108 protein-coding genes and 2 pseudogenes (2 of these 110 running past the window's edge) are annotated in these 115,343 nt (G+C 44.8%); 62 read left to right on the top strand and 48 right to left on the bottom strand.

Features of this window, described 5'->3' with window-relative positions; all coding sequences use genetic code 11:
- The 4 genes from N646_RS16375 to N646_RS16355 form a co-directional block, all read right to left on the bottom strand.
- Positions 1 to 12 carry the beginning of an FUSC family protein gene (locus N646_RS16375; protein ID WP_017820550.1) on the bottom strand. Its footprint begins 2,163 nt before the window's first position, so only the first 12 of its 2,175 coding nucleotides appear in the window; it begins with the start codon at positions 10 to 12; its stop codon lies off the left edge, out of view.
- 388 nt (positions 13 to 400) lie between these two features.
- Complete coding sequence (locus N646_RS16365) at positions 401 to 1,270, bottom strand: DMT family transporter (RefSeq protein ID WP_017820548.1); 870 nt, start codon at positions 1,268 to 1,270, stop codon at positions 401 to 403.
- A gap of 141 nt (positions 1,271 to 1,411) precedes the next feature.
- Positions 1,412 to 2,380 (bottom strand): HTH-type transcriptional regulator YidZ, encoded by a 969-nt coding sequence (yidZ, locus tag N646_RS16360; protein WP_031777168.1) that lies wholly within the window; start codon positions 2,378 to 2,380, stop codon positions 1,412 to 1,414.
- Positions 2,355 to 3,545 carry an MFS transporter gene (locus tag N646_RS16355; RefSeq protein ID WP_017820546.1) on the bottom strand — a complete coding sequence of 397 codons (1,191 nt, stop codon included), beginning with the start codon at positions 3,543 to 3,545 and terminating at the stop codon, positions 2,355 to 2,357. Before N646_RS16355 ends, yidZ begins: the two co-directional genes overlap by 26 nt.
- 132 nt (positions 3,546 to 3,677) lie before the next feature.
- Between N646_RS16355 and N646_RS16350 the strand changes: the two genes are divergently transcribed.
- A complete protein-coding gene (locus N646_RS16350) occupies positions 3,678 to 4,148 on the top strand; it encodes a GNAT family N-acetyltransferase (RefSeq protein ID WP_017820545.1) in 471 nt (156 codons plus the stop codon).
- Between the two features lie 24 nt (positions 4,149 to 4,172).
- Positions 4,173 to 4,631, top strand: a complete 459-nt coding sequence (locus tag N646_RS16345) for a GNAT family N-acetyltransferase (protein ID WP_005386911.1) — start codon at positions 4,173 to 4,175, stop codon at positions 4,629 to 4,631.
- Positions 4,632 to 4,665: 34 nt separating this feature from the next.
- Here the strand turns inward: N646_RS16345 and N646_RS16340 are convergent, their stop codons facing one another.
- Positions 4,666 to 5,178, bottom strand: coding sequence for a DUF2799 domain-containing protein (locus N646_RS16340; protein ID WP_005374970.1), 513 nt, complete (start codon positions 5,176 to 5,178; stop codon positions 4,666 to 4,668).
- 259 nt (positions 5,179 to 5,437) lie between these two features.
- On the opposite strand from N646_RS16340, the gene N646_RS16335 reads away from it, so the two are divergent.
- The 4 genes from N646_RS16335 (at position 5,438) to N646_RS16320 (ending at position 9,421) form a co-directional block, all read left to right on the top strand.
- Positions 5,438 to 6,148 (top strand): response regulator, encoded by a 711-nt coding sequence (locus N646_RS16335; RefSeq protein ID WP_017820544.1) that lies wholly within the window; start codon positions 5,438 to 5,440, stop codon positions 6,146 to 6,148.
- On the top strand, positions 6,148 to 7,590 hold the full coding sequence (gene creC / locus N646_RS16330) for a two-component system sensor histidine kinase CreC (protein ID WP_017820543.1): 1,443 nt from the start codon (positions 6,148 to 6,150) through the stop codon (positions 7,588 to 7,590). The genes N646_RS16335 and creC overlap by 1 nt, the downstream gene beginning before the upstream one ends.
- 75 nt (positions 7,591 to 7,665) lie before the next feature.
- Entirely contained in the window at positions 7,666 to 9,006 is a 1,341-nt protein-coding gene (creD, locus tag N646_RS16325) for a cell envelope integrity protein CreD (protein WP_017820542.1), read from the top strand.
- Complete coding sequence (locus N646_RS16320) at positions 8,993 to 9,421, top strand: ribosomal maturation YjgA family protein (RefSeq protein ID WP_017820541.1); 429 nt, start codon at positions 8,993 to 8,995, stop codon at positions 9,419 to 9,421. The genes creD and N646_RS16320 overlap by 14 nt, the downstream gene beginning before the upstream one ends.
- A 240-nt stretch (positions 9,422 to 9,661) precedes the next feature.
- Here the strand turns inward: N646_RS16320 and N646_RS16315 are convergent, their stop codons facing one another.
- Positions 9,662 to 10,336 carry a fructose-6-phosphate aldolase gene (locus tag N646_RS16315; protein WP_021707589.1) on the bottom strand — a complete coding sequence of 225 codons (675 nt, stop codon included), beginning with the start codon at positions 10,334 to 10,336 and terminating at the stop codon, positions 9,662 to 9,664.
- Between the two features lie 256 nt (positions 10,337 to 10,592).
- On the opposite strand from N646_RS16315, the gene N646_RS16310 reads away from it, so the two are divergent.
- Together N646_RS16310 and N646_RS16305 are read left to right on the top strand one after the other, a co-directional pair.
- The gene (locus N646_RS16310; protein WP_017820538.1) at positions 10,593 to 11,534 is read left to right on the top strand and encodes a glycyl-radical enzyme activating protein; all 942 of its coding nucleotides are present in this window, start codon (positions 10,593 to 10,595) and stop codon (positions 11,532 to 11,534) included.
- A 2-nt stretch (positions 11,535 to 11,536) separates the two neighbouring features.
- Complete coding sequence (locus tag N646_RS16305) at positions 11,537 to 13,960, top strand: formate C-acetyltransferase/glycerol dehydratase family glycyl radical enzyme (RefSeq protein WP_017820537.1); 2,424 nt, start codon at positions 11,537 to 11,539, stop codon at positions 13,958 to 13,960.
- An 84-nt stretch (positions 13,961 to 14,044) separates the two neighbouring features.
- Here N646_RS16305 and N646_RS16300 read toward each other — a convergent pair whose 3' ends face one another.
- Positions 14,045 to 14,590 carry a TetR/AcrR family transcriptional regulator gene (locus tag N646_RS16300; RefSeq protein WP_005374997.1) on the bottom strand — a complete coding sequence of 182 codons (546 nt, stop codon included), beginning with the start codon at positions 14,588 to 14,590 and terminating at the stop codon, positions 14,045 to 14,047.
- A 98-nt stretch (positions 14,591 to 14,688) separates the two neighbouring features.
- Here N646_RS16300 and N646_RS16295 point away from each other — a divergent pair, with 98 nt between their 5' ends.
- The 4 genes from N646_RS16295 (at position 14,689) to N646_RS16280 (ending at position 16,235) form a co-directional block, all read left to right on the top strand.
- Positions 14,689 to 15,162: an HPP family protein gene (locus N646_RS16295; protein ID WP_005374998.1), complete on the top strand. Its 474-nt coding sequence runs from the start codon at positions 14,689 to 14,691 to the stop codon at positions 15,160 to 15,162.
- A gap of 138 nt (positions 15,163 to 15,300) precedes the next feature.
- Positions 15,301 to 15,516 (top strand): TIGR02450 family Trp-rich protein, encoded by a 216-nt coding sequence (locus N646_RS16290; RefSeq protein ID WP_005374999.1) that lies wholly within the window; start codon positions 15,301 to 15,303, stop codon positions 15,514 to 15,516.
- 112 nt (positions 15,517 to 15,628) lie between these two features.
- Complete coding sequence (locus N646_RS16285) at positions 15,629 to 16,006, top strand: PH domain-containing protein (protein WP_005386881.1); 378 nt, start codon at positions 15,629 to 15,631, stop codon at positions 16,004 to 16,006.
- Positions 16,007 to 16,016: 10 nt separating this feature from the next.
- A complete protein-coding gene (locus N646_RS16280; RefSeq protein WP_005375001.1) occupies positions 16,017 to 16,235 on the top strand; it encodes a DUF6500 family protein in 219 nt (72 codons plus the stop codon).
- Here the strand turns inward: N646_RS16280 and N646_RS24995 are convergent.
- The 9 genes from N646_RS24995 to fliD form a co-directional block, all read right to left on the bottom strand.
- Positions 16,232 to 16,519 carry a hypothetical protein gene (locus N646_RS24995; protein WP_005375002.1) on the bottom strand — a complete coding sequence of 96 codons (288 nt, stop codon included), beginning with the start codon at positions 16,517 to 16,519 and terminating at the stop codon, positions 16,232 to 16,234. The genes N646_RS16280 and N646_RS24995 overlap by 4 nt on opposite strands.
- Positions 16,520 to 16,596: 77 nt before the next feature.
- Positions 16,597 to 17,592 carry a flagellar motor protein MotB gene (locus tag N646_RS16270; RefSeq protein ID WP_005375003.1) on the bottom strand — a complete coding sequence of 332 codons (996 nt, stop codon included), beginning with the start codon at positions 17,590 to 17,592 and terminating at the stop codon, positions 16,597 to 16,599.
- The gene (motA, locus tag N646_RS16265; protein WP_005375006.1) at positions 17,592 to 18,449 is read right to left on the bottom strand and encodes a flagellar motor stator protein MotA; all 858 of its coding nucleotides are present in this window, start codon (positions 18,447 to 18,449) and stop codon (positions 17,592 to 17,594) included. Before motA ends, N646_RS16270 begins: the two co-directional genes overlap by 1 nt.
- Positions 18,450 to 18,459: 10 nt before the next feature.
- The gene (locus N646_RS16260; RefSeq protein WP_005375008.1) at positions 18,460 to 19,188 is read right to left on the bottom strand and encodes a FliA/WhiG family RNA polymerase sigma factor; all 729 of its coding nucleotides are present in this window, start codon (positions 19,186 to 19,188) and stop codon (positions 18,460 to 18,462) included.
- 12 nt (positions 19,189 to 19,200) lie between these two features.
- A complete protein-coding gene (locus N646_RS16255) occupies positions 19,201 to 19,701 on the bottom strand; it encodes a flagellar basal body-associated FliL family protein (RefSeq protein ID WP_005375011.1) in 501 nt (166 codons plus the stop codon).
- Positions 19,702 to 19,723: 22 nt separating this feature from the next.
- The gene (locus N646_RS16250; RefSeq protein ID WP_017820536.1) at positions 19,724 to 20,797 is read right to left on the bottom strand and encodes a flagellar hook-length control protein FliK; all 1,074 of its coding nucleotides are present in this window, start codon (positions 20,795 to 20,797) and stop codon (positions 19,724 to 19,726) included.
- A complete protein-coding gene (locus tag N646_RS16245; RefSeq protein WP_005375013.1) occupies positions 20,794 to 21,114 on the bottom strand; it encodes a hypothetical protein in 321 nt (106 codons plus the stop codon). The genes N646_RS16250 and N646_RS16245 overlap by 4 nt, the downstream gene beginning before the upstream one ends.
- Entirely contained in the window at positions 21,098 to 21,484 is a 387-nt protein-coding gene (fliS, locus tag N646_RS16240) for a flagellar export chaperone FliS (RefSeq protein WP_005375014.1), read from the bottom strand. Before fliS ends, N646_RS16245 begins: the two co-directional genes overlap by 17 nt.
- 32 nt (positions 21,485 to 21,516) lie before the next feature.
- On the bottom strand, positions 21,517 to 22,863 hold the full coding sequence (gene fliD, locus N646_RS16235) for a flagellar filament capping protein FliD (protein ID WP_005375015.1): 1,347 nt from the start codon (positions 22,861 to 22,863) through the stop codon (positions 21,517 to 21,519).
- A gap of 416 nt (positions 22,864 to 23,279) precedes the next feature.
- On the opposite strand from fliD, the gene N646_RS16230 reads away from it, so the two are divergent.
- Positions 23,280 to 23,567: a hypothetical protein gene (locus tag N646_RS16230; protein ID WP_005375016.1), complete on the top strand. Its 288-nt coding sequence runs from the start codon at positions 23,280 to 23,282 to the stop codon at positions 23,565 to 23,567.
- A gap of 70 nt (positions 23,568 to 23,637) precedes the next feature.
- Here N646_RS16230 and lafA read toward each other — a convergent pair whose 3' ends face one another.
- The 9 genes from lafA to N646_RS16185 form a co-directional block, all read right to left on the bottom strand.
- Positions 23,638 to 24,489, bottom strand: a complete 852-nt coding sequence (gene lafA, locus N646_RS16225; RefSeq protein WP_005375019.1) for a lateral flagellin LafA — start codon at positions 24,487 to 24,489, stop codon at positions 23,638 to 23,640.
- A gap of 301 nt (positions 24,490 to 24,790) precedes the next feature.
- Positions 24,791 to 25,561, bottom strand: coding sequence for an EAL domain-containing protein (locus N646_RS16220; RefSeq protein ID WP_005375023.1), 771 nt, complete (start codon positions 25,559 to 25,561; stop codon positions 24,791 to 24,793).
- Between the two features lie 19 nt (positions 25,562 to 25,580).
- Entirely contained in the window at positions 25,581 to 27,671 is a 2,091-nt protein-coding gene (flhA, locus tag N646_RS16215; protein ID WP_005386867.1) for a flagellar biosynthesis protein FlhA, read from the bottom strand.
- A 31-nt stretch (positions 27,672 to 27,702) separates the two neighbouring features.
- Positions 27,703 to 28,830 carry a flagellar biosynthesis protein FlhB gene (flhB, locus tag N646_RS16210; RefSeq protein ID WP_005375025.1) on the bottom strand — a complete coding sequence of 376 codons (1,128 nt, stop codon included), beginning with the start codon at positions 28,828 to 28,830 and terminating at the stop codon, positions 27,703 to 27,705.
- Positions 28,827 to 29,603, bottom strand: a complete 777-nt coding sequence (gene fliR, locus N646_RS16205; RefSeq protein WP_005375027.1) for a flagellar biosynthetic protein FliR — start codon at positions 29,601 to 29,603, stop codon at positions 28,827 to 28,829. The genes flhB and fliR overlap by 4 nt, the downstream gene beginning before the upstream one ends.
- Entirely contained in the window at positions 29,603 to 29,872 is a 270-nt protein-coding gene (gene fliQ, locus N646_RS16200) for a flagellar biosynthesis protein FliQ (RefSeq protein WP_005375036.1), read from the bottom strand. The genes fliR and fliQ overlap by 1 nt, the downstream gene beginning before the upstream one ends.
- Before the next feature lie 12 nt (positions 29,873 to 29,884).
- Positions 29,885 to 30,643 carry a flagellar type III secretion system pore protein FliP gene (fliP, locus tag N646_RS16195; protein WP_005375037.1) on the bottom strand — a complete coding sequence of 253 codons (759 nt, stop codon included), beginning with the start codon at positions 30,641 to 30,643 and terminating at the stop codon, positions 29,885 to 29,887.
- An 18-nt stretch (positions 30,644 to 30,661) separates the two neighbouring features.
- Positions 30,662 to 31,033: a flagellar motor switch protein FliN gene (gene fliN / locus N646_RS16190; protein WP_005375038.1), complete on the bottom strand. Its 372-nt coding sequence runs from the start codon at positions 31,031 to 31,033 to the stop codon at positions 30,662 to 30,664.
- Positions 31,030 to 31,848, bottom strand: coding sequence for a FliM/FliN family flagellar motor switch protein (locus N646_RS16185; protein ID WP_005375039.1), 819 nt, complete (start codon positions 31,846 to 31,848; stop codon positions 31,030 to 31,032). The genes fliN and N646_RS16185 overlap by 4 nt, the downstream gene beginning before the upstream one ends.
- 379 nt (positions 31,849 to 32,227) lie before the next feature.
- Here N646_RS16185 and N646_RS16180 point away from each other — a divergent pair, with 379 nt between their 5' ends.
- Genes N646_RS16180 through fliJ form a run of 8 tightly spaced genes read left to right on the top strand, consistent with a single transcriptional unit; the run spans position 32,228 to position 40,251 of the window.
- The gene (locus tag N646_RS16180) at positions 32,228 to 33,247 is read left to right on the top strand and encodes a MotY family protein (RefSeq protein WP_021707593.1); all 1,020 of its coding nucleotides are present in this window, start codon (positions 32,228 to 32,230) and stop codon (positions 33,245 to 33,247) included.
- Positions 33,247 to 34,578, top strand: coding sequence for a sigma-54 interaction domain-containing protein (locus N646_RS16175; RefSeq protein ID WP_017820535.1), 1,332 nt, complete (start codon positions 33,247 to 33,249; stop codon positions 34,576 to 34,578). Before N646_RS16180 ends, N646_RS16175 begins: the two co-directional genes overlap by 1 nt.
- A gap of 15 nt (positions 34,579 to 34,593) precedes the next feature.
- Positions 34,594 to 34,950: a flagellar hook-basal body complex protein FliE gene (fliE, locus tag N646_RS16170; RefSeq protein WP_005375045.1), complete on the top strand. Its 357-nt coding sequence runs from the start codon at positions 34,594 to 34,596 to the stop codon at positions 34,948 to 34,950.
- 3 nt (positions 34,951 to 34,953) lie between these two features.
- Positions 34,954 to 36,705 (top strand): flagellar basal-body MS-ring/collar protein FliF, encoded by a 1,752-nt coding sequence (fliF, locus tag N646_RS16165; protein WP_005384024.1) that lies wholly within the window; start codon positions 34,954 to 34,956, stop codon positions 36,703 to 36,705.
- Positions 36,674 to 37,687: a flagellar motor switch protein FliG gene (locus tag N646_RS16160; protein WP_005375048.1), complete on the top strand. Its 1,014-nt coding sequence runs from the start codon at positions 36,674 to 36,676 to the stop codon at positions 37,685 to 37,687. Before fliF ends, N646_RS16160 begins: the two co-directional genes overlap by 32 nt.
- Positions 37,688 to 37,691: 4 nt before the next feature.
- On the top strand, positions 37,692 to 38,447 hold the full coding sequence (gene fliH, locus N646_RS16155; RefSeq protein ID WP_017820534.1) for a flagellar assembly protein FliH: 756 nt from the start codon (positions 37,692 to 37,694) through the stop codon (positions 38,445 to 38,447).
- Complete coding sequence (gene fliI, locus N646_RS16150; RefSeq protein ID WP_005375057.1) at positions 38,440 to 39,786, top strand: flagellar protein export ATPase FliI; 1,347 nt, start codon at positions 38,440 to 38,442, stop codon at positions 39,784 to 39,786. Before fliH ends, fliI begins: the two co-directional genes overlap by 8 nt.
- 24 nt (positions 39,787 to 39,810) lie before the next feature.
- Positions 39,811 to 40,251, top strand: coding sequence for a flagellar export protein FliJ (fliJ, locus tag N646_RS16145; protein WP_017820533.1), 441 nt, complete (start codon positions 39,811 to 39,813; stop codon positions 40,249 to 40,251).
- 16 nt (positions 40,252 to 40,267) lie between these two features.
- Here the strand turns inward: fliJ and N646_RS16140 are convergent, their stop codons facing one another.
- Together N646_RS16140 and N646_RS16135 are read right to left on the bottom strand one after the other, a co-directional pair.
- Positions 40,268 to 41,272: a S1 family peptidase gene (locus N646_RS16140; protein WP_031777169.1), complete on the bottom strand. Its 1,005-nt coding sequence runs from the start codon at positions 41,270 to 41,272 to the stop codon at positions 40,268 to 40,270.
- A gap of 127 nt (positions 41,273 to 41,399) precedes the next feature.
- A pseudogene (locus tag N646_RS16135) lies at positions 41,400 to 42,292 on the bottom strand (LysR substrate-binding domain-containing protein).
- Positions 42,293 to 42,420: 128 nt separating this feature from the next.
- Between N646_RS16135 and N646_RS16130 the strand changes: the two are divergent.
- The 6 genes from N646_RS16130 to N646_RS16110 all read left to right on the top strand — a co-directional run bounded on the left by N646_RS16130 (position 42,421) and on the right by N646_RS16110 (position 47,705).
- Positions 42,421 to 43,344: a DMT family transporter gene (locus tag N646_RS16130; protein WP_017820531.1), complete on the top strand. Its 924-nt coding sequence runs from the start codon at positions 42,421 to 42,423 to the stop codon at positions 43,342 to 43,344.
- A 99-nt stretch (positions 43,345 to 43,443) separates the two neighbouring features.
- On the top strand, positions 43,444 to 43,890 hold the full coding sequence (locus tag N646_RS16125) for an SRPBCC family protein (protein WP_005375065.1): 447 nt from the start codon (positions 43,444 to 43,446) through the stop codon (positions 43,888 to 43,890).
- An 83-nt stretch (positions 43,891 to 43,973) separates the two neighbouring features.
- On the top strand, positions 43,974 to 44,726 hold the full coding sequence (locus N646_RS16120) for a phosphatase (RefSeq protein WP_031777170.1): 753 nt from the start codon (positions 43,974 to 43,976) through the stop codon (positions 44,724 to 44,726).
- A 156-nt stretch (positions 44,727 to 44,882) separates the two neighbouring features.
- Positions 44,883 to 45,272: a cytochrome b562 gene (locus tag N646_RS16115; protein WP_021035869.1), complete on the top strand. Its 390-nt coding sequence runs from the start codon at positions 44,883 to 44,885 to the stop codon at positions 45,270 to 45,272.
- A 218-nt stretch (positions 45,273 to 45,490) separates the two neighbouring features.
- On the top strand, positions 45,491 to 45,850 hold the full coding sequence (locus N646_RS23865) for a hypothetical protein (protein ID WP_080276971.1): 360 nt from the start codon (positions 45,491 to 45,493) through the stop codon (positions 45,848 to 45,850).
- 415 nt (positions 45,851 to 46,265) lie between these two features.
- Complete coding sequence (locus N646_RS16110; protein ID WP_017820529.1) at positions 46,266 to 47,705, top strand: PepSY-associated TM helix domain-containing protein; 1,440 nt, start codon at positions 46,266 to 46,268, stop codon at positions 47,703 to 47,705.
- A gap of 51 nt (positions 47,706 to 47,756) precedes the next feature.
- Here the strand turns inward: N646_RS16110 and gloA2 are convergent, their stop codons facing one another.
- From gloA2 to N646_RS16095, 3 genes are all read right to left on the bottom strand, one after another.
- Positions 47,757 to 48,140, bottom strand: a complete 384-nt coding sequence (gene gloA2 / locus N646_RS16105) for an SMU1112c/YaeR family gloxylase I-like metalloprotein (RefSeq protein WP_017820528.1) — start codon at positions 48,138 to 48,140, stop codon at positions 47,757 to 47,759.
- Between the two features lie 11 nt (positions 48,141 to 48,151).
- Positions 48,152 to 49,081 (bottom strand): LysR family transcriptional regulator, encoded by a 930-nt coding sequence (locus tag N646_RS16100; protein ID WP_005384005.1) that lies wholly within the window; start codon positions 49,079 to 49,081, stop codon positions 48,152 to 48,154.
- A 77-nt stretch (positions 49,082 to 49,158) separates the two neighbouring features.
- Positions 49,159 to 49,632: a hypothetical protein gene (locus N646_RS16095; protein ID WP_017820527.1), complete on the bottom strand. Its 474-nt coding sequence runs from the start codon at positions 49,630 to 49,632 to the stop codon at positions 49,159 to 49,161.
- 288 nt (positions 49,633 to 49,920) lie between these two features.
- Here N646_RS16095 and N646_RS16090 point away from each other — a divergent pair, with 288 nt between their 5' ends.
- From N646_RS16090 to N646_RS16075, 4 genes are all read left to right on the top strand, one after another.
- Positions 49,921 to 50,604 carry a spondin domain-containing protein gene (locus N646_RS16090; protein WP_017820526.1) on the top strand — a complete coding sequence of 228 codons (684 nt, stop codon included), beginning with the start codon at positions 49,921 to 49,923 and terminating at the stop codon, positions 50,602 to 50,604.
- A gap of 9 nt (positions 50,605 to 50,613) precedes the next feature.
- Positions 50,614 to 51,309 (top strand): spondin domain-containing protein, encoded by a 696-nt coding sequence (locus tag N646_RS16085; protein ID WP_005383999.1) that lies wholly within the window; start codon positions 50,614 to 50,616, stop codon positions 51,307 to 51,309.
- A 146-nt stretch (positions 51,310 to 51,455) separates the two neighbouring features.
- The gene (locus tag N646_RS16080) at positions 51,456 to 52,187 is read left to right on the top strand and encodes a response regulator transcription factor (protein ID WP_017820525.1); all 732 of its coding nucleotides are present in this window, start codon (positions 51,456 to 51,458) and stop codon (positions 52,185 to 52,187) included.
- A 116-nt stretch (positions 52,188 to 52,303) separates the two neighbouring features.
- Positions 52,304 to 53,677, top strand: coding sequence for a sensor histidine kinase (locus N646_RS16075; protein ID WP_017820524.1), 1,374 nt, complete (start codon positions 52,304 to 52,306; stop codon positions 53,675 to 53,677).
- 27 nt (positions 53,678 to 53,704) lie between these two features.
- Here N646_RS16075 and N646_RS16070 read toward each other — a convergent pair whose 3' ends face one another.
- Positions 53,705 to 54,220 carry a superoxide dismutase family protein gene (locus tag N646_RS16070; protein WP_005383991.1) on the bottom strand — a complete coding sequence of 172 codons (516 nt, stop codon included), beginning with the start codon at positions 54,218 to 54,220 and terminating at the stop codon, positions 53,705 to 53,707.
- A 541-nt stretch (positions 54,221 to 54,761) separates the two neighbouring features.
- Here N646_RS16070 and N646_RS16065 point away from each other — a divergent pair.
- The 11 genes from N646_RS16065 to N646_RS16015 all read left to right on the top strand — a co-directional run bounded on the left by N646_RS16065 (position 54,762) and on the right by N646_RS16015 (position 68,475).
- Entirely contained in the window at positions 54,762 to 56,171 is a 1,410-nt protein-coding gene (locus tag N646_RS16065) for an aminotransferase class V-fold PLP-dependent enzyme (protein WP_017820523.1), read from the top strand.
- Between the two features lie 62 nt (positions 56,172 to 56,233).
- The gene (locus N646_RS16060; RefSeq protein WP_017820522.1) at positions 56,234 to 57,166 is read left to right on the top strand and encodes a transporter substrate-binding domain-containing protein; all 933 of its coding nucleotides are present in this window, start codon (positions 56,234 to 56,236) and stop codon (positions 57,164 to 57,166) included.
- Complete coding sequence (locus N646_RS16055) at positions 57,163 to 59,493, top strand: putative bifunctional diguanylate cyclase/phosphodiesterase (RefSeq protein ID WP_005375094.1); 2,331 nt, start codon at positions 57,163 to 57,165, stop codon at positions 59,491 to 59,493. Before N646_RS16060 ends, N646_RS16055 begins: the two co-directional genes overlap by 4 nt.
- A 212-nt stretch (positions 59,494 to 59,705) precedes the next feature.
- Entirely contained in the window at positions 59,706 to 60,899 is a 1,194-nt protein-coding gene (locus tag N646_RS16050; protein ID WP_005375095.1) for a glycine C-acetyltransferase, read from the top strand.
- 44 nt (positions 60,900 to 60,943) lie between these two features.
- Positions 60,944 to 61,975: an L-threonine 3-dehydrogenase gene (gene tdh / locus N646_RS16045; RefSeq protein WP_005383983.1), complete on the top strand. Its 1,032-nt coding sequence runs from the start codon at positions 60,944 to 60,946 to the stop codon at positions 61,973 to 61,975.
- 401 nt (positions 61,976 to 62,376) lie between these two features.
- On the top strand, positions 62,377 to 62,910 hold the full coding sequence (locus N646_RS16040) for a Csu type fimbrial protein (RefSeq protein ID WP_017635494.1): 534 nt from the start codon (positions 62,377 to 62,379) through the stop codon (positions 62,908 to 62,910).
- Positions 62,911 to 62,913: 3 nt separating this feature from the next.
- A complete protein-coding gene (locus tag N646_RS16035; RefSeq protein ID WP_021035865.1) occupies positions 62,914 to 63,447 on the top strand; it encodes a Csu type fimbrial protein in 534 nt (177 codons plus the stop codon).
- Between the two features lie 20 nt (positions 63,448 to 63,467).
- Positions 63,468 to 64,223 (top strand): fimbrial biogenesis chaperone, encoded by a 756-nt coding sequence (locus N646_RS16030; RefSeq protein WP_005375103.1) that lies wholly within the window; start codon positions 63,468 to 63,470, stop codon positions 64,221 to 64,223.
- On the top strand, positions 64,223 to 66,649 hold the full coding sequence (locus tag N646_RS16025) for a fimbria/pilus outer membrane usher protein (RefSeq protein WP_021707595.1): 2,427 nt from the start codon (positions 64,223 to 64,225) through the stop codon (positions 66,647 to 66,649). The genes N646_RS16030 and N646_RS16025 overlap by 1 nt, the downstream gene beginning before the upstream one ends.
- Complete coding sequence (locus N646_RS16020; RefSeq protein ID WP_017820519.1) at positions 66,646 to 67,614, top strand: Csu type fimbrial protein; 969 nt, start codon at positions 66,646 to 66,648, stop codon at positions 67,612 to 67,614. The genes N646_RS16025 and N646_RS16020 overlap by 4 nt, the downstream gene beginning before the upstream one ends.
- 141 nt (positions 67,615 to 67,755) lie before the next feature.
- Positions 67,756 to 68,475 carry a carbonic anhydrase gene (locus N646_RS16015; RefSeq protein WP_017820518.1) on the top strand — a complete coding sequence of 240 codons (720 nt, stop codon included), beginning with the start codon at positions 67,756 to 67,758 and terminating at the stop codon, positions 68,473 to 68,475.
- A 72-nt stretch (positions 68,476 to 68,547) separates the two neighbouring features.
- Here the strand turns inward: N646_RS16015 and N646_RS16010 are convergent, their stop codons facing one another.
- On the bottom strand, positions 68,548 to 69,651 hold the full coding sequence (locus tag N646_RS16010; protein WP_005375107.1) for a mechanosensitive ion channel family protein: 1,104 nt from the start codon (positions 69,649 to 69,651) through the stop codon (positions 68,548 to 68,550).
- Positions 69,652 to 69,952: 301 nt separating this feature from the next.
- Between N646_RS16010 and N646_RS16005 the strand changes: the two genes are divergently transcribed.
- The gene (locus N646_RS16005; protein WP_005375109.1) at positions 69,953 to 70,300 is read left to right on the top strand and encodes a helix-turn-helix domain-containing protein; all 348 of its coding nucleotides are present in this window, start codon (positions 69,953 to 69,955) and stop codon (positions 70,298 to 70,300) included.
- A 90-nt stretch (positions 70,301 to 70,390) separates the two neighbouring features.
- Here N646_RS16005 and lldD read toward each other — a convergent pair whose 3' ends face one another.
- Entirely contained in the window at positions 70,391 to 71,530 is a 1,140-nt protein-coding gene (lldD, locus tag N646_RS16000; RefSeq protein WP_005383962.1) for an FMN-dependent L-lactate dehydrogenase LldD, read from the bottom strand.
- A 315-nt stretch (positions 71,531 to 71,845) separates the two neighbouring features.
- Positions 71,846 to 73,537, bottom strand: coding sequence for an L-lactate permease (locus tag N646_RS15995; protein WP_005375111.1), 1,692 nt, complete (start codon positions 73,535 to 73,537; stop codon positions 71,846 to 71,848).
- Positions 73,538 to 73,699: 162 nt separating this feature from the next.
- Between N646_RS15995 and N646_RS15990 the strand changes: the two genes are divergently transcribed.
- Positions 73,700 to 74,599, top strand: a complete 900-nt coding sequence (locus N646_RS15990) for a LysR family transcriptional regulator (RefSeq protein WP_005375112.1) — start codon at positions 73,700 to 73,702, stop codon at positions 74,597 to 74,599.
- A gap of 120 nt (positions 74,600 to 74,719) precedes the next feature.
- Positions 74,720 to 76,753, top strand: coding sequence for a prolyl oligopeptidase family serine peptidase (locus N646_RS15985; RefSeq protein ID WP_017820517.1), 2,034 nt, complete (start codon positions 74,720 to 74,722; stop codon positions 76,751 to 76,753).
- A 242-nt stretch (positions 76,754 to 76,995) separates the two neighbouring features.
- Here N646_RS15985 and N646_RS15980 read toward each other — a convergent pair whose 3' ends face one another.
- Entirely contained in the window at positions 76,996 to 78,627 is a 1,632-nt protein-coding gene (locus tag N646_RS15980) for an ABC transporter ATP-binding protein (protein WP_017820516.1), read from the bottom strand.
- An 85-nt stretch (positions 78,628 to 78,712) separates the two neighbouring features.
- Complete coding sequence (locus N646_RS15975) at positions 78,713 to 79,210, bottom strand: hypothetical protein (protein ID WP_017820515.1); 498 nt, start codon at positions 79,208 to 79,210, stop codon at positions 78,713 to 78,715.
- A 187-nt stretch (positions 79,211 to 79,397) separates the two neighbouring features.
- Here N646_RS15975 and N646_RS15970 point away from each other — a divergent pair, with 187 nt between their 5' ends.
- The 3 genes from N646_RS15970 (at position 79,398) to N646_RS15960 (ending at position 85,056) form a co-directional block, all read left to right on the top strand.
- On the top strand, positions 79,398 to 81,758 hold the full coding sequence (locus tag N646_RS15970) for a Lon protease family protein (protein ID WP_005375118.1): 2,361 nt from the start codon (positions 79,398 to 79,400) through the stop codon (positions 81,756 to 81,758).
- Positions 81,759 to 82,051: 293 nt separating this feature from the next.
- A complete protein-coding gene (locus N646_RS15965; RefSeq protein WP_005375120.1) occupies positions 82,052 to 83,680 on the top strand; it encodes a methyl-accepting chemotaxis protein in 1,629 nt (542 codons plus the stop codon).
- 395 nt (positions 83,681 to 84,075) lie between these two features.
- Positions 84,076 to 85,056, top strand: coding sequence for a porin (locus tag N646_RS15960; RefSeq protein WP_005375122.1), 981 nt, complete (start codon positions 84,076 to 84,078; stop codon positions 85,054 to 85,056).
- 124 nt (positions 85,057 to 85,180) lie between these two features.
- Here N646_RS15960 and N646_RS15955 read toward each other — a convergent pair whose 3' ends face one another.
- Positions 85,181 to 85,927: a flagellar brake protein gene (locus N646_RS15955; RefSeq protein WP_042521645.1), complete on the bottom strand. Its 747-nt coding sequence runs from the start codon at positions 85,925 to 85,927 to the stop codon at positions 85,181 to 85,183.
- 127 nt (positions 85,928 to 86,054) lie between these two features.
- Between N646_RS15955 and N646_RS15950 the strand changes: the two genes are divergently transcribed.
- Both N646_RS15950 and N646_RS15945 read left to right on the top strand, forming a co-directional pair.
- Positions 86,055 to 86,330, top strand: coding sequence for a GNAT family N-acetyltransferase (locus N646_RS15950; protein ID WP_017820514.1), 276 nt, complete (start codon positions 86,055 to 86,057; stop codon positions 86,328 to 86,330).
- A complete protein-coding gene (locus tag N646_RS15945) occupies positions 86,327 to 87,304 on the top strand; it encodes a phosphotransferase (protein ID WP_017820513.1) in 978 nt (325 codons plus the stop codon). Before N646_RS15950 ends, N646_RS15945 begins: the two co-directional genes overlap by 4 nt.
- Before the next feature lie 46 nt (positions 87,305 to 87,350).
- Here N646_RS15945 and N646_RS15940 read toward each other — a convergent pair whose 3' ends face one another.
- A complete protein-coding gene (locus N646_RS15940; protein ID WP_017820512.1) occupies positions 87,351 to 87,851 on the bottom strand; it encodes a GNAT family N-acetyltransferase in 501 nt (166 codons plus the stop codon).
- A 394-nt stretch (positions 87,852 to 88,245) separates the two neighbouring features.
- On the opposite strand from N646_RS15940, the gene napG reads away from it, so the two are divergent.
- From napG to N646_RS15920, 4 genes are all read left to right on the top strand, one after another.
- A complete protein-coding gene (gene napG, locus N646_RS15935; protein WP_005383947.1) occupies positions 88,246 to 89,016 on the top strand; it encodes a ferredoxin-type protein NapG in 771 nt (256 codons plus the stop codon).
- Positions 89,016 to 89,870 carry a quinol dehydrogenase ferredoxin subunit NapH gene (gene napH / locus N646_RS15930; RefSeq protein WP_017635480.1) on the top strand — a complete coding sequence of 285 codons (855 nt, stop codon included), beginning with the start codon at positions 89,016 to 89,018 and terminating at the stop codon, positions 89,868 to 89,870. Before napG ends, napH begins: the two co-directional genes overlap by 1 nt.
- 199 nt (positions 89,871 to 90,069) lie before the next feature.
- Complete coding sequence (locus tag N646_RS15925) at positions 90,070 to 91,251, top strand: MFS transporter (RefSeq protein ID WP_005375129.1); 1,182 nt, start codon at positions 90,070 to 90,072, stop codon at positions 91,249 to 91,251.
- Between the two features lie 206 nt (positions 91,252 to 91,457).
- The gene (locus N646_RS15920; RefSeq protein ID WP_005375130.1) at positions 91,458 to 91,739 is read left to right on the top strand and encodes a YrhK family protein; all 282 of its coding nucleotides are present in this window, start codon (positions 91,458 to 91,460) and stop codon (positions 91,737 to 91,739) included.
- 122 nt (positions 91,740 to 91,861) lie between these two features.
- On the opposite strand, the gene N646_RS15915 is transcribed toward N646_RS15920, so the two are convergent.
- From N646_RS15915 to deoD, 9 genes and pseudogenes are all read right to left on the bottom strand, one after another.
- Positions 91,862 to 92,701, bottom strand: a complete 840-nt coding sequence (locus N646_RS15915) for an energy-coupling factor transporter transmembrane component T family protein (RefSeq protein ID WP_005375131.1) — start codon at positions 92,699 to 92,701, stop codon at positions 91,862 to 91,864.
- A pseudogene (locus N646_RS15910) lies at positions 92,698 to 94,436 on the bottom strand (ABC transporter ATP-binding protein). Before N646_RS15910 ends, N646_RS15915 begins: the two are co-directional and overlap by 4 nt.
- 6 nt (positions 94,437 to 94,442) lie before the next feature.
- Positions 94,443 to 94,991 (bottom strand): ECF-type riboflavin transporter substrate-binding protein, encoded by a 549-nt coding sequence (locus N646_RS15905; protein ID WP_005375133.1) that lies wholly within the window; start codon positions 94,989 to 94,991, stop codon positions 94,443 to 94,445.
- 335 nt (positions 94,992 to 95,326) lie between these two features.
- Positions 95,327 to 96,457 carry an HlyD family secretion protein gene (locus N646_RS15900; RefSeq protein WP_005375134.1) on the bottom strand — a complete coding sequence of 377 codons (1,131 nt, stop codon included), beginning with the start codon at positions 96,455 to 96,457 and terminating at the stop codon, positions 95,327 to 95,329.
- Positions 96,457 to 96,837, bottom strand: a complete 381-nt coding sequence (locus N646_RS15895; protein ID WP_005375135.1) for a DUF3302 domain-containing protein — start codon at positions 96,835 to 96,837, stop codon at positions 96,457 to 96,459. Before N646_RS15895 ends, N646_RS15900 begins: the two co-directional genes overlap by 1 nt.
- 244 nt (positions 96,838 to 97,081) lie before the next feature.
- Positions 97,082 to 98,665, bottom strand: a complete 1,584-nt coding sequence (locus tag N646_RS15890; RefSeq protein WP_017820511.1) for a GGDEF domain-containing protein — start codon at positions 98,663 to 98,665, stop codon at positions 97,082 to 97,084.
- Positions 98,649 to 100,133: a tetratricopeptide repeat protein gene (locus N646_RS15885; RefSeq protein WP_005375137.1), complete on the bottom strand. Its 1,485-nt coding sequence runs from the start codon at positions 100,131 to 100,133 to the stop codon at positions 98,649 to 98,651. The genes N646_RS15890 and N646_RS15885 overlap by 17 nt, the downstream gene beginning before the upstream one ends.
- A 166-nt stretch (positions 100,134 to 100,299) precedes the next feature.
- Positions 100,300 to 101,769, bottom strand: coding sequence for a lactate dehydrogenase (locus N646_RS15880; RefSeq protein WP_017820510.1), 1,470 nt, complete (start codon positions 101,767 to 101,769; stop codon positions 100,300 to 100,302).
- Positions 101,770 to 101,839: 70 nt separating this feature from the next.
- Complete coding sequence (gene deoD, locus N646_RS15875; protein WP_005375140.1) at positions 101,840 to 102,550, bottom strand: purine-nucleoside phosphorylase; 711 nt, start codon at positions 102,548 to 102,550, stop codon at positions 101,840 to 101,842.
- 398 nt (positions 102,551 to 102,948) lie between these two features.
- Between deoD and N646_RS15870 the strand changes: the two genes are divergently transcribed.
- Genes N646_RS15870 through N646_RS15855 form a run of 4 tightly spaced genes read left to right on the top strand, consistent with a single transcriptional unit; the run spans position 102,949 to position 107,060 of the window.
- A complete protein-coding gene (locus tag N646_RS15870; RefSeq protein ID WP_005383935.1) occupies positions 102,949 to 103,899 on the top strand; it encodes a YbgA family protein in 951 nt (316 codons plus the stop codon).
- Positions 103,889 to 104,689, top strand: coding sequence for a MerR family transcriptional regulator (locus N646_RS15865; RefSeq protein WP_005375142.1), 801 nt, complete (start codon positions 103,889 to 103,891; stop codon positions 104,687 to 104,689). The genes N646_RS15870 and N646_RS15865 overlap by 11 nt, the downstream gene beginning before the upstream one ends.
- 22 nt (positions 104,690 to 104,711) lie before the next feature.
- Entirely contained in the window at positions 104,712 to 106,127 is a 1,416-nt protein-coding gene (gene phrB, locus N646_RS15860) for a deoxyribodipyrimidine photo-lyase (protein ID WP_005383934.1), read from the top strand.
- Between the two features lie 6 nt (positions 106,128 to 106,133).
- Positions 106,134 to 107,060: a L,D-transpeptidase family protein gene (locus N646_RS15855; RefSeq protein ID WP_017820509.1), complete on the top strand. Its 927-nt coding sequence runs from the start codon at positions 106,134 to 106,136 to the stop codon at positions 107,058 to 107,060.
- Between the two features lie 26 nt (positions 107,061 to 107,086).
- Here the strand turns inward: N646_RS15855 and N646_RS15850 are convergent, their stop codons facing one another.
- Positions 107,087 to 107,341, bottom strand: a complete 255-nt coding sequence (locus N646_RS15850; protein WP_005375145.1) for an Lpp/OprI family alanine-zipper lipoprotein — start codon at positions 107,339 to 107,341, stop codon at positions 107,087 to 107,089.
- A 550-nt stretch (positions 107,342 to 107,891) separates the two neighbouring features.
- Between N646_RS15850 and N646_RS15845 the strand changes: the two genes are divergently transcribed.
- The 4 genes from N646_RS15845 to N646_RS15830 all read left to right on the top strand — a co-directional run.
- On the top strand, positions 107,892 to 109,235 hold the full coding sequence (locus N646_RS15845; RefSeq protein WP_017820508.1) for a DEAD/DEAH box helicase: 1,344 nt from the start codon (positions 107,892 to 107,894) through the stop codon (positions 109,233 to 109,235).
- 324 nt (positions 109,236 to 109,559) lie between these two features.
- Positions 109,560 to 111,557 (top strand): prolyl oligopeptidase family serine peptidase, encoded by a 1,998-nt coding sequence (locus N646_RS15840; protein ID WP_017820507.1) that lies wholly within the window; start codon positions 109,560 to 109,562, stop codon positions 111,555 to 111,557.
- Complete coding sequence (locus N646_RS15835) at positions 111,558 to 113,699, top strand: TonB-dependent hemoglobin/transferrin/lactoferrin family receptor (protein WP_017820506.1); 2,142 nt, start codon at positions 111,558 to 111,560, stop codon at positions 113,697 to 113,699.
- A gap of 9 nt (positions 113,700 to 113,708) precedes the next feature.
- Positions 113,709 to 115,343: the 5' portion of a proprotein convertase P-domain-containing protein gene (locus N646_RS15830; RefSeq protein WP_017820505.1), read on the top strand. It continues 618 nt past the right edge of the window; only the first 1,635 of its 2,253 coding nucleotides appear in the window; the start codon lies at positions 113,709 to 113,711; its stop codon lies off the right edge, out of view.

Raw genomic sequence — 115,343 nt, 5'->3', positions numbered from 1 at the left:
TTTGTCGTTCATAGTGTCAAAGTTTGCTCAGGCTTATCGTTATAAGTTGATGAATTTCTTATATGAATAATCCGAATCTTGTTCTGAATAAATTCGGGGGGCGGAATATAGCGGGTGAAAAAGTGTGCTTTGTAAACCCTTTGTCAAAACAAAAAGTGCGTATTTGGCTTGATCTCGTGCTAGCCCTTGGCGTTATTGGTGAAACGCCTAAAACGAGCAAATTCGCGATCTGTGATGATTCTCACTTTTGAAACAAAATCGCTGCATTGTGTGAGCCAATTCTCACCTTATATTCTTCGCCTGGTACCAAAGCAGACCACTTGTACCATCTGCAATGAGCTTTACTGCTTTAAAAAGCATAGATGATGAATGGGTACTTGAGAGGGAAAGTTATTACTTTTTATCGGCTTGCCGATTGTTCGTTTGTTTTTTTGGATCGAGATAAAAAAACCAAAGCGATGCCACCAAGAATGATGCCGCTGGTTAAAAGAATATGCAGTGAAAGAGGCTCGTGGAGTACGACGGTGCCGAGTAGCAAAGCAATGGCTGGCACGGAAAGTTGGCTGACGGCGGCTTGAAGCAAAGAGAGCTTACGCATTACTTGATACCAAAGCGTATAACCAAGGCCAGAGGCAATGGCACCAGATGCGATAGCGAGCAACACTCCGCTCAAAGAAAGGTGGATTGAGGACAAGATTAATGGCGAAAGGAGCACGCCAATTATTGATGCAGCGATGAATCCCCACGTGATGCCACTACTTGGAGAAGGCGCTTGTTTACCGAGCGCAGTAAACGCAGCCCAACAAACGCCAGAAATCAACATGAGAAGTGCAGAGCTAATATCGGGGCGCGTGGCAGATGGCAACATCAACCAAACAAACCCAACAATTGAAAGGCCGATACCGATGATTTCGAGAAACTGAAAGCGCTCACCTTGCCACCAATAGATCGCCAGTAATGTAAGTTGCACGGCACCAAACAAAAGCAAAGCACCGGTTCCTGTCGCCAGTTGTAAGTACGCGAAAGAGAAAAGGGCAGCGTAACCAAATAACGCCACGCCAGCAAAAAAGCGAAAGCGAGAAGTTGGCCGATCGGTTTTCCACTGACCTCTCACGACAAGCATTGTGATTAAGATAACATCGCCGGATATCAATCGAACGAGCGTGAAGCTTCCTGCATCAATTAACCCTTCTGCTAAGGCAAGTCGACACAATAATGAATTGGCAGCGAACGCCAGCATCGCAATGGCAGTGAGTAAAAAGGTCGACATCCTTGATCCTTAGCGTGTAAATGAACAGCTAGTGTAGATCCAAAAGAACATTTTTATTAGTTGATAAAGTGATTAGTTATAGCTATCAGAGCAAGAAAGTCATTAAAAATAACCAGAGAAAACCTGACCTTAGCCTGAGTCTTACTGTGGTTGGGAAGGTTGTTTGTACAATGACTTAATGGTGTTTTTCAACCATAGCAATTTGGGATTGTACGCATTGCGTTTATGCCAAATCATGGTAAATGGAATCAGTAACTTGTCTTGTTGAGCTTGGTCTAATGGAATTGGCAAGCACACCAAATCGAGATGCAGCTTTTCTGTGTAACTTTTGCAATAGTGCGGCGCGGTGGTGATCATGTCATGCGTCGGCTGCGCTGCCATAAAAAGGGATTGCTCAAAGTTGGACATCGTCAGCCCGATAGAGCGCTGTAGCCCTAGTTCCGTTAATACTTCATCCAACGCCCAAGTTTCACTTTTTTCCCAAACAATATTGATGTGTTGGTAGCTCAGAAAGGTCTCGAGATTCCACTCTTGCTGTAATGCCGGATGATCTTTATGTAAATACACCATCGGCAGGTCATAAAATAGAATCTCAAAATCCAAGAAATACGGCAGAAGATCCAACGACTCTTTCGATCTCGGGTGACTCTCTCGGCCGGTAAAACCGATATCCGCCTCGCCTCGAATGATGGCGTCGAGTGAGTCGTAATCCCAGTTACTGGTTTTTACTTTCGCTTCAGGGTATCGCTGGTGGATAGCGACGATGAGTCTGTCCAGCATTGTGAGCACTAATGGCGACTCAATCGTGATATCAAAACGCACTCCTTTAGGCGTAATATCGCTGCGTTTTTCTGCAATCTGGCAGCCAATTTGCAGCCATTCTGCAAGATCTTGCTCCATGCTTTGCGCCAAGGGCGTTGGCGCAAGACCTTTAGGTGTTTTGACAAACAAAGGATCATCGAACCAATGACGAAGTTTGTTGAGCGACTTACTTACGGTAGAGGGCGTAACGTTCAGCTTTTTCGAGGTTTTCGAGACGCTTTGCTCTTGCAACAATAATTGCAGAGTGAACATTAAGTTTAAATCAAGTCGCGCTAGGGATTTCTTCATAATGGGTATCGTGAACAGGCTTTGGAATCAATAGTATTAGAGCAAGGCTGATTACGCTACCTAGCACTAAGATAAACACCAACATATTCAGTGCAGTAACGCCGATGAAACCCATAAACCAAATATAGAACGCGGAACTACAAACTTGAGCAATGCCCAGTAACGAGCTTGCCACGCCAGCTTGTTGAGAGAATGGGCTGAGCGCTTGGCTCATGGCCACGCCAAAGCCACAAGCGAAGCCTGCGCAAATCAGCCCAAGTCCGAACACATAGTAAAAAGGTTGTCCATCATGGAAATGGGCTGCACTGAGCACGATGGCTGAACAAACGAGCAATACTTGAGAGCTCATCATTAAGGTTCGCTGCTTGAAAATCCCCAATGCCAATGGCGCCGAGAACGAAATCAACATACTGATCGTCGCAGTCCCCGCCATGATGGAAGAATAGCCACCGCGATCAAAACCAAGCATACTCATCACAACAATTGGTGAAGCGTTAACAAAGGTCAGGATAGTGGTCACTCCAAGTGCAGTAATGATCAGCCTACTGATAAAAAATCGCTCGAAGAAAGTCTCTTGATGGCTCTCTGGCGTTGTCTGTTCTTCACCTTGTTGGCTGGGTAGTGATTCCTTGAGAACAAAAATGGCCAATACACTGACGAGAATGCCCATTCCTGCCATCGTGGTAAACAAACTCGGCCAAGGAAATTTCAGCATAATCAAGTGACCAATCACGGGTGCGATCACTGGAATGATACAGGTGATGCCATTGAGCATCGACAATACTTTCGCGCGGCGTTCATCGTTTAACGTGTCGCGTAAAATCGCGAATGCGACGACATAGCAAGATCCAGCCCCGATGCCTTGGCAAAAGCGAGCAATCAAGAAAGTGTTTGGTTGCTCAGCCATCCCGCCGAGAAAAGACGCGAGCACGAAGATCATCGCGCCGACGACGGCAACAGGCTTTCGTCCCACAGAGTCTGCAATTTTCCCCGCGAATAACATGGTGGTAGCCATGCCAGCTAAATAGATCGAAAACGCAATATGCAACTGAGATTCACTGGCGTTGAGATCTGACGCAATTTGAGGCAAACCAACAAGATACAAATCAATGGCAGTAGGGTAGAGTAAAACGAGTGCAAAACTACAAAGTAAAAAACGGGACATGGAAACCTCTCTATCGAATGGCGAGGATAATAGAGTGCTAAACGTTTGCCTGCGAGTGGGAAATACGACACTAGGTATTTCTATTTACGACATACCCTGTATGAATTGAGCATAAAAACAACAAGGAAGATTATGATTACTATTGAAAAGTATTCGCCTGAGCGACATGAACACACTTGCGAACTTAGCGTTCTAGAAGAGCAATCGCAGTTTACGGTCGCGGATGTGGGTGAAATGCTTACACGTCTTGAACCCACAGAGCTTCCGCATCTGATTTTGGCAGACGATGACGTGGTTGGCTTTTTTCTATTTGATGCTGCTTACAGCGAGAAATACGATTTTTGCCCGAAAAACAGTTTAGGCGTACGTGCTTTGCTGGTGGATCACCGTCATCAAGGCAAAGGCATCGCCAAGCAAGCCATTCAACAGTTTGCCGATTTCGCCAAACGCCATTATCCCGAGTTTGATGCGCTTTATCTCACCGTGAATTGCCGCAACATACCCGCTTATCAGTGCTATTTAAAATCAGGGTTTGAAGATACCAATGAGCTTTACCACGGAGGCCCCGTTGGACCGCAACACATTATGAGACAGCCGCTTTAGCTAGGAAAAACCAAGGATGGAAAGATGAGGATTGAAATCGACAATTTAGAACGGCCGCAAGTGATAGCGCTGTTGGAAGGACATTTACAGGACATGTACGCCACGTCACCACCAGAAAGCGTGCATGCGTTAGATTTAGATAAGCTCAAAGCGCCAGAAGTGACATTTTGGACCGGATGGAAAGGTGAGCAACTGCTTGGGTGTGCGGCGATTAAAGAGTTGGATGACCAACACGCGGAGCTGAAATCCATGCGCACCACGCCTACGGCAAGAAACCAAGGTGTGGCATCTCAATTATTGATTCATGTGATTGAGCAAGCGAAGCAAAAAGGTTTGCAGCGCTTGAGTTTAGAAACGGGCTCGATGGAGTTTTTTAAACCAGCGCGCCTGTTGTATGAAAAGCATGGCTTTGTGTACTGCGAGCCGTTCGGGGATTACGAACTCGATCCGAACAGTCAATTCATGACCCTAGAACTGAGCTAGGGCCATGAATTTTTAGAAGCTAAATCCAATCGATTTAGAAATTCAGATTCAAGTTGATGGTTGGCGACAAGAGGCTTGAACGCTCGTCAGCCAATCGCTTTCTCTTCTCTTTCAGTCTCTTGGCATTATCTTTGTCTGGATTGCCATCAAGCTGATTATCGATGACCGAGATTTCAGTATCGATTTGTTGGATGCGTTGCTGGCGTTGATATTCTTGATGACCTAACTGGTAGTTCTCAATAAACTCTTTGCTGCTGCATACACCGTAATATTCTTTGCCTTCGATACCGACAGTGTACCCATTGTCTGGTGAGCAATATTGGATAGTGCCTTTATCAAAGCCTTCTTTCCATTTCGCTCGGTCGGGTGTCACACCCGCTTCACCACAGTCTTCGGTATAGCTATTGATAATGTTTGGATCGTTGCCATCTCGGCCATCTTGATAACCTACGTTGTACCAGTTTGCCGTTTTGCACTCATCCGGAGACATGCTGGCGCAACCTGAGAGCAAAGTCAGTAAAGCCAGGGGGATTAGCGCTCTTTTCATCAGTGACTGTCCTTTAAATAAAATCGAATTGATAACTTGAGTTTAAAATGAACACTGTTCATATCAATGGTTGAAATCATTGTATTCACAATTGTGGTGACTCATTAATCTAAGTGATAAATTTATTATGCTGAATAGAAGTGTGTTTGATTAGTATTATCCACGAACTGCGCCTTTGCTGCATCAATCCACTAGCCTTGGCCCCAAATTAAGTGATAATACCAACATAAAGATAAACACCGTCAATGAGGCTAAGACATTGAGCGAACAACCCACCGTCCTTATTATCGAGGATGAATCTGCTATCGCAGAGAACCTGATTCATGTATTAGAGATGGATGGCTACCACGCAGAGTGGTTTGCAACAGCAGGAGAGGGCTTAGCTTTTTTGCAGCACAACTCCGCAGCGTTACTTGTCTTAGACGTAGGCTTACCGGATGGCAATGGTTTTGAATTATGCAAAACCATCCGTGAGTTTTCTGATATTCCCATAATCTTTCTCACCGCAAGAAGCGATGAAATTGACCGCGTAGTCGGTTTGGAAATTGGCGCGGATGATTACGTGACTAAGCCATTTAGCCCGCGCGAAATGTTGGCTCGCATTAAACTTCGAATCAAAGCTAAAGCGCCAATGATGGAGCACAAACCAGAGCCTGTAGCTGTTCCAGAACAACCTCAATTTAGTCAAGATTTAGTTGCGCAGAACTTCGACTACGGTGTCGGTGGACAAATGCTTGGGTTAACTGCGGTGGAATTTAAGATCCTCGATAGGCTGATTTCCGTCTCTTCCAATGTATTGAGTCGAGAGCAACTTATGATCGCTGCTGACATGGCGCCGGAAGCTGCGTACGAGCGCAATATCGATACCCACATCAAAGCCATTCGCCATAAGTTGAAGCCGTTTGAGATGTCTGAACGCATCTGTACCAAGCGTGGCTTTGGTTACTTTTACTGCATAAAAGGTGAATGATGAATCGCTGGCCGAAGATCCCGCTTGGACTCAGACTGTTTTTTCTCTACTTCATCTTAGTCGGGATGACGGCTTACATGGTGAGCAAAACGGTTGTCCAAGAACTTAAGCCAACCGTGCGCCAAACCACCGAAGAGACGCTAGTGGATATGGCGAACTTACTCGCGGTATTGGCGGAAGAAGACGTCGCGAATGACAAGTTGTCTGAGAGTCGCTTCTCCAAACTATTAACGGCTTATGGACAGCGAGAGCCTCAAGCGCGCATTTGGGAAATCGGTAAAAAAGCGATTAACCATCGAATTTACATCACCGATAAACAAGGCATTGTGATTGCGGATTCTTGGCAGCAAGACGTAGGCAAAGACTACTCGCAATGGAACGATGTTTATCTCACGTTGCGTGGTCAATACGGCGCGCGCAGTACCATCGAAGACCCGAAAGATCCGCTCTCAACCGTTATGCACGTGGCTGCGCCCATTTACCACAAAGGTGAAATCATTGGCAGCGTGACGGTAGCCAAATCCAATCGCTCAGTACAACCCTTCATCGATCTTTCTAAACGCAATGTGCTGTTTTGGATGGTATGGATGAGTGGTTTAGTGCTATTGGCAGGGGCATTGTTTGCTTGGCGAATTCACTCGGCACTGAACAAGCTAGAAGACTACGCGACCAAAATGGGTGAGGGTGAAAAGGTCTCTAAGCCGACATTTCGTATCTTTTATGAGTACGGCACGCTAAGCGACGCATTGGAGAAAATGCGCAATCAGCTCGATGGTAAACAATATGTGGAAGAGTACGTACAGACGCTGACTCATGAGCTGAAAAGCCCGTTATCAGCGATTAAAGGCGCGAGTGAAATATTGCAAATGCCGTTGCCTGAAGAAAAGGTCACGCGCTTTGCTGGCAACATTGAGCGAGAAAGCGACCGCATGCAGTCATTGATTGATAAGTTGCTCGAACTTGCTCGTCTTGAAAAGCGCCCTGAGCTAGAACAAGTCGAAGCTATCTCGCTAAAACAAATGGTCAATGAGGTGGTTGAATCGGCGGATGCGCGTTTGAGTGCAAAGTCGGTCACTGCCAACATCCAAATTGATGATCATCTTGCCGTGCTTGGTGATGCCTTCTTACTGAAACAAGCCGTTTTTAACTTGATGGACAATGCGCTGGATTTTGTTGATTCAGAGGGATGCATTGAATGGAAAGCGGAGGTCACAAAAGAGAAGGTGTGCTTGTCGATTTTCAATTCAGGTCCTCACATTCCCGACTACGCGATGTCGCGTTTGACCGAGCGCTTCTACTCCCTCGCTCGGGAAAATGGCGTTAAGAGCACTGGGCTTGGGCTTAATTTTGTTGAGCAAGTGATCAAGCTGCACAAAGGTCAGTTGCAAGTCGAAAACGTCGATTCTGGCGTGAAAGTGACCCTGATTTTACCAACTCCATAGAAACTCCACATTAGCTCCATTCGTTCTCCAAATTGCTGATTTAGATTACTCCCATCAGCAAATGGAGAATGAAACATGAAAAAGATCCTCAATAACCAACTCGGCACGAAGTTCGCCTTCGTGCTGTTTTTGTTTGTCTTATTGCAAATCCCGCTTTCAATGGTCACAGGGCTGATCTCAGAGCGCTCATATCGCCAAGATGAAGTCAGAAACGACATCGCACGCAGCAGCAGCGGCGAGCAGCGCATCATTGGTCCATTCATCATGGTTAACTACACCGAAACCAGTTACCGAGATGACAAAGTACAGATTAAAGAGCGTCGTAAATTTCTTTTACCTAGCACTTTTGATATGAGCGCGAATCTGGACAGTTTTGAAAAGTACCGAGGCATATACCGTGCGCGTTTATACAAAGCACAAGTGGCACTGAAAGGCACTTTCGATGCAGACGATCTCGCGGCGTTGCAGGGGCTTGATATTGACAACATGAGCCTAGTGGTTGGCATTGAAGATAGCCGCGGATTAATTCGTTTGGATGACATGACCATGGAGAGTGCTAACATCGAAGTCGCACCGGGAACGGGGTTAAATCAGTTACCACAAGGCTTCCACAGTGATCTGACACTTGCAGACCTAAACCCAGCACAACCTTTGGCTTTCGATCTTAACTTCTTGCTACAAGGGATGGGACAGCTTCAAGTCACACCAATTGGCAGTCAAACAACGGTTGAACTCTCTTCAACTTGGGCGCATCCAAGCTTTATCGGTGATTACTTACCGGTGTCATCAGAAGTATCTGAAGATGGATTTAACGCACAGTGGGCGAGCAACAACTTCTCTACCAATATTGCGCAGCTGTTCCAAAGCTGTTTGTCATCGAATCACGCTTGTCACGAGCTTGAACAGCGACAAATGGGCGTAGATTTGATTGATCCCGTGGACCACTATTTGAAATCTCACCGAGCTGTGAACTATTCACTGTTGGTTATCACATTAGTATTTGCGAGTTTCTTCTTACTGGAGCTGTTCCAAGCGCGTCCGGTTCACCCAGTACAATACGGCTTTATTGGTCTGGCTTTAGCGCTTTTCTATCTATTGCTGATTTCGATGAGTGAACACCTCGGCTTTAACTGGGCATATGTGGTGTCAGCAGTCGCATCGACGGGGCTTTTAAGTGTTTACGTGAGCGGTATGTTGAGCAACACCAAACACGGCGCGATCTTCGGAGCGTGTTTGCTCACTCTCTACGGATTACTGTTTGGCTTGCTACAAGCAGAAAGCTACGCATTGGTCATGGGGGCATTACTGTGTTTCGCGATTTTGAGTTTCACTATGGTCATTACACGCAACATCGACTGGTACGCACGAAATAATAAAGCGGAAGAAAGTGCAAAGGCGAATCATGAAGACGTTTAAGCGAGAAACTCTCACTGGTCAGCCAAGTGATATGGTGGAAGAGACATCCGCTATCCACCTGCGATTTTCTGCAAAAAATGGACTGAAAAGCTTGGTGTGTTTTATCGCATTGGTCGTTATTGCGCTCTATGTTCGAGACAGCTTTATTCGTCCGACATTTGGTGATGTTCTCGTTGTGGTTTGGCTCTACTACTTTCTTGCAAGTTTGTTCTCCATGCCTGTTAACTGGCTGGTTTCACTGGTGGTGTTGATTGCGTTTGCTGTTGAGTTAGGGCAACTGTTACAGGTCGCAGTTTGGTTTGGTATCGAATCTTCATCCCCTCTGGCTGTAATTTTGGGCGCCACATTTGATTGGAAAGATATGCTGGCTTACTGCATCGGAGGTCTACTGTGTTGGTGGATGGAAAAGAAATGAAAAACGAGATGAAAGCCATTACGCTACCAAACCGACTCCGCCATTCCAAACGAGGTATTCGTAAAAGGATCAAAATCAGTTTACTCAAGCGCGTGTACCTTTGGTCACTGACCAATAGAGAACTGCTGTAAACCTCACCTGTTTATATGAAATACAAAAGGGAACCTTAAGTTCACCGGCGCACAGGGTGAGTTAAGATTCCCTTTATTATTCATTGAGACGTCTAGCTGCTACTTTTAATTAGCTTTCAAATGAAAGTTTATCGCCGAACGTCTCTTTCCAGTCTTTATCGAACTGCTCAACCGCCGGTTTTACTGCTGGATGTGCGAACATTTGTGCCGCCACATCAGTTGGTAATGTAATGGCTTCGATGCCCAGTTTCATCACCTCCATCGCTTGTTGAGTGTTCTTGAAGCTGGCTGCCAAAATCTTCGCTGGTAGTTGGTTTTGATCGAGCAACAATTGAAGATCCGCGACCACTTCAACACCGTTGCCGTTCATCGCATCAATGCGGTTTACGTAAGGTGCTAGGTAGTCTGCACCGCACAGTGCCGCAAGGAAACCCTGTTGAGCGGAATAGATAGCGGTAGCAAGAACCTGAATTCCCTCTTTTTTCATTAGCTTAATTGCCGCTAAGCCGGTTTCTGTTGCTGGCACTTTTACCACCATATCGTAAGGCAATTCATTCAATTGGCGCGCTTCTGCCACCATGCCTTCGACGGTTGAACTCACGACTTGAGCGTGAAAGCGAGGTGTACCGCCAAGTGCTTCTTGCATACCTGCGAGGGTTTCATTCAGTCCCTGCTTTGACTTCGCCAAAATGCTTGGGTTTGTCGTCACGCCTTTTAGCGGTAGGCACTGGTTAAAGCGTTTTACTTCTGCCACATCAGCAGTATCTAAATAAAGTTCAATCATGGTTTCTACCTTAAACAAAATCTTCGTTTTGATGATGGGATCACTATAGATCTGACAATCGAACGAGATCTTGATTTTGATCAATTGAAATTTCATTTGAAACCATAATAATTTCATTAAATGAAACTCAAGTGAAACTTGTAAACGCTCAAATGAAGCTTTCAGTTAGAAAACACAAAAGCTGTTCATAAGACTCAACGAGCAAAAGAAACGAATTAGGTACACAGCAGTAGCACAAACCAAGAGGCAAGCAGAGATGTATTTCAATATCCAACGATTCTCTACCCATGATGGTGATGGCATTCGTTCCATTCTTTTTCTTAAAGGATGCAGCTTGTCTTGCCCTTGGTGTCAAAACCCAGAAAGTCGCAGCGAAAAGCATTCACTGTTGTTTGATCAGCGAAGCTGCATGGAAGATTGCCAGCTGTGCGTTTCTGCTTATCAAGCCACAACTCAATCTACAGCGGATAGTGAAACGGTAGGTGATGGTATTCAATGTATCGACAACCAGATCATCATCAATCGCAAAGCCATCAAAGAAGACCAACTGATCGCGCTGCGAGACGTCTGTCCTACGCAAGCACTGACTGTCTGCGGTGAAGAGGCGAAATCAGACATGTTGTTCGACACCTTAATGAAGGACAAACCTTTCTACGACCAAAGCCAAGGTGGCGTGACCTTCTCCGGTGGTGAGCCACTCATGCAAGCTGATTTGGTAGCAGAACTCGCACAGCGTCTGCATGACAACCAAGTCTCTACCGCCATTGAATCGTGCATGCATGTGCCGTGGAAGAACGTCGAAAAAGCCGCGCCGCATATTGATTGCTGGTTGGCGGATTTAAAACACACCGATGAAGAGAAGTTTCTTAACTGGGCGAAAGGTTCACTAAAACGCATCAAAGACAATTTCCGAAAACTGGCACCTATCGCGAAATGCATTGTGATTCGCGTTCCCGTGGTGCCGGGGTTCAATGACACCATCGAAGAGTTGAAAGACATCATCGATTTTGCGGCTTCACTAGAAAGCTGCCAAGAACTTCACTTGCTGCCGTACCACACGCTCGGCATCAATAAATACCGTTTGCTCGATATGCCTTACGAGTGTTCTGACAAGCCATTAAACAAACCAGAACTGCTAGAAAGCGCCATGCAATACGCAAGCGAAAACACCCAACTTAACGTGATTGTAAGAGGTTAACTATGGACCTAAATTACCTTCCTGAGCGTATCAAAGCGCACAAATCGGCACTGGTAAATATCGTAACGCCACCTGTCTGTACCGAGCGTGCAGAGGCATACACTCGTGCTTATCAAGCAAACGAAGACAAACCTGTGATTGTCCAACGTGCGCTGGCACTGCAAGAGCACTTACGCACTCGTACGATTTGGATTAAACACGATGAGTTGATCGTCGGTAACCAAGCGAGCAAAGTGCGCGCTGCGCCTATTTTCCCAGAATACACAGTGCGTTGGATTGAAGCGGAAATTGATGAGCTAGCCGACCGTCCTGGTGCAGGCTTTGCGGTCACTGAAGAAGATAAGCAAAGCATCCACAGCATCACGCCGTACTGGCGCGGTAAAACCGTTCAAGACCGTTGTTATGGTTTGTTTACTGATGAGCAGCAAGAGATCTTAGCCAGCACCATCATTAAAGCTGAAGGCAACATGACTTCGGGTGACGCGCACCTAGCGGTGGACAACGAGAAAATCTTGAAGCTAGGCATGAACGGTTTGTTAGAGGATGTTCGTCAGCACCGTGCTAACAATGATGTTTCGACCTTTGAAGGCTTGAAGAAAGAGCAGTTCTATAAATCAGTCGAAATCGTACTGCTTGCCATTCAAGATCACATGGTGAGCTACGCTGAATTAGCAGCAAAAATGGCGTTAGAAGAGACGCGCCCGCTGCGCAAAGCTGAGTTAGAAAGCATTGCGGCAAACTGTCGTCATGTAGCAAGCTACGCACCAGAAAACTTCTGGCAAGCATTGCAATTAAGCTACTTCGTTCAGTTGATGCTACAAATCGAATCGAACGGTCACTCGGTTTCTTTCGGTCGTATGGACCAGTTCCTCAACGAATTCTATGTTCGTGATATCGAAAACGGCACGCTTGAAAAAGGCTTCGCACTTGAGCTTTTACAAAGCTGCTGGTTGAAGCTGCTTGAAGTAAACAAGATTCGCTCTGGTGCGCACTCGAAAGCATCGGCAGGTTCTCCGCTGTACCAAAACGTGTGTATCGGCGGCCAGAAGTTGAATGAAAAGGGTGAGCCAGAAGACGCAGTGAATCCCCTTTCTTGGGCGATTCTGGAATCTTGTGGTCAGTTACGTTCGACGCAACCTAACTTGAGTGTGCGTTACCACGAAGGTTTGAACCAAGAGTTCTTAATGGGCTGTATCGAGGTGATTAAGTGCGGCTTCGGCATGCCAGCTTTTAACAACGATGAGGTTGTTATTCCTGAATTCATCAAGCTTGGTGTAGAGAAAGAAGACGCTTACAACTACGCATCTATCGGCTGTATCGAGACGGCGGTTCCGGGCAAATGGGGTTACCGTTGTACGGGCATGAGCTTCATTAACTTCGCTCGTATCCTGCTCGCTTCATTGAACGAAGGTGTGGATGCAACAACGGGTAAAGCTTTCTTGCCGCACGATAAGTCATTAGCAAAAGGCAACTTTGAGAACTTTGAGCAAGTGACAGCTTCTTGGGCAGAGCAAATCCGCTACTACACCCGTAAATCGATTGAGATTGATACGGTAGTGGACAGCGTGCTTGAACAGCAGGCACAAGACATCTTCTGTTCAACGCTGGTGGATGACTGTTTGGCTCGCGGTAAAACCGTGAAAGAAGGCGGCGCGAAATACGATTGGGTATCTGGTTTGCAAGTCGGTATCGCAAACTTGGGTAACAGCCTAGCTGCCATCAAGCACCTTGTTTTCGATGACGCGCAAATCACCCAACCAGAGTTGGCAAAAGCATTGGCAGAAGATTTCGACGGCATGGAGAACGAACAGCTTCGCCAACGTCTTATCAACTTTGCACCAAAATACGGTAACGATGATGACGCAGTAGACCAACTACTGGCAGACGCTTACCAAGTGTACATTGATGAGCTAGAACAGTTCGTTAATACGCGTCATGGGCGTGGTCCAATTGGCGGCGGTTACTACGCAGGTACATCAAGTATCTCGGCAAACGTCCCATTCGGTGCTTCAACCATGGCAACGCCAGATGGTCGTAAAGCGAAAACACCATTGGCAGAAGGTGCAAGCCCGTCATCTGGCTCAGACCGTTTAGGTCCAACCGCAGTGTATAACTCAGTGGGTAAGATCCAAGCGAATAAGATCTTGGGTGGCGTGCTGCTTAACCAGAAATTAAGTCCGGCAGCGGTTGAGTCTGAAGGGGATAAGCTCAAGCTTTCTATGTTGATTCGTACCTTCTTCAACCACCACAAAGGCTGGCATGTTCAGTACAATATCGTCTCTCGTGAGACCTTGCTAGCTGCGAAGAAGAACCCGGAGCAATATCGTGATCTTGTTGTGCGAGTCGCAGGCTACTCAGCCTTCTTCACAGCGCTATCACCAGATGCTCAAGACGACATCATCGCACGTACTGAGCACGAGCTGTAAGTGCACTGACTAACTAAAACAAAAGGCACCGACTGGTGCCTTTGGTTTGAATACTTAATTCGCGAATGACTATACCTGACCGCATTACAGCTTGTGCAAAATGGTCACGCATTTTTTCGTGACGTTGTCGTACTCTTTCGTCATGTAAGCGGTAGTGATCGCGCCCTCTTTCATGATGCAAATGGCATCGAGTAATGCAGCGTTGTCTGATTTGAGATAGCGTTGAATTAGCTCTCTGACTTGCTGCTTATGGTAGCGGCAATACGTTGCGATCTCGCCACTGTCGTCACTGAATTCCGCGGACGTATTGATGAAAAAGCAACCGCGAAACTCGCCCAACTTTTCTTCAGAGCCATGAAACCAGCCGTTGAGTGCTGTAAATAACTGATCGATCACCTCCGCGCTCGTTTGTGCTGAAGAAAGCTTTTCCTCCAACCATTCCATAAATATTTGGTGGCGTTGTTCTAATGCGGCGATGATAAGCGCTTCTTTGCTCTCAAAATGGTTATATAGCGTGCGTTTAGCCACGCCGGAAACATTGAGAACTTCATTGATGCCAATAGAGTTTATGCCTTGTTTGTAAAACAGTGACAAAGCTGTGTCGATCAATAACTGTTTCTTTTTGTTCATAACTATGTCCTCAAAAAGTTCCATAAACACATATTGACAAAGGTAGACAGATTTGTCTATTTTATTTTGTAGACAATTCGGTCTACTTTGAGGTGTTTATGAATAATTTAATTTTATCGTTGGTTGCCGGGCTTGGCGCTACGTTGGCTATTGGCGTATTGTCCTACGCTGAGGTATCACTGACGGAGGTTGTACTCCTGATGGCACCATTTGGTGCTACCGCAGTACTGGTGTTTGGGGTGCCTAGCAGCCCTCTCGCTCAACCAAAAAACGTGATCATTGGTCACTTCATCACGGCATCTATCGGTATTGCGTTTAGCCAGTATGTTGACGTCACGCCGGTCACGCTCGCGATTGCGACGGGGCTAGGTGTTTCTGCGATGCTGATTACGAAGACCACTCATCCACCTGCGGGTGCAAATCCAATTTTGATCATGGCGTCTGGGCAGGGATGGAGTTTTCTCTTCACGCCTGTCCTGATTGGCGCGGTAGTGATTGTTCTGGTCGGTAAAGGGCTACAGTTGCTCCAAAGTCAGTACTTAAACCCTCGATTGAATGGTCAGAAGACCTAGTCGGGTTGTAGTTAGGGCCGCGAAAGGGAGTGATCTCTTTTGCGGTTTTATCTTTTGTAGGTTTGCAAAAACAAAATCTGATTCTCTCTTGGTATTCAGTCGTATGCATCAACATGGTAGTTAAATTGGTACAATGCGATGAACAGAATCCACCCTAAGAAACTATTGCACAGTAAATGGACGGCAATTTCACCTAAAAACAAAGAGAAGCATTTTGTTGTGACGGAAATGGAACTAGATGAAGATGGTAACGTTGTGAGATGTGTCATCGAGGCAGTCATGAGTAAACGCGACCGAGAGATGAACTGGCAAGACCTAAAAGACTCTGAGCAATGGATGCAAGGGTGGAAGTGAGTGACGCTTCGTTGTTGGGCGAATCAAGCAGAAACGTGCGTTGCGAGTAGGCAAAAGTGGTGCTATCTGATACGTTGATAATTCGTTCTAACGCCCACTCAAAGGACTAATTATGATTGATTTCGACAATTCCTCTGTATTTAAGCTTAAGCCCATTGACGTTTCTAATGCCAGAGAAGACTTCCTTAAGTTCTTGATTGATGGTGAGACTATTTTCGCTGCTTTTAAAACAGTTCGTGACCAAGTGGTGTTTACGAACAAGCGAGTGATAGCGGCAAATGTGCAAGGGATTACCGGCTCAAAAGTGGATTACACTTCTTTGCCTTACAGTAAGATCAATGCATTTTCTATCGAGACCTCTGGTACTTTTGATTTGGATTGTGAAATCGAGTTCTTCATGAGTGAGGTGGGAAGAGTGCGTTTTGAAATTAAAGGCTCGTTTGATTTGATTTCTTTCAACCGTATGGTTAGTGAGTATGTACTAGGTTAAGGGATTAGAAATGAGAGCTTCGCTGAGAGACAAAATTATAGAGGTCTGTGACAAAAAGATCGCGAGTAAAGGTGAATTGGTTGGTCTCTCATTTTATGCGTTTTTCGCTAATAAAAATGACGACCCAGAGCTGTTGATGGAAGCGGCTACGTGGTGGATTCAGACTCACCAGCTCGACCACTTCGAAAAAGCAGTAAAAGTAAAATCAATGGTCGAGTCGGGGAGCTAAATTAAAAAAAAGAAGTAAAGAAAGCAGACAAATGCTAATAACGTTGCGGACAAAACAGGGTAGATAATGTAAGAGTCCTGCTTGTTGGTTCGTTGAAAACATAGCGAAACAAGTAAGACGTTATAAACTACAAGTAACAAGCTGATCATGGTTCCGCTGTTTAATGTCATACTTGATAGCTGAGTTAAGAAAAACGCCAATAAAAGGTAATCGAAGACAATGAGCCATAAAAAGGCTTTCTTCAGTAAGTCGCTTTTTCTTTTTTCGGATGATGTTATGTGCATATAGAACTCAACTAAAAAGTCACAGTAACAGAGGCTTTGGTTAGAGAGGTCACCATCAGAGTGGTGACCTTTTAAGATTATAATTCTTGAATTTTTACTTCGCTGGTGGCGGTATCGCCGGAGTAATTGATGACTTCTTGACGAATGACTGGTTGGTTGAATTCAGCCTTATCTTTCGCTTTTTGCAGTTCGCTTTCTTGGTGGTTGCCAAAAAGGGTCTCAAGCACTTTAGCGGCAGGAGTCGTTAAAACAAACAGCTCAATACGACGGTTTTCGCTAGAATCTGGCTCATCAGGATTAAGCAGCGCTCTATCTGACATACCCGTTACCTGCATTACTCTATCATCCGGCATACCGCCTTCAACTAACGTATTTCTTGCTACGTCTGCTCGAGAGGCTGATAACGCCCAGTTAGATTGACGACCAAAACGCTTTTTAAATGGAATTGCATCTGTGTGTCCGCTGATGATCAGAGGGTTGTTAACACGATGAAATACAGGTGCTAGTGCGAGCAGTAAATCTTCAAAAAAAGGAGTAAGTTCTGCACCACCACGGCTGAACATATGCTGTTTGTAATCATCTTGAAGGACGATACGCAAACCTTGTGGTGTCACCGTGACGTTTACATTTCCCTGCGCATTAATTTGGGCAGTCATTTGCTCAATTACTTTCGCTAGTGCGGCAAGTTGCTCTTGAGTATCGAAGTTACCAGGAATCAAAGAATCAATTTCTGGTCCATCCCCATCACCTTTGAAGTAAGAGCTTACCACATGGTTGGAGTTGTGTTTACTTGGCACAGAAGAGTCCTGTGCCAAGTCGATAGGAGAAATACTTTGTGACGTATCAAATGGGTTGCCGTAACTCTTGTCGAATACGCTTGAACTATGCAAGTGGGCAACAATCGCTTTACGCTCTTCTTTGTCTACCACCTGCATAACCCAAAGTACAAGAAACAGCGCCATTAGGGCGATCATGAAGTCAGCAAACGCGACTTTCCACGCGCCGCCATGAGACGACTCATCATGGCTGTATACTTTGGCACGTTTGAACACTACATGCTCTTGTTTTTGCATTATCCCTCCTGTTCAGCTAACCACTTCTCCATTTGGTTGAATGTTGGTTTGATGTCTAGCTGAATATGTTTACGACCAGCGTCAATGGCGAGCAATGTCGGCTTTTTCGCTACGTAGGCAACCAAGGTTGCACGAACGCACTCAAAAGCAGTCATATTACGTTTTACTCGCTGAGCCATGGCGTTACTTAGTGGATCTAAGCCACAGTAACAACCGAAAATACCAATGAATGTACCAACGAGAGCTGCCGCAACGTGATAACCAATCATAGCGATTGAGCCATCAATAGCTTGCATGGTGATAATGATGCCACCAACTGCTGCAAGAATACCGAAGCCAGGTAGTGCTTCTGCTGTACGCTGTAGTGAGCGTGAAGGTAAAAGCATTTCGTTCTGTATTGCTTCGATTTCTTGCTCTAGCAGTCCCTCTAATTCATGAGGCGACATCTGTCCCATTGCCATTAAACGTAAATTGTCAGTAATGAAAGAAATTAGGCGATGATCTTCTGCGATCGTCGGGTAAGCGAGGAACATAGAGCTTTGCTCCGGAGCCTCAATATGAGAATCCAGAAACTTGTATCCGCGGTTTCTCGCTGTCTCTAGCAAGTTGTTGAGTAGTGCCATTAATTCCATGTAGTACTCATGCTCTTCTGTTGGACCTTTAATGGTCGCTGGCACTTGGCGACGCATTTCTTTCAGTACATGAGGCGGATTACCGATGATCAAAGAACCAGCAGCGGCGCCAATAATGATAAGGAATTCGGCTGGCTGCCAGATAGCACCTAAGCTACCACCGGCCCACATATATCCACCGAAGACGCACACCAGGATAGTGAGCACTCCAAAAAACTTTTGCATCTTGTGACTCCTAAGAGGACATTAATTGGTTGAGTTGTTTCAGCGCTTGTTTGTGAAGCTGACATATACGAGGTGGTGTCAGATCCAATACCAGAGCTATTTCGTGTAAGTTGAGTTCATGTTGATAGAACAGAGTCAGGAGCAGTTGATCGCGCTTAGGTAATTTACCCAAAGCACTGTCTAAACTACGACGAATATGTTCATGTTCCATGCCATCGTATTGCCCGCCAATGTAGCTATCACCGCTGCTCTCCATCAGTTGGTCAAGGCTTTGCATCTCGCCTGCGAGAGCGGCATTTTGGCGGTTGTAATAATCTTGCTCATTCGTCCCTAAAGCCTGGATGATTTCGGCATCCGTTGGCATTCGACCTAACGTTCGAGTGAGATCTCGAGTCACGTCGTTGAGCTCGTGGGCTTGTTGACGAGTCTTACGTGAACGCCAATCTAGTCGGCGTAATTCGTCTAAAATAGCTCCCCGAACTCGACAAACGGCGAAAGCAGGAAAGTGAGGATCGTCAACATCGCCATATCGGCGTCCAGCCTCGACTAGAGCGATAAGGCCTATCTGCTGCATATCTTCAATACTACAGTGAGAAGTGGCATGAACGCGCAGCTGGTTAACTACGCGTTTTACCATGACCTGATGACGTTGTAGCAATGCGTTTTCATCAATTGGTCGTGACGGTGTTGTCACTTCCTCTTCTGTGGTGTAAGTGTCTTGTACATTCATGTCTAACATGGTTGTGCTCCGTTATTGCACAACATATTTAGTCAACAAAACATCGTCGATTTCTCGGACGATGTCTGTTTTAGCAAAAGCGAGTAGAAGCGTTTGCTTCACTTCGTCTTGCAGAATATCGATGGCACCCGCTTGCTGTAACTGATCAAACGTTTTGTCGCTAAACAGTTTTAATAGAGAGTTTTGTACCATAGGCATGTATTCATCGATCTCTTTGATACGCTCTGGACGGCGTGTCTCAATTGCCAGTTCTAGCATCACAAAGTGAGTCTGTTTCTTGCCTTTAACGGTCAAAACGACTTTGTCCAAAGGATGGAAGCTAGGACCTTTACTTGTCGGTTGTTCTGTGACCAAAAAAGACAGTGGAGAGTCTTCGATCAGTGAACCAGAGTCAGGTGACTCTTGAGCGTGTTTGTTTAAGTACCAGATTCCGCCCATAATTGTGACGGCCGAAACGAGGGCACTGGTGATGATCATGGCGATAAACAGGGCGATCATTTGTTGTTTGGTCATAACCTTTTTCCTCGAAGATTCACTAAGCTTGAGTGCTTAGCCAGTGTTCTGAATAGTTAGTTGTTGTCGTGGTTTGGAATGCACCAGATTCTCGTGCGGCGAAAATATTGGCGTCTTCTTCGTTTGCATGTGGGTCATTTCGACCTTGGTTTTGATCAGAGCCAACATTGACATCGACATGAACGAAGTTTTGCTCTTGTAACTCAGTACGCAATCGTTCCGAAACTTGCATTAAAGCTTCTCGTGTTGCTGCGGCATTGGCGTTGATGTGGACACTTAATCGGTCACCTTCAACACGTACAAGTAAATCCAGTTTCCCCAAGTCTGGTGGGTCTAGGCGGATTTTTGCTTCTTGTACATTTTGTTGAGCTTGGAGCGTCACGCGATCATGTAATACTTGCATCATTTGCTCTCCCCACTTTCCGGCAGTGGTATCAACACGCACTGCTGCCCACTCAGAGCCTTGAGCTTGAACATGACTCGTCGCAATCGGTGAATGTGCAGGTTGTGTTGTAGGAGCTTGTGCTTGAAGTAGAGAGGCGGTTGGTTGCCCTTGAACAGGTTGATTCAAAAGAGTTTGAAACTCAGCACCGGAGATAGGCAAACGCGAACTCGATGAAGTCGGCAGACTTTGCTTCACATCTTGTTTTGATGATGTGTTTAACATAGCGTTAGACGAATCTTGAGTAACAGACTTAACTTCGCTCGCAGTCATTAAAGATGACGCTTTTCCTAGTTTCTCAGCCTGCTTCTCTGCCATGGTAATCATACCCTGGGTTAAAGCTTGAGCTTGCGCTGCAAGATCAGTCGATTCTGTTAACCCTGGTGTACTGGTCAAGTTGGCATCCGGATCTGAAGCTGAGCGGTCATCAGTATCAAAACCATGACTTTGTACTTTGTTTGCGCTGTTCAAAGTAGAGGCCGTAAGGTGAAAACTCGATACCGCTGACGCAGAGTTAAAGTCTTGCTCACCATTCTGCTTGTTCCCTGATTTAAAACCATGAGAAAAGCCGTGTACCGAGTTCGCTTGCTTGATGTGACCCTCATTGTTAGCTGGCGAATTACCCGAGTGCTGAGTTGAAGAAGGTATGATCATTGAGTTAGCTCCATGGTCATTGCTAATTGATAGGCCATAGCGCGTTCTTGATGGTCATTGACCATGTTCATCTCTTTTTTCAACTCGTTGGTCGACTTCTCTAATACTGCGAAGGCATTAGCGTGCACTGTTTTCGCTCGCTGGATTTCAGGTGCAAGCTTAGGATCTTTCAAAAAAGGCTTGTGACTGATCAAAAGCTCTCGCAACTGCAAGTCGTACCGCTTGAGCGCATGCCAATCGGCCGTTTTTGCGGCGAACTGGATGAGCTGAGATAAATGACGGAATCGCTCTGGCGATACTTTATGCTTGTTGTCCAAAATTCATCCAACCTTCACGAATGTTACCCATTACACGCTCAACGTTAACCAAGCGATTTGCATCGTTTTGCACGCTAGCGTAATAAAGTTCGACTTGGCAGAAGTCATACAGCTGGCGTAGGTTTTCCGCAATTTCACCGCCGTTTTCATCATCTAAAGCACTTGTTAGTCCAATCAAGATGTTCATGCATTTGTTGATTCCATTCCCTTTCTCAGCCAAACGATTTGCGGCTAGGTGGCCGCGAATACGTTCAACTTCATCGAGTAGGCCATCGATTAACATGATGACTAATTGGTGTGGATTTGCTGCTGCCGCTTGAGCGTCGAGATCGACTTGTTGGTACGAATCGTAACCAGAATCCATAAGCATGAATATTTCTCCTAAATTTGGAACCAAATGTCTTATTTTTGAGCATTAAACATGGACATGGTTTGGTTCATTTGGGTCATAATTGAATTCATTTGAGTGAATTGTTTGAGATAGCGGTTGTACGACATTTCGTACTTACGCTCTAAATTGGTTTGTTTATCTTTGATTCGGTCTAAGCTTGACTGTATTGCGTCTTTACGCGTGCTGAAGGTACCTGATGAGAACTTCAAGAAAGGCTCTACCATCGCGTCAAGAGAATCTAGCAAAGCGTCATCCCCATTAAACAACGCCTCTAAGCCTGCGCTGTTTGTTTGTTGAGCTTCTTTGAACTTTTCTTGATCAACTTTCATTTTACCGTTGCGGTCTAGGCTCACGCCGATTTCGCTTAGGCGCATACCATTGTGTTCACCTCGGATTAACCCCGTTAACTGACTCTCAATAGAACGCAATGTCGAGTCGCTAGCGAGCACGCCGCGTTTCTGATCTTCACCGCCAATTTGGGTGTACTGATCGATAGTCGAAACAAGGGCATTGTAGGTTTCCACAAACTTATCTAGTTGTTCTTTAGTGCCTTCGCTATCAGCTCCAATTTTTAAACCGATTGGAGAATCTCCCGCGGCTTGCGGTTTAGATACGGTAATGTCAACACCGTCGATGACACCTTCAAAAGTATTACTTGCGTTGGTTAGTTTCAGGCCTGAGTCTTTTGCACCTAGCCACATAACCGCATCTTGCGGAGCGTTGATTTGCTTGAGGTTGGTGAAGGCGTCTTCAAACCACGCTTGGCCAGTACCCGATGCAGATACGTTGATCTTATTTTCGACACCAGTCTCAGTGCTCGATAGCATAAAGTGTGTTTGACCATTCGAGCGAACTAGAGTGGCGTTAACGCCAGGGTTGTCCGTGTGATTGTTAATCGCACTGGCTAAATCGCTGATCGTTGCAGTGCCGTCACCATTAACATCAACGGAGGACAAGTCTAGAGTCATTGTTTCACCGTTGATGGTGAATTCTAAAGATCCAGTAGTTGGTACTTCTGTCGTCGCCTCAAGGTCTGCAGGCATTCCTGTAGATACTTGATGCGCCGTTGCCACTTTTTCTACAAAAATCTGATAGTTACCCGTTAGCGCTTTAGCATCCGCGTTTGCAGTAAAGTTACCTTCTTGAGAGAGTGTCGCACTGTTTTTGATGATGCTGTTTGTGCTGTTATTCATCTCTTTCATTGCAGTACGAAAATCACGTAGTGCGCTTTCAACTTTATTAAAAGCTGACAGTTGTGACTGGTACACATTAGCTTGCGCTTGGTAACGGTTTTTGAATGGGTTTGTGTCCAATTGTGCGAATTGGGTTGCCATTTTTACTGGGTCTAAAGAACTCATGAGGTGTGCTCCTCTCATCTCTTATTGGCTTGAATACTTTGAATGCTACGCCTTAGTTTAATTATCAGTGGCAAGATGCGTGCCGTATATTAAATTCAATTAAAACAAAGGTTTAAAGCTATTTTGTTTTCTTGGGAGGAAGTGGTGTTTCCACCTTGTTTGTTCCGCCTTCCTCCATGGAAAAAGTAATTTCCTTATAAGAAAAGGCGACCTAAACAAAGAAAATATTTAATTGTATTGACGGTTCTAATTAGGAGAGATGTTTTAATTAGACGTTATATTCAGCCTTTACTTCAGCTTGATTCAGATAATTCTTACAGAGTGCATTAATTGCGTTCTGATATTATTTTTGATAGTGCGATGTGCAAGTGTTCTCACTAAAAATTAAATTTTTTACGTTTCAAAGAATGTCAGTTATGAATGAATTTGCGTTACGATTGATGAAATGTGCTCGTGCATATGAAGAGTTCATTAACAAAAAACTATTAAGTAAACAGAGCATCAATTCTGATGAGATAGCTAGTATCTTAAAGGAAGCTAAGTTCAATTTTCCTGAACTTAGAGATAGTAAAATAGGAAGTAAATTAGAGACGATAGAATTAGAACTGTTTAATAAGGTTTTATTCAATATTATGTTGAAGTTCGGATTCAGAGTGCCTGAATCTCACAAAGATAATACGAGCTCTATTTATATTCGTAGATAAAAATAAAGCCTTCCATAGGAAGGCTTTATAATTAAGACGATTTAAATTAAGCGCACTATTAACTAAGTAATTAGCGTAGTAGTGACATTGCCATGCTTGGAAGCTGGTTAGTTTGAGACAGAACAGTTGTACCTGCTTGCATCAACATTTGGTTCTTAGTCATGTTTGAAGACTCTACTGCAAAGTCTGTATCCATGATACGACCTTTAGATGCTGTAACGTTTTCTACCATGTTACCAAGGTTAGCCATAGTGTGCTCAAGACGGTTGATGTTCGCACCGAAGTCTGCACGAGAGCTACCAATTTTTTCTACTAGACCGTCAGCGCCGCTGATTTTGTCTAGTGCTGCTTTTGCTTTAGTCGCGTCATCGATACCATCTGTAATTGCTGCATCAGCAAGAATAGTAGTGATTTCACCGATACCTGCGCTTGCGCTTACAGTCAATGTTTCAGCAGAAGATGCACCGATTTGGAATGTTACGTCACCTGCACCGAAGCCGCCGCCTTTAAGAAGGTTTTGACCACCGAACTTAGTGTTGTCTACGATGTTGTTTAGTTCTGCAGTAAGCTGTGTGAACTCTTTGTTAAGAGACGCACGGTCTGTTGCACTGTTTGAACCGTTCAACGATTGTGTAGCAAGGTCGTTCATACGGTAAACGATGTTTGTCATTTCATCCATCGCACCTTCAGCAGTTTGCATCATAGAGATGCCGTCTTGTGCGTTACGCATTGCTACTGACATGCCGCGTGTTTGCGCTTCTAGACGGTTAGCAATTTGAAGACCAGCAGCGTCATCAGCAGCTGAGTTCACACGGTAGCCTGTGCTTAGACGTTCCATTGCTGTGTTTAGAAGTCCGCTTGTTGTGTTCATTGTGTTTTGAGTTACAAGCGAAGCGTAGTTAGTGTGCATTGATAAAGCCATCTTAGTCTCCTTAGTTAGTCACTATATCTTTCAGGCCTCGGGATATTCCCTTGTCACTAACTAGAGGCGGTCGGTCGGCTTTAATGATTAATTTGAAAATTAAAAAATTTCTAAAAAAGATAAAAATTGATGATTTTTAGTGATTTGTATTCCATGAAAACCGGGAAAATCATCATATAAGCCTAAATTTTTAGTTAAGTTAAAGAAACTATTGCCCGATGATCTTGTGGTTATCCGTTATAAATAAAAAAACAGCACGAATAAATCGTGCTGTTTTTAAATATAAATGGTTGAGTTTCAACTATTCCTCATCAAAAGACTGAAAGGAGAGAGAGGTTGGGATATCGCTGAAATAACCAAAATAATAACTGGCACCCAATAAGCGATAACGGTTAAGTTCCGTTTGACTCGCTACACGTCCGGCAACCCAAGTATATTTATGCTTTCTTAAGAACTTAGCAATAGGTAGGAAAGCGTGTCTTTCTTCTTTATCCTCTAGTGTGACTGACAATTTGATCATATCGGGACTAAAGTCTGCGACGCGCTCGAAGTTCACTTGCGATGTCGCGACTTCAAACCAAAGTGAATATGCATTCTCTTTTAACTTTTTGGTGAGTGTGGCGACTTTATCACGATCACATAACGTTTCATCAGCTTGAAGAGAAGGAATCACATGTTGAAAAGCAGAAGAGTGGAATTGAATCGTCTGTTCGAGGAAATAAACCCCAGGCTCCCACAGTAATGCATCCACGCGAATCGGCACGACAACATTACTAATCAAGTCGTGATGAAAGGCTTCTAACTGAAATTGTGTTTGTCTTAGTGCAAGGTAAAGACTGAACAAATCCAGGCAGTACTGCATTTGTTCAGAGAGTTTGAATTGATAGACACTTTGTTCTCCACGCATACCAAATCTCAACGTCAGGTGTTGGAATTCTACTTCTCCTGATTGAGCTTCCCTAATTGCTTGGCATGCGTGTTGGACATCATTGTGTTTTAAAGCATCAAAGACTAATTGATCGTCATCCGTGACGATATGTTGTACTGCGAGACCAACCAAATGTTCGTACATCGCATGTGTTGAAATAAGATTAACCAAGGTTTCCTACCACATTGATTTGTTTGTTTTCTGGGATTTCGTTGTAAGACAATACTGCCAGCCCTTGTGTAAATGTACGAGCGTAACGCGCTAGAAGAGGGCGCAGCTGTGGCATAACGAGAAGGATCGGAGGTAGCCCCTGTTGCTTAAGCTGTTGTCTGATCAATGGCAAGTTTTGTTGGAACTGACCAAGAATGTTTGGCTCAATTGGGAAGCTATCTAGTGTTACCGTACCAGAAGATTGTGCTTGTTGCAGTGAAGTTAGTAGCATTTGTTCTAGCTCATCAGACAGTGCGTAGACATTTAACTCGTTCTTTTGTCCTGCAATTAAGTTAACAAGCGTACGCTTTAGTGCACAGCGCACATCAGATGCAAGTAGGATCGGGTCCTTTGTATTTTCCGCGGATTCCAACATTGTGTTGGCAATCGTGCGAATATCTTTTAGTGGCACTTGGTCCAATAAAAGCTGACGATATACTTTCAGCTGCTGTGCTGGATTAAGTGCTGCTGCTAATGCTTCTGCTAGTTTCGGGGCTTGTTGTGTCAAACGCTGGGTTATTGCTTCCACATCGTCGTGCGTAAACAATTCTGCAAGGTTTGTCTTCATGATTTTACTAATATGAGTGGCTATAACAGTGCCATCGTCGACAACTTGGTAACCCATATTAAGTGCTTTTGCTTTATCTTGATGCTCAATCCACACAGCTGGCAACTGATAAGCAGGATCGCTACCCAAAATGCCATCTACCTCACCGTAAGTTTCGCCAACCGCTATCGCCATTAAACGCTCTGGTTCAATAAAACCTTGCTCAATGACTTCGCCATTTAGAGAAATTGTGTATTGGTTTGGCTTGAGGCTCAGGTTGTCACGAATACGAACTTCAGGTAATAAAAAGCCAACTTGTTCAGAAAGGTTTCGACGCACACCGCGGATACGTTGTGATAAAGGAGCCCCTTGTTCTTTGTTGACTAGATGGACGAGTCGGTAACCAAGCGCAAGTGATAATGTTTGGACGTGAGGAATATCATCCCATGTCAGCGGTGTATCATCGTCTTGCATTGCTTGTGAAAGTGCTTCGACCTCTTCAATCTGGGAGTCTTGCACTGGCTTCTTGGTTTGACGCCACCCTGCGAACGCTAATGCGCCAGAAAACGCAAAAAAGGCTAGGTGTGGCATACCCGGTACCATACCGATTACCGCCATAATACCTGCGACAGTAAATAGCGTTGCAGGAGTTGCCAGTAATTGCTTTTGCATGGTTTCCGACATGCCATTATCGCTATCATTAATTCGCGTAACGATAATCGCGGCAGCCGTTGCCAATAGTAGTGAAGGAATTTGAGCAACTAGACCATCACCGATTGTGAGTAGGGCATAAGTTTTAAAGGCGTCAGACGCAGCGAGTCCATGCTCGAAGACACCAATACTAATACCACCAATGATATTGATAAACAGAATCAACAAACCTGCGATGGCATCGCCACGCACAAACTTTGATGCACCATCCATCGAACCATGAAAATCGGCTTCGTTGGCGACTTCTTTACGGCGTAAGCGAGCCGTTTCCTGATCGATAAGGCCAGCGTTTAAGTCGGCATCAATTGCCATTTGTTTGCCTGGTAAAGCATCCAACGTAAAGCGGGCTGAAACCTCAGAAATACGTTCACCACCTTTGGTGATTACGACGAAGTTGATGATCATCAAGATGACGAACACCACCATACCAACGACGTAGTTACCGCCAATGACGACTTCACCGAATGCTTGAATGACCTTACCCGCTGCGTCACCACCATTATGTCCTTCTAGGAGTACAATTCGCGTAGAAGCCACGTTCAATGTGAGACGTAATAATGTTGCGACCAGCAAAATAGTTGGAAAAACAGAGAAATCTAATGGTCGCTTTGCGGTTGTGCTGACCAGCAATACTAGGATTGCTAAGACGATATTAAAGGTAAACAGCGCATCCAGTAGCAGAGGAGGCAAAGGAAGAATCACCATTGCTAATATCATTAGCAAGACGATTGGAATGCCAACGTAGCCTTTGGTTGATGTTTGAAGTTGTTTTAACCGGTTAAGCATACTTTCGTGTCCTTGGATAAACGCGGGTTAATCAGTGCTGCAAATGTTTTGGAATCGAAAAATGAGGTAAAGGAATTGGCTCTTTTCCCTCACCTTTACGAAAGGCTTTCAATTGCAAAACGTAAGTAAGAATATGTGCCACTGCGATGTACAGTTGGCTTGGGATTGCTTGTTCAATCGCCGTCGTGTGATAAATCGAACGGGTAAGTGGCGGGGAGTTAATGATTTCCACTTTGTTTTCTCGGGCGATACGTTGAATGTGCATAGCGGTTTCGTCTACACCTTTTGCGACGACAAAGGGCGCGTCAGAAAGTGAAGGCTCGTATTTCAGTGCGACTGCATAGTGCGTTGGGTTAGTGATGATCACGTCAGCCGTCGGCACCATTTTATCGATCTTACGGCGCGCAAACTGTTGCTGTATTTGACGAATACGTTGCTTTACTTCCGGACGACCTTCATTATTTTTAAATTCCTCTTTCAATTCTTGTTTCGTCATGCGGAGTTCTTTTAGGTGTTCCCAACGCTGATAAGGAATGTCGATAACCCCAAATAACAACAAGGCGAAGCCCATTAAGAGTAAGCCTTCAAACAGAATTGACATTACTAGAGAAAAACCTTGGCTGAGCGGGAGATTTTGCATGCCAAGTAATGGCTGTAAGTGGTTGTCTAAATAGCCATATAAGATGCCGAATATCACGGCTACTTTGAACGTTGACTTTAAGAGCTCAACCACTGAGCGGGTCGAAAAAATGCGCTTTATCCCGCTCAAAGGATTAATTTTGCTGAGCTTTGGCATCACGTTCGCGGGACGGAACATCCAGCCGCCTAGCACAAGGCTACTACCACAGGTCACGATAATAATGACGGTAAACAATGGTAATAGCATGTCGATGATGACTGCTAAACTTTGTCCCAATTGCTCGACAAGTTGTTTAGGATTTTCTAGGTCGGCTCGCGTCAGCATCATGTTGTAGCGAAAGATCCCCGACATGCTTTCCCAAATACTATTAAGCTGAGAGTAAAAGTAGAGCGCCACCGCTAGAAATATAACCGCAGTAGTAAACTCTTTCGCGCGAGGAATTTGTCCTTCCTGACGGGCTTTCTTTACCTTCTGCGGTGAGGCTTTTTCAGTTTTGTCTTGAGAAGATTGATCGCTCATGCTCCCCCCAACATAAAGTTACTCAAGTGTCTAATGGTGTCGTGAACGAGCGCCGTGTAGCGACCAGGAACACCAGAAACTGAGATTAATACGCTGAATAGACCCAGCAGCATCGTCATAGGAAAACCTAACGCATAGACATTAAGTGATGGTGCGGCTCGGTTCATTACACCAAAACTGATGTTGGCTAGAAGCATGGAAACAATAGCGGGTAAAGCCAAAGCTAGTGAAGAGGCAAACATCCAACCGAAAATATTGACAACACCTTGCAGAGAAAGCGATGTGATACCAGATCCGACTGGCCAAACAACAAAGCTTTGAATCACGATATCTATGACGAGTAAGTGTCCTTCTAGCGCAAGAAACAACAAGGTTGAGAAAATCAGAAATATGCGTCCCAAAATGGCGACAGAAAGCCCGTTAATAGGATCATTCATCATCGCCATACCTAAGCCCATTTGCAGAGAAATCACCTGACCAAGCATGGTGAAAACGTTAAAGAGCATGTGCAAAATTAACCCAAACATTACCCCCCAAATAGCTTGCTCAAAAGCAAGGAACAGGGAAGTCATAGAGAATAATTCGACTTGTGGCATGGGTGGCATTAACGGTCCAGTAATGACAACGATCGAGAGGGCCAGTAAAGTACGAACCCAAACAGGAATAATTGCATCACCAAAGAAAGGCATTGAAATAAATACGGCTCCCACACGAAAAAACGGCCACCAGAGTTGACCGAGTATCGCCGAGAGCTCTGCAAATGTGATGGCCATTAGCCAATCATCCCTGGTATGTTGTGGAACAAGAAATCAAACAGTTCCATGATCTTACGTAGCATCCAGTGACCTGCAAAAATCACCATTAATAAGGTAACGAGCAAACGTGGCAAAAAGCTGAGTGTTTGCTCGTTGATTTGTGTGGCAGCCTGAAATACGGCGATACACAAACCGACAATTAAGCCTGGAACAACCAATACGGCAACCATCAAAATGATCAGCCATACTGCATCGGAAAATAACGTTACGGTTAGTTCTGGGGTCATAACTGCTCCTAGTTAACCGAAGCTGGCAGATAAGGTGCCAACTGTCATTGCCCAACCATCCACGAGTACAAATACCACCAACTTAAAGGGAAGTGAGACAATCAAAGGTGATAGCATCATCATACCCATTGCCATCAGGACACTGGCGACAACCAAGTCGATGACCAAAAACGGGATGAAAAGCATAAAACCAATTTGGAAGGCGGTTTTCAGTTCACTAATGACAAATGCAGGCAAGACAACGGCAAATGAAATATCCTCAACGTTTTGGTCGAGAGGCTCATTGGCAATACGTAACATTTGTTCAAGAGAGCTTTGGTGCGTCTGTGCCAACATGAACTCTCTCACTGGTTTCTCTGCAACAGAAAAAGCCTGTATTAGCGTGATTTCGCCGTTGTCGTATGGCTGAAACGCATTTTCATAAATATCGCTCCAGACAGGGCGCATAATCAGTAACGTCAATGCGAGAGCGATCCCGACCAACACTCTGTTAGGTGGGCTTTGTTGAAGACCAAGAGCTTGGCGCAAAATCGCAAGGACAACGACAATTCGAGTAAAGCTCGTCGCCATCAAAATAAATGCTGGAAGAAAACTGAGCGCCGTCATCAACAACAGAATTTGCAGTTTAACGCTGTATTCTTGTTGTGTGTCGCCATCAGAAACGGACAAGATAGTTAAGCCGTTGTCAGCCGCCATTGTTGGGAAAGCAAACAAAAGTGACACCAATACCAAAAGAGGTAACCAACGGTGCCAAGCGCTCAGATTTTTCATTGTGATGCCTACCTAAGATTATTGACCAACGCCACTCAATGCAGAGTCATGTACATCGATCAGACGAAGTCCATACTTATCATTGACAACGACAACTTCAGCGTGGCCCATAAGAGAACCGTTTACTTTCACGTCTAAAGGCTCGCCATTGAGCTTTTCCAACTCGATAACCGTGCCTTCACCCGCTTTCATTAAGTCCCCAAGTGGGATCTCCTTACTCGCAACTTCCAGCGTGACTGTGACAGGAATGCTTTTGAAAAAGCTAAGGTCACGTTCCGCAGTGGCTGGTTCTTGTTGGAGCGTATCTTCGGCTTCAAAGTCTTCTAATTGAAAATCATCAAAGTTCAGTTCTTCTGCGTCGAATGCATTAGTTTCTAGCGCTTCGCTCATCGCTGCGGTTCCTTATCAGGGTTAAAGATCAAAACAAGTTGGCCGTCTTGCTCGGCAATACGACCTGTAAATAGAGATTGGTTGCCAATGCTTACTGGAACCGTGTTAAGAAGCTCAATAGGTAAAATATCGTTGGGTTGTAAGCCAACCACATCACTTAAAGGCATCTTCTTTTTACTTAGAACAACGTTCAGTCGAACGGGGGTCGTCTCTAAAGAACGACAGAAAGGTTGAAACAAATCGGTATCAGGCTGCAGTTCAAGCTGCTCGATTAGCGTTTGAATAAGATGACCATCTAGCTTGAGATGAATTGAGCCTTGATGATCGTCAAACGCAATGTTTAATTGAACGTTAATGCCAATACCTCTAGGGGTCTCATACTCACCCGTGTCCCACATTTCACCAGGAGCAAGCCAACCGATGATGATTCGACTGATGCGCTCTTGTAAACGTAAGTCACTGGCCGTCAGAGTAGCGGCTGAGCGCTCTGCACTTGCACCATAAAATCTATCAGCCAACTTTATTAGCGTGTGGGGGTTACCATGGATGAATACCATGCCGCCTTCCTGATGTTGATAGGTCGACGTTTGCTCTTTGTCCATCTCAACCGATGTAAAGCGGTGCAAGTCTACTGAGGTTAAGCTAGCTTCCACTTTTCCTGTGCTGAGCCAATTTTGTAATTCAGTCGTAAGATTTGAGCAAGATTCTGAAATTAAATTATCGAGCTTCTCACGAATGATATGAATAGGTTTGCCTAATAATTCTACATCAAGTAGTTGACTATCAGAAATAGGCTCGCTAACTCTATTTTCCATTTATATTTTACCGTGCGTTAACAATCGAAAGTGTTTTAACTTAATGGCGTGTAGTCTACACAGAAATTTTAATGATCTTTTAGCTCCAAACTCTAAGATTGTGACTTTAGTTCACATGTTGCTTTGTTCATATAGTCATAATCTTTTAATGAAATTTAAAAAGAGTTAGTTTTCTTTATAAATCGCTTAATAAATAAAATAACAATGTTGAGCGTTTTAGTTGTTATAGATTTTTTAAATTGCCTTTATGGCGTAACAACAACTTCAAATAAATAAATTATAAGATACTGTTTTTTATGCTTAAAGCTTCCGTTGGAGGCTAAGCGTGCTCTCTTGAGCGTTTTGTAACCAATTTTAATATTCAGAATAGGTAATTAAAATGATTAGCTATGCCAGTTCTCTCGGCTTGGTGGCATATTTAATTAAACGGTTTAAGTCATGGGAATGTAAGATATACATGAATCATGTCCGTTTGATAATTTGTAACACAATTATTGTTATCAGTTTTATTTTTTCAAAAGTGTCATATTCAGAAGAAGTCTTAACAATCCCTATGGACCTCTCTAAATGGACATATGAGGGAAATAAATTCAAATGCAACTTGTTGCAATCAAATAAAGACTATGGGAAGTTTTATTTCCTAGCGGAACCTAATAATAAATTCTATTTTATTTCCGATATAGAATATGAAAACAATAAATGGAAAACGATTGCTTTAACAACTCAAAATGCTCCTTGGGGTGATGAGCTTTATAGAAAAGAATTTGGTTCCCTTGAATTTACTAAGCCGTCTCAGCGTTTCATCTTTAATAAAGGCGCTGAAGAATTCATGGATTCAATTGCTTCGGGTAGTTGGGTGACGCTGTCACTTAAAGGAAGTAATGCTTCCTCTGTTTCAGAGATTGTGATTCCTACTCTTCAAATTCAAAACGCATTGAAATCATTTAATGCGTGTCGCGCGCGATTGCCTAAATTGTCTTTTTCAGAGGCAAGGGATATGGCGCTCTCATTTGAGTTTGGTCAGAAGACGTTAAGTCGTGGACAGAAAGCAACACTAGAAGCGCTGTATAGCTATGTATCTGTGGATGATCGAGTGACCAAAATCCTCATCGACGGTCACACCGATAACGTTGGTTCAAGTTTAACGAACCTTTCTGTGTCACGTACTCGAGCAGAGCAAGTCACCAATGCTTTGATTGAGCTTGGGGTCGACGAGTCGATGATCGAAACACGAGCTCATGGTTCACGTTACCCAATTGCCAGCAATAACTCGGTTAATGGCCAAGCAAAAAACCGACGTGTCACCCTGCGTTTAGTGAGGGACAACGAGTATACGGCTACGAAACACCACCCAGATCTACAATCACAAAATCAACAAACGAAAGTTAAGGTTCAATGATGACGAAAACGAAAATTTTGTTGGTTGAGCCAAATGAAGCTCTTGCTCAACCAGTATTGGATGTGTTGCAAAATGCAGGTTACACCGCGAAACACACTCGTACTGGTCGAGGCGCTTTGCTTGAAGAGCGAGCAGAAATCACTTTAGTGAGCTCTACGCTGCCGGATATGTGTGTTCGTGAGTTTGTCGCGTGTCACCAAAAGCAGCGAAATTCGGGTGTTGTTATTGCGATTGTCGACCAAGAACAAGGCATCTTGGCTGCTGAGACGATGAAAGCGGGCGCTACTGATTATCTATTACGCCCGTTTGAATCTAATCAGTTGGTTAATCTGCTTAAACGTGTTGAAGCGTTAGGTAAGCCAATGGCCAACATTGTTGCGGAGTCTTGGAGAAGCAAACAAGTTCTGCAATTGGCGCATCGTGCAGCATGTACTAACGCGAGTGTGCTTATTACAGGTGAATCGGGAACGGGTAAAGAAGTGCTGGCGCGATATGTGCATGAGCACTCTCCGCGTATCAATGGTCCATTTGTGGCGGTTAACTGTGCCGCCATTCCAGAGTCAATGTTAGAGGCTGTGCTATTCGGTCATGTAAAAGGCGCGTTCACCGGAGCGACAAATTCTCAAAGCGGTAAGTTTGAAGAAGCAAATGGCGGGACGATTCTGCTTGACGAGATTGGTGAAATGTCACCTGCGGTTCAAGCGAAATTGTTACGCGTCCTTCAAGAGCGTGAAGTAGAACGTGTTGGTAGCCATAAAGCCGTTCAGCTCGATATTCGTGTTATTGCGGCAACCAACAAAGACTTACGTGAGGAAGTTCAAAAAGGCACGTTCCGTGAAGATCTTTATTATCGATTAGATGTGCTGCCTCTGCACTGGCCGCCTTTGCGTGAAAGAAAAGAGGACATTCTACCAATTAGCCAATTCTTTATTGAAAAGTATCAAGATAGCAGCCGCTGTCACCTATCCCAAGATGCGATTAGTGCGCTGAGTCAGTATCACTGGCCGGGCAATATTCGTGAGTTGGAAAATGTCATTCAACGCGCTTTGGTCATGCGTCATGGTGATTACATTACAGCCCATGACCTGATGCTGCCTATTGAGCTTGTCGCGTCAGTTCCTACAGCAGAGCCAACTGCAAGTTTTGGTCATGTAGAAGCGAAGAAGCAAGCTGAATATCAGTTTATTTTGGAAAAGTTACGTCAGTTTGGTGGAAACCGAACGAAAACCGCAAACGCGCTTGGAGTCTCTACTCGAGCGCTACGCTACAAGCTCGCAGCAATGCGAGAACATGGTATTGATTTACAGTCGGCACTAGGCTCGGCTGCCTAATAGGAGAAAAAATAGATGGCAAGTCAACCTACTCATGCGGTCTCGGCAGAGCAACTTATGTTGTCAAAAATGCAGGCGATGCAGGCACAAGTGCAGCCGCCAGAGTTTATCGTGAGTGCAAATCCTTTAGATCAACAATCACTAAACGCACCTTTATCGTTCTCACAAGCGATGACAAATGTGTTGGATACAGTGAATCAACATCAATCAGTGGCTAGTCAAAAAATGACGGCCGTAGAAACAGGAAAAAGTGATGACCTAGTTGGTGCAATGGTCGCGAGCCAAAAAGCCAGCTTGTCCTTTAATGCTTTGATGCAAGTGCGCAACAAAGTCGTGACCTCATTTGAAGATATTATGAAGATGCCGGTGTAATTCATGTCAGAACTAACCCCCCAAGTCGCCGGAAACACAGCTATGGCTACCGGCACAGCACAGACATTTTCTACTGCCAACGGCATGGACGATGTGACAACGAAGCTGAAGCAAATCTGGTCTAGCAGTCAGAGAAACTTAGTGCTATCTGCGGTGTTAGCTGCGATTGTTGCAGCGATTATTGTGGTTGCACTATGGAGTTCCTCGCAGAGCTTTCGTCCGCTATATAGTCAACAAGAGCGTTTTGATATCGGCGAAATTGTGTCGGTATTAGAAAGCGAAGGCGTAAGCTACCGCATGCAAGAGCAAAATGGACAAGTTCTTGTACCAGAAGGTGAGGTTGCGAAGGTACGCATGTTGCTTGCATCAAAAGGTGTTAAAGCTAAGCTGCCGACAGGTTTGGATTCGCTCAAGGAAGATAGCTCTCTTGGTACGAGCCAATTTATGGAAACAGCGCGTTATCGTCATGGTTTAGAAGGTGAGTTAGTACGTACTATCATGTCTTTGAACTCAGTAGCGAACGCGCGTGTTCATTTAGCAATACCTCGTCAAACTCTATTCGTCCGCCAAAACAGTGAGAATCCTTCAGCATCTGTCATGCTTGAGCTCAAACCTGGTGAAGACTTAAAGCCTGAACAAGTTGAAGCGATCATTAACCTAGTGGTCGGCAGTGTCACGGCAATGAAGCCAGAATTTGTTTCTGTCATTGACCAGTATGGCCGTCTTCTTAGTGCGGATGTCGCTTCTGCGGAAGCCGGTAAAGTAAACGCGAAATATCTTGAATACCAGAAGAGTGTTGAAAAACAGATCATCCAACGCGCAGCAGATATGCTTACGCCGATTGTGGGGCCGAGTAACTTCCGAGTACAAGTCGCTGCCGATCTGGACTTTAGCCAAGTTGAAGAAACACAAGAAATTTTGGATAACGCACCGGTTGTGCGTAATGAGCACACCATTCATAACAACTCGGTTGATCAAATTGCGTTGGGTGTTCCTGGTTCTCTAAGTAACCAACCGCCAGTGACAGGATCTGGTGAAGTGGAAACGAACGATAGCCAAAACACGAATGCGCGATCTGAAGTGAATCGTCAATATGCTGTAGGGAGCAGTGTTCGTCGTACTCAATACCAACAAGGCCAAATAGAAAAGCTTAGTGTATCGGTTCTGTTGAACTCCAAAGCTTCGCCAGATGGTGTGGCGTGGAGTGAAGCCGATAAAGAGCAAATCTCAAACATGATCATGGATGCTGTTGGTATCTCTGCCACACGTGGTGACAGCTTAAGTTTAATGAGTTTCAACTTCACCCCAATCGAAATTGATGCTCCTCCTGCACTGCCGTGGTGGCAAGACCCTACAGTACAGCAGCCAATACGCTACGTTATTGGTGGCTTGTTAGGCTTGGCGATGATCTTCTTCGTACTGCGTCCATTAATCATGCACCTAACTGGCGTTGATAAACCTGTGCCTGAGCTAAATTTTGCTGAGCCTCAGGAAGAACCTGACTACGAAAACTTGCAAACGCGTGAAGAGCGCGAGCATGAAGAAGTACTTGATCGCCGCCTATCTGAAAAAGGCATCTCAGCCTCTTCAGGTTTAGATGTAAACAGCGACATGCTACCACCAGCAGGTTCGCCATTAGAAATTCAATTGAAACACCTACAGCTTATTGCTAATGAAGAGCCAGAGCGCGTAGCCGAAATACTGAAACAATGGGTAAACATCAATGAACACAGTTCTATCAAAGCAGACGCTTAGTTATGTTGAACAAACCGCGCTCGTGCTATTAGGCATGGGCGAGGATGCCGCAGCGAAGGTTTTGCAACACTTTAGCCGTGATGAAACCCAGCGTGTGACTCGTGCAATGGCGAAGTTAAATGGCATTAAGAGCGATTCTGCTCGTGGTGTTATTCAAACTTTCTTTGAAGATTTCCGTGAGCACAGCGGTATTCGAGGAGCCTCTAAGGAATACCTATCTAATACATTGCGTAAAGCATTGGGTAACGATTTGGCAAAAGGGTTATTAAATACCTTATATGGCGATGAAATTCGCAACAATATGCAGCGCTTACAGTGGGTGGAAGCAGAAACTCTCGCTCGTTTCATTGTGAACGAGCACCCACAAATGCAAGCAATTTTTCTAGCGTATTTGCCAGCAGACAGCTCTTCAGCGGTATTGAAGCACTTGCCACAAGATTACCATGACGAAATCTTGTTCCGTATTGCTCAATTGCAAGATATCGATCATCAAGTTGCCGTTGATTTGCATGAACTCGTTGAGCGTTGCATCGAAAAAGTATCCGCAAGTCAAAGCACGCCGTTATCAGGTGTTAAGCAAGCAGCAGATATCATTAACCGCTTTGAAGGTGACCGTGGTTCATTGATGGAAATGCTGAAGTTGCATGATGAAGATGTTGTTAATGCAATTGAAGAAAACATGTTCGACTTTATGGTTCTTGGCCGACAACGCGAAGAAACTATGGACATGTTGGTGCAGCAAATCCCGCTAGAGTTGTGGGCTGTTGCGCTAAAAGGTTCCGATATTACCTTACAACAAGCTATTAAGCGTTCAATGCCGCAACGTATGGTGAAAGCGCTAGAAGATGACATGGACGCACGCGGTGCTGTTGCGTTAAGTCGAGTTCAAAAAGCACGTCAAGATATCATGCAAATGGTACGTGAGCTGGATGAATCTGGTGAAGTTCAGCTGCTTCTCTATGAAGAGCCAACGGTGGAGTAAGGTCATGCTAGAGACAAAATCAAGTACTATGCGATTGCCTCCGAACGGGTATCGTTTACACCGTTTTCCGCCTTTAGCGCAACCTAAGACTATCGAAGACGAATTCGGGCTAGATAACCAAGGCTGGCAAGAACCTCAAATTGATATCCAACAGCAACTTGAAGAAGGTTTTCAACAAGGTTTGCAACAAGGACATGAGGAAGGCTTACGCCAAGGTATCGAACAGGGCAAGCAACAAGGTCTGTTGGAAGGCCAAAAAGAAGGTTTCCAAAAAGGCTTTGTTTCCGGTGAGCAGTCTGGAAAGCAAGGCTTTTTGGAGGCGGCGAAGCCTGTCAATGAACTTTTTCACGCCCTTTCTCGTTGGCAAGATGAAAAAGAACAGCAACAACGCCATATGATTTGTGAACTGGTACAAAAGGTAGCTCAGCAAGTGATTCGTGCCGAGCTCACTTTAATGCCTCAGCAGATCCTAGCTTTGGTGGACGAGACATTGTCTGCCATGCCTGGTAAAGCGGAAACAGTAACTGTGCATTTAAATCCGCAAGATTTAGAGCGTATTACTCACATCAATGCTGATTTGCCGCAATCTTGGAAACTGGTCCCTAATACGGAGCTTCCTATTGGTGGCTGTCAGTTAGTGACTGATGACGCAGAAGCGGATGCGAGCTGCGACTCTCGTTTGGAAGCCTGTATGGACAATGTAAAGCAACACCTTTTGGATGAAGTCAGTATTCCACAGGTAGAGTCTGAGCATGAGTAATACCCTAAGCCATGAACTATTAAGTGAGCGTTTGAGCGAAGCCTTGGCTTCGCTTGATTCAATCCCTGTTGCTCGCGTAACAGGGCGATTGATAAAAGTAAACGGCTTAATGTTACAAGCCGTAGGGTGTCGGTTTAAGCTTGAGCAGCGTTGTCTCGTAGAAACCGCGGAAGGCGATATGATCGAAGCGCAAGTTGTGGGCTTTGAACACACTATTGCTTACCTCATGCCTATCCGCCGTTTAGGCGGTCTGTTTGCAGGTGCAAAAGTCATCCCTCTTGATGGTGACAGTACCGTGCAGCTAAGCTCTCAGTGGTTAGGACGCGTACTGAATGGTTTAGGTGAGCCGTTAGATGACGGGGCACCGCTTAAGGGGGGAGATCGAGTTTCACTTGAACCAAAACCGATTAACCCACTGAAGCGACGCCCAGTTGATACACCACTCAACGTAGGCGTGCGTGCGATTAATGGACTATTAACGGTAGGCAAAGGCCAACGTATTGGTTTGATGGCTGGCAGTGGCGTCGGTAAAAGTGTGTTAATGGGGATGATCACCAAAAACACGGAGGCCGATGTAATTGTGGTCGGGCTTATCGGTGAGCGAGGCAGAGAAGTACGTGAGTTTATCGAGAGAAACTTAACCCCAGAAGCGCGCAAGAAAGCGATCATTATCGCGGCTCCTGCTGATGAATCCCCGCTAATGAGGTTAAGAGCGACACTACTTTGTCATCGCGTTTCAGAGTATTTCCGAGACCAAGGCAAAGACGTTCTACTTCTGATGGACTCTCTAACCCGATACGCCATGGCACAGCGCGAAATCGCTCTTTCGCTCGGTGAGCCTCCAGCTTCTCGTGGTTATCCGCCCTCAGTCTTCAGCGTGTTACCTCAACTCCTAGAGCGAGCGGGTAACAGTGAAAATCAACATGGTAGCTTAACGGCAATTTATACCGTATTGGCAGAAGGGGACGACCAACAAGATCCTGTCGTGGATTCCGCGCGCGCCATCTTAGATGGGCATGTCGTTTTATCGCGTCAACTGGCTGAGCAAGGGCATTATCCCGCGATAGATATCAACGCGTCTATTAGCCGTTGTATGAATACTTGTACGCAGGACGCACACAGCACGATTGCGAATAACTTCCGTCAAATGTACTCCAACTACCTTCAGGTTAAAGAGTTACTGCCATTAGGGGGTTATCAACCAGGACAAGATCCTGAGTTAGATCAATCTGTTGCTATGTATCCAAATTTGCGTGCATATCTACAACAAGCTGCCAACGAGTCTGTAGATTACCCAACCAGTTTGACCGAGCTCGCGCAGCTTTTTCAAAGTGCTTAATCAAATGGGAGTGACAAGGCTGAAATGAAATCCAAGTTAAAAGCCGTAGGCAAGTTACAGCAAATGGAAGAAAAACAGCGTGACCGTGTGGGTCAACAACTTGATGCCATGCGTCAGCGTCACTCCCATCTTTCAATGCAATTGGAACAGTTGTCGGCGTTGAAAGGCCACGCTGGGCAATCAACCCGAACCGGCCCGACGCTGACGAGCGCGGCTTTGATGAACTTTAATCGTGTTGACCAAATGCTACAAAGAATGCTTCGTCACCACGAGCAAGAGCAAGCCGTTATGCAAGCGGAATGTGCATCTGTACAGAAAACGCTAGAACACAAGCACGCACGCGTTCAAGGGTTAGAAAAAGTGCTTGATCGTTGGCGTACTAAGCAGAACTATGAAAAAGCGAAAAAAGAGCAAAAGATGATTGAAGACATCATTAACTCTCGCGTTAAGCGCAAGATATTATGATGTCTTGTTGACGCTACTAGGAGCGCGAATAATTTCTGCGGTGTCTTAGCCAACCAAACCAGCCTCCAAGCATGATCAACCCTGATCCGAGAGCACCGCCGCCACTGCTGCCGTTGTTACCAAAGCCAGATGTGTTGGTATCGACAGGCTCAAAGCCAGAGTCCCCTTCGCTATGATAATCTTCCGAACTTGCTAAGAGGGCGTTATAACTGGTTTTTACACCTGAGCTGGTTTGGGTCTCAATCCATGTTGCATAGTTCAAAATCTCGGTAAACACACTTGGAATCGCAGCGGATTCGCAAACTGAAGAACCGTAGCTCACAATGCCAATTTGCTGATACATGCCATTATTGTCTTGATAGGTGAGAGGACCGCCTGAGTCACCACGACAGATGCCAGTGTAGCTTCGTTCAGGAAATCCATTCGCACATAAACTTTCCTGAGCGTTAAACCCTGTTACCAACGAAGCGCATTGGGTGTCGGTAAGGGGTTTTACTTCTGCCCAGCGTAAATAGTTAGGGGGGCTTTCATCATTGGTTGAGGTCTGACCTAAACCGAATATCTGATAAAATGACTTGCTGCTGTAGTCTCCAAAGTCTTGCGGTAAAGTGATGGATTGGACGTTATCGGTGATAGGTCTAGTCAATTCAAGGACAGCGATGTCATTAATCCATAAATCGCTAGGCACATAATCAGGATGAATCGTGATAGAGCGAACATCTTTGAATTCTTCAACAAACACGTCATTCATCGTAGGGTTTTTGACTAGCACTCGTAGATCGTTGATTGTCCAGCCATCAGTAAAAACGCTTGGTTCTACGCAGTGGGCCGCAGTTAAAATGAAGCGGTCGTTTACAATGGTTCCCCCACAAATATTGGCAAACTGATTAGCGCCAGTTTTATGTAGAATAAGACGTGCAAAAAAAGGAAGTTGGTTTTGGGTAGCCTGCTGACCCCCAATAATTGCCGTGGAGATCCCTTGTTCTGAAAGGCGGTTATCATTTTCTGCTTCAGCGGTCATACTCAAAGATACTGCAAAACAGAGTGCGCTTAGCCATATTTGATACTGCTTCATAAACCATCCTTGGATGAAAAGTGCTCTTCTAACTTTATACTAGTTTTTCCGTGAATGTGCTTAACAAAAGTTTCTAATAGTTGAATGATTGTTGTAGCCAAGATCGCAACAGATGAAACGATTCAAGCTTTAGCTTGTGTGGCGGGCATACAAAGTAAAGCTGTTGATGAGGATTAATGACGGGTTCGCCCAGCTCGATTAGCTGACCATATTTGATGTCATCCTTCACAAACAAGCGATGAGTGACCAATAACCCCAAACGACGAGTTGTGGCCTGGACGGCTTGTATCGACATGTCAAAAGTGATTGGTTTTTATTTTTAGGTCGCTGGATACCCGTCGCGTCCTGCCACACGTTCCAGTCGTTTTTTCTTCGCTCGTTAGTAACTTCAATGATGGGATACTGCTTTAAGAGTTGAGTGATGTTTGAGTCCTTTGTCGTCGCTAACAATTCAGGGCTGCACACCAAAACCAGTTCATCTTCACTGAGCTTTTCGCAGTAGTAATCCTGCCATTCTTCGGGATTTCCATGCACCAAGGCCGCGTCGATACCTTCTTGTTCTAAATTGAATCTGCCAGACAGGTTTGATAAACGAACGTCTAATTGAGGAGCAAACCCTTGTAAATCGGACATTCGAGGAATCCACCAGTGAAGAGCCAATGAATTCACCATATTGAGCGTAACACGTTGCAAGTTCTGATCTTGGATGAGTGCTTCCGTTGCATCGACAATTTGCTCTAAAGCGGGTGCCACCTTTCGGTAATACTTTTTACCGTCCGCATTGAGTTGAACTTGTCTGCCTATGCGATCAAACAAAGGCTTGTTGACTTGACTCTCCAGCGATTTAATCGCCTGACTTACGGCTGAGTGGCTCACACTTAATATATGTGCTGCTTCTGTCATGCTGCCAGACTCAGCTACTGCAACAAATGCGTAGATGGACTTTAAGGGGACTAGTTTCCGCATAATTTAAAAACCGTAACTGGTGATAGATAAGTTAAACTGTAAGTTTTTCTTACATCAATGGTTAATATTATTCGCTATTTACGATAAGTGATGTCTTTTAAAATGCTCCATATATTAAGGAGTATTGAATGAATGCTGTAAATAAATCTATCCTTTTCATGTTGATGTCTACGTTAAGCTTATCTGTTACTGGACTGTTAGCAAAGCAGTTGTCAGGCGAACTTTCCGTCACACTATTTAGCTTCTTACGTTTTTTGGTGCCTGCGCTTATCTTGCTTATTTTACTTCGTGTGAAAAACCTTACCTTTCCTAAATCGGGCACGCTAAAGCCTATTTTATTGCGTGCTCTTTGTATCGGTTTGTCACAACTTTGCTTTATCGCGTCATTACAAACGTTAACGCTCGTTGAAGGGGTTGTGTTGTTTGCTACTGGCCCATTATTTATTCCCTTGGTTGAAAGGCTGTTCATGAGAGGGCGCATTCGTGTTTCAACATTGGCGGCTTTAGCAATGGCGTTCACTGGTGTGGTTATGTTGGCGGGCGGTGGAAGTGAGATTACATGGCGAGCGGATTTATTGCTCGGCTTGGCTGGTGGACTCTTCAATTCTGGTTCTCAGCTTACGTTATATAAAGTGAGTAAAACAAATATGTCGCCGCTAGAAATCAACTTTTGGGCGTTTGGTTTTGCTGCCGTATTTCTGTTGCCGCTAACTTTGTTTAATGACTTCGACGCGTTACTTAATATGAGTGTTATGGCGCCTGAGATTTCTTCAAATACGCTGTGGATCGGTATGATGTCTCTGATGATCATTAACACCCAAGTTTTTCGCTCCAAAGCATATAAACTGGCAAGCAGTGGCTCTCAACTTGCGCCACTCATTTTTACTAACTTATTGTTCACTGCGGTTTGGCAGAGCCTGTTTTTTGAAGACCGAATGAGTCAAAGTCAAATTGTCGGGATGAGTTTAATAGTGCTCGCAATCATACTGAACACATGTTGGATTCGTTTTACGGCGCATCGCAGTGGTGGTTTACAAGCGAGAACTTCTTAGTCTGTCGGAAAATGAAGGGGGCAGGTAGATAAATTGGTCGTGTGGTTTGATTTTTCTTGAGTATGGGCTAGCGTCAAGAAAGGTTCAGGGAGAGAAATCATGCTTACGCTAAATTATTACGTCGAAATTTCGGCGACACCGCAAAGAGTGTGGGAAGTGCTAACCGATGTTGAGTTGTATAAACGTTGGGCACAAGCCTTTTCACCGCAGTCTCAATTTGAAGGAGCTTGGGAAGAAGGAGGTGGCATCACTTTTTTTGATCCAGATATGGGCGGGACAAGGGCGATCATAGATACGGTGCTACCGCTTCAAAAACTTGAATTTCATCATGTTGCCATTTTTAATCCGGATAATCGTCAACAACTCGATGCTGACCTAGCATCTAGGTGGATCGGATCGCGAGAGATCTACCAGATCGATACCAACAACGATCGTTTACTACTCAATGTTACCATTCATACTCACAACGACTTTGTTTCCATGTTTAATCACGGATGGGAAAAAGCTTTACCCTTGATAAAAGCCATTAGTGAAGAGCAAGCTTAGGGTTCTTGCTTATCTTGGGCTGACGATGCGTTGCCTGAAGGTATACAATAGCACGCAAGATAGCGCACCTAAGAGAGTGGATGATGGAATTTAAAGTTGATACCCATACACATACGTACGCCAGTGGTCACGCGTACAGTACCTTGCTTGAAAATGCAAAGTTGGCAAAAGAGAACGGGCTGGATATGTTCTGCACGACCGATCACGCAGAATCAATGCCGGGTGCGCCTCATTACTGGTTCTTCTCGAACCAGAAAATTCTGCCTCGTTTTCTTGAGGGGGTTGCGATTATTCGTGGCGTTGAATCTAACATCATGAACACTCAAGGTGACATCGACATTCCCGACAGCGTTGATCGAAATTTGGATTGGGTGATCGCGAGTTTTCATGAACCCGTTTTTCGTCCTGCAAACAAGCAAACTCACACGGAAGCACTTGTTAATGTCATTCAGAGTGGTCGTATTGATGCGCTCGGTCATCTTGGTAATCCAAATTTCGACTTTGATTTTCAGACCGTTTTAGCGTGCGCGAAAGAGCACAATGTCGCGATTGAAATTAATAACACCACGCTGAAAGGCAACAGCCGAGTAGGCAGCGTAGACCGTTGCCACGAGATTGCACAAATCGGGAAAGATCTCGGTGTTTTCTTCACCACGGGCAGTGACGCGCATTTCTGTCACGATGTTGGTAATCTGGATTTGGTTGGAGAGTTAATGGACAAAGTGGGTATTGATAGCAAGAAAGTGATTACTCACACCGCTCAGCAGTTTTTGTCTTTCTTAGCTTTGAGAGGCCGTAAACCAATTGCAGAATATGACAGCATTCTCAACGCATAAACTTGATTACATTTAAGGTATGCACCCGACGCCAGATTGCTTTACACTGCGACCCGGAAATACTCAACTAAGCTAGTTTTTCGCCTCTTATGGCGTAGGTTATTTGGGTGAATAAAGCCGACACAGAATTCGGCACTATAAATGGAGAAGTGAAAAATGTTACGTCCTTTAGTCCTAGGGTGTGCGATTGCGTTTGGCTCAACATACGCAATGGCAGAAGCGGTTGATTTAAAACAAAACATGAAACAGATGAAGATGGAATTCAAACAGGCGGCGGAAGCGTCTGATGTTGAAACCATGAAATCTGCGATTGATAGCTTGCAAGCGATTGTTGAACAATCTAAGCGTGGTAATTACCCACCAGAGAAGTTTGATACTTACTTAGAAGGCTTTAACAAGCTGACGGTAACGCTAGATAAGATTGAAGCGGATCTTGATGCGGGCAAGCTACAAGAAGCAAAAGCTCAACTGCGTGAAATCGATAGTCTTCGTGAAGAGTACCACGACAAGCGCAATCCAAGCATTTGGAGCAAGTTGTTTGGCTAATTATCTACTGAGCGGAGCATTTGCTCGTGGCAGTGGATTACGCGTTATCTCTAAGTAATGAATGAACACATTATCAGCCTGCCATTTCGGCGGGCTTTTTTGCGACTGTCAATCGATGCATTCAAGAAAACCTGTGAGGTAGCAAGCACTTATTGATCCTGTTTTTGAGCTATCACTCAAAATTGGTTACGCTGTGTGAAATTTGTTAAGTCACCGTTATGCGTAGATTAATTCCTTTTTACCGCTCGATGTTATTTGCTAGTGCTCTCAGTTGGGTGCTAGTGACACTGATGCCTGTTATCAATGCTCATGGTAACAGCATGGGCGTGTGGGCGACGCTATGTACGCTTAACGGATTTGAGTTGGTCCAAATAGAAGAGGGCGACAATTCGGTCAGCCACAAAGGCAAGCCTTGTCCGTTTAGCCACTTCTCGACTTTTCATCACGATACACTTCCAACGACACCGATACTTTCAAGACAGAGCTTGGTGACTTCTGACAGCTACGCTTATTTGGCTCTAAGTGTGCGATTTGAAACACCAGTTCCTCGAGCGCCGCCAGTTTCCCTTTTCTCATAACAAAAACAATTACACGATACCCAAGTAACCTCGAGATGCTTGGTTCAGCGAGAATGACTTGGTTTGTAGACGCGGCGGCGATTTAAAGGTCTAGTGGGTCTAAATCAAGATATCGACAACAAAGTATACAAGCCAAGGCAACTCGCCCTTCGGGAGCGTGTTATTGCTCCGATTGCTGCTTCAAACAACTTGGAAAGAGTTGTCTATTACACAGCGTTGTTTTCTTTGCACTCGAATCAATGACAACGCTCTGAATCCAGCATCTTGAAGTCACTTGGGTATATAGTCAGCAACACTGCCACTTCGAGCAGTGGTACTCCCAAATCTAAGTCAATTAGCGCCGCATACGAATGTGTATGTGCAGGATGCGTTTGACTGAATTTGGGTGTTCAACAATGAAAAAAGGAAAATACACATGTTGAGAAACTCGGCAAAGCCTCAACTCAAGGAAGCCTCACGCGCAAAATCCATCTACTTTATGACGTGGCGATGGCACTTCTACGCAGGTTTGTTCGTCATTCCATTTATGCTCATGCTTTCCCTCACGGGATTGGTGATGTTGTTTGATGATGAAATCGAACTGGCTCGATACGAAGCGACATTACAAGTTTCACCACAAGAGCAAATGGTTCCTGTCTCTGCACAATTAGAAACCGTAAAGCAGGCGTATCCCGATTTTAATGTCACTCAATTTGTACCTGCTAAAACGGCTGATATGGCCAACCGCTTCTCGATTCAAAACCAAGAAGGCAGCTCGCTGATTGTTGCAGTAAATCCTTACACAGGAGACGTACAAGGCACCATTGACCGTGGTGATAGCATCTATGAACTGATGAACAGCATTCACGGTACGTTGCTCATCGGAGACTTAGGTGACCGTCTAATTGAAATCGCCGCAAGTCTGGGGATTTTGCTGTTGGTGTCTGGTTTGTACCTTTGGTTACCTAGAGACAACGCCAGCCGCGCCGGCTTTTTGAAAATTCGCCTTAACAATGGCCCTCGAATTTTGATGCGTGACCTGCATGCGAATTTAGGTGGTGTACTGTCGCTTGTTCTGTTGTTCTTTTTGATTTCAGGATTGTCGTGGGCAGGGATCTGGGGGGCGAAAATGGTGCAAGCTTGGAATACCTTCCCAACCTATTACACATGGGGTGAGAAACCAGAATCCACACTGACACATAAAGATCTTAACCACGGTGCTTCAGAAGAGATGCCATGGAACTTAGAGCTTGCTGCTGTGCCAGAATCGAAAGATAAGCCCGCTCATGATCATGCCAATATGAAGGAAGAGATGGCATACGCAGGCACTCATGAAACGCTCTCTATTGATGATATCATCCTCAAGGCTGAAATGATGGGCTTTACGGGCTATAAGCTGTTTTTACCACGCTCTGAGACGGGCGTTTACACCGTTGCAGCTAACGCTATGGGCGGCGACATTTCCGACCCAAGACAAGATCGCACCAGCCACTTTGACCAATATTCCGGTCGCTTGTTGGTGGATGTAACGTGGCAAGATTACAGCCTATTTGCCAAGTTCATGGCGGCAGGTGTGTCATTGCACCAAGGCGATGTGAGTATATTGAACAAAGTACTCAACGTAGTGTTCTGTTTGGCGTTCATCTTAATCTCAATCACAGGTGTGGTGATGTGGTGGATTCGTAGACCAAGTCGCAGTGCCGCATTGGGCGCGCCACCTAAGTTTCAGCAAGACGGCATTTGGAAACTTGGTTTAGTAGCGTTGGTGATATTGTGTTTGGCGTTTCCGATGGGCGGTTTGGCGATTGTTACGGTTCTCGCACTGGATTGGCTGTTGTTCAACCGCGTCGAGAAGCTGAAAACAGCGTTGAATTAGTAACAGACAAAGAGTGGAATAGTAGAAGAGCCAGCGAAGTGCTGGCTCTTTTTATTTCTGATAAATTTCCAGCGGTAAGCCATCTGGATCTTGGAAAAAGGTGAAGGCTTTGCCTGTGAATTCGTCAATACGAATTGGCTCAACTTCAACGTCATTCGATTCTAGGTAGGCTTTCACTTGTTCAACATCATCAACCAAAAATGCGAGATGTCGCAGGCCTTGTGCTTCAGGAAAGCTCGGTCTCTCTGGTGCGTCTGGAAAGCTAAACAGTTCCACTTGGCTGCCGTCAGGTAAAGCGAGGTCAAGCTTGTAGGAGTCTCTAGCTTCGCGATAGTTCTCGGCAATGACTTTCAAACCCAACACTTCAGTGTAAAAGCGTTTTGACCTTGGGTAATCGCTGCAAATGATCGCGACGTGATGAATGGCATTAAACATGGTTAGCCTCTTCAAGCATGGTTAGTATCGTCGGAGACTAAATGCTCCTTAACGAAGTCGATAAACACGCGCAGACGAGCAGGCATGTATTTAGTTTGTGCATACTGCATCGCGATAGCGCCGTGGTAGTTACTCTTGATCATCCAATCCGGCAGAACCTCCACCACTTCACCTTGCTCTAATGCGTCTTTGATCACGAAGTCATGGAAGATCCCAATTCCCAAGCCAGACTTAACCCCGTTCAAGCGCATTTGAGAATGGTTGACGGCGTAGCGTCCACTCACGGCAATGGAGTGGAACGCTTCTTCTTTAAAGAATGACCAGATGTTGTCTTTGTCGTTCTCGGCAAGGTAAATGCAGTCGTGCTGCTCAAGCTCGGTTGGGTGCTCAGGCATACCATGTTTGGCTAGGTAATCTGGAGAAGCACACAAAACAAGATTGGTCTTGCTGATCTCTTTGAGGACCAGATTCTCATCGGGTTTGTCGGTGAGCTTAAAGGCGACATCAATACCTTGGCGGAAAAGATCAATCTCACCATCTGCTGCGCGCAGCTTAAGCTGTATATTTGGATAACGTTCTAGGAATGGCAACACAAACGGTTGAAGCACCGAATTAAGAAATGCTTCAGGGGCTGCTACTGTGAGTGCGCCTGTTGGCTCAGCATGATCTTCCGCAGATAGCTCAACGGCTTGCTGCGCGGCATTCACCATTGCGATGCTTTGGTCGTAAACCTTTTGCCCAGCTTGAGTGATGATCAACTTACGAGTCGTGCGCTCAAACAGTTTGACCGAGAGGGCTTGTTCCAACCGTGTGATCAACTTACTTAAAGCCGATGGCGTTACGCCGAGTTGTTTAGCAGCAGCGGTAAAACTGCCTTCGTTTACCACTAAGATAAACGAAGCAAGATCAGGAAGTAGGGCTATGAGTTTTGGATTAACCATAATTGTTCAGTTCTGCGCAGCGGAATAACGATATTGTCTGGTACGGTTTCACGAGGTTCAAGTGTCACCGTCTCGCTTTAACGATATTTTGCCAAAAATGCATTGAGTGCAGGCAAGCCAGATTCACCAGTATGGTATTGCTGCCAACAGTGATAAATGGCCGTTTCGTGGTCTGCAATCAACTCGATAGCTTCTCGTTCAGCGATTGAATACTGCTGTGAAGCGTTCACTTCTTCATGCCACTCTCGATACTTGACCTCATAAGGTTCTACCCATTTCAGAAGAGTCGCCACCAACTCTTGCCATGGTAAACCAATCCATTTGATTGCATCTTCCAAGCCTTTATCCAACATCTCTTGGTGTCGACTTTCGATATCCATGCCATTTGTCAGCAGTACAGGTTTGAGCTTTTCTGCGGTTAGCTCTTCCACTTTAATCAAGGTTTGCCACAGCGTTTGTTGTTCACTTTGGGCGTAATGGCTCAAGTAGTGGTTGAAAAAAGCGATGCCGTAGATTTCGCCATAGTAGGCAGACAGAACGTTATGAATCATGGTGAGAATCGTTATTTAAACAGGGAATATCGCATTGTAGGAGGGGAAAGCGCGACGTGTAAATAGCTGATTAAGAGTAAAAAAGTGCTGTTGACAGAATTCGAACAGAACTTGTGAGAATTTTATGAGAATTCGATGAAGTTGCTGATAGATTTGCTCGTCATTCTTAGAGGCAAGAACGCAAAACGTTCGAAACGTAATGCTTAACCTACTCAAGTCACGAACAAAGAAGTAAAGCCGTACACATGGGCTTGGGTAGTTCAACCCTCATTAAAGGATGGAATCACAATGAAAAAACGTACCCAACTCGGACTCGTCATGACTTCAGTCGCTATGGCACTAGGCTCTGCATCAGTGAATGCGGCGGAATTGGAAATCACCGTGACAAACGCAACCAAAGGCATCTACTTTACGCCACTTATTGTTGCCGCACATGGTTCTGATCTTCAAATGTTCAGAACGGGTCAAGCATCAACGCCAGAACTAGAAGCAATGGCAGAAGGCGGTGATATCTCTGGGCTTGCTAGTGTGATTGGTAACGCTGGTGGTGCGGTGGTAGAGAACCCTGCTGGTGGCATTTTGAACCCAGGTGTGGCAACCACCTTCACCTTGGATAGTGGCGACCACGGTTATCTTTCTCTGAGCGCGATGTTGCTGCCAACCAATGACGGTTTTGTCGGTCTAGATAGCTGGAAGATTCCAACGGAAGCGGGTACATACCGAGCAACGCTAAGAAGTTACGATGCTGGTACAGAAGCGAACGATGAGCTTGCGTCTAGCATGCCAAACCCACCTTTCATTACCTTTGGTACTGGCGGCACAGGCGTTGAAGCAACGGTAACTAACGACAAAGTTCACGTGCATCCGGGTAACCTTGGTGATAGCGACCCATCTGGCGGCATCAGTGACCTAGACAGCAGTAGCCATCGTTGGTTAAACCCAGTCGCAACCATCACAATCGTTGTGAAGTAAGGGGGATGTATGAAATACAGAATCTTACTAGTAGCAGCTTCAGTCGGCTTGCTCGCTGGTTGCCCAAGCGATGATGATAATGACGTAGTGAAATCGTACCGCTACACCGTCAACGTGGCGAACTTGACTGCGAATCAACCAATGTCTCCGCTCGCTGTACTCACTCACAATGGTGACTACCAACTGTTTGAAATTGGACAAGCCGCATCTGTTGAACTTGAGCACCTTGCCGAAGGCGGTAGTAACGCTGAGCTGATTGAGTTGATGAACAGCAATGACAGTGTTTACCAAGGTATTTCGGGCAATGGATTGGTGTTGCCGGGTGCATCGGACGAAGTCACCATCACGGTTGACCCTAGTCGTTACGGTTACTTGTCTGTGGCGTCTATGTTCGTGAATACCAACGATGCCTTTGTTGGCGAAACGGGGCTATCGCTCAAATCGCTCGCAGTGGGTGAAAGCTACGAAATGAGCATGAACGTTTGGGATTCCGGTACAGAGCTAAACGATGAGCTTGCTGCAACCATTCCGGGCCCAGCAGGTGGCGGTGAGGGTTTCAATGCTGCACGTAATGACAGCAATGACGTTGTTGCATTCCATGCGGGTGTTGTTAGCCAAGATGACGGATTAGCAAACTCAGCACTTTCTGCGAACCATCGTTTCTTGAACCCAGGTGCGAAAGTCACCATCACTCGAGTCGAGTAACACAGGCTCCGATGACGTCTCCTTTCCAAAGCGCTTGTAGCAGAGCGCTTTATCCCTCATGGCGTCATCGGAACCTTTTTTGAAAGAATTTCTAATTTGTTCCGGTCATGTGCAAAGTGAGGATACTCGAAGGCAAGGAAAGGACCATGGAACAACAGGCAATCAATTTAGTCGCGAACATCTTGTTGGTGGAAGATGACGATGATTTGGCAGAACTGGTTCAGATGCATCTCAAGTTTCAAGGACACCAAGTATCGCGAGCCACAAATGTCGCCGATGCTAAAACGCAATACCAGCAACAACCCTTTGATTTATTGATCCTTGACCGAGGTTTACCAGATGGTGATGGTCTAGACATTTGCCATTATTTGCGTCAGCAACAAGATTGGAGCCCAGTGCTCATGCTGACAGCCAGAGACGGTGAAATGGACAAGGTAGACGGCTTAGAAGCGGGCGTTGATGACTACATCACCAAGCCATTTAGCGTATTAGAATTCCAAGCACGAGTGCGAAACGTGCTGCGCAGAGTCAGCCAAACCGCTGAAGCAAAGGTGGCAGATGAAGTCCTCGATGATGCGATGGATTTTGGCCCGCTGAGAATCATTCCGGAGTTGCACCAAGTATCCTTAAACGACAAGGATGTCACGCTCACCGCGACAGAGTTTACTTTGCTGCAGTTTCTCGCGACTCGTCCGGGCAGAGTCTACAGTAAAGATGAATTGCTCGATCACGTTTGGAACACCAGTCATTCTGGTTATCACCACACGGTGTGTAGCACCATAAATCGTTTACGCAGCAAGTTGTCGTTGTCTGATTCTGATCATCACTTCATCCAAACCGTGTGGGGTGTTGGATATAAGTTTCAACCAAGACACTAATGCAAGAAAGTAAGTCAAAACATCAAGCCAAGACAGTAAGTCGGCAGTTGTTTTCACCATCATTTTTCAATCATCACGGGTGTTGCAAAAACACCGCTGTTTAAGGAGGCGATAGGATGAGCTTCAAATCTCGCTTAGTGGTATTTACTAGCTTGTGGTTCTGTCTCGCGGCGGTGGTGATTGCACTGACTTACAATTGGCAAAAAGAAACCATTGAGTTACGCACCAAGCAAAGCCTGCATAAAGAGCTAGCCAGCCACATGCGTGATGATAATCCGCTGATGATCGGAACGGATTACAACCCTAAAGCGCTCAAGTCGATTTTTCACACGCTCATGCTGATCGGCCCTGATTTTGAAATCTACTTCCTCGATAGCCAAGGCAATATCACCACTCATGCAGCACCGGAAGGGGCGGAGATCATGGGGAAGGTGGATCTCAATCCCATTAAGCAATTCTTAAATGACCAGCCTTTTCCTATTTTGGGTGAAGACCCACGTAATCGTGGTGAACACAAAGTCTTTTCTGTCGCGGCGATAGAGGAATTAGGCTCTACGGTCGGTTATCTCTACGTGGTGATTGGCAGTACCCGACATGACGCCATTGCCAATGCTCAAGTCGATACTCCTTATATCGCGCTGGCAGGATTGGTCTTAGTCTCCATTTTAGGCTTTGCTCTTGGGGCTTATGTGCTGGTGAAACGTAGCCTATTGAACCCGATTGAGCGTGTGACCAAGCAACTTCAACAGCAAGCCGAACATGATTTCCGCCTGCAACCTGATTTTACTCACCAAGTGCCGGAGCTCGTGCCGATTGCGCACTCTTATCAGATGATGGCGAAGCACATTCAGCAACAGTTTTTACAGTTGGAGTATCAATCGTCTCATCGTCGTCAAAGCTTGTTGCAGCTTAGTCATGATTTAAAAACGCCGTTATCGAGCGTGCTGGGCTATTTGGAAACGTGGCGTTTGCAACATCCGGAATCCGATCCTTTGATTGACGTTGCTTTCCGAAATTGTGAGAAGCTCTCAACTCAACTGCATTCTTTATTAGACGCCGCACGCAAAGAAGCTCCAATGCCAAATTACGAGTACCGCCCCGTAGATCTGGGCGCTTTGATGGCAGAATGTGCTGAAACGATGCAGAGCCAGTTTTCTCGTAAAGAAGTGGTATTGAAAGTGGATATCGATAGCGAAATCCAAACCGTGGGTGACAAGGGGCTATTGGAGCGATTGGTATTGAACCTGCTTGAAAATGCATTGCGCCACAGCCCAATCGGTTCAGAAGTGCATTGCCAAGCGCATTTGAGTGAGGATAAGTCGCGTATCCATTTTACCTTCGTCAATCACATCGAGAAAGAAGCGGAGGGCGGTTCTTTGGGGATCGGGACGAAGATTGTCCAATCGATCTTAATGCTTCACCACAGCTACCTTGAGACCAATGCAACCTCCTCTCAGTATCAACAGAAGTTCACACTTCTCGCAATCTAAAGAGAAGTGTGAGACATAAGTTAATGTTTATTCAATAACACCACATACGACGCGAGCGCCGCCACCACCTAGCTTACTTGGGTGATCGGAGTGATTGTCACCACCTGCATGGATCATTAACGCTCGACCTTTTAAATCCGATAATTTTAGGCGAGGCGCGACAACGGGCTGATTGGCATTGCCGTCCATGTCCACATAGAGTGGAGGCAAGTCGCCTAAATGATTGTCATTGGTCCAAGGATAGCCATGCTTCCCTGTGTTGTTAGGATCATAATGGCCACCTGCTGCGCCGCCTAATACGGTTTTGTCATCCTTTTCTATGCTATCGCAAGATGGATTAGTGTGAACATGGAAACCGTGCACACCTGCTGACAAACCTGATAATTGAGGCGTAAAAACAACGCCATAATCACTTTGTGAAATCTCAATGGTACCCGCGCTCTCATTGGTGTTGAGAGCAGTCATTTCTACCGTTTTTGCTAGCGCGTTAGGGGCGGCGACAAGAGCGGATGCAACTGAAATGCATAGCAATCCTTTTAACATGGGACCTCCTTCTTTTAGCGTGTACGCTCAAGCACATATTAGTGAAAACCTGTTTTACTTATGTCTGTTGAGCGGTGAGTTTATGTCATAGAGTGATGTGTATCACTTTATGGTCTTAAACTGATATCTCGATCCGAAATCAGCTTTCTCTTATTTAGTCTTAACATATTGAGATCGTTAAGATATAAAAAGAATAGACGCCAATCTTAAAATAGCCTGAATATTTTTAAATTAACGCAAAGTTAAATTTTTAATGACTTTATAACAAAGCTCATAATTGTTTTATAAAGAATTTGGTGGAATTGTCCGCAATAAAGAATAGTCAAATTAACGAATATATTAATGTGAACATTGTTGTTTATAGATTTGTGGTCAAACTGTTGCTTATATCATCAAATAAGATAAAAAATTGGAACTAAAGTCACTTAATGGCAGAGGAAAAAATTAAACTCTGATTGTAATGGGTAATAATGTTTTAGTAACAGATAGTTACGCACTTAAAATTAATAATATGGCTAATTTCCGACAAGGATTGAAAAAGATGAAAGACAAGGAATCTATTCAGACTAATAGCAGCCGCCGTAATTTTCTGAAAGGCGCAACAGGAGCTGTTGTTGCTGGTGTGAGTGCTTCCGCTTTCTCAGGCGTAGCTCAAGCACGAGAACAGAAAATTGATTGGAGCAGCCGCGGGCTAGGTAGAAAACACGATAAGCGCTTCTGGCGTAAAGTGCGAAGACAGTTCGTTTTGGACAAACGAACCACTTACATGAACATTGGTACAACAGGTTCAATGCCAAAACATGTTCTTGAAGATTACGAGCATAACAACAAGCTGGTGGCTAAATATCCTTGGGATATGAAAGGCAAATTTGGCTCTTGGCCTTATGTTTCAGAGATGGTTAAAGACGTCGCACCAGGTTTTGGTGCTAACCCAGAAGAGATCATTCTCAGCCGCAACACTACTGATGGCTTATGCTCGATCATTAATGGCTTACACTTTGAACCAGGTGATGTGATTCTAACGACACACCATGAACATATTGCTGCAACATCACCTATGAACGTAGCGAAACATCGTTTTGGTGTGGATGTGGTAGAAATTCAACTACCAGTATTTACTGGTACTGAAAACGTTTCTGAGCAAGATTACATTCAAGCGTTCCAAGACGCGCTTGATGCGAATCAAAACGTTCGCCTAATTGTTTTCTCTCATATCACATACAAAACAGGAACCGCGCTACCAGCCAAAGCCATTTGTGCTTTAGCAAAAGAGTATGGCGTGCCTACTCTTGTTGATGGCGCGCATACGGTCGGTATGTTTGACCTTGATTTCCACGATATGGATTGTGATTTCTATGCAGGATCTGGTCATAAGTGGCAGTGTGGTCCGGGCGCGACAGGTATTCTGTATGTTCGTGATAACGGTAACCGTTTGAATGAGTATTGGAGCGACCGAGAGAACCCGTTATGGTTGATCAACTCCTCACTTTCTCATGCTGATTACCTGGGTAAACAGCTGCAAATGCAATACATTGGTAACGATAACTATCCTGCGAAACAAGCACTAGTTGATAGTTGCAAAATGTGGGATGAGATTGGTCGAGACCGTATCGAAGAGCGAGTTGTAAGCCTTGGTAGTTTATGTAAAACCTTGCTTCAAGAGTACTTACCACAAGCCAAAATGTATTCACCAAACGTGGAAGGCTTAACCAGTGGCTTAACGACGGTTAACCCGTTCTCCGATGTAACTAATGAAGAGATATTGACGGAATTCCGAGATCGTTTACGTGAAGAGTATGGTTACATCATCCGTACGACTAGCTTTAAGCTGCATAAGGATGATGACTTTGATACTTACGCGCTGCGTATCTCTACGCATTTGTTCCATGACGAACAAGATGTGGAAGGGCTCGTAGTGGCGATGACGAATTTGTATTACTCGTCGTTCTAACATCGTTGTTTATCACTCAAGCGCCCATTATTGGGCGCTTTGTGAAAGGTAAGGATATTATTATGTCAGTCATAACATTCAAAAGAACTTTAGCGACGGTGGCGCTCATGGTTACCTCTGTTGCGTCGTCTGCCGCTTGGTCAGACGATTTACAACAAATCCGTGAACGCGGTGTACTGCGTCACATTGGTGTCCCGTACGCTAACTTTGTCTCCTATATTGAACAAGGTGAAGTGGAAACTTTGACTGGCTTGGATGTAGAGATAATAAAAGGTTTTGCCAAGTCGTTAGGTGTTCAGTACCAGTATGTTCCAGCACAGTGGAGCGACGTGGTTGGTAAGTTGACAGGGCAAAATGTGCAATATCACAACAAGCAGGCTGTTGTCGGAGAAAGTGTTCCAATTGAAGGCGATTTGATCGCAAATGGCGTTACTATTCTTGATTGGCGTTCTGAGGTTGTCGATTTTTCACAAGATTATTTTCCTTCAGGTGTATGGTTGGTTTCCAGATCCGACTCTAGTCTGAGCCCGATTAAACCAAGTGGGTCGGTCGATGAAGATGTTAAAAACGTCAAGCAGCTGATCGATGGTCGCGAAGTGTTAGCTTTAGAACATTCTTGCTTGGATCCTAACCTTTATGACTTATATGACACAGGTGCAAAAGTTATATTACCTGATGGGGCGCGTCTCCTTAATGAGATGGTTCCAGCGATAATGAAAAATGATGCGGAAAGCACATTATTAGATGTTGCGGATACGCTAATTGCCCTCGAAAAATGGCCGGGTGAAATAAAAGTCATTGGCCCTATATCTGAGAATCAAAAAATGGCTGTTGCATTCCGTAAAAATTCCCCTGAATTACGCAAAGCATTTGATCGTTATTTAGACTCGATAAAACAAGACGGTTCATACGAAAAACTAGTAAAAAAATACTATCCATCTATTTACTACTTTTATAACGATTACTTTATAGAAGATAAAAAGAAACTCCGATGAATAAGGCCGTTAAAAAATTTTCCAGTAAAAGATTTATTACAATAAGCGCAATATTAGTTTCAATTTACTTAGCTATGCTTATTACTGTGACTAGCGTAGGTCAAAATAAGTTAAAAGAATCTCAATACAGAGAACTAGATTTAAAAGTAAAAAGTTATGCAAGCACACTCGATAATTTATTTACCATAGCGAGTGAAGATGTTGATAATCTAGCTACAGATAAAACAATACAAACATTCTTTGGTAATTTAGCTTCTGGCATGTCAATGGAGTATGGCTTAGGAGCCAGTCTAATTAATTTAAAGCGTCGCTTCGATGAGAAGATAGACAGTAAGCTAATTAATAGCAGCCAAATCTATAAGAAGCTCACGCTGGTAGGCAGTGATGGAGTCACCATTGTCACCACTGGATCTGAAAACCTTGCCGAGCACAAAATGGACATACAAACCTTAATGACTCAACACGGGCATCCCGAAGAGGTTTGTGCGACGCGATACAATGATGACGTTCGCATTCAAGTCATTAAGCAAGTTAAGTTCTCCGGAAAGCCTGTTGCTTTTTTAATTGCCGATCTTAATAAGAATATTGTTATTGACCAACTTACTAACCAAGAACACGAAGATAGTTATAGCCGAATGGTGCTAAAAATAAAAGACGTGGAAATGGTTGTATGGGATACCATAAATAAAACACCTTCTCACAATAAGGATGAGAACTATTTCGTTTCTGAGGCTGTAGACGGAAAAATTTACTTTGAAGTGCCTGTGGATAAACATCACTTTAAATTGATGGCGTGGTTCGAGCCTTTGAGTGAACGAGATATATTTACATCACGGCTCTTTATTATTGGTTTGAGTATTCTGGCCGTTATGATCGTCATTGCTTTATGTTATGCATTCATCACGAACAATAATAGGATTGAATTGAAAATTAAGCTTGAGGAAGAAAAAAAGCGTAAAGATATTCTTTCTCAACAGAATAAAAAATTAACGAACGAAATTGAACGTCGAAAAGCGTCTGAAAAAGAACTCGCCTTCCAAGCTAAATATGACACATTAACTAATTTGCCTAATCGTAGTTATGGTTCCGAGCGATTGGCTTTGGAGTTAATTAGGGCATCGCGTAGTGGGTCTAAAGTTTTGGTGATGTTCATCGACTTAGACCACTTCAAGCAGATTAACGATTCAATGGGACACTTTGTTGGGGATGAAATCCTTAAACTCAGTGCTCAGCGACTGTATCAAGTCGCGAGAAAAACAGACTTATTGGCGAGAATTGGTGGGGATGAGTTTTTACTCGTCATCCCTGATTTGCCTGATAATGATACTGCAAAGCGAGTTGCTTCAAGTGTACTTTCGGCGTTTAACGATCCGTTTGTTTGGAACAACCATGAATTCTTCTTGAGTAGCAGCGTCGGAATGTCTGTGTTCCCGGATGACGGAGACAACGCTGAGCAGCTCCTTGCATGTGCTGATATGGCAATGTATCGGGCGAAACAAGATGGGCGTGATGGCTTTTGTTTTTATAACCATAATATGAACCAAGATTTGCAACGCTATTTGGATCTGGAAAATCGTCTGAGAAGTGCGATCTCCAATCAGTTATTAGAGCTGTATTATCAGCCAATTATTGAGCTGAGTAGTGGTAAAATCGTAGGTGCAGAAGCGCTAATGCGTTGGAATGATGACAAGTACGGATTTGTAAACCCTGAAGAGTTTATCTCTATTGCAGAGAAAAATGGTTTAATTCATCAAATTGGTGAGTTTGCTATTCAACAAGCGTGTCGACAAGCGGCACAATGGCAGAGTCTGACTCCGTTGTTTGTTTCTGTAAACTTTTCTAGTGTTCAATTTAGGTACTGCGAGCGCTTACTTACGTTTATTAAACACAGCCTTGAGGAGTCTGGTCTTCCGTCAGATAAGTTCGATATTGAAGTGACAGAAAGTCTCCTCTTCAATCACGATTCTGAGCTATTAGACATGCTTAATAACTTACGAGCGTTAGGCACCAAACTTACTATTGATGATTTTGGTACTGGTTATTCTGCGCTGAGTTACTTGCAGAAGTTTCCGTTCGACCGCTTAAAGATTGATCGTAGCTTTATGCAAAATATGTTCGAGAACGACTCAGACCGCGAGCTTGTGAACGTAATCATAGCAATGGCGAAAGCGCTGGATCTTAAGATCGTCGCAGAAGGCATCGAAGAACAGCGTCATGTGGATTACCTGAAAAACCTAAACTGTGAGTTCGGACAAGGTTTCCACTATAGCCGACCATTACCTGCTAAGGACTTTGAAGCACTTTTGGCTAAGCCTACCTGGCTATAATTCCTTTTATAACAACCTCATAGAAAAGCATTAATTGAATTTGTGCCTCGGATTCATTAATGCTTTTCCACCTTAAGGTATAATCCTTCCTCCTTCCTTGAATTACACTACAATTAATTGATGAGTGATAGCCCGTGACGCCCGTCACATAAAGGCTCAACCTAATTCTAAACGAGTAAATACTCGCCAAAATAACTAGGAAGGAATTTCAAATGTCTTCTGCATTCTACCAACAGATTCAGCAGCAAATCGAAGAAGTAAAGGCGGAAGGCCTTTACAAATCAGAGCGTGTCATTACGTCTCAACAGCAAGCGGCTGTTAAAATCTCTACTGGTGAAGAAGTACTAAACTTCTGTGCGAACAACTACCTTGGTCTTGCTAACCACCCGGCACTTATCGAAGCGGGTAAAGCAGGCATGGACGAGCACGGCTTTGGTATGGCTTCAGTACGTTTTATCTGTGGTACGCAAGACATCCACAAAGAGCTTGAGCAGAAGCTTTCTAAGTTCCTAGGTAAAGAAGATACGATTCTTTACACATCATGTTTCGATGCAAACGCGGGCCTATTTGAAACTATTCTAGGCAAAGAAGACGCAATCATCTCTGACGCTTTAAACCACGCGTCAATCATCGATGGTGTTCGTCTATGTAAAGCGATGCGTTTCCGCTACTCAAACAACAACATGGAAGAGCTAGAGCAACAACTGATCGCTGCGAAAGAAGCAGGTGCTCGCCACATTCTTATCGTAACGGACGGTGTGTTCTCAATGGACGGCGTAGTAGCAAACCTTCCGGCTATCTGTGACCTAGCAGAGAAGTACGGCGCATTGACTATGGTTGATGACTCTCACGCTGTTGGCTTCATGGGCAAAACAGGTGCAGGTACGCACGAGCACCACAACGTGGTTGACCGTATCGACATCATCACTGGTACGCTAGGCAAAGCAATGGGCGGCGCTTCAGGCGGTTACACATCTGGTAAAGCGGAAGTGATTGACTGGCTACGTCAGCGTTCTCGTCCATACCTATTCTCTAACTCTGTTGCACCAGCAATCGTAAGCGCTTCTATCCGCGTTCTAGATCTACTAGAAGAGAGCGGTGACCTACGTGATCGTCTATGGGAAAACGCAGCACACTTCCGTACTCGTATGGAAGACGCTGGTTTCACAATGGGTGGTGCTGACCACGCAATCATCCCAATCATGCTTGGCGACGCAAAAGTAGCAGCAGAATTTGCAGAGCGTGCGCTGGAGAAAGGCATCTACGTAATCGGCTTCTCATTCCCTGTAGTACCAAAAGGTCAAGCACGTATCCGTACTCAAATGTCTGCGGCGCACTCTCGCGAGCAACTAGACCGTGCAATCGACGCGTTCATCCAAGTTGGTAAGGACATGGGTCTTATTTAAGATTCTAGGCCTTAGACAATAGGGCCTTTAATTAAGGTTACATTATGAAAATTAAAGCATTATCAAAGCTAAAGCCTGAAGAAGGCATCTGGATGACTGAGGTTGATAAACCTGAAGTTGGCCATAACGACATTCTGATCAAAATTAAGAAAACCGCTATCTGTGGTACAGACGTACACATCTACAACTGGGACGAATGGTCACAAAAAACCATTCCAGTGCCTATGGTTGTTGGTCACGAATACGTGGGTGAAGTGGTTGCGATTGGTCAGGAAGTTCGTGGCTTTGAAATCGGTGACCGCGTATCTGGCGAAGGTCACATCACGTGTGGTCATTGTCGTAACTGTCGTGGCGGCCGTACTCACCTATGCCGTAACACGATTGGTGTGGGCGTTAACCGCGAAGGTGCATTCGCAGAATACCTAGTTATCCCAGCGTTCAACGCGTTCAAGATCCCTGAAGGCATCTCTGACGATCTAGCGTCTATCTTTGACCCGTTTGGTAACGCAGTACACACAGCACTTTCTTTCGACCTAGTAGGTGAAGACGTGCTTATCACAGGTGCTGGTCCAATCGGTATCATGGCAGCAGCGGTTGCTAAACACGTTGGTGCTCGCCACGTAGTGATCACAGACGTGAACGAATACCGTCTAGAACTTGCTCGTAAGATGGGTGTAACACGCGCAGTAAACGTGGCTGAAGAGAAGCTAGAAGACGTAATGGCTGAGCTAGGCATGACAGAAGGCTTCGACGTTGGTCTAGAAATGTCTGGTAACCCAGCAGCATTCAACTCAATGCTAACCACAATGAACCACGGTGGTCGCATTGCACTACTCGGTATTCCACCGTCAGACATGGGTATCGACTGGAACCAAGTTATCTTCAAAGGCTTGGTGATCAAAGGTATCTACGGTCGCGAAATGTTCGAAACTTGGTACAAGATGGCTTCACTGATCCAATCTGGTCTGGATCTATCGCCAATCATCACGCACCACTACAAGATTGATGACTTCCAAGAAGGCTTCGATGTAATGCGCAGCGGTATGTCAGGCAAAGTTATTCTTGATTGGGAATAACTTATTCAAGTAAGAAATGCGCTCCTTTTTGGGGCGCATTTTTGTTTCATGAAGATTTTTGTTTCGGGAAGAAATGGTCGCCAATCTTTTCTAAACTTCTCGTATCGTTCTGCTACTTTTTTTAGATTTTTTCCACTCAACTTCACCCTACCTTCTAACTCATTGTCGATTCTGTATTTGGAATAAGATAATAACCATTTGTTTTTAGTGGTTATTTTTTAGCATTACATGCTTAAAAATCGTCATTTTTAAGTTTAATGTTTTTATTTGCTGTTCGTCTTTATCCTTATCCTGCTTCTTTTTATTGTTTTACATTTTATATGCATTTGGTTTGTCATAATTGAGCTATAACTAATAAAAAGGTTACCGATATACAGTGGAATGTAAAAATGGAGCTTTATATGAAAAGATTTTATCTGATGATGCCTCTGCTCTTAACCTCATTTAGTTGGCAAGCGAATGGAGCGTCAGTGAGCGGTACGATTGATGTTTCAATTAACCTTGTACAAGGTTGTGTGATTAATGGAAATAATGCGGTAGATGCAGCTTCTGGCGTTGGCTTTGGCTCACTTGCCTTTGGAGACGTGCCTGCAATCTTCAGTGAACAAGATGGTGTGGTAAATGGTGGTAGTGCGACGGGTATTGAAGTGCTTTGTAGTAACGGTGTGACACCGACGTTTACATTGGGCACCGGATTGTATGATGCAAGTGCGACCGTTGGTACCTACGCGATGTCAAATGGCGCGCAATTTATTGATTATACGTTGTTTACCGACTCAGACCGAAGCACACAAATTATACAAGGCGGGACGGTAGCTCTGTCTGAATTTACTAGTGCAACATCGCAAACTATTGAGCTTTTTGCGAAAGCTTACGGTACGAGCAGCATTGCCGGCACATACTCCGATACCATCAGTGTGACGCTAAGCTGGTAAAACGTGACGCTGGTTTTTAGGGACTTTTCACTTGTCGCGATGAGTTTGTGCTCTTTAACTGTGCTGGCTGATGCGACACAAACTTTTCAGGTGTCTGCCACCGTAGATACAGGTTGTTTGATTAACGGCGCAGTACAAGAAGAAAGCGCAACCCAAGCCGGGCAAATAGGCACGTTAGATTTTGGTGAGCATTCTTCAGTTTACGCGACGGAAGTACAAGGCAGCATCACTTACAGTTCATCACTCACATTAAGCTGTACTCCGGGTATTACGATGAATGTTTCCGTAAATGGCGGGATGAATGCATCGGATGGTGTACGTAAGCTAAAGCACAGTGAAGAAGCGACAACGGTAGATTACTTTTTGTTCCAGGATCTAAATTACACGCAGGTGCTTGATATTGACACGCAATATTCCGTCGATACCGACCAAGACCCAGATAATATTCAGTTTCCTATCTGGGCAAAGGCGACAATAAATGGGAATGAAATGGCTGGAATTTATATGGATACGCTGACGCTGACATTAGAGTGGTAAGTGAACTTTGGAGGGGTGAAATGGAATTCATACTCAAAAAACTATTATTAATAACCTTCCTTTTTGTTTTTTTCTCAAATGCCAATGCTAACTCATTATTAATTTGGCCGATTTACCCCAAAATATCAGAGGAGAGTAATGCAACATCACTTTGGATGGTAAATAAAGGCAGTGTTGATTCTTATTTACAGGTGAGAATTTTTAAGTGGGAACAAAACGAAGGAGAAGATAGTTATTCAAGTCAAAGCCAGTTAATTGCAACCCCTCCGTTTGTCAAAATTGAACCAGGTGAAAAGCAGTTAATCCGCATCATCAACCAAGATGAGGCCTCTGCGGGTAAGGAGTATGCATACCGAGTGATCATAGATGAATTACCGCCAACTCAAAACCCTCAAACAGAATTGACGGAAAATGAACTCGCTGTAAAAGTCCGAATGCGTTACTCGATACCTTTGTTTATTTACGGGAAAGGGCTGACTGATACTCAAAAACCAAACCGTGACAGTGAATTATGGGATGATTTACAGGCACAGTTTATTAAGAAAAATAATCAGCGTTTTGTTCACATTAAAAATTCAGGAAAACACCATGTTCGCTTAGTGAATTTACAGTTGAATCTACCAAATAAAGATCCTGTCGTTATTTCCGATGGACTAGCTGGCTATATTCTTCCTGAACAGTATAAGGTTTGGTCTATTCCCCATAGTAATGTCAGACCCTTGAGTTTGAGCGCGAATATTGGAGGTAAACGTTACCAAATACCATTGAAGCAATAATGAATAGATTTAATACAATGAATGCTTTCTTTTGGTTGGTATTACTTAGCGTAACGTGGAGCAGTATTGGTCTTTGTGCAAATTCAGCAAACCACTTCTCTGAGCTACCGAGTCCTGAAAATTTCTCATTAGAAAAGTTTGAGAATATTAGCCTCAATCTGGAGTTGGTGATCAATCAAAGAGCAACCGGGCTTGTTGCGAAAGTTGAGCGAGTTGGCGATCAGTTCTTTTTGCTCCGGGAGGACCTCATTTCAGTTGGGGTTACCGCCAAGTCGTTGCCTGGAACCGAAGAGAGACTTGAGGTTACGTCTATCCCAGGTGTTAACGTGCGTTACTTGCAATCGTCATTGCAACTCGCAATTGACGTACCGCCTAATTGGTTACCGATGCAGAATTTATCAGCGCAGGATATGGGGCGATTTTCCCCGGCTCAGTTTGGGCGTGGTGGCCTGCTTAACTACAACGTATTTGGTGTGTACGAGAACGAAAGCCGACAAAAGGAGGTTTCTATAAATCATGAAGTCAGAGCCTTTTCTGAGTTTGGCGTTTTTTCTACTACCGGGATATTTAAATCTAACTTTCATCGCGATGTTCAGTCCCAGCAAAGCAGCCAGTACACTCGTTTTGATACGAGTTACGAGTACGTCAATCAAGAGAAGCGAATTCGTATGGAGGTAGGGGACTATATTGTTCGCCCTTTATCTTGGAGCCAACCAGTAAGACTGGCGGGTATTCAGTTGTCGCATGATTTCTCTATGCGTCCGGATGTCGTGACGACGCCGTTACCTGCATTTTACGGTGAAGTCACAGCGCCCACTACGTTAGATTTGTTTATCAATGGCTTTAAAACTGACTCAATGAATGTTGGTCCCGGTCCTTTCATTATTAACGATATTCCAATGCTCTCTGGTGCTGGGGAAGCAACGGTAATTGCAACGGATGCTCAGGGTAAGCAAACGGTCATGACCAGCCCATTTTTTCTCTCTTCCGATCTACTCAAGACCGGATTTACATCTTACAGTGCGAGTATTGGTGCGATCAGAGAAAATTTCGGTAATGCATCTAACGACTATGGAGACGGTGGCGTGGTTACCGCTCTGCGTCATGGCATGACTGATTGGTTAACATTAGAAGCTCAAGCTGAAGCAAAAGATGACCTGATCGTTGCGGGGCTGGGCTTTGTCACCAATGCTTTCAACTTGGGTACGGTGGATGCCTCGTTTCGTGTGAGTAATTTTCAGGATCAATCTACCTCATATGCGCTAGGTTATAGTTATCAGTCTCGGCTGTTTAGCTTCGCTGCTCGAACTCAAGTAGAACAAGCCGACTTTTATACCTTATCTCATTTACCAAATTATGAAATGCTCGATGAAGGCAAGGACGCTTCACTCGCGTCGCGCCATCTATCACAAATCAATATGGGAGTCCGTTTGGGAGATTGGGGCTCACTTTCTGGTGGGTACTTTGATATTCAACAATCCGACTCAGATTCACGTACCCTAAACCTTACTTATAGCTACGCTCTGCCTTTTAATATCAATATGTCCCTTTCTTACAACCATAGTATTGGTGGTCAGAGTGTTACGTTGGCGCAATTCTCTCTACCTTTCAGTTCTTTGGGGGGAAGTTCGGGGCTAACGCTGAAAAGAGAGGACGATGGCGATGTGCGAGGGCGAGTGGGTTACAGCCGCCTTGCGCCAATACGAGGTGGATGGGGCGTCAATTTAGCGCATGATATTAACGAACACCCAGAAAACCGTAAACAGGCCGATTTGACCTACCGTGCGTCATGGGCGCAGTTCAGAGCGGGGTTAAATGGCACCAGTGGCGACTATGATTATTTTGCGGAAATGGCAGGTTCAGTCTCTACGTTGGATGGAGAAATATTCCCAGCGAATGAAGTGTATGACAGCTTCGCTGTGGTGAGCACCAGTGGTTTTGAAGGTATTCCGGTTAAATATGAAAATCAAATTGTCGGAGTGACAGATGATGAAGGTTACTTACTTGTTCCTTGGGCTACGGCGTATTACACCGCCAAATATGAAATCGATCCACTTAATTTACCTGCCAATGCTGCGTTTTCTGCAACAGAGCAGTTTGCTTCGATACATTCGGGCTACGGCTACCTGTTAGAGTTCCCAATAGAGCTACAAATTGCACTGAGCATGACGGTGGTAGACGAAAATCATTTGTTCCTTCCGATTGGTACATATGGCCGCTCAGAAACGGGCTTAACAAGCCAAATTGGTTGGGATGGTTTTACGTACTTTGAAGGCGTTGACCCAGGCCGCTATATTCAGTTTTATCCTCAAGGACAGTCGCCATGTAAAGTGTTTATTGAGGGGTTGTATCAGCGTGACAGTCAAAAAATACAAACATTGCCTGAGCAGGTTTGTATCAAAGCCGAAGAAGAGACCGCACTATGATTTTGCGCAGCTGGTTTGCTAGCCTACTTCTCTTTTTCTCGTGCTCGACAATGGCTTGTCAGCTCACGGCGGCAGCACCTTTAATCTTGTTTGGCAATGTTTCTTCGTTTACTGTTTCAAGCTCTCAGCAGCAAAGCTCAGCTCAGCCTCATGCGGGGATTACGTGTGACTTTTCTACACTTGTGTCTTTGTTAAGTGGCGACTACGTATCAGCAACGTTTAACAGCATAAATAATGGTTTGCTATTAAATGAGGATGATCCGAGTTCGGAGCTCAGCTATCAGATTTTTGGCGATCCAGGTCTTTCACAAGAGTATGTATTCGGCCAAACTTACAATTTTTTTGAAATCGGGTTACTCGATTTACTCGGGTTGTTTGGCACTCAAGCTGAGTTTCCGCTTTATGCTCGGACGGGAGTGGGTAGTAATCTTTCCGCTGGGACTTATAAAGACCAAATCACCGTATCCTGGATTTGGGATTACTGTAAGGGGATCGGGGTTCTAGGGGTATGCATTGGCCGCACCAATGGCAGCGCTCAAAGCGTGATTACGGTTGAGTTGGAAGTGACCCCTGATTGTATGATCACGGCGCCAGATATTGATTTTGGTTCGTCCCCATTAGTGGCCGGTTTTGAGCCAGTCAGTCAGGTTATATCGTTAACTTGTACCAAGAATAGTTCCTTCTCCATTGGCTTGAATGACGGCCTAAATGCGTCCGGCGGTCAGCGGCGAATGATTTTTAGTGGTCACTATTTGGAGTATGAAATCTATAAGTCATCAACGATGGAGCGCTGGGGAGGCACCAGTTCTGAACGTCGTGAACACAGTGACGTCGATACTGGCGGCTCCATTCCGGATGGTATCACGCCACAGAATTATAATTATCGCGCGCAGATACTAACCAGCCAAACGACCCCTCCTGCTGGTACTTACACCGACTCAATAATCGTTGACGTTCAATTTTGAGCATCATGTCAATTACATCATTAGAGGCTTCTATTCCAAAAATCTTTTGTAATCATAGTTTTCACTCTGTCACTGCTTAATTTTGTGAGATTAGTATGGCTTTATTCTCACGGAATTTAACTTTCAGAAATAAGGAAAATGATGAAGAAGTCACTAACAACATTAGGTTTGGCACTGGTATTTACAGGAACAGCTTATGCAGCAAGCTGGGGCTACGAGGGAAACCATGGGCCAGCTCATTGGGGTGAGTTTGCATCTGAGTGCGCGAAAGGTCAAAACCAGAGCCCAATCAACATTGAATCGGCGACCGAAGCGAAGCTAGAAAAATTGAATTTCGACTACGAAGGTAAGGCAATTTCACTGCTGAACAACGGTCACACTTTACAGATTGGTTTAGAAGGCAAAAACACACTCACCATTGATGGTAAAGAGTTTACGTTGAAACAGTTCCACTTCCATACGCCATCTGAAAACCATGTGGACGGTAAAGAATACCCACTAGAAGTACACTTTGTGCATGCCGACAAAGTAGGTCATCTAGCTGTTGTCGCGGTGTTCTTTAAACTGGGTGGCGCGAACCCAGATCTAGCTAAGATGCTAGCTAACATTCCAACTAAAGATCAAGATGTTACCATCAAGGTTCCATTTGATGCGGATGCCCTTATCCCAAGTGATAAAGACTACTACCGCTTTAACGGCTCACTAACGACACCACCATGCTCTGAAGGTGTGCGTTGGTTGGTGATGAAAGAAGCACAAACTATTTCTCCTGAGCAGATAAAATCTTTTTCGGAAGTCATGGGGAAAAACAATCGCCCAATCCAACCGCTGAATGCACGTATGGTGTTAACGCAACAATAACCACTTCATGCGAAGAAAAATAAAAAGCCCGCTTAAACACAGCGGGCTTGATTATTTGGGTATTGGTGAGAACTAGAAGCCGTGATCTTCTTGCTCTTCCGCTTTTACCATTTGTATAGGATCAAGCTTAAGCGTCTGAGTAGGGAACGCGATATCTGCATCGTGTTCTTTAATGATGTTGATTACCTTAAGCAGTATGTCCTGCTTAACCTCATGGTATCTCACCCAATTCACGGTTTTAGTAAAGGTATAGATAAAGAAGTGCAACGATGATGGACCGAATGTATCGAAGTTGACGATAAGTGTTTGGCGTGCATCAATGTCTTTGTGATTTTTCAGCATTTCTTTTACCGCGGTGATAATTTGCGGCATTTTTTCTGCATCGTCGTAACGAAGTCCAATTTTTTCGTAGATGCGTCGGTTCAGCATGCGAGATGGGTTTTCTACGACAATGCTGCTAAACACTGAGTTTGGCACATACAGTGGACGCTTATCGAAAGTTCGGATAATGGTCATACGCCAGCCAATGCGTTCTACCGTCCCCTCTATTTGTCGGTCTGGAGAACGGATCCAATCGCCAACTTTAAATGGACGATCGAAGTAGATCATAAGACCTCCAAAAAAGTTAGACAGCAAATCCTTCGCCGCTAAACCGACGATCAAACCACCAACACCACCGAAGGTAAGTAGGCCCGATAGTGACAGACCAAATGCCTGCATTACGGTTAGAATTCCGACGGTAATAAAGAACAGGCGCGCGACCTTAGCTATCGCTTGTACTGTTGTTTCATCTCGGTTCTTTTGTTCGAGAACATGCTCTTCAACATTGGTAATGAGCCGCATAACGGTCCATACGAAGATGCTGATGATTAAAATCAGTTTCAGCGTACTTAACCAGTTTATTTTATCGTTGAGCTCGCTCTCTAATATGATGCCGATAGAGACGGTTGCTGGCCAACACCAAATGAGTGTACTGACTGGCGCTTTTAGCGCATCAAGCAACATGTCATCCCAGTGGAAGGGTGTTTTCTCTACGAGCGCAGCGAGGCGAGAGCGGATCAGCCGCCAAGCTATCCAAGCTATAAAGCTAGCGAGCGTAATGAAAAGGACGCTCCCACTCCAATTTTGATGAGACGTTTCAATGTAGCTTTGTAATTCGGTAAACCACTGTGGCATATGTAACTTATTTCTAGTGAACCATGGAAGGAAAGGTAGCAGATATTACTCCTTCACCCCAGTGATTTCCTTTAAATCATTTACTTATGTCTAAACCGTCCGAGATGGACTTTTCCTTCCGATGACAAGAGAGTCACCTCAATGTTCTGTTGAGCGACCGCTTCATGCATGTTCAGAGGTACGCTACCAATGATTGAGGGTTGATATTTGGACGATCAATTATAACTTCTCTGACTTATCGCTAACATTTATCTTAAGTAAGTGTGAGAGTGTATTGGCTCTTGAATTAGCGGAGGCAGATATGGAATTTACAGAGCTGGATCGAAACGCGCTCTACGACATCTGGATGTCACAAAAAGCCAAAATGCACATCACTCAAATGGAAATGGCGAAGCGCCTTGGTTTGAGTCTACACGAGTTTTCTGGCTTGTTACGTGGTAATTCTCCACTGACGCTAGGTTTTGTAAAACAGCTATGCGAGCAGCTACATGTACGTCCTGGTCAGGTGATTCCGTCTTTGACGGAGCGTGATCTATCTGCATCTGGTACCGTTTATTTACAAAATCGTGTGACGGTGGATGGCGATATCAGTAACGTGTTCATCGACGGAAACCAAGTCGTGATCGAGTACGTTCACCAAGTTAGCTAGCTTGCTCGTCAAATTATCGGGTTGAAGAGCAATAAAAAACGAGCCACTGTTGGCTCGTTTTTTCGTTTCTGTTTTGCTCGCTTGCAAAGATTATGGGATTTTCACTAGCGAATCGCGTGAAAGATCCGCGATAGACTTAGCGCCAGTCAGCGTCATTGCTACACGCATTTCTTTATCGTACAGATCCAGTAGATTTTCAACGCCTGCTCCGCCTTGTGCTGCCAATGCGTATACAAATGAACGGCCAAGAAGCGTACAGTCTGCACCAAGTGCGAGCATACGAACGACATCAAGACCAGTACGAATACCAGAGTCTACGAAGATCTTAAGATCACCTTTTACCGCATCCGCAATGCTTGGTAGTGCTTTAGCACTTGAAAGTACGCCATCTAACTGACGGCCACCATGGTTAGATACCACAATGCCATCTGCGCCGAAACGTACCGCATCTTTCGCGTCTTCTTCATCTAGAATGCCTTTGATAACCATTGGGCCATCCCAAAAATCACGAATCCACTCAAGATCTTTCCAGGAGATAGAAGGGTCGAAGTTTGCGCCTAACCAGCCGATGTAATCTTCTAGCTTTGTTGGTTCGCCACGATAAGTTGAGATGTTACCTAAGTCGTGCGGTTTACCAAGTAGACCCACATCCAGCGCCCAGCTTGGGTGGCGCATCGCCTGGAATACACGACGCATGGCCGCGTTAGGACCACTCATACCTGAGTGCATGTCACGGTAACGTGCGCCAGGAACTGGCATATCAACGGTAAACACCAGCGTTGTTACGCCTGCTGCTTTTGCACGCTCAAGTACGTTTTTCATAAAGCCACGGTCTTTAAGCACGTAAAGCTGGAACCACATTGGACGTTCAATTGCAGGTGCGACTTCTTCAATCGGACAAACTGAAACAGTCGACATAGTAAATGGGATGCCTTTTTTCTCGGCTGCTTTTGCTGCTTGCACCTCGCCTCGGCGCGCGTACATACCAGTTAGACCAACAGGAGCTAGCGCGATTGGCATTGCCAGTTTCTCACCGAAGATCTCGGTTTCGAGGCTCAAATCTGTCATATCGCGTAGGACGCGTTGGCGAAGAGCGACATCACCTAAATCGTCAGTATTACGCTTCAGCGTGCGTTCGTCGTATGAGCCGCCATCAATATAATGGAATAGAAACGGGGGAAGCTTGGCTTTCGCGGCAGCGCGGTAGTCAGTAGAAGCTGAGATAATCATAATGGTGTCCTAGCGGTTATTCTAAGCAAAGTTGTGGAGCAATTTGCTCTTTCGTTGAGTCTTCATCGCAAAGCAGTGAAGACATCAAAATGAGTATAGTTACCTATGGTTCACTTACGTTTGAATCGGTGATGTTGGTAACCCATTTACATAATTGGTTGAAAAATTTTATTAAATCACTCAATCAGTTATGCAAACTGGAAAGGGTGACACAGCTGTCGGGGGAATTGATGTAGCAAGCTAAATCAACATGTCGGGGTAGTAGTGCAGACAGCTGTGTCAAATTAGGCAGGGCTGTAAACCCTGCATTTCGCGTTACTTCATTAAGACATCTGTCATTTGGAAGCCATAAATCAGCACCAATCCAATAATGCCTGTCATTACAATGTAGTAGAACGTAGGGATAATCGTCTTACGCAATGTTGCGCCTTCTCGACCAAGCAAACCTACCGTGGCTGATGCGGCAACAACGTTGTGAATCGCAATCATGTTACCTGCGGCAGCACCGACGGCTTGGAGTGATACAACAATCACGCTCGAAATAGACAACGTTTGTGCCACTTCGAATTGGAACTGGCTGAACATCATATTTGATACCGTGTTTGAGCCAGCGATGAACGCACCCAGTGCACCAACGGTGGCACTCAGCGCTGGGAACGCAGAACCAACAAGGTCAGAGGCGAAGTTTGCGGTTGTGACGGGCATACTTGCTAGGTCAGCACCGTTGATGCCTGAGTTGATAAAGATACGAACCATCGGAATGGTAAATACCAAGACAAAACCCGCCCCAATCAGTGTTTTGCTTGACTCGCCAAATGCTTCACGCAATGGCTTTACGCTGCCGCTTTGTAACATTGCAGCAAGTAGTGCGACAAACACCAGAATGCCACCAGGAAGGTATAACGGCTGAATCGCAGCGCTAACGCCAGTCTCACCAAGAATGTTGCTGAACGACAAACTTACGCTTTGTACAAAGCCTTTCAGCTCAGGGCTAACGCGGCTTGCGACGAGAATAACTGCCAGCATTACATATGGAACCCAAGCTTTTACGATGCTCATTGGCTTGCCCGGATTGTCGTTTAGATCGACTTTTAGCGAACCTAACCACTCTGCAGGCCATTTGTCTTCGCTTTCGAAATCCCACTTAGTCTTTGGTACTAAGAAGCCTTTTTTCGCTGCGGTAACAACGATAGACAGACCAACCAAACCACCGATAAGTGAAGGGAACTCTGCGCCCAAGAATACGCCGGTTAACGCGTATGGAACGGTGAAAGAGACACCAGCGAATAACGCAAATGGTAGAATATCCAGGCCTTCACTCCAGCTTCTGTTCTTGCCGAAGAAACGTGTTAACATCATCGCCATTAATACCGGGATCATCGTACCTACGACTGCGTGAATGACAGCAACGTGAGCTGTGATATCTTGCAGGTACATTTCCCACGTTGCACCTTGTGCGGCCAACGACTCACTGATGTTATGCGTGTCTAAACCTTTGTTTACACCTACGATGATAGGCGTGCCTACCGCGCCGAATGAAACAGGCGTAGACTGAATCATCATGCCCATAAGGACAGCGGCTAGCGCAGGGAAGCCGATTGCAACCAGTAGTGGTGCAGCGATTGCTGCCGGGGTACCGAACCCAGATGCGCCCTCAATGAACGAGCCAAAGCACCAAGCAATGATGATGGCTTGTACACGGCGGTCAGCCGAAATATCGGTAAATCCATTACGGATTGTGGTGATCGCTCCAGTGTGTTTTAAAGTGTTGAGCAAGAAGATGGCACCAAACACGATCCATAGAACAGAGACAGTAATGCCGAGTCCTTGGAATACGGAAGCCAGTACGCGATTGGCTGACATATCCCAAAACATAAGTGCGATAGCGACGGTTAGACCGAACGCAACAGGCATGGCTTTTTTAGCAGGCCAGTTGAGACCAACCAATAAGATGGCGGCAACAACAATTGGCGAAAATGCCACTAGGGCAAGTAGGGTTTCACTCATTTGTACATCCTTCGTACGCTGACTTCTCGAACGGTGTCAATCCGCTGTAGAGGTGACTTTTTGTTGTAATGGTTTTGTTAATTTGGCGTGAATTTACTCCTTTATTTTTTGTTGATATAGGGAAATAATGAAAATAATTAATTCCAAAAGTGACATAATGGTATGAGAGCAGACGACTTAATCCTATTTTCTCAAGTAATCGAACTTGGCAGCTTTAGTAAGGTTGCAGAGGCAAATAACCTTACAAATTCGGTAGTTAGCAAAAGAATGGCGAGGTTGGAGGAAGAAATAGGGGCTCAGCTATTATATCGAACAACGCGCAAATTAACCTTGACCGAGGCAGGTAAGGTGTTACTCCACAGTGCTAAAAATGTGAAGCAGGCCACTCAGGAGGCTATGGATGCTGTTGCAGGCTTTGGAGAGAATGTGAGCGGTCATATAAAAATGTCCGTGCCGTGTATCTCTGGAGATTTGATACTTGCTGATGCTGTTGCCGAATTTTGTAACCTTCATCCGGGTCTGACCGTGGATATGTCATTGGATAATCGCTTTGTCGATTTAGTGGCTGATGGTTACGATTTAGTCATTCGAACTGGCTACCTAGCCGACTCCAGTTTGATCGCACGACATATTCTCGATTCCCAATGGGTGGTATGCGCGTCACCTTCTTATATTGCGAAAAATGGGAAACCGATCGAGCCGATTGATCTCACCACGCACAATTGTCTGCAATACGCTTACCAAACCACAGGTGCAACGGATTGGGAGTTTAAAGGAGAAGATGGCAATTACATCGTCAAAGTATCGGGCTGCTTTTCTACTGATAACGCGACCGCATTACGTAAAGCCGCTCTGGGCGGCCATGGTATTGCTTACGTCCCGCGCTGCTTGGTGTATCACGATATTCGTAATGGTCAACTGGTGGATATTTTTCCTGAATTAGTAGGTAAAAAGTTGGGTATCTACGCGGTGTATCCGTTTACTCGTCAACCACCGAACAAAGTGAAGCTGCTTATTGAGCACATTCGTGACCGGTACTTAACGATATCTCATTATTTCTAGGTTCTTCATAGATTTAAAACAATGTCGTTGAAATCAAAATTGGGTGCTCTAAGGTAATCACCGCAATAAAACGATTGAAGATAAACAACTTAATAAAAACAACGGAGTAACACGGACGTTATGCATTACCCAAAAACACGTAAAGATTCTGTCGTGGACACTTATTTTGGTCACGACATTGCCGACCCTTATCGCTGGTTAGAAGATGATCGCAGTGAAGAAACCGCACAATGGGTTTCGGGTCAAAATTCGGTCACCTTCGATTTCCTTGGTCAGATACCGTACCGCCAACAAATCCGTGACTTAGTGGCGAACAGTCAAAACTACGAAAAATATTCCCAGCCATTTGTACGTGGTGACTACACCTACTTCTACAAAAACGACGGTTTGCAAAACCAAAGCGTATTGTATCGGCGTAAAGGCGAGGGAGAAGCCGAGGTTTTCCTTGATCCAAATACTTTCTCCGAAGAGGGCACGACCTCTCTTGGCGAAGTCAGCTTCTCTAAAGACTACCGTTTGGTCGCGTATTCCATCTCAGAAGGGGGTAGTGATTGGCGTAAGATCTTTGTCATTGATACGGAAACCAAAGAACAGTTAGAGCCTGAGATTGTTGATGCGAAGTTTACGTCGATTTCTTGGCTGGGCAGCAAAGGCTTCTATTACTCAAGCTACGATAAGCCGCAAGGCAGCGAGTTGTCTGCTCGAACTGAGCATCACAAGCTTTATTATCATGAACTTGGTACCCCTCAATCTGAAGATAAAGTGATTTTTGGTGAGTTGGATACGCAAGTTCATCGTTATGTGTCTGGTACGACGACGACAGATGATCGCTTCCTTATTATCTCTGGCGCAGAATCTACATCGGGTAATCGTCTGTTTTATATCGATTTACAGTCTGACTCCCAAGCAATTGTGACGCTGCGCGATACAACGCAAGGCGACACCTACTTGATTGATAGTCAAGACGAGACCTTGCTGCTTTACACCAACCTAGATGCGCCGAACGGCAAAGTTGTCAGCTACAACACTCAGACAGAACAATGGGCTGACGTGATTGCTGAACAAGAACAGCCGTTAGAAATCAGCAAAGGTGGCGGTTATCTGTTTGCGACTTATATGGTAGATGTGCTTTCTAAAGTGCAGCAGTTTAACTACCAAGGTGAGTGGATTCGAGATGTACAATTGCTGGGAGAAGGCACGGCTTATGGTCTGGCGGGTAAAAAAGAAGAAACCACACTTTATTACACATTCACTAACTACGTGACGCCTCCGACGATCTTCTCATTTGATGTCGAATCTGGTGAATCGACACTGTTTCAGGAATCAAAGGCACCGTTCGATCGTAATGAGTATGAATCAAAACAGGTGTTTTACACCTCAAAAGACGGCACGCAAGTTCCGATGATCATTTCATACAAGAAGGGCATTGCACTTGATGGTAGAGCACCAACCATGTTGTATGGTTACGGCGGTTTTAACATCAGCCTTACTCCAATGTTTTCTGGCAATGTAGCCAACTGGCTAGAGTTGGGTGGTATATACGCTGTCGCCAACATGCGAGGCGGCGGTGAATACGGTAAAGCCTGGCACAACGCAGGCACTCAGCAGCAAAAGCAAAACGTGTTTGATGACTTTATTGCGGCGGCGGAATACCTGATTGAAAACGACTACACTAGCTCGGATCGCCTAGCGATTCGCGGTGGTTCTAATGGTGGTTTGTTAGTTGGAGCGTGTATGACGCAACGCCCTGAACTATTCAAAGTCGCGCTGCCTGCGGTTGGCGTGCTTGATATGCTGCGTTATCACACGTTTACTTCTGGAGAAGGCTGGAAGTATGACTATGGCACGTCGGAGCAAAGTGAAGCGATGTTCCAATACTTGCTTGGTTACTCTCCTGTTCACAATGTAAAAGAAGGCGTGCAATATCCTGCTACCTTGGTGACAACTGCTGATCACGACGACCGAGTTGTGCCAGCACATTCGTACAAATTTATTGCGAAGCTGCAAGACAAACAGCAAGGCTCTAATCCAGTATTGATACGCATTGATGTTAATGCCGGTCATGGTGCAGGAATGCCGCTGAGTAAGCAAATTGACCTCACCACAGACGTGTATGCATTTACGTTACATAATATGGGTATTGAGTCAATTTAATGCCCTAGTTGTTAGAAACTTCTGAGAATAAAAAAATGCCGCGACAGTGTCGCGGCATTTTTCATGGTTGGGGGAACTCAATTCATACTGTTTGCCAGTATTTGAGCCAGGTTGACTAAGTCTGACTCTTGAACCAACCAGTCTCGGCGGCCAAACCGAAAGGCAGCTACGCCATTCTTAAGACAAGATGAATTTATCACCTTTTCTTAATCCTAGTTTATGAATATGAAACTGTGATGAACCTAAGCCGCATTGTGCTGATTTTCACTGTTTTCAAGATCAAATGAGGCATCTATCAGTTTTTTCGTGTAGTCATTTTTAGGGTTTTGGAAAATCTTTTCGGCCGTACCTTGTTCCATGACCTCGCCCTTTTGCATGACTAGAACACGATCAGAGAGTGCTTTAACTACTGATAGATCGTGGCTAATAAACAAGTAGCCAATATTGTGTTTTTTCTGCAAGTCTTTCAGGAGATCAATCACAGTCAGTTGAACCGAGCGGTCCAATGCAGAGGTTGGCTCATCAAGCAAAATAAACGAAGGCTCAAGAATTAGTGCTCGCGCGATAGCAATACGCTGACGCTGGCCTCCCGAAAACTCGTGTGGATAACGGTTGATGGACGCGGGATCTAAGCGAACCTCTCGAAGCACGTCGCGTGCTTTCTGCATACGTTCTTTTTTACTCAACATTGGCTGGTGGACAGTTAATCCTTCAGTGATGATCTCGCCGATAGTCATACGAGGAGAAAGCGAACCATAAGGGTCTTGGAATACCATCTGAACGTCTTTTTTCAGCTCAAAACGTTCTTTGTTTGTCAGCAAGGCCATATCTTGGCCTTTATATTCTATTTTGCCAGTTGAGGGCAGTAGACCTATCAAAGCTCGGCCGAGTGTAGACTTACCTGAACCGGACTCCCCAACGATCCCGAGGGTCTCTCCTTGTTTAAGCTCAAGAGAAATGCCTTTTACCGCTTCGAAGTACTCATTCTTGCTCGCAATAAAATGCGACTTTACCAAGAATTTGACTCGTATATCGTCAGCCTTTAACAGCTGCGTAGCACTTTCGCTAATAGGCTCCTTACTGCCTTTAGGAATCGAATTGATTAGCATACGTGTGTATTCGTGCTTTGGGTCCTTGAAGAGTGTTTGTGTTTCGCCTTCTTCGACGACTTCTCCTTTACACATCACAATGACACGATCTGCAAAGTGTTTTACGACGCCTAAGTCATGAGTAATAAATAGGATTGCCATGCCCATCTGAGCCTGAATTTCTTTAATCAGGTGCAACACTTCTGCTTGAACCGTGACATCCAACGCTGTTGTAGGTTCGTCGGCGATCAAAATATCGGGCTCGTTAATCAGTGCCATCGCAATCATGATGCGTTGCAATTGACCACCAGAAAATTCGTGTGGGTACTTGTTGTACGCTTTTTCTGGGTTTGGCATATGAACTAATTCAAACAGCTCTAACACCTTTGCTTTTGCTGTTCGTCTGTCGACCGGGCGGTGACACATGATGGCCTCAGCGACTTGGATACCCACCCGCATGTACGGGTTTAGTGAGGTCATCGGCTCTTGAAAAATCATGCCAATGCGATCACCGCGAATACTTTGCATTTCACGCTCTGTTTTATCCAAGATGGAGCTACCCTCAAACATGATGGATGAGTTTTCATGCAAAATAGCGTTGTCTGGCAGTAGTTTCATCAGTGCATTGGTTGATACTGACTTGCCAGAGCCAGATTCGCCAACGATGGACAGCGTCTCGCCTGCTTTTAAATCGAAGCTAACATTCTTTACTGCATCGACGATCCCATCGTTTGTCGTAAAGCTGACTGATAGGTTGTTCACCGAAAGAATGGTTTTAGAAGACATCACAGATCCTTGTGGTTGATAAAGCAAATGATACTCAAGCAATGGACAGTACAAACCTAGCTGGCCTCAATGCTTGAGCTTTAGATTAATTATACAGGTGAGAAGGCGAAGCTTTTGCCGAACTCATTACTTGCAAATGTAAGAACTGCTCATGCGCGCGCGTTACGTGCTCGAGTTCTATCATCCATTGAGCATTACGTTGGGCAGCGCAAAATGCCGCCATGTGAGCTAACAAGTCTTCGCTCTGTTGACCAAGTAGGTGACCTACGCGCTCAATCAGTTCATGGCTCTCTAGCTGCAAAAATTGAAATAGCGCGTAAGTTTGATTGAGTATTGAGAACGCATCATGTTGTAAGCCGAGTTTGTTGAGAATCTCTGATTGCGTCACGCTGGCATCTCTAAGCCCCGTAATGAGACATACAAACTGGCAAGGTTTAGTTTGTGCATTTTCTAGCGCTAAATGAATGTGGTTGGGTAGATTGTTGAGCACGTCGTCATATAAACGATGAGCTTCTGGCCAATGGCCTTGTTCCATCAGTTGCTCCGCTTTTAAGTAGCGCATCCAGCATTGCTCAATATTCATATCCATCTCCACAACATTTGATTTGTTTAGATATTAAATGAAATTGATTATCAATTGCAAGTGCGTGTTAATATCACTTATGTGTTCATAAAATGTCCAATCAATCTAGGGTGGAAGGTAAATCACTTAAAATTAAGCAAATAATCTCTACACTCAAATGACGAAAATAAGAAAAAAGGAAGTGGATATGGCAATACTAAGATTGGAAGCTAAGCAGCTATATTCTGTAGCAGATCTAGAGAATATGCCATGTAAGTCGACCAAGGAGTTACCTCCAATTGATGAAATCGTGGGCCAAGAGCGCGCGCAAAAAGCGGTCGAGTTTGCGATGTCCATCAAAGAGAAAGGGTATAACATCTACGCCATTGGTCAGAATGGGCTAGGTAAACGCACCATGATCTTGCGCTATCTGAATCGTCACCAACACGATGCAGCAGCCCTGTTTGATTGGTGTTACGTTGCGAACTTTGAGGATACCCGTACACCAAAGGTATTAAAGCTGCCTTGTGGTATCGGAAATAAGCTACGTGTTGATATTGAAGCTTTAATGGGCAAATTATTGAATGCTTTACCCCTAGCATTCGACAATGAAATGTACTTTAGCCGCGCTGAGCGATTAAAAAATCAATTGGCAGCTAAGCAACAAAACGAGCTGGATCGTATTAGTCGAGAGGCAAAAGAAAAAGGCATCAGCCTAACACTGACTACACAGGGGGATTATCAGTTTGTCGCCATGAACGGTGATGAGCTTCATACGGAAGAGTCTTTTGATGTACTAAGCAAAAAAGAACAAGAGCAATTCAGCGATGCTATTGATGAACTCGAAGTGCGATTGCGCTCGATGGTTCGTGAGCTTACGGAGTGGGAAGAGACATACAGCGATAAAATCAAAAAGCTCAATGATGAAGTGACGCTTGATGTGATTACTCACTTCATCAAAAAACTCAAAGTGGATTACGCGCAATATTCCGAAATCAAAACCTACTTAACTGAGCTGCAAAAAGATATTGTTGAAAACGCAGATATCTTCCTTGACCAAAGTGGCGAGCAAGGCGAAATTGCGACGGCATCCTTGGATAAAAAATTGCCACGTCGTTATAAAGTGAACGTCTTGGTAAGCCGTAAAAGCAGCGAATTTCCTATCGTTGTTGAAGAAAACCCCAACTATCATTCACTCTTCGGGTCGATTGAGACTGCCACTTTCAAGGGAACGGTGTTTACCGACTTCTCGCTGATTCGCGCAGGGAGCTTGCATAAGGCGAATGGCGGCGTTCTATTAATGGATGCTCAGAAAGTACTTGAACAGCCTTACGTTTGGGATGGTTTGAAGCGCGCATTGCGTGCTCGTCAATTGAGTTTTACGTCTCTAGAAAAAGAAGTCACATTGACGGGGGCGGTATCACTCGATCCTGAACCGATTCCGCTTGATATCAAAATCATCTTATTTGGTGATTACCGAACTTACCAATTACTCCAACATTACGATCCAGAGTTCAGCGAGTTGTTCCGCGTGACGGCAGATTTCGAAGACGAAATGAAACGTACGCCGGAGTCTGAGCTGCATTACGCGCGCTTTATCTCTAGCGTGGTGCATGACAACAATATGCTGCATTGCGATCGCAAAGCCATTGCTCGAATCATCGAATACAGCTCACGTTTGTCTGGCGACCAATCCAAGCTATCTCTACATTCGGCTAATATCGCCAACTTGCTTCGAGAGTCGAACTACGTAGCTCGTCAAGCCAACTCCAACATGATTCGTATTGGGCATGTTGAAGAGGCGCTCAATAACCAAGAAATGCGAGTAAGCCGATTACGCGATAACGTAATGGAAACCTTTATTAACGGCACAACGCTGATTCGCACCGAAGGAGAAGCCGTAGGCCAAGTGAACGCACTTTCGGTATTGAGCACTAGTGACTACATGTTTGGTGCACCGAATCGCATCACAGCGACGACGTGTTACGGTGATGGGGATGTTATCGATATCGAGCGCAGCGTGGATTTGGGTGGCAGTATTCACTCTAAGGGCGTGATGATTTTGTCTGCCTACTTATCTTCCGTATTTGGTAAAACGGCACGAGTGCCATTAACGACAACCATTACCTTTGAGCAATCTTATGGTGGTGTTGATGGTGATAGTGCCAGCATGGCTGAGTTATGTGCGGTTGTGTCTGCTTTTTCAAAGCAACCAAACCGACAAGACATTGCGATAACAGGGTCGATGAATCAATTTGGTCAAGCTCAGCCTATTGGTGGCGTAAACGAAAAGATCGAAGGCTTTTATGATGTGTGTGTAATTAAAGGTCGTCATGACGGGCAGGGGGTCATTATTCCGCGCTCTAATGTTCACAATCTAATGCTTCGTTCCGACATCGTGAAAGCAGTCGAAAAAGGCGAGTTTAATATTTGGGCGATTGACCATGTTACTGAAGCTATCGAATTGTTTACGGGGAAAGTTGCTGGTGAGCCAACTGATGAAGGTTCTTATCCAATCGATACCATTTTTGGCCTTGCTCAAGCTAAGCTCAATTCGTTGAGAAAATAGGCTGAAACCGTCCTAAATGTGAATGTATCTCATCATAAGTGATCATAATTTATCATAACGACAATATCCCGACGCCACTGTCGGGATATTGTCAATAACAGATTGAAAATGGAGAGTTTTTGTACTAGACAAAAGTGTGATCGACCTCTAATATTCGCCACTTGTTTATTCGTCTGGGATTTATCCCGTCGCAAGGAAGCATAGATATTCAAACTGCCGAAAAGTAACGTTGTTATAGGCACTGCTCGAGTTTGTTTGGATATAGACATCACGCATACAACTGAGGCCCTGTCATGCAGTTATCACTGAAAAATTTGTCAGTACGAACGCAAATTTTGGTTCCGGTATTATTTACCGCGATTGTTTTGTTTATTGCTCTTTGGATTACTAAAAACAATCTTCAAGCAGAGCAAGATGTTATTGCTTCCAACCAAGAATCTTTGGTTTTTCACAAAGACACATTGGCGAGTATTGACGACCAAATTTACCCTCTGCGCATAAGCGCGGTTTACGCTATTTACGATGCTTCTCGTCGTGAGAATTTTCTAACCGAATTGAAAGAAGGCTTAAAGCAAGTTGATGCCGATTTAAGCGCAATTGAAGCCCGAAACCTATTCCGTGACGATGCCGTTAAAGTTCGCCAAGCAATTGAATCCTATGTGCGATATTCAGAGCGCTCAGTTGCTTTCTTCAACCAATACGATCAAGGTTTGAAATCGGATAGCGAGTACCGTGCATTTGTCAAAGAGTATCGCAATGTTGGCCGAGAAATGGTCCAACAAATTAACACGCTATCAAAGCATGTAAACGAGCAAGCTGAACAATCTACTATCAGAAGTCATCAGCAAAATGAACGTGTGCAAAATAACGCTATGTTGACGGTTTTAGCGGTATTTGCTTTCTCATTGATAGGCGCTTGGTTCCTATCTGGCATGATTGTTACACCAATCCAAAAGCTGCAAGAAGTGATGCGTCAGTTAGCAATGGGTAATCTATCAGTACGTGCAGATGTCGATGGGGACAATGAGATCTCTAAGCTGAGCAAAGATGTAAACCAAACCGCAGAGCAGTTATACAACACTGTGGACCAGTTAACCCGTATTAGTGAGGAAGTTGCATCTGCATCGACCGAATTAGCTGCAGTAATGACGCAAGCGGAAGCGAACGCTCAACAAGAGTTGGCGGAGATCGAGCAAGTTGCATCTGCGGTTAACGAGCTTGCAAGCACTGCGAATAATGTGAGTGATAACGCGACCTCTGCTGACGCAACCGCGCGTGAAGCTGATGGACTTGCTCAATCAGGTTTGGCTATCTTCCAAGAAAGTGCGGAAGCAAGTGCGCAAATGTCTCAAGCATTGAACGATGCAGCGCAAGTTGTTTTGCGTCTAAAAGAGCAATCTGTACAGATCAACGATGTTATTGAAGTGATTCGCGGCGTATCTGAGCAGACCAACTTGCTAGCATTGAATGCTGCGATTGAAGCGGCGCGAGCTGGTGAGTCTGGTCGTGGTTTTGCGGTAGTAGCTGATGAAGTACGCATGCTAGCAGCGCGTACTCAAGACTCGACACAAGAGATCCAAACGATCATTGAAGAGCTTCAAGCGCAGTCTGGGCTTGCGAATGACAGTATGCAAGTCAGCCTTGATATGCTTAGCCGCAACAACGAGCTGACGCAACAAGCGAATGAGGCGTTGGTTGGAATTACCGAGTCGGTCGCCAACATCAACGATTCAAACACGCAAGTAGCAACCGCAGCCGAAGAGCAGTCTCAAGTTACTCAAGATATCAATCGCAACGTGGTTAACATGTCGGAGCTTGTAAACCAAAACGTAGCGGGCATCAGCCAGAGTGCAAGTGCGAGTACTGAGCTTTCATTACTTGCAGAGAAGCAGAAAGAGCAATTAAGTTTCTTTAAGCTTTAATTCATCATCTACTTATCAAATCTCTAAATCCCTGAGTGAATGCTCAGGGATTTTTTGTTTGTAACAATCGGATTTATTATCAATAAGTCTATCTAAAACAGTCAGTTAACAAGTTTTTTTGCGGGCAATATCACGTTTTGTGATATTGTTTTTACATTTTTTTCGTCAATTTTTTTTTGACGCGAACATTTTTTTTAACTCAACCGATAACTTGATGGTTGAGAGGTATTCATATCGTCATTTTAAGTGGTGTTTTCTTCTATAAGCGCTGTTTATTCAACACGTTGCGTGAAAAATAACAGCTGCTACTATGCCGCCAGTTTTCTCGTTGGTACAGAAAAGTCCTGTTTTTCTGGTGAGAAAACACATATAAAACAATGATATGGAAAATAAAAATGAAATTAAAAACTTTAGCTGTAGCAGTGGCGCTAATGGCATCAGGATCTCAAGTTGTCGCTTCAGAACTATACAACCAAGATGGCACTTCTCTTGAGATGGGCGGCCGCGCTGAAGCGCGTCTTTCTATGATGGATGGTAAGGCAGAAGACCGTACTCGCATCCGTCTTAACTTCCTAGGCAAACAGGAAATCAATGAGAACCTATACGGCGTTGGTTTTTGGGAAGGTGAGTTTGTAACTGAAACTTATGATGTATTTGATTCTAAAGGTAACAAAGTTGGTGAGACAGACAGTCTTGAAACTCGTTACGCTTATGCGGGTCTGGGTGGCAAATACGGTGAAGTAACTTACGGTAAAAACGACGGCGCACTAGTGGTTCTTACTGACTTTACTGACATTATGGCTTACCACGGTAACACAGCAGCACTTAAACTGCCTGTTTCTGACCGTACAGATAACATGCTGTCTTACAAAGGCCAATTCGAGCAACTAGCTGTACGCGCTAGCTACCGTTTTGCTGATCGCACAACAGATGCACAAGGCTTTACAGACAACGAGGAAGATGGCTTCTCTCTATCTGGTGTTTACGCGTTTGCTAACACTGGTTTTGAACTAGGTGCTGGTTACGCAGATCAAAACGACAGCGATGAGTTCATGCTGGTAGCTGCATACTCTGTAGGTGACTTCTACTTCGCTGGTAACTACACTGGCGCGGATATGGATGTTGCAGGTAAGACTTTTGATTACAAAGGCTACGAACTAGCCGCTGCTTACACTATGGGTCAAACTGTATTCACTTCTACGTTCAACAAAGGTGAACTAGAAGACGCAGATACTGTAGAAAACCTAGCTGTTGATGTAACTTACTACTTCAAGCCTAACTTCCGTGGCTACGCATCATACAACTTCGATCTAATGGATAACGAAGGCGCGGCTGAAAAAGATGAGCTAGCGCTAGGTCTACGTTACGACTTCTAAGTCATGACTCTTATCTAAGATACTGCCTTATTCTTAGTAAATAAAAACCCCTTACTGAAAAGTAAGGGGTTTCTTGTTTTCTAGCACTTCAAAGCTTCTTGATAAGCGATAGGGGTTATCAAATCTATCTTTTTAGTGTGAGCTTAGTCCCATCAAATTTGAGGTGACTGAGGAGGTTTTTAGCGTTGTTTTTACCAACCTCATCAAACTCCATTCCGTAGCGAGCATAATGCGTTGATTTTTGTAAATTACAAATACGACCTCGCAACGGCGCTAGCATACGACTTTCTCCGGGCATCGTTAGATCCAATGAAACGTGGTCACCAACCTGAAGTGGTCGGCTCATTGGTGATGTTACAAAACGACAGCCACTACGAGATAAATCTCTTATTTCGCATTCAGTTCGATAGGCTTCTAAACAAACACGCGCTCTCAAATTTACTTCGTAACGCACTTCTTTGCGAAGCTGAAAGACCTGCATAGTGTTGGGTAGGTCTAGCACCAAAATTGGGTACGGATCGCCTAGTCGATGCTGTAATTGGGCCCGAAATGGGATAACGGCCCCTTCACCTCGATGAGAGTAGGCTTTTACATTGATCCAAAAGCCTTCTTGAAAATAGAACTTCAAGTCTTCATCGGAGATGTTCGGAACCTCTATCAATGCAGTATTATTTGAGTGACAGCCAACAAATGTGCTGGTTGTAATAAACTTTGTACCAACGGGGGTGGTGACGTTTAAGCTCACTTCACTGCCATGTTCGACCATTGCCATTGCATCGGTGCTATTTAATGTACTTGCCTGACGTTCTGGTGCCTTCTTGCTTTGCAGAGGTAGCTTGCCGTCTCTGGCAATTGGGCTCATATTTCTCATTATAATTGTCGTACCTGATGTAAGAAGGTAATCGCGTGAGGCGAAGCAGCACTCTCGCATGGTATCGATTTTATTCAGTGATATAGTTTGATTCAATCAATCTGTAACAAAAATTAGAGAGCAAGATATGCATAAAGTAACTCATGAGACCACGAATAGTACATTCTGGGTTGATTTAGAGCAGGGTTATAAAGCCAAGGTGATTTATCAGCTTAAGGGTAATGTCATGCACATTACATCAACGGTTGTTCCTGAAGCACTGCGAGGTAAGGGGTACGGAAAAGTGATGATGGAAGCGGTGTTGCCAGAAATTGAGTCACTCGGTTATCAAATCAAACCAGTTTGCCCATATGTTATTCACTATATGGAGAAGAACCAAACGTGGTCACATCTGATCGCATGATGAGTAACAACCACCAATGCTACCAAAATATTGGCCAGGAACTCAATCTCGGTAATTACCGCTCTGTAGAAGTCATACAATCGCTATGGGGAGGCTATGGGGAGTTAGTCCGAGTTACTTATTCTACTCGTTCGGTGATCATTAAGCATGTAAAACTCCCTAAGCCTTCAGAGCATCCTAGAGGCTGGAATACGGACCGTTCTCATCAAAGAAAGTTGCACTCTTATCAGGTGGAAGTGAATTGGTATGAGTATTTTTCTGGAGGGGTGGATACTCGCTGCCGAGTACCACAAGGTCTAAAAACGTTCCAATCGGAGAATGAATGGCTCATTGTGATGGATGATCTCGCCGAGGTGGGCTTTCCAAAAGTCATCACAGATGCACAGCTAAAGCATCTACAAGCCTGCCTCACTTGGTTGGCGAACTTTCATGCGCGATACATCAATGTTCGTTCTGATAAGTTGTGGCATATCGGTACATACTGGCACTTAGCAACCAGACCCGACGAGCTTGAAGCATTGCAAGACACTGAGCTACAAAATACGGCTCAATTGATTGATCAAACGCTTTCGCAAGCTAAGTTTAAAACACTAGTACACGGTGATGCCAAATTGGCGAACTTCTGTTTTGATGAAGAAGAATCAAACGTTGCTGCGGTTGACTTTCAATACGTTGGATGTGGGTGTGCCATGAAAGATGTGGCACTGTTTATGAGTAGTGCCGTTAAGCCAGAACGTTGTGCAGAGATGGAAGTTTGGGTTTTGGATACGTATTTTGCTCAGTTGCAACACGCGCTAATGGGCTATCAACCGAATCTTGACCCTAATGAAGTCGAGCGTGAATGGCGTCCTTTGTTTGCTGTGGCTTGGGCAGACTTTCAGCGATTTGTGAAAGGTTGGAGTCCCGACCACTGGAAGATCAATCCATACACAGAAGCATTGACTCGCAGAGCGTTGGCTTACTTACGAAAGTGAGTCGAAGTTTAAAAAGAAAAGCCTCCAATTAGTAGGAGGCTTTGTTTTATCTTTGGCCTGGTCTGATGCGCGCCATGTAATAGGTATTGATGAATTCACCATCACGGAAGGAACCGTCAATCGCTTCACCCTCAATTTGAAATCCATGCTTTTTATAAAGCCCAATGGCGGCGTCGTTATCGGCATTGACCTCTATCTGAATTCTTCTCACATTTAACCAGTTATCTGCTAGTTCAGTGACTGTTTCTATCAACTTGCTACCAATACCGAGTCCGTGGAAACTATCATGTACTCCGATGCCAAACGATGCCGTGTGCATCGTTCTTGGACGTAGAGAGTGGTGAAAGCCAATATTACCGACGACTTTACCATCAATTTCAGCGACATAGCTATAAACACCATCAGGTATGTTTGACAATCTTTCCACCCACATCGCGAGCGAAGGCTTTGGGAGTTGCAGGGTTTCACGTTGTGCTTTTGGTTGTGAATAGATTTCTACGAGTGCCGCTGCGTCTTCGACGGTCGTTGGACGTACGATAATTTCCATGCCTCTCTCCTTCGCTTTTTAGTTTTAATTTTTAATCTAACCACAGTTTTCTTATTTGGATAGTGTTTTTTATGTTTAATGGATAAATGCCTTTTAAATTAGCTTGTTATGATGTCATTTTTTGAATTTTTAGTAGTGATTTATCATCGAATTGAGCGAGTAGATTGCAAAGGTGTTGAATTATTGTACTGAGAATGGCGCGTACTGCAGAGTATCGTGGTGAATTTCATGTCGCAGTAAATAAACGCATTTAGTCAAACTGTGACGACGGCACTGTGCGTCAGTTGACTTGAATCAATAGAGGATGGGGTTACCTCCTATGAGGTATAGGGAAACGACACGTTTAGGGCTATTTATGCTTAACTTGATAAGGGAGTTTTGTTGAGGAAATAGCATGAAATCCTCTCAGTCTAAAATATCGCAAAGTCGGCGCCGATTTTTGCGTGATACAGCTCGAACTGCGGCTGGTGTTGGCGCAGCTGCGTGTGTATTGGGCTTACAATCGCTACAAAGCCAAGCTCGAGAAACCAAAGGTGTGCCTATTCGTCCGCCTGGTGCACTGCCGGAAGGCGATTTCGAATCAGCTTGTATTCGATGTGGCTTGTGTGTTCAGGCATGTCCTTACGATACCTTGAAACTTGCGACATTACTTTCACCCGTCGCGACTGGCTCACCTTACTTTACTGCACGCGATATTCCCTGCGAAATGTGCGAAGACATTCCTTGTGTTGTCGCTTGTCCGAGTGGGGCGCTGGATCCGAAATTAACCGATATTGATGATGCTCGAATGGGTACAGCGGTTCTTATTGACCATGAAACTTGCCTTAACTGGCAAGGGTTACGATGCGATGTTTGTTATCGCGTTTGTCCGCTGATTGATGAAGCCATCACGTTAGAGATGGTTCACAACGACCGAACCGGTTATCACGCCAAACTTATCCCTACAGTGAATTCGGAAGTGTGTACCGGATGCGGTAAGTGTGAACAAGCGTGCGTGTTGGATGTCGCTGCTATTAAAGTCGTCCCGACGGATTTGGCGAAAGGCAAAGTGGGCAGCCACTACAATTTTGGTTGGAAAGAGATCGACAAACCACTCGAAAATATCCTCCCTAGTGAGACGCCTGTGCCGGAAGGTGCGCTTGAATCGCTAAAAGGAGGTAAGTAATGGCAAAGAATTTAGCTCAAAATGCTGGCAAAGAAGCGCTTGAAAAGCTTGGTTGGTGGCGCGCGCATCGGTTTTTGATTTTACGTCGGCTATGTCAGTTCACCATCATTGCGCTGTTTATGGCTGGGCCGACGCTGGGAATTCTAACTGGTAATCTGTCATCAAGTATGTTGCTCGATACCGTGCCGTTAAGTGACCCGTTAATTGTGCTTCAAGCTTTGGCGACAGGGCATGTTCCGGAGTTTAATGCGTTGTTAGGCGTAGTGATTGTCGTGGTGTTTTACGCGATTTTGGCGCCGCGCGCATTTTGTGCTTGGGTGTGCCCGTTGAACATCGTGACAGACTTGGCGGCGTGGTTGCGTCGGAAGCTCAACATTAAAGCGAGCTATCGTTGGTCTCCCGTGATTCGTTATTGGCTGATCCCTGTTTTGATGTTGGGCAGTGCGCTGTCTGGCGCAATTCTTTGGACATGGTTAGATCCGGTGGCGGCACTGCATCGCGGGTTGGTGTTTGGTATGGGCGCAGGTTGGGTGTTGATCGCCCTAGTGTTCGTGTTGGATTTACTCTTGGTTGAGCATGGGTGGTGTGGGCACTTATGTCCACTGGGGGCTACCTATGGCGTGATAGGCCGAAAAAGCCTGTTGCGCGTTACTGCTGTTCGCCGCGAAGATTGCACCAAATGCATGGATTGCTTTTACGTTTGCCCAGAACCAGAAGTGCTTCGGCAGCCTTTGAAAGAGGGAGATCGTCGAGTTATGGATCAAAACTGCATTAGCTGTGGTCGTTGTTTGGATGTATGTCCAGAACATGTGTTTGAATTTAAAAATCGCCTATCAGTAAAAGTCATTGATTAAGCCACTGAGCACATTTACTCATGATTTATTTCTCTTGATACTTGAACATCGCGCTTCGCCAAGGAGTTAAGTGCGATGTTTGTCTTCATAACAATATCCCTCAGCCATATCTGCTTGCTCTGGGCTGAAAATAATAATGATATTGCGAATTTGTTACATTTAAAGCTATGATGATGCCTTCATATTTAAAGGAAACATCATGACTACCTCATCGCACGGCTGGAGAACGCCGCAAAATTTCCTCCTGTTAATTTCCATTATCGTGCCCATTGCTTTTTCTACCTGGATGGCGTTGTTGAACAACTTTGTTATCGAGAAAGCAAACTTTGATGGTGCCGACATAGGCTTATTGCAAAGTGTGCGTGAAATTCCGGGTTTTTTGGCCTTTACCGCCGTGTTTGTATTGCTGTTTATCCGAGAGCAACGCTTTATGCTCGTCTCTTTGGCGATGCTTACGCTTGGTACGGCATTAACAGGTTATTTTCCCACTTTGTACGGTCTACTTTTTACAACCTTGTTAATGTCCACCGGCTTCCATTACTTTGAAACACTCAAGCAGTCTTTGTCTTTACAATGGCTATCTAAAGAAGAAGCGCCAGAAATGCTGGGTAAGTTTATTTCTGTTGGAGCTTTGGCTTCTCTGTTTACCTACGGCGCCATTTGGGTTTCGCTCGAACAGCTCAAACTTGATTTTAAAACGGTCTATTTAATGGCTGGTGGTTTAGGTTTTGTGCTCATTTTGGTGATGGCATTTGCCTTCCCACAATTTAAGACAAAAGTACCTCAGAACAAGAAGCTCATCCTGCGTAAACGTTACTGGTTATACTATGCGCTTACGTTTATGAGTGGAGCACGCCGTCAAATTTTTACGGTGTTCGCTGGTTTCTTGATGGTAGAAAAGTTTGGTTACTCCGCCGCAGATATTACGTTGTTGTTCCTGATTAACTATGTCTTTAACTTCTTGTTTGCGAAGCGAATAGGCCGTTTTATCGGCGTTGTTGGTGAGCGCAAAGCGTTGATGTTTGAATACGTCGGTTTGATCTTCGTGTTCGTCGGGTACGGTTTGGTGCAAACGGCAGAGTGGGCGGCAGCATTGTATGTTGTCGATCATTTATTTTTCGCGTTAGCGCTTGCGATTAAAACCTACTTCCAGAAAATTGCCGATCCTGCCGATATGGCGTCGACCGCAGGCGTTGCGTTTACGATTAACCATATTGCTGCAGTTGTAATACCTGTTACGTTTGGTGTCATCTGGCTGGTTTCACCTGCTAGCGTATTTTACATCGGCGCTGGTATGGCAGCAGTGAGCTTGCTGTTGTCACTCAATATTCCAGCGAAGCCGGAAGAAGGCAACGAAACTCGCTTGTTGAAGTGGAGTTAAGTTGGTACTCACTATCTAATCATTAAAGCGAATACCTGTAATTAGACTCACTAAAAAGGGTGCTTATGCGTCCTTTTCTTTTTATTGCAAATAGATAATCCCCCTAATGGTTGTCAATGCATGCTACGTCCGTTAGGGTTTAGAACTAAGTATTTCGAAATAACTTGGGCATAACTGACGCGAAACAATAAGAGGGGAGCTATACAGTGCAGATACATGGCAGAGAGTTGGATTTAGATCTAGGAAGCCGTCACATCGTTATTCAGCGCCGCTATGAGGCGTTAGGTGCTGCAAACGACCTACTCATTGCTATTTGGTTTTTAATTGGTAGCTTTTTCTTTTTGAATGATTCGTTGATTGAAAGTGGTACTTGGCTTTTCATTGTAGGCAGTGCGCAGTTGATCATTAAGCCCCTGATAAAACTGATGAGTTTAGTTCATGTTGGTCGTTTGAATAAGCAACTTTCTGGCACATCAGTGAGCCGCTGAAATCACCGCTTCTTTTGAATACTTGCAAGCAAGAAGCCAGCAGGCGAGTTATCGAAGGGAAAGACGGAAGATAACGTGGTCACAACACTAACCACGTTATGTTCAGTTTGAAGCTTCAGAATTTAAAACGGATACCAGAACAGTTGTGTGTCCATCACACGCTTGCTGATCGCAGCAATCACTATCGCCGCAATCCAGGCCATGCAGATCATATCGGCTTTGGTCAGTGGTTTTAAGCTGTACCAAGTGCGAGAGGAGTGGCGGCCAAAACCACGTAGCGTCATCGCGTTTGAGATTTGATCGGCTCTGTCTAAACTAGAGAAAATCAGAGGTCCAAGAATCTTCGCGACGTTCTTCATACGAGTGAACAACGGAGCCTTCTTGCTCAGTTCTACTCCGCGTGCTTGTTGCGCGTGCATGATGTTAACAAAGTCCTTTTTCACTTCCGGCAAGTAGCGCAGCGTTAAGCTTACGGCATAGGCGATTTTGTAAGGCACACCTAAACGGTTCAAGCTGGCTGAAAACTCTGTCGGATGAGTGGTAAATACAAACACCAACGCGATTGGGAACATGCTGAAGTACTTCAACGTCACTGTTACTAGGTAAAACAATGTCTCTTGAGTGAGCGAGTAATTACCGGGTAACGAGAGTAAAACCGTTGATGAACCCATGAACTCAGTACCTTGTTGCGGTGCTAACGCGAACATAAACAGGGCATTGATCAGTAATACCGTGCCTGTACCGAATAACAGCGGTTTGTAGACATGAAAGGGCACTTTGGTCATTTTCAATAAGCCCAAACCCAGCACGATCAACAGCGCGATGATTCGCAAGTCAAATGTGGTCAATACCACCGTTACCCAAGCAATGAAAAGCAAGAACTTAGTAATGCCATTCAACTTATGAAGTGGCGATTGGGTATCGATGTAGTTGATACCAAACTTCATCTTATTGTCTTTCATGCCACCGCTTTCTCTAGTTGGTTTACGTCGTCGCTTTTTTGTTGGCGGTGCGCTTTTTCTACATTGATAAAGTGCTGCATAAAGCCATTGGTGTCCTCGATACCAACTTTCGTAGCCAACTCAAACAAACTTGTGGTAGTGAGGTTTGCTTGGTCTAGTAGCTCTGGACTGCTGAATACCTGCGTCATTGGTGCATCCGCGACTAATTTACTGTCTGCAATCACGATAGAGCGCGAGGTGTATTCCAACACTAAATGCATGTCATGAGAGATGATCATTACGGTTACGCCCAACTCGCGATTGAGCTTTTCGATGAAACTCAGCATAGACGTGTAGTTTCGATAGTCCTGACCTGCCGTCGGTTCATCAAGGATCAGAAGCTCTGGTTCCAAGACCAAAATTGACGCAATGGTTACGCGCTTTTTCTGGCCGTAGCTCAATGCTTCGATTGGCCAGTGACGGTATTTGCTCAAACCGCACAGCTCAAGGACTTCAAGTACTTTAGCTTCGATTTGTTTCTCTTCAACGCCACGATTACGGAGGCCGAAGGCCACTTCGTCGAAAATCATGTGATGGGAAATCATGTGATTCGGGTTTTGCATCACCACACCCACTTTCTGGCTGCGCTCGAAGATGGTCAGTTCGTTAAGATCTTGACCATTCATGCTCATTGAGCCGCTATCCGCTTCAATAACGCCCATAATCAGTTTGGTGATGGTCGATTTACCCGAGCCATTTTTGCCAAGTACAGAGACAAACTCGCCACGCTTGATGTCAAAACTCACGTCTTCTAACGCGTTTTTCTCACCGTCGTAAGAATAGGTGAGGCCACGGACTTCAAGCAAAGTCTCGGCTGGCGTTTTGGGCGGTTGTGCTTTTGAACCATCAAACCATGCTTGTACTGCCGGTTTATATTGCTCCAACGGTAAGGTAGTTAAGCTAGAAGGTTTTGCATCGCCCTCAATCGCGCAGCCTGCTTCTTTCAGTGCTGAAATATAAAGCGGTTCGCGGATGCCGTAATCTTCTAGCAGAGGCGACGCTAAAATTTCATCTGGCGTTGTATCGGCAATGATTTTGCCGCTTTCCATCAAGATAATACGGTCAACTGAGCAATGCAGAACGTCTTCAAGACGATGCTCAATGATTACGATGGTTTTGCCCGTTTCGCGGTGTAGATCATCGATGATCTCGATGGTTTTTTACCCGTTTTAGGGTCAAGCGCAGCTAGTGGTTCATCAAACAAAAGGATATCGACATCATCGACGAGAATGCCCGCCAAAGAAACACGCTGTTTCTGCCCGCCAGATAAATCGTGGGGTGAGCGTTCTAGCATCTGTTCCAAGTCGACCATTTTGGCCGTGGCTTTGACCAATGGGTACATGTCGATATTTGAAGTTAGCTGGTTTTCCAGCGCAAATGCGATGTCTTCGCCAATGCTCAAGCCGACAAATTGGCTGTCCGTATCTTGCAGTACGGTGCCAACTTGCTCAGTGTATTGGTGCATGTCGAAAGGGGCGGTGTCTTGACCATTGATGGTCAATGTTCCACTGGTTTCCCCTTTGATTGCGTGTGGGATCAGTCCGTTAAGACATTGCCCAAGGGTAGATTTACCACTACCACTTGGACCGATAATGACGATTTTCTCTCCTTTCTCTATCCTTAGATTGATATTTTTTAGCGTCGGTTTGTCCAGCGACTCATATCTAAAAGAGAAGTTAGAAAATTCGATTGTCATTCGACATTAAGCCTCTGTTAAGTTACGGCTTTGCTTGTTACGTTTAGCGACAGACTTAAGAATGAAGAAGCCAACAATAGCAATAAGAATGGTGTTACCGATCGCGATAATAGAAAGCTGGGTAAACACTTTAGTGAACGGTTCTGCGTATAAAATCGTGTCGAGGAATGCAGAGCAACCGTAACCAAATACGTTGCCTAATAGCGCAAGTACTACGAATAACGCGAAGTCTTTCATATTGAAATCACCTTTCTCCAAACGGTAGCGCGTTAGAGAAGGGAATAGACCGATAATCAAACCAACAATACCTGAACCAAGTACCCAAGTGAGCCATACGCCCCAACCTGCAAATAGGTCAGTAACCCAGTGACCAATAAAACCAACCAAGAAGCCAACAAGTGGTCCAAATAGTACTGAGAACAATGCTAATACTGCCATTGCTGGTTTTAGCGTTGTGTTTGCAAACACAGGGATGCCAAACATAGGTAAGCCACCGATACCGTAAAGAGCAGCACCGATTGCAATAACCACAACAGTTTTAGCGGAAAGATTCATAGATAACCTCAGTTCAATAGTCGATTTTAAAGAACGTTCATTTATATTGTTGGAAAGCGTTAGTTATTTGATTGTGTAACATATATTCAAAACAACCAAGCTGCTTATTGTTTGCTCTATTTTTCTTCAGGAAATGTGTGATTTGATTCACGCATCCCTTTGACTGGCTTTGGTTTTAGCAAGCATTAAAAATAAGGCGCGTATTATACAGAATATTAATAAAAGTGGGAATGCTATCTATCTGGATGGCTAGAATGAATCAGGGGCTGATCGTGAGCCCCTGATTACACGGTTTGATGTTATTTTTACCAATAAATGAATGCGCTATATGTTCATTAATGGTCGAGGTATAAATAGTTCTGCCAGCTCTTCATACGAATAAGCACTTTGCGCATCACTGATACGTGAGTAAAGCTGTCTGAATAAACTGCAACTTCAACCGCAGTACCCATTGGTAGGTGGTATCCACTCAAGTCGTCGGTAATTTTCAGCTTCGCAAAAACACGTCCGCTCGTGCGCAAGGCATCAGTCCCAAGCAGAGCGCCTCGCGCTTGAATTTGGCTTTCACCAATGGCTGGAATCACGTCAATGACTTCGCCACGGAACACTTTGCCCGGAATTGCGCGGAACATAAATTCTGCTTCAAAGCCTGGCTTCAAGCGTTGTAATGAGTTCTGTCTGAATGCCGCGGTGTACGTAATGTCTTCGGTATGTACGAAGGTCATTGCCGGGGCAAGTGGCAACGGCACAGCCATAACACCAGGACGCAAAGCCAATTGCGTAACGTAACCATCGGTTGGCGCACGAACGACGGTTTGCTCTAGGTTAAACTCTGCTTTACGCAGCTCGGCAAGAAGTTGCGCGACTTGGGTATTTTCGCCTCCGATTTCAGAGTCCAGAGCGATTTGCGCTTGTTCTTGTTGCAAAATCGCAACGTCTAACATGGCTTCTGCCGCTTTATACGCTTGGCGTCGAGTATCCAAATCTTGTTCAGTAAACGCGCCACGATCAAAGCCCCTTTGATATCGGCTAAATTCCCTTTGTGCTTTATCTCTGTCCGCTTGTGCTTTCAATACAGCAGCTTCTGCCTCTCTTAGATCAGACTCTAAGCCCAACGCACCTTGGCTTGCTTCTTTAACTTTCGCTTCCAGGCGAGCAACTTCTGCTTCAAAAGGGACAGGATCGATTTTGAAAAGAATATCGCCCGTTTTGAGCGGTTGGTTGGCCTGGACTGGCACTTCCACCACGCGGCCACGCACGCCAGAGACGATAGGCGTAGTCGGGAACACTTGGTTACCCAATTGAGTAAATGGGTGGTTGTAGTTCATAAGCAGCACGAGTGTGCCCACTAACACTACGCCGCCAAGTACGGCGGTTGGAACGGTCCATTTGTTTAGAGGAATATTGAAAATTTTAAAAATGGCAATACAAAGAGCTGCGTAAGTCAGAATCAGCAATAAGTCCATTATTCGTCCTCTTTACTTTGTTCAGGCAAAGGCTTTTGCTGAATCTTTTGTTGTTTCAACATCGATACTTCGTTTTTGAGTTCGTTGACTTCATCGATGAGTTCTTCAAGGCGGTGATGAATGTCGTGTGTTTCTTGTTCTAGTTGTTTAAAACCCCAGCCGCGTTCCTTGCGCCATAATGTTGCCCAGATCCATAAAAATGGCCACAGCGCATGCAAAGTGAAAAGGCTGACCCAGCCAGCGTAGTGAATTGCGTCTTGGTGCGGGTGCTCTCTCTCTTTGGCGATTTCATATGGAATATCATGGATGACAATGATTCCGTAAAAGATCACTAAAGCAACGAAGATGAGTAACCCAAGTGCAAAATAGTCTAGAAACATCTTACCTACCTGTGCGTATTGCGAAATGGAAAATCTACGTAAATTAACAATTTAAGTATTTGTCTTAACTACAGATGAATCAAGCGGTTTTTATGTAGGAATTATGTTTATGCGATGTAAGTATCCACTGATGTTTATTGGCAGTTAAGGTGTTGCTGAGTACTTATTTAAACAAGCAGTGAAGTGATATAGGAAGGATAAGTAAAAAGTATACTAAAGCCCCAGGTGTCAACCGGGGCATGGTTTAAAGTTCGGTACAGACTTGGTTTCTGCCATTGGCTTTGGCGCGATAAAGAGCTTTGTCTGCACGATAAAAAGTTCGCTGAGTATTCTCGCCTTCTCGATGCAAGGTAATCCCTATGGATACGGTCAGCCCCCGCTCACCAAGAATATCGTCCCAACCATATTGATAAATCCGTTCACGATAATTCTCGGCATGCATTTCTGCGCGTTCCAGTTGGGTATTCTCAAGGATCACGAGGAACTCTTCACCACCAAATCGTACGCACGATGCGCCTTTAAATCTGAAGTAGGACGCCAGTTCCTGTGACACACTTTTGATCGCTTTGTCGCCCACCAAGTGGCTTAGTTCGTCATTGATGGATTTGAAGTGATCGATATCGATGACCATCAATGCAAATGCAGTATCGTGCAGAAGTAGATCTTTTAGTTTAACTTCTAACCAGCGTCGGTTGTGTAAAGACGTAAGTGGATCGGTAAAGACGTCCTGCTGTAGCTGAGCAACAGTATTTTTATGCTGCTTGGTGGTTTCTTTTAGTTCTTTGTTTTCTAGCTCTGACAAAATGAGTTTGAGTTGTAACTCAAAGCGTGAAAGTCGGCGTAGTTGAGCAGACCCTAACTCACCGATCGGAATATGTTTTACAAGATCAGATTCGATTCTATGCGCTTTTTTTTCACAATTTAATGCTTCTTGATACAACCCTTGAGAGGCGTAAACTTGACTCATCGCGTTATAAAAATGTTGAGTAACGATAGGAGATAGTTGCTTTTGAATCCTTTTACTGATGGAGTCCAACGTTAAATTAGCTAAAGAAGTGTGCCCTACACCGTTTAGACAATACGCAGTCTCAATTTTGACCATCGTGGATAACCAGTATGTCGTGGCACTACCCGTTGTATACTGAACATTCGAAATAGCCAGCAACGCATTGGGGTAGTCTTCTTGCAGACGATGTAATTTGGCTCGGTAGAGGTGAATTTGTGCGGCGAGGTTTTTATCACTGACGAGAATGCTCAGTTCTTCACATTCACTCAATAGTTCTTTGGCGTCTGCGGTACGGTTCAAGCTGATATAACAGGCAAGCATGTACAGCTTGTAACGAAGGCGTAGGGATCGACTGCCAATAGCGTGATCGATAGCATCTATTTTTTGATAATAACGTAATGCACGTTGGTGATCCCCATGGGCATCGCACAAATTACCCATTCCAATAATGGCCAATACGTACTCATCAATATAGCCGTACTCGACGGCGATATTGGTTGAAGCAACATACTCGGTTAATGCCGCATTGTAGTCACCTACTTCAACCAAACGCTCACTCAAGCTTGCTTTCACAGAAAGAATATCTTCTACATCCTCTGGTAAAACAAGCAACTCAAGCGCTTGTTTCAATTCACTAATGCTGTCGTTGAGCTGTTTGATCTCTCTTCGATACTCGGCGCTAATGATATAGCAATGCGCTTTCTCTCGGTTTGTTGACGCAATATGTAACCCTATGTGTTCCCATAGCGTAATCGCTTCTTCACCTGAAACGGAAGAAGGATCGATACCTGCGTCAGTCACCTTGCTAAGCAGTTGTTCCATTCTTCATTACCTCAATATAACTTTCTTCGAGCTGTTCTAACGTGAATGGGAAGGTCAGGATATCTTGCAAATACAGTATCGGTTTCGGGCCTTTGATTCCGCGTCGCTTCCATGGATAGATGTCTAACATCGCTTGGACAGTGCGGTAGACCTCTTCTGCTGCTTGACCTTTTTCTGCAATTAACATTGCTAGCCTGTTACTGGAAATTCTCGAGATGAGGTCGCTGGAGGTTGTCAATGCATGAACGAGCTCGGTACAAACATCGAGAACTTCGGGGTTTGAATGCTGAATCATAATGATGGCGTGGTTAGAGCGTTTGAGCTCCGTTTTAAACAAAACTAACTGTTCCCACCAGTAGGTCTCAGAAACGACATTAGAGAACTGTTTTTCAGGGTCGTATTCGTGTTGAGAGCGAATATGATTGATCAGCTTACGTGCTCGCTGCTCTAGTTGGCGTTTAGAGCCTCTTGCTTTATCCATGCTGATTCGATGAGTTTGTTCTTTGAGCATTTTGAGTGCGTGCTTACGGTATTTCTTGAACGCGTTAAACGCAGACTCAAAGTCACCTTGTTCTTCAGCGACTCGTGATTGTTGGAAGCAAATTTGGCTGAGTAGCTCACCGTGGTCGAAACTGAGTGCAGACTCTTCTGCTGCAAGTAGCAACTTGGCAGCGCTGTCTGTATTTTGGCGCAAAAGCTCAAGTCTTGCTCGGCTAATAAAAGAGTGTGCTTTCATCCAAACGAGGTCATGCTCAATGGCGAGCTGGTGGGCTTTTTGGGTGGCTTCTTCGGCCGCATCAAGGCGTTCTAGTCCAAGCAGTGCTAACCCTTTAAAGTCCCAGATCTCGGCTTGCCATGTACTATCATCATGATCTTTTAATACTTCGGTTGCTCCATCCAGTACCGTAAGCATCTCGACAAACTTATTTAGTAAGTAATAGTCCCAAGCTAATAAGATGCGCGCTTTACCTTCTAACCAAGCAATACGAACATTGTTTGCCACTTTAACGGCTAACTCATGAGTTGAAGCGGCAAGTTGGTGTTCATTAGTGATGCGCCATACATTACCAAGCCCAATTAGAGATTCGATTTGAATTTCAACATCATCAACGAGAGCAGATTGTTCGAGCGCATTAATCCAATATTGTTGCGCGGAATAATACTTTGCTTGGCCCCAATATTGGAGAGCAAAAAGATGGAGAATTTCCGGGAGATGATCGTCGGTTTCAAGCTGTGTTTGTTTGCTGTAAGCGTCTTTGACGAGTTTTAAGCCTTGTCGGTAATCCATTAGGCACCAACAGCATTGCGCCATGATGAGTAAGGCTTTGATCTCTCCGTCCACAAATAAAATTTGTTCCGCGCGGATACGATATTGCTGCGCAATATTAAAGGTATGTTTAGGGGCCGATTTTATTTGGCCTTTAAGCTTAGTGAGATCATCTTCTAGCTGAATTTGGTTTTTATCCAACGTTCACATCCATGACTATCGAACTGGAAATCACACCTAATATTAAGTGGTTAGATGCATGTTTCTTTACCAAAGCGATGCGGATAACGTTTTGGTAAACGATCAGGGGCCGTAATGTATACCGTTACAACCCCTAATTACTACATCTAAATTACCAATAGAATAGCTACGATAGGAGCTGTTTGATTGTCAAAGGTGCATCAGAGACTTCTAACCTTTGTGCAGCGGTAAGACCTTGTTTATCCTGATAGCACAAATTATGCCAAGCTCTGAATATATCTAAAAGAGGTAAAATACCAGCAGGTCGTAATTTGCGACGTGGCTCGTTAATGAAGCTTTCGAAAAGAATCTGAAAGCGGTTTTGATAAAACTTCACATGACGAGTTGTCGCAACGTTAAACCATTTTTCAGGCTCATTTTGATCGCCAGCGAGGTAGCAAATGCCTTTGTGGTTTTCGTTTTGACTAGAGATTGCCCAACGATCGCGCCACCAACTCATATAGGCGATATCGACTTTGCCAAAGGGAGTGCTCATGTCCCAACTAGCGTCCTCTTCTACGTACATCAAGTCGACACTTTTCTCTTTAATACGAGGTAAACAAACGCTCAGTGCAGCTGAACGTAGTAGGGGATCTTGAGGCATGTATAGAGATACACGTTTGTTTGGGCAGCACATATCAAGTACGTGCAAATAGTGTGCATACGAGGTGTATGGCGGACGGACTAATGCCCCTTTTGAAGGGTAATGAAATACAGATAGATTACCAAGAGGGTCTTCTACGTTACCGCGAGCCAAAATTGTTTGGTATTTTTGGTCAATTCGCTCTCTGAGGTGATAAGAAGGTTCCGCAAGCGGCTCACTTGCTTCCGCTACATACTCCTGGGAAACAAAACGAGACACCTCATCGTAAGGATTATGATCGAGCGTTGCGATTGGCTCTTCATCAGCGGAATAATTGACGTGCTGGCAAAGAATATAGCCAGAATGCGCTTCGCCAGAAACAATCCAATACACACCATTATTGCTGTTCGGTTGCAATGCAATATAGTTTGAGGCCAATTCATAATACGTTGCGTGGTTTACCCAGCGCGCATCAATGGTTGCCAGCTTGCGGCGGCAGCGGCTAGCTATATGGTCAACATGATCGTAAAAGGTTTTTGGGTTAATACTAAGCTTGCGGCAGATTTCTCGTACGGAATATCCCGTAAACAATAAACCCATCAAGTTCTCTTGAAATTGAAGCTTCTTGTTGGCACCAGACCACTTGTCGACAAAGGTACTTTGACACACTTTACAGCGGTAACGTTGGCGATCGCCACTGTAACCGAAAGCGTGATAGAGGTGTTTGTGAGTGTGGACAGAAAGTCCAAAGTTGTCGCAATCATCATTACGGCAAGCAGGCAACCCGTCACTGTGGACGTGCCGCAGGCGATGAAGTTCGTTCACGACATCGCGATTATTAAGTAAGGGGGGGAAAGCTCCACATTCACGGCATACCATCGCCGGACGCTTAGGGTTCGCATGTTGCAGAACGTAACGCTTTGCATCACTCAATCCAAAGTTGTCACACGCCAATGTTTTACAAAAGTTGAGTTGTAACCCATCTGCGTCTTTTGGCAGTTCGCCGTTAGACACAATCGCCCCCTCGGGATAATTCGGGCAGCCAGCATAACTCTGGCTGCAAATTATTACTTACTATTTGTTCTTAGATGTTGATTGCAGTTTCTAGTGCAACTTTCATCATGTCGTTGAACGACTTCTGACGCTCTTCTGAGCTTAGTTTTTCACCACGGATGATGTGGTCAGAAACTGTCAGGATAGTCAGTGCTTTCGCGCCTAGGTCAGCTGCTACGCCGTAGATACCAGCCGCTTCCATGTCTACACCTAGGATGCCTAGTTTTTCCATCTTCTCGAAGATGTCTGCTTCTGGTGTGTAGAACAGGTCTGCAGAGAATACGTTACCTACTTTTACAGGCACTTCCTGAGCGCGCGCTTGGTTAACTGCTTCTTCTAGAAGACCGTAATCAGCGATTGCTGCGAAATCGTGGTTGTTGAAACGGATACGGTTAACTTTAGAGTCTGTAGAAGCACCCATACCGATAACAACGTCCATTAGTTTCACGTCGTCACGTACTGCACCACAGCTACCTACACGGATAACGTTTTTCACGCCGTATTCAGCGATTAGCTCGTGTACGTAGATACAGCAAGACGGGATACCCATGCCGTGGCCCATTACAGAAACTTTTTTGCCTTTGTAAGTGCCAGTAAAGCCGAACATGTTGCGAACGTCACAAACTTGTTTCACATCTTCTAGGAACGTTTCAGCGATGTATTTAGCGCGCAACGGGTCGCCTGGCATCAGAACTGTTTCAGCGAAATCACCTGGTTGTGCGTTAATGTGTGGGGTTGCCATAAGTGCTCTCCAAAGTTTTGTTTTGATAAAACGCCTCTATTATAGAACGCTATTACCAATTCTGTTGAACTTGTTCGTTTTCGTTGAGGCAATAATATCGGGACGTACAGTAGCCCCTTGAGAGCTTAGTCACAAAAACCACGTATTTAGAAACTGCAACTCCTATTGATAACTAAATCTGTTGAAACCAAAAGAGCAATCGATTTGCTTTTGAGCAGTTTGTCGATTGCGCGCACAAATTCTTTGTTTTTGGGCCAAACTTTTTTCTGAAAGCTGGTTGATCGAAATACTTTCGAGTGAAGTAAAACGATTAAATTGTACAACTTATTTTCTTGTACAATCTGGAAAGGCTTGCTATAAGTTATACAACAAAACTTTTTGTATAGGGATGCGTCATCATGGAATCTTCAATCAAAGTAGGTATCAGTTCGTGTGTTTTGGGTGAACGAGTGCGTTTTGACTCTGGTCATAAGGTGAGCAACTTTGTGACTAAAGAGCTCAGCCCGTATTTTGACTTTGTTTCGGTATGCCCTGAAGTCGGCGTAGGTATGCCAGTACCCCGTCCAACAATTCGTCTTGTTTCTAATGAAGAGCGTGTTGCATTGGTTGAAACCAAAAATCCAGAAAATGATCATACCGACAATATGCTCACTTACTCGGCCAATAAAGTAGATGAACTTCAAAGCGAGCAGCTTTGTGGTTACATCGTTTGTGCCAAGTCACCAACTTGTGGCATGGAGCGAGTCAAGGTTTACAGCAAGAACAGTGCTGCGAAAGAAGGTGTTGGCTTGTATACACAAACATTGATGCAAAAAATGCCTTGGTTGCCTGTTGAAGAGGATGGCAGACTTAACGACCCTGTATTGAAAGAAAATTTTATTACTCGAGTATTTTGTCTAAATGACTTTTACGACTCGATGGATGGTGAGCCTACTCGTGGCAAAATCATCGACTTTCATTCGCGCTACAAACTGACGTTAATGGCACACCACCCAGAGTCATACCGATCCCTTGGCCGCTTAGTTGCCGATGTCGCTAATTATGAAATTGAAGACTTTTACCAAGAGTATCGTTTAGGACTGATGAAGGCGTTAACGAATCGGGCTAGCCGCAAAAATAACACAAATGTGTTGATGCATTTACAAGGGTACTTCAAACGCTCACTAACTAAAGAAGAAAAAGAAGAGTTAGCGACAGTGATTCACGACTACCGTATTGGAATGCTGCCTCTGCTAGCACCACTTACGTTGATTAAGCATTACTTAAATACTTACCCAGACGAGTATTTATCAAAACAGAAGTTTTTAGAACCGTATCCGCAGGAGATGAGATTACGCTATGGTTTGTAGTTCAGAAGAAAAACTATACGCGATCCGAGATGTCGCAGAAATCACGGGTGTAAAACCAGTTACGCTGAGAGCTTGGCAACGAAGATACAACTTGATCCAGCCTCAGCGAACTGAAAAAGGACACAGACTCTATCGCCAGCAAGATCTCGATACGATTCGCGAAGTCCAGAGTTGGCTCGCGAAGGGGATTTCGATTGGTAAAGTGAAGGGGCTGCTAGGAAAAAGCGCCGATGTCGAAGTCAAAAACGAGGTTCGCACACTCGAAGAAGTTGAAAACATGCTGCTTGCGCTGTCTACCCTGAATCGAGGAAAAGCAGAGAGTTTACTTGCCTCTGTTCTTAAAGAGTACCCACTAAAACTCGTTATTGATCAGTTTATTAGCCCAGTATTTGATGCGCTAGATATGGTAAAAGGATCGTTGCGATCCTTGCAGGTGGGGTTATTTCAGACTTGTTTGATCACTCGTCTTGCCCTTGTTATCGATTCTGAAAACAAAGCCGCTTCCAAAGGAAAGTGTCTGCTCATTAGCTTTGAACAAAACAGAGAATCTGAGAGTTGGATTCAAGCAGCGAAGCTTTGTGAACAAGGGTATCACACGACTTTGATCGATAAGGTTGATGATGTTTCTGGTCTACTAGATCACGAGGTCATTGAAAATGGTTCGTTTATCTACCTTTTCTCCAATAAAGCACTAGCTGCTAAACAAGTAGCGTCCATCAAAATGCTTCACGCACAGCTAGGTGATCGGATGGGGTGCTCTGAAGTGATAGAGAAATTACACCTAACTTAGTAGACAAAAGATAGGAGCTACCATGATTTTAGTATGGTTTCGACGTGACTTGCGTACGTTAGACCACACGGCACTCAAAGCGGCATTGGATTCAGGTCAGCCTGTCGTCGCTTGCTTTATCGCGACGCCAGAGCAGTGGCGGGAGCATCACATGGCGCCGATGCAGGCAGACCTCATTGCTCGTCGCTTAGCTTGTCTTAACGAGGAGCTTGAAAGCCTTAATATTCCTTTTTTGTACAAAGAGGTGCCGTCGTTTTCCGATTGTACAGATGTGATTAGTGGGTGGGCGGAAACACTTGAAGCCACGTCTGTCATGGCAAACATTCACTATGAGGTGAACGAACGAGAGCTCGATACACAAGTAAGTGAAGCGTTAGCTTCTCACGATATCGAATTTGAACTGTTTCATGACAAATGTGTGCACGCGCCAACGACGGTTCTTAATAAGCAAGGCGAATATTTTAAGGTATTTACGCCATTCAAGCGTGCTTGGTTAACGCAGTTCCATATGCCGACGGTAGTAAAACCTCACGAGCAAGCGCCACTCAATAAAAAGGTACTCGAACAATTAGAGTCGGCTCGATTTAATTCAAGCTTCACATTTAGCTATCCTCGAGAATCCAGTGAAGACTGGCTGGCTTCGACTAATGATATTTTGAAGCAGCTTAGGGAATTTGCACGGGAGCGCAGTGACGCGTATCAAAGCGAGCGAGACTTTCCAGCTATTGATGGCACTAGCCAACTGTCTCCATACCTTGCGATTGGCGCACTATCACCAAGGCAGTGTATTGCTCGTTTGTATGCTGAAAATCAACAAAATGACCTTACAGAAGGGAAAGCAACTTGGCTAAGTGAGATCATTTGGCGTGAGTTTTATCAGCACCTATTGGTTTTCGAACCAAAACTCGTCAAAGGCAAAGGATTTATCGATTGGGAGGATAAAATCCAGTGGTCCTATGATGAGAAAGCCTTTGAGCGATGGAAGACAGGAACAACAGGATACCCAATCGTTGATGCAGCAATGCGTCAGCTCAATCAAACAGGCTGGATGCACAACCGATTACGTATGATTGTCGCGAGCTTTCTTACCAAGGACTTACATATTGATTGGCGATGGGGAGAAGCGTACTTCATGAGTAAGCTGGTGGACGGCGATTTTGCAGCGAACAATGGTGGCTGGCAATGGTCTGCTTCTACGGGCTGTGACGGGCAGCCATACTTTCGTATTTTCAACCCGATAAGCCAAGGCGAAAAGTTCGATGCTAATGGTGAATTTGTGCGCCACTGGGTACCAGAAATCAAAAGTGTACCGAACAAATACATCCATAAACCTTGGACTTGGGAGGGCTTTTCTTTACTGGAATATCACAAGCCGATGGTTGATCACAAGACAGAAAGAGAGATAACCTTACAGCTCTTTAAAAGTGCCAAGGAATAGAGTGAAATGCTTAGCAAAAAGCGATCAATGAGTTTCGCAAAACGTACCCTGCTATCTGTGTCGTTATCTTTAGTGAGTGGTCTATCATTCGCTAAGATGTACGAATTACCAGAGGATGGAAGCCGTTTAATTGGTCGCCTTGAAAACCACGTCGTGCAAGAAGGCGAAACCATGGCAAATATCGCTAAGCTCTACGATGTGGGTATGCTAGGTTTAATGGCCGCAAACAAAGGCGTGGATCCCTTCTTACCAGAAGAGGGGCATGTTCTTACTATTCCGACACAGCTAATCCTCCCAGACGTACCTTATAAAGGTATCGTTATTAATCTAGCCGAGCTGCGCTTATATTACTTTCCGAAAGGAGAGAATATTGTCCATGTATTTCCTGTCGGAATTGGCCGAATAGGGCGCGATACCCCAGTAATGACAACGCGTATCAGCCAAAAACGACCGAACCCTACATGGACTCCTCCAGCCTCTATTCGTGCCGAGTACAAAGCAAAGGGCATTGACCTACCAGCCGTTGTTCCTGCGGGGCCTGATAATCCACTTGGTATGTTTGCATTGCGTTTAGCTTACGGGAATGGCGAATACCTAATTCATGGTACCAACAAGGACTTTGGGATTGGTATGCGAGTCAGCGCGGGTTGTATTCGTATGGACCCAAGTGACATTGAGTGGTTATTTGACAAGGTTCGTAACGGCGAAGACGTTAACATCATTAACCAGCCTATCAAAATGACACTTGAGCCTGACAGAAGTGTGTTCTTAGAAGCACATGAGCCTTTGACTCGTAGTAATGGCGAGAAAGATGAACTCAAAGTGCCGAAAGAGTTAAAGTGGTGGCTGGATGAATTCGGTATGAAAAACGTGAAGGCTAAAGCAGCAATCGCTGCACAGAATGGGGTTCCCGTCGAAATAACCGCGCCTTAACGGGCGTTAAGACGCGGTATCAAATCTTACTTAGTGTAAGACTGAGCGATGTTATCGATACGCTCGTTAGCACGCTCAGCTTCTTCTTGAGCAGCCATTGCTGCTGCGCCTGATTTTTGAACGTCAGATTGAAGAGCTTGTACGTCTTGGCTTAGTTGGCTAACTTGGTTGCTTAGTTCGTCTAATTTTGCTGCATTTGCTGTAGCTGCGTCATCAGAAGAAGCACAACCGGCTAGTAGAAGTACTGAAGTTGCTGCAGCTGCGATCAACGTTTTGTTCATATAAGAACTCCTTGCTTATAGTGAAAGTCTCGCCACTAGCTATTATTTTATACAGTAGCGAGGTTAAATGTGGTTACATTTTATCAGTACATGATGTAGCAAAAGTCAAAAAAACCCAAGAATTTCATGGAGTACCTGACGTCAACTTTTACCTGAACTTAACAAAGTTTAACTACCTATCCTTTATTTCGTTCTCACAACAGTTTTCATAGCAGGTGTATTTGCCACGTTCCTGATATCAATAATTTAGACGATATTGACACAAATGAAAGTTTATTGGCCCAAATAACTGCTATTTAAGTCGTTTTGTTGATGGATAGAAGGCATATTTGAACGGCTTTTCTCTAAACTTCCTGTCCAGCTGCTCATCAAAAAGGCTAGTCTTTACTCTGAACTGAGCCACAAATGATGTTTTACCGTTACCACAGGGAATTAGTTTGTGTGATCTCTATCTATACTCCTATGATTTGCGGTATTATACCGAGCTTTATTTTTTTGCTGCGTTAGAGCGGAAACGACACTACAGAGCGCTCAGACGCTGACTGATTTATTGGAGAATACTTTGCAATTTAAAGATCTAGGCCTAGACAACCGATTGTTGAAGAACCTAAAACACTACGATTTTAAAAAAGCGACTGACATTCAGCAGCAGGCGATTCCTGTTGCGATTGCAGGCAAGGATCTATTGGCATCTTCGAAAACAGGTTCGGGCAAGACTTTGGCGTTTGTATTGCCAATGCTTCATAAGTCTTTAAAGACAAAATCGTTTTCTGCGAAAGACCCTCGCGCGGTAATCCTTGCTCCTACTCGTGAGCTAGCGAAACAAGTATATGGTGAGCTTCGTTCTATGCTAGCTGGCCTATCTTATGAAGCAGCACTGATTTTGGGTGGTGAGAACTTTAACGATCAGGTAAAAGCTCTGCGTCGTTACCCGAAATTTATCGTGGCGACACCAGGACGTTTGGCTGATCACTTAGAGCACCGTTCGCTTTATCTGGATGGTTTGGAAACGCTAATTCTGGACGAAGCAGACCGTATGTTGGATTTGGGCTTTGCACCAGAGCTTCGTCGCATTCATAAAGCAGCCAAGCATCGTCGTCGTCAAACGTTGATGTTCTCTGCGACATTAGATCATGCAGACGTCAATGAAATCGCGGCTGAAATGCTCAATGCGCCAAAGCGAATTGCTATCGGCGTTTCTAACGAAGAACATAAAGATATCACGCAAAAATTTTACTTGTGTGATCACCTAGATCATAAAGAGGCAATTTTAGATCGTGTTCTTTCTGAGGCTGAATACCGTCAAGTTATTATCTTTACGGCAACGCGTGATGATACTGAGCGACTAACAGAAAAGCTGAACGAAAAGAAACTGAAGGCTGTAGCACTAAGTGGTAACTTGAACCAGACTCAACGTAACACCATTATGAGTCAGTTTGAGCGCGCAGTATTTAAGATCCTTGTAACGACTGATGTTGCTTCCCGCGGTTTGGATATTGCAACTGTGACACACGTCATCAACTTCGATATGCCAAAGCATACCGAAGAATACGTACACCGAGTTGGTCGTACTGGTCGTGCTGGAAACAAAGGGGATGCAATCTCTCTTGTTGGTCCAAAAGACTGGGATAGCTTTAAACGTGTAGAAGCATACCTACAACAAGATCTTGAGTTTTCATTGTTCGAAGATTTGAAAGGTAAGTTTAAAGGCCTTAAGCCACCTAAACCAGATTTCCGCAATAAGAAAGCGACCGCAAAGAAAGCTCGCCCTCAAGCGAAAAAATCGGCGAAAAAACCAGCTAAGCGTGACAAGAGCTTCTACAAAAACGTATCTGTGGGTGATGATGTCTTCATCCCTAAGAAAAAACCAGCGGCACCGAGCTCTGAAGAGTAAAAGCTGCTGTAGTTTCCCATTGATTTTAGTTCTTAAAAATCCGAGTGTTCGCACTCGGATTTTTTATGTCTGTCGCTAGGTGAAATAGCGTCTTTCCATACTCACTCGTTAGTCAGCTTTTATATCTGTCTGGTTGTATATAAACAGCATAGAACGCTAATTTAGGAAGTTATTAAGTTTTATAACCTCGGTCAAAGCAAACGTTTTTCCTCACACACTAGATAAAAATCTTACATGATCATGAAAATGATAATTGATCTCATTTTTATTTAAGGGCAGAATACGCGCCATTGTATTAATCCTATAAATGAATTCGCTCTCTATATGAAATTTACTCATGTTTTTTTAGGGCTCATAATTACCTCTAGTTCTGGCTTTGCTGCTGATGATTTCAACTGGCTTCGAGATGATGCTCGTAAAGATGAGCGAGTTCTTACCTACCTAACAGAACAAAACCACAAAACTGAACAGCACCAAAAAAGTTATCAGACGTTGACAAAAAACCTACTCACGCAGTGGGATACCATGGTGGCAGACAAAGGTGATAAGCCATGGTCGATCGTGAGTGGAAGAGAGTGGACGCTAACGCGTCGCGATGGTCGTTACTTACTGTTATCCCGTGCGAGTCAACATGCACCAGAAAACGTGGTGTTCGATTTCGATGAACGACAATCTGCGCATCAGTACTACCAACTTGGTCAATGGCAAGTGAATGGTGACACGCTCCTTTTCACGGAAGATATCGACGGCAGCGAACAATATCGTGCTGTGGTTGTTGATTTACTCTCCGGTCAATCTACGGAACTGGCGACGCACGTCGATAGTGGCGTATTGTTGTCACCTAACGGGAAAGTGGCATTCCTCGTTGCAAAAGAAAAGCGCACCCAGCGACCTCATCAGATCTTACGTATCTCCACTGAATCTTTGGCAAAAACAGTCCTATGGAATGAACCCAAGTCAGATTGGTTACTTTCTTTCTATCGTGCGGCAGATAGCCGTTATGCTGTGCTGCAAAGCAACAACGAGTCAACAACAGAGCAGAAGCTTGTCGACCTAGAAACGGGCACTGTCTCAGATTCATTGCGAAAGCCTGAAGTGGGTGTGGAATATTACGCGGATGTGGCGAAAGGTTACATTTATCTTAAAAGCAACCTGGAAGGAAAGTTCGCCCTTTACCAAGCCGAACTCGCACCGCTTGGCGCAACATGGCAACGCTTTACCAATCCTCGTGAGCCGCTTGAACAGTTCTACCTTTATGATGCAGGAGTTGTGGCACTTAGTAAGCCAAACAACTTGTCGACATTGACGGTGTATTCTTACCAAGGGCAGGAAAAAGTGATACTGCCATTGGAACACGATGGTAATGTCGCTTGGCTAAGCACATTGGGCGATTTTGAATCAAACAAAATTCGTATCCGAAGCATGTCGATGACTACGCCTCCTCAGTGGGAAGAGTTCGATGTAAAAACGCTGAATAAATCCTTGTACTCTCAAGATGCTTACCAAGACTTTGATAGTCAGCGTTATGTATCCCAACGTATTTTTATTAAGCACGACGGCGTTTCTGTCCCGGTCTCTTTGGCGTATCGCAAAGACAAATTGCACCCACAATCTCCTGTGATGATTTACGGTTACGGCGCGTATGGTTTTACGATGAAACCGTACTTTATGCCTCAGGTTATCAGTTTACTCGACCAAGGTGTGATTTACGCTATCGCCCATGTCCGTGGCGGTGGGTACTTTGGCGATGAATGGCACGAGCAAGGCCGTGGTGTGCGAAAAGCCAATTCTATTGGTGATTTTGTCGCGGCCGCGAAGGCGCTGCAAACATTCGAACGTGGCAATAGAGAGGTTTTCGCCATCGGTTCTAGTGCTGGTGGTACGTTGGTGGCCGGAGCGGTTAATCAAGATCCTAAATTGTTTTCAGGTGTCGTACTTAAAGTGCCTTTTGTTGATGTGGTTGCAAGTATGTCGGATACCTCACTTCCGCTTACCACACAGCAGTATGGCGAATGGGGTAACCCAACCAAACCTGAACAATTGGCGTTAATGAAGGCGTACGATCCGATTCTCAATATCCATAAAAACGCTTACCCACCCATGTTGGTTCAAGTCGGTTTAATTGATCAGCGCGTGCCATATTGGGAAGGCGCAAAGTATCTGGCTAAAGTTTCAGCGTTAAGTGAGCGCAACGGGCCGTACTTGTTGCAAACTGATTTTAATTCGGGCCACCAAATGGACCCACGACAAGCGCAAGAACAACAAGCAAAAGAATACGCATTTCTACTATCACTCATTAAAACATCTAAAGCGGAGCAGTAAATGAAGCTTACCCCAGTGTCAGCGGCAGTACTTTCGGTACTTGCTGCCAGTCAAGTGCACGCCGAATCTAAGGTTTTCTCAATGGAAGAGGTGGTGGTAACCGCCAATAAAATCGATCAGCCATTGTCAAAAGTGGCAGGTAGTGTCGCGGTTATCACAAACGAGCAAATCGAAGAAAGAGGCGAGACCGAGCTATATGACGTGCTGCGTAACGAACCTGGTGTAAGTGTGACGGGCGGTGCAGGACGTCCGCAAAACATTACCATCCGTGGTATGACGGGGAACCGCATTATGATCGTTCGTGATGGTATTCGTTCTGCGGATGGCTTCGGTGCGAATGACATTAATGATGCAGTTGGGAGAGATACTTTTGATTTATCCAATTTTGAATCGCTGCAAATCATTAAAGGGGCAAGTTCTTCGGTGCATGGCTCTGGCGCGATCGGCGGTGTGGTGATTTTAGAATCCAGTCAGCCGGGTGATTTCTTAAAAGACAAAGACTTCTACACCGATGTTTCCGGTACTTACACCGATATCAGCAACAAGTACAAAGGCACGAGTAATCTAGCTTTTCGTTCCGGTGATACAGAGAGTTTGTTTAACGTTTCATACTGGCAAGGACAAGAGACACGTAACTTTGATGAAGATTTGTATAACCGCGACCTCGATGGTTACAGCGGTGCTTATACGATCAACCACTTTTTCAATGAAGAGGTGATGTTGAAAGCCAAAGCGGAACTCTACACCCAGAACCAAGAGCGTTTGGAGGGTTCACCGTCCATTCAACCTGATGGAATTTGGCATATTGAAGACTTTGCTGAGGATGAAACCACAGAAGAGTACAGCGCTTATATTGGTGCAGAGGTGACTCCGATTAATCCAACTTGGTTCGAAGAGTTGGATACCAAAGTTTACTGGCGTCACACCGAAGTGGTGGAAGACACCAACCGTTTAATGCGCCAAGTGGATCACAATGGTTTGATCACCAAGCGTCGCGAGCTGGAACACAAAACCTTCATTGACGAAACAATTGGCTTCCGTGGCGATTTCACCAATACGATTTATGCAGCAAATGCTGAGCACCAATTGGCTTACGGTGTTGAGCTTTCTACAGACTATTACGAGCGCACAGATAGCGATTCCAAGATTGATTGGAACGGGGTAACGCCTTCGACCAAACAACCTTTCGCTCCTGCTCGTGCTTATAACATTGGCTTGTATGTTCGAGACATGGTGGAACTGGATAAATGGACCATCACAGGTGGCCTACGCTTTGATGCGCACCGTCTCACGCCAGACGGTGCGGGTGAAGTGGGCGGCTTCCCATTAAAAGATATGGATAGCTCAGAGGTATCTCCAAGTCTGTCGGTTTCTCGTGAAGTATTTGCCAACAACATTGCTTATGTATCTTATAACCATGGTTACCGTGCTCCGGAATACGATAAAGCGTATGGCTTCGTAAGCCACGACTTTGTGCCGCTCACGCCGTTTGTCATTGCACCAAACATGGATCTAGAGGCTGAAACTTCCGACTCATTTGAAATCGGTAACAAGTTCGATAACGGTCGTGCGTATGTCTATGCGTCTTTGTTCTACAACAAGTTTGAAAACTTCATCGACGTTGTGACCACGGGCTTTGACTCAAGCAATGGTAATTACATTAAACAATACCAAAACCTCGATGGTGTCGAGACGTATGGTGCAGAGCTTTCTGCGGGTTACGCGATCACTAAGCGATGGAACATCAGCACCAAGTTTGGTTACGTAGATGGCAAAGACGCGGAAGGTGAATACGTTCGAAGCATTACGCCATTCGAAGGTAACGCTCAACTGAAATACGCCAACCAAGACTTCAATGCTTACGTGACTTGGAACTGGGCCGCGGCAATGGATCGCGTTCCTAAATGCCAGACCACGCTTGGCCTAGCGACAGATTGCGCGCAGACAAGTGCGTGGAATACGTTTGATATTGGCGCAACTTACCACGTTTCCAAAGACCTTCGTGTTAGCGCAAACATCATCAACCTGTTCGACAAAGAATACATCCGATACCAAGACGTAGCGGGTATCGCTGAGGAAAGTAAGCGTTACTCAACTGAGCCAGGGCGCTACTTCACGCTGACTGCAAAATACGAATTCTAGGACGAAATCATGAAGCTAAAACCATTGGCGTTTTCACTGCTTATTGCATGTACCCCTGCGGCGCTGGCTGCAGAGTGGGATTATCCCTCAACGGATTCTGTGGTGACCAATGAAGCGCAAGCGAAAACTTATCTAGACAGCCACTACTCAGAAGCGGGTGAGTTTAAGTTCCGTTACAAAACCCAGTCTCAGCTTGGTGAGCATTACAATTTTGATGTTTGGGTAAACGGTGAATATCAAGCACAGCGCACCTTAGTAGTAACAACTGATAAAAATCATCACGTTGTGCGAGTGTTTAAGAGCCTTGAAGATACGATCATTCGCAACGGTAAACCAACGGTTGCAATGGAATTGGAATCACCTCGCCAACTGCAAGCACAAGAGCCACCTGCTTTGAGCTCTGGAAGTCTGGTTAATGTTGAGGTTGCTTTATTCAACCCAGATCTTCGCACCATGCAACAGCAAGCGGCACCAGAATCGACGTGGTCAGCACTGTCTGATTACCCTCAGCCGATCGAGTACGTCACCAAGTCGATTGAGGTTTTAAAGTCCGGCGGTAAGTTCTACCTCTCTAACCCAAGATTAAAGCAAGTGGATGCGACGGGTTTATTTGCAGCCCCAGCACCTGGTGAAGCGCCTGTACTCGATACGTTGGACTTCCTCAGCGCAGAAGGGGTTCAAGCATTTGACAGTGTTGATGAGATGCAAAGCACCGAGTTTGGTGACAATGCGTTCCCACAGTTGATGGCTTTTTATCATCTTGATAGCTCGATCCAATATCTGACAAGCCTGACTTACGACTTGTTTGACGAACCGCTTCGTTTTGACGCTCGCGGTTTATCAAAAGATAACTCTACTTACTATTACGGTCCGAAAGCACTCATGCTGGGTGTCGGTGGTGTTTCTCCGGATGCAGTCGATGCTGATGTCGTGATACACGAGCTTGGGCATGGCATTCATTACCAAATCGTACCGGATTGGGCGTACGGTCACACTGGTGCTATCGCAGAGGGTTTTGCTGATTACTGGGCGGGCAGCGCGAGCTACCGCATTCAATATTTGGATGCTTCGCGTCGTGGTCAAGAATTCGAGTTAGATACGGTGTTCAACTGGGACGGTGTGTTCGGAACACGCAAAACAACTCGTAGCTTATGGAACCAAAGAGCACGTTACTTCGAGAGCTCAGAGTATCCAGCGCACGTCAGTGTGGGCGGTGAACTAGGTGACGAGCTATGGTCAACGCCGCTGTTTCAAGCGCTTAAAGCATCGGTTGAACGATACGGTGATGATACCGATAACGTGTTCCGCGAGTTTGACGCCATTGTACTTGAAGGTATGTACGGCATTGGTCGTGGCGTGAAAATGCATGATCTGGCGGAATCGACCGTGTTTGCCGCAAACACCTTGTTCCCAAATAAAAACTACGCCCAACTCCTGACGGACAGCTTCAACAGACACAACTTACTTAAAGCGCCTCTTCGTGTTCGCTATGACGCTCGATACATCGCACAAGGTCAAGACGTTGGTTTGAGCCTGAGCCAAACTGGCCGTGAAGCGAGCATCAAAGGGCAATGGCAGCTAAACAACGCATCTGTTTTCGACTTTGATGAAACGCTTTCTGACTCGACCTCAATGAAGGTGGCG

The sequence above is a fragment of the Vibrio alginolyticus NBRC 15630 = ATCC 17749 genome (genome assembly GCF_000354175.2).
GTDB classification, from domain to species: Bacteria; Pseudomonadota; Gammaproteobacteria; order Enterobacterales; family Vibrionaceae; genus Vibrio; species Vibrio alginolyticus.
This window is presented reverse-complemented; position numbering and strand designations above follow the sequence as displayed.

Bases quoted from the DNA above. Each gene is read 5' to 3' on its own strand.
- N646_RS15915 (WP_005375131.1), bottom strand. From the start codon at position 92,701: ATGAAAGACAATAAGATGAAGTTTGGTATCAACTACATCGATACCCAA.
- napH (WP_017635480.1), top strand. From the start codon at position 89,016: ATGGCAAAGAATTTAGCTCAAAATGCTGGCAAAGAAGCGCTTGAAAAG.
- flhB (WP_005375025.1), bottom strand. From the start codon at position 28,830: ATGAGCGATCAATCTTCTCAAGACAAAACTGAAAAAGCCTCACCGCAG.
- N646_RS16285 (WP_005386881.1), top strand. From the start codon at position 15,629: ATGATTGATTTCGACAATTCCTCTGTATTTAAGCTTAAGCCCATTGAC.
- N646_RS16355 (WP_017820546.1), bottom strand. From the start codon at position 3,545: ATGTCCCGTTTTTTACTTTGTAGTTTTGCACTCGTTTTACTCTACCCT.
- gloA2 (WP_017820528.1), bottom strand. From the start codon at position 48,140: ATGTTTAATGCCATTCATCACGTCGCGATCATTTGCAGCGATTACCCA.
- N646_RS16185 (WP_005375039.1), bottom strand. From the start codon at position 31,848: ATGGAAAATAGAGTTAGCGAGCCTATTTCTGATAGTCAACTACTTGAT.
- N646_RS16365 (WP_017820548.1), bottom strand. From the start codon at position 1,270: ATGTCGACCTTTTTACTCACTGCCATTGCGATGCTGGCGTTCGCTGCC.
- N646_RS15835 (WP_017820506.1), top strand. From the start codon at position 111,558: ATGAAGCTTACCCCAGTGTCAGCGGCAGTACTTTCGGTACTTGCTGCC.
- creD (WP_017820542.1), top strand. From the start codon at position 7,666: ATGAAAAAGATCCTCAATAACCAACTCGGCACGAAGTTCGCCTTCGTG.
- N646_RS16350 (WP_017820545.1), top strand. From the start codon at position 3,678: ATGATTACTATTGAAAAGTATTCGCCTGAGCGACATGAACACACTTGC.
- N646_RS15840 (WP_017820507.1), top strand. From the start codon at position 109,560: ATGAAATTTACTCATGTTTTTTTAGGGCTCATAATTACCTCTAGTTCT.
- N646_RS16300 (WP_005374997.1), bottom strand. From the start codon at position 14,590: ATGAACAAAAAGAAACAGTTATTGATCGACACAGCTTTGTCACTGTTT.
- N646_RS16320 (WP_017820541.1), top strand. From the start codon at position 8,993: ATGAAGACGTTTAAGCGAGAAACTCTCACTGGTCAGCCAAGTGATATG.
- N646_RS16345 (WP_005386911.1), top strand. From the start codon at position 4,173: ATGAGGATTGAAATCGACAATTTAGAACGGCCGCAAGTGATAGCGCTG.
- N646_RS16260 (WP_005375008.1), bottom strand. From the start codon at position 19,188: ATGTTAGACATGAATGTACAAGACACTTACACCACAGAAGAGGAAGTG.
- N646_RS15925 (WP_005375129.1), top strand. From the start codon at position 90,070: ATGACTACCTCATCGCACGGCTGGAGAACGCCGCAAAATTTCCTCCTG.
- N646_RS16255 (WP_005375011.1), bottom strand. From the start codon at position 19,701: ATGACCAAACAACAAATGATCGCCCTGTTTATCGCCATGATCATCACC.
- N646_RS16060 (WP_017820522.1), top strand. From the start codon at position 56,234: ATGTCAGTCATAACATTCAAAAGAACTTTAGCGACGGTGGCGCTCATG.
- flhA (WP_005386867.1), bottom strand. From the start codon at position 27,671: ATGCTTAACCGGTTAAAACAACTTCAAACATCAACCAAAGGCTACGTT.
- N646_RS15905 (WP_005375133.1), bottom strand. From the start codon at position 94,991: ATGAATCTTTCCGCTAAAACTGTTGTGGTTATTGCAATCGGTGCTGCT.
- N646_RS16080 (WP_017820525.1), top strand. From the start codon at position 51,456: ATGGAACAACAGGCAATCAATTTAGTCGCGAACATCTTGTTGGTGGAA.
- fliD (WP_005375015.1), bottom strand. From the start codon at position 22,863: ATGAGTTCTTTAGACCCAGTAAAAATGGCAACCCAATTCGCACAATTG.
- N646_RS16270 (WP_005375003.1), bottom strand. From the start codon at position 17,592: ATGCAAAAACAAGAGCATGTAGTGTTCAAACGTGCCAAAGTATACAGC.
- N646_RS15990 (WP_005375112.1), top strand. From the start codon at position 73,700: ATGAGAGCAGACGACTTAATCCTATTTTCTCAAGTAATCGAACTTGGC.
- N646_RS16175 (WP_017820535.1), top strand. From the start codon at position 33,247: ATGACGAAAACGAAAATTTTGTTGGTTGAGCCAAATGAAGCTCTTGCT.
- N646_RS16180 (WP_021707593.1), top strand. From the start codon at position 32,228: ATGATTAGCTATGCCAGTTCTCTCGGCTTGGTGGCATATTTAATTAAA.
- N646_RS15955 (WP_042521645.1), bottom strand. From the start codon at position 85,927: ATGAGAAATATGAGCCCAATTGCCAGAGACGGCAAGCTACCTCTGCAA.
- fliQ (WP_005375036.1), bottom strand. From the start codon at position 29,872: ATGACCCCAGAACTAACCGTAACGTTATTTTCCGATGCAGTATGGCTG.
- N646_RS16310 (WP_017820538.1), top strand. From the start codon at position 10,593: ATGTATTTCAATATCCAACGATTCTCTACCCATGATGGTGATGGCATT.
- N646_RS16020 (WP_017820519.1), top strand. From the start codon at position 66,646: ATGATTTTGCGCAGCTGGTTTGCTAGCCTACTTCTCTTTTTCTCGTGC.
- fliE (WP_005375045.1), top strand. From the start codon at position 34,594: ATGGCAAGTCAACCTACTCATGCGGTCTCGGCAGAGCAACTTATGTTG.
- N646_RS16110 (WP_017820529.1), top strand. From the start codon at position 46,266: ATGTTGAGAAACTCGGCAAAGCCTCAACTCAAGGAAGCCTCACGCGCA.
- N646_RS15950 (WP_017820514.1), top strand. From the start codon at position 86,055: ATGCATAAAGTAACTCATGAGACCACGAATAGTACATTCTGGGTTGAT.
- lafA (WP_005375019.1), bottom strand. From the start codon at position 24,489: ATGGCTTTATCAATGCACACTAACTACGCTTCGCTTGTAACTCAAAAC.
- N646_RS16340 (WP_005374970.1), bottom strand. From the start codon at position 5,178: ATGAAAAGAGCGCTAATCCCCCTGGCTTTACTGACTTTGCTCTCAGGT.
- N646_RS15985 (WP_017820517.1), top strand. From the start codon at position 74,720: ATGCATTACCCAAAAACACGTAAAGATTCTGTCGTGGACACTTATTTT.
- N646_RS15960 (WP_005375122.1), top strand. From the start codon at position 84,076: ATGAAATTAAAAACTTTAGCTGTAGCAGTGGCGCTAATGGCATCAGGA.
- N646_RS16025 (WP_021707595.1), top strand. From the start codon at position 64,223: ATGAATAGATTTAATACAATGAATGCTTTCTTTTGGTTGGTATTACTT.
- N646_RS16010 (WP_005375107.1), bottom strand. From the start codon at position 69,651: ATGCCACAGTGGTTTACCGAATTACAAAGCTACATTGAAACGTCTCAT.
- yidZ (WP_031777168.1), bottom strand. From the start codon at position 2,380: ATGAAGAAATCCCTAGCGCGACTTGATTTAAACTTAATGTTCACTCTG.
- N646_RS16125 (WP_005375065.1), top strand. From the start codon at position 43,444: ATGCTTACGCTAAATTATTACGTCGAAATTTCGGCGACACCGCAAAGA.
- fliN (WP_005375038.1), bottom strand. From the start codon at position 31,033: ATGAGCGAAGCGCTAGAAACTAATGCATTCGACGCAGAAGAACTGAAC.
- N646_RS16100 (WP_005384005.1), bottom strand. From the start codon at position 49,081: ATGGTTAATCCAAAACTCATAGCCCTACTTCCTGATCTTGCTTCGTTT.
- N646_RS16070 (WP_005383991.1), bottom strand. From the start codon at position 54,220: ATGTTAAAAGGATTGCTATGCATTTCAGTTGCATCCGCTCTTGTCGCC.
- N646_RS16075 (WP_017820524.1), top strand. From the start codon at position 52,304: ATGAGCTTCAAATCTCGCTTAGTGGTATTTACTAGCTTGTGGTTCTGT.
- fliJ (WP_017820533.1), top strand. From the start codon at position 39,811: ATGAAATCCAAGTTAAAAGCCGTAGGCAAGTTACAGCAAATGGAAGAA.
- N646_RS16315 (WP_021707589.1), bottom strand. From the start codon at position 10,336: ATGATTGAACTTTATTTAGATACTGCTGATGTGGCAGAAGTAAAACGC.
- N646_RS16290 (WP_005374999.1), top strand. From the start codon at position 15,301: ATGAACAGAATCCACCCTAAGAAACTATTGCACAGTAAATGGACGGCA.
- N646_RS16005 (WP_005375109.1), top strand. From the start codon at position 69,953: ATGGAATTTACAGAGCTGGATCGAAACGCGCTCTACGACATCTGGATG.
- N646_RS16250 (WP_017820536.1), bottom strand. From the start codon at position 20,797: ATGATCATACCTTCTTCAACTCAGCACTCGGGTAATTCGCCAGCTAAC.
- N646_RS16055 (WP_005375094.1), top strand. From the start codon at position 57,163: ATGAATAAGGCCGTTAAAAAATTTTCCAGTAAAAGATTTATTACAATA.
- N646_RS16015 (WP_017820518.1), top strand. From the start codon at position 67,756: ATGAAGAAGTCACTAACAACATTAGGTTTGGCACTGGTATTTACAGGA.
- N646_RS16050 (WP_005375095.1), top strand. From the start codon at position 59,706: ATGTCTTCTGCATTCTACCAACAGATTCAGCAGCAAATCGAAGAAGTA.
- phrB (WP_005383934.1), top strand. From the start codon at position 104,712: ATGATTTTAGTATGGTTTCGACGTGACTTGCGTACGTTAGACCACACG.
- deoD (WP_005375140.1), bottom strand. From the start codon at position 102,550: ATGGCAACCCCACACATTAACGCACAACCAGGTGATTTCGCTGAAACA.
- creC (WP_017820543.1), top strand. From the start codon at position 6,148: ATGAATCGCTGGCCGAAGATCCCGCTTGGACTCAGACTGTTTTTTCTC.
- N646_RS15865 (WP_005375142.1), top strand. From the start codon at position 103,889: ATGGTTTGTAGTTCAGAAGAAAAACTATACGCGATCCGAGATGTCGCA.
- N646_RS16140 (WP_031777169.1), bottom strand. From the start codon at position 41,272: ATGACCGCTGAAGCAGAAAATGATAACCGCCTTTCAGAACAAGGGATC.
- N646_RS16295 (WP_005374998.1), top strand. From the start codon at position 14,689: ATGAATAATTTAATTTTATCGTTGGTTGCCGGGCTTGGCGCTACGTTG.
- N646_RS16220 (WP_005375023.1), bottom strand. From the start codon at position 25,561: ATGTACGAACATTTGGTTGGTCTCGCAGTACAACATATCGTCACGGAT.
- N646_RS15995 (WP_005375111.1), bottom strand. From the start codon at position 73,537: ATGAGTGAAACCCTACTTGCCCTAGTGGCATTTTCGCCAATTGTTGTT.
- N646_RS16120 (WP_031777170.1), top strand. From the start codon at position 43,974: ATGGAATTTAAAGTTGATACCCATACACATACGTACGCCAGTGGTCAC.
- N646_RS15850 (WP_005375145.1), bottom strand. From the start codon at position 107,341: ATGAACAAAACGTTGATCGCAGCTGCAGCAACTTCAGTACTTCTACTA.
- N646_RS16040 (WP_017635494.1), top strand. From the start codon at position 62,377: ATGAAAAGATTTTATCTGATGATGCCTCTGCTCTTAACCTCATTTAGT.
- fliS (WP_005375014.1), bottom strand. From the start codon at position 21,484: ATGCTTATGGATTCTGGTTACGATTCGTACCAACAAGTCGATCTCGAC.
- N646_RS16280 (WP_005375001.1), top strand. From the start codon at position 16,017: ATGAGAGCTTCGCTGAGAGACAAAATTATAGAGGTCTGTGACAAAAAG.
- N646_RS16130 (WP_017820531.1), top strand. From the start codon at position 42,421: ATGAATGCTGTAAATAAATCTATCCTTTTCATGTTGATGTCTACGTTA.
- N646_RS16085 (WP_005383999.1), top strand. From the start codon at position 50,614: ATGAAATACAGAATCTTACTAGTAGCAGCTTCAGTCGGCTTGCTCGCT.
- N646_RS24995 (WP_005375002.1), bottom strand. From the start codon at position 16,519: ATGCACATAACATCATCCGAAAAAAGAAAAAGCGACTTACTGAAGAAA.
- fliR (WP_005375027.1), bottom strand. From the start codon at position 29,603: ATGGCCATCACATTTGCAGAGCTCTCGGCGATACTCGGTCAACTCTGG.
- N646_RS16230 (WP_005375016.1), top strand. From the start codon at position 23,280: ATGAATGAATTTGCGTTACGATTGATGAAATGTGCTCGTGCATATGAA.
- N646_RS15965 (WP_005375120.1), top strand. From the start codon at position 82,052: ATGCAGTTATCACTGAAAAATTTGTCAGTACGAACGCAAATTTTGGTT.
- N646_RS15975 (WP_017820515.1), bottom strand. From the start codon at position 79,210: ATGAATATTGAGCAATGCTGGATGCGCTACTTAAAAGCGGAGCAACTG.
- N646_RS16095 (WP_017820527.1), bottom strand. From the start codon at position 49,632: ATGATTCATAACGTTCTGTCTGCCTACTATGGCGAAATCTACGGCATC.
- N646_RS16305 (WP_017820537.1), top strand. From the start codon at position 11,537: ATGGACCTAAATTACCTTCCTGAGCGTATCAAAGCGCACAAATCGGCA.
- N646_RS15900 (WP_005375134.1), bottom strand. From the start codon at position 96,457: ATGGACTTATTGCTGATTCTGACTTACGCAGCTCTTTGTATTGCCATT.
- fliP (WP_005375037.1), bottom strand. From the start codon at position 30,643: ATGAAAAATCTGAGCGCTTGGCACCGTTGGTTACCTCTTTTGGTATTG.
- N646_RS15980 (WP_017820516.1), bottom strand. From the start codon at position 78,627: ATGTCTTCTAAAACCATTCTTTCGGTGAACAACCTATCAGTCAGCTTT.
- lldD (WP_005383962.1), bottom strand. From the start codon at position 71,530: ATGATTATCTCAGCTTCTACTGACTACCGCGCTGCCGCGAAAGCCAAG.
- fliI (WP_005375057.1), top strand. From the start codon at position 38,440: ATGAGTAATACCCTAAGCCATGAACTATTAAGTGAGCGTTTGAGCGAA.
- N646_RS15895 (WP_005375135.1), bottom strand. From the start codon at position 96,837: ATGTTTCTAGACTATTTTGCACTTGGGTTACTCATCTTCGTTGCTTTA.
- fliF (WP_005384024.1), top strand. From the start codon at position 34,954: ATGTCAGAACTAACCCCCCAAGTCGCCGGAAACACAGCTATGGCTACC.
- N646_RS16160 (WP_005375048.1), top strand. From the start codon at position 36,674: ATGAACACAGTTCTATCAAAGCAGACGCTTAGTTATGTTGAACAAACC.
- napG (WP_005383947.1), top strand. From the start codon at position 88,246: ATGAAATCCTCTCAGTCTAAAATATCGCAAAGTCGGCGCCGATTTTTG.
- N646_RS15940 (WP_017820512.1), bottom strand. From the start codon at position 87,851: ATGGAAATTATCGTACGTCCAACGACCGTCGAAGACGCAGCGGCACTC.
- N646_RS16065 (WP_017820523.1), top strand. From the start codon at position 54,762: ATGAAAGACAAGGAATCTATTCAGACTAATAGCAGCCGCCGTAATTTT.
- tdh (WP_005383983.1), top strand. From the start codon at position 60,944: ATGAAAATTAAAGCATTATCAAAGCTAAAGCCTGAAGAAGGCATCTGG.
- N646_RS15970 (WP_005375118.1), top strand. From the start codon at position 79,398: ATGGCAATACTAAGATTGGAAGCTAAGCAGCTATATTCTGTAGCAGAT.
- N646_RS15945 (WP_017820513.1), top strand. From the start codon at position 86,327: ATGATGAGTAACAACCACCAATGCTACCAAAATATTGGCCAGGAACTC.
- N646_RS15890 (WP_017820511.1), bottom strand. From the start codon at position 98,665: ATGGAACAACTGCTTAGCAAGGTGACTGACGCAGGTATCGATCCTTCT.
- N646_RS15855 (WP_017820509.1), top strand. From the start codon at position 106,134: ATGCTTAGCAAAAAGCGATCAATGAGTTTCGCAAAACGTACCCTGCTA.
- N646_RS16115 (WP_021035869.1), top strand. From the start codon at position 44,883: ATGTTACGTCCTTTAGTCCTAGGGTGTGCGATTGCGTTTGGCTCAACA.
- N646_RS23865 (WP_080276971.1), top strand. From the start codon at position 45,491: ATGCGTAGATTAATTCCTTTTTACCGCTCGATGTTATTTGCTAGTGCT.
- N646_RS16090 (WP_017820526.1), top strand. From the start codon at position 49,921: ATGAAAAAACGTACCCAACTCGGACTCGTCATGACTTCAGTCGCTATG.
- N646_RS16030 (WP_005375103.1), top strand. From the start codon at position 63,468: ATGGAATTCATACTCAAAAAACTATTATTAATAACCTTCCTTTTTGTT.
- motA (WP_005375006.1), bottom strand. From the start codon at position 18,449: ATGCAAAAGTTTTTTGGAGTGCTCACTATCCTGGTGTGCGTCTTCGGT.
- fliH (WP_017820534.1), top strand. From the start codon at position 37,692: ATGCTAGAGACAAAATCAAGTACTATGCGATTGCCTCCGAACGGGTAT.
- N646_RS15870 (WP_005383935.1), top strand. From the start codon at position 102,949: ATGGAATCTTCAATCAAAGTAGGTATCAGTTCGTGTGTTTTGGGTGAA.